At 67.2% G+C, this 82,546-nt stretch carries 70 protein-coding genes and 2 pseudogenes; 40 read left to right on the forward strand and 32 right to left on the reverse strand.

Features of this window, described 5'->3' with window-relative positions; translation table 11 throughout:
* Nucleotides 1-48: 48 nt before the first annotated feature.
* From JR064_RS18815 to pqqA, 7 genes are all read right to left on the reverse strand, one after another.
* The gene (locus JR064_RS18815) at nt 49-1,824 is read right to left on the reverse strand and encodes a chloride channel protein (RefSeq protein ID WP_406848096.1); all 1,776 of its coding nucleotides are present in this window, start codon (nt 1,822-1,824) and stop codon (nt 49-51) included.
* A 16-nt stretch (nt 1,825-1,840) separates the two neighbouring features.
* Nucleotides 1,841-2,353 carry a hypothetical protein gene (locus JR064_RS18820; RefSeq protein ID WP_179566509.1) on the reverse strand — a complete coding sequence of 171 codons (513 nt, stop codon included), beginning with the start codon at nt 2,351-2,353 and terminating at the stop codon, nt 1,841-1,843.
* 188 nt (nt 2,354-2,541) lie between these two features.
* Nucleotides 2,542-3,663 carry a pyrroloquinoline quinone biosynthesis protein PqqE gene (gene pqqE, locus JR064_RS18825; RefSeq protein WP_206230720.1) on the reverse strand — a complete coding sequence of 374 codons (1,122 nt, stop codon included), beginning with the start codon at nt 3,661-3,663 and terminating at the stop codon, nt 2,542-2,544.
* Entirely contained in the window at nt 3,660-3,938 is a 279-nt protein-coding gene (pqqD, locus tag JR064_RS18830; protein WP_191824322.1) for a pyrroloquinoline quinone biosynthesis peptide chaperone PqqD, read from the reverse strand. Before pqqD ends, pqqE begins: the two co-directional genes overlap by 4 nt.
* A complete protein-coding gene (gene pqqC, locus JR064_RS18835) occupies nt 3,935-4,681 on the reverse strand; it encodes a pyrroloquinoline-quinone synthase PqqC (protein WP_191824321.1) in 747 nt (248 codons plus the stop codon). Before pqqC ends, pqqD begins: the two co-directional genes overlap by 4 nt.
* A 10-nt stretch (nt 4,682-4,691) precedes the next feature.
* Nucleotides 4,692-5,591 (reverse strand): pyrroloquinoline quinone biosynthesis protein PqqB, encoded by a 900-nt coding sequence (pqqB, locus tag JR064_RS18840; RefSeq protein ID WP_191824320.1) that lies wholly within the window; start codon nt 5,589-5,591, stop codon nt 4,692-4,694.
* 63 nt (nt 5,592-5,654) lie between these two features.
* Nucleotides 5,655-5,780, reverse strand: coding sequence for a pyrroloquinoline quinone precursor peptide PqqA (gene pqqA / locus JR064_RS23415; RefSeq protein ID WP_206230721.1), 126 nt, complete (start codon nt 5,778-5,780; stop codon nt 5,655-5,657).
* Nucleotides 5,781-5,998: 218 nt separating this feature from the next.
* Between pqqA and JR064_RS18850 the strand changes: the two genes are divergently transcribed.
* Both JR064_RS18850 and JR064_RS18855 read left to right on the forward strand, forming a co-directional pair.
* Nucleotides 5,999-8,155, forward strand: coding sequence for a RelA/SpoT family protein (locus JR064_RS18850; RefSeq protein WP_206230722.1), 2,157 nt, complete (start codon nt 5,999-6,001; stop codon nt 8,153-8,155).
* A gap of 191 nt (nt 8,156-8,346) precedes the next feature.
* A complete protein-coding gene (locus JR064_RS18855; protein WP_206230768.1) occupies nt 8,347-9,747 on the forward strand; it encodes a hypothetical protein in 1,401 nt (466 codons plus the stop codon).
* Between the two features lie 240 nt (nt 9,748-9,987).
* Here JR064_RS18855 and JR064_RS18860 read toward each other — a convergent pair whose 3' ends face one another.
* Entirely contained in the window at nt 9,988-12,084 is a 2,097-nt protein-coding gene (locus tag JR064_RS18860; RefSeq protein WP_206230723.1) for a glycosyltransferase, read from the reverse strand.
* Nucleotides 12,085-12,177: 93 nt separating this feature from the next.
* Here JR064_RS18860 and mrcB point away from each other — a divergent pair, with 93 nt between their 5' ends.
* From mrcB to JR064_RS18885, 5 genes are all read left to right on the forward strand, one after another.
* The gene (mrcB, locus tag JR064_RS18865; protein ID WP_206230724.1) at nt 12,178-14,625 is read left to right on the forward strand and encodes a penicillin-binding protein 1B; all 2,448 of its coding nucleotides are present in this window, start codon (nt 12,178-12,180) and stop codon (nt 14,623-14,625) included.
* 16 nt (nt 14,626-14,641) lie between these two features.
* Nucleotides 14,642-15,166, forward strand: coding sequence for a hypothetical protein (locus JR064_RS18870; RefSeq protein ID WP_191824317.1), 525 nt, complete (start codon nt 14,642-14,644; stop codon nt 15,164-15,166).
* Between the two features lie 182 nt (nt 15,167-15,348).
* Entirely contained in the window at nt 15,349-17,349 is a 2,001-nt protein-coding gene (gene yoaA, locus JR064_RS18875) for a DNA repair helicase YoaA (protein WP_206230725.1), read from the forward strand.
* 78 nt (nt 17,350-17,427) lie between these two features.
* Nucleotides 17,428-18,129 carry a tRNA (adenosine(37)-N6)-threonylcarbamoyltransferase complex dimerization subunit type 1 TsaB gene (gene tsaB, locus JR064_RS18880; protein ID WP_206230726.1) on the forward strand — a complete coding sequence of 234 codons (702 nt, stop codon included), beginning with the start codon at nt 17,428-17,430 and terminating at the stop codon, nt 18,127-18,129.
* A complete protein-coding gene (locus JR064_RS18885; protein WP_206230727.1) occupies nt 18,126-19,043 on the forward strand; it encodes an ADP-ribosylglycohydrolase family protein in 918 nt (305 codons plus the stop codon). Before tsaB ends, JR064_RS18885 begins: the two co-directional genes overlap by 4 nt.
* A 63-nt stretch (nt 19,044-19,106) precedes the next feature.
* Here the strand turns inward: JR064_RS18885 and JR064_RS18890 are convergent, their stop codons facing one another.
* From JR064_RS18890 to gshB, 3 genes are all read right to left on the reverse strand, one after another.
* Nucleotides 19,107-22,103, reverse strand: a complete 2,997-nt coding sequence (locus JR064_RS18890) for a TonB-dependent receptor (RefSeq protein WP_206230728.1) — start codon at nt 22,101-22,103, stop codon at nt 19,107-19,109.
* Between the two features lie 667 nt (nt 22,104-22,770).
* Nucleotides 22,771-23,652 carry an energy transducer TonB family protein gene (locus JR064_RS18895; protein WP_179566492.1) on the reverse strand — a complete coding sequence of 294 codons (882 nt, stop codon included), beginning with the start codon at nt 23,650-23,652 and terminating at the stop codon, nt 22,771-22,773.
* On the reverse strand, nt 23,649-24,599 hold the full coding sequence (gene gshB, locus JR064_RS18900) for a glutathione synthase (RefSeq protein WP_191824312.1): 951 nt from the start codon (nt 24,597-24,599) through the stop codon (nt 23,649-23,651). The genes JR064_RS18895 and gshB overlap by 4 nt, the downstream gene beginning before the upstream one ends.
* A gap of 244 nt (nt 24,600-24,843) precedes the next feature.
* On the opposite strand from gshB, the gene pilG reads away from it, so the two are divergent.
* From pilG to JR064_RS18955, 12 genes and pseudogenes are all read left to right on the forward strand, one after another.
* The gene (gene pilG, locus JR064_RS18905; protein WP_003472648.1) at nt 24,844-25,245 is read left to right on the forward strand and encodes a twitching motility response regulator PilG; all 402 of its coding nucleotides are present in this window, start codon (nt 24,844-24,846) and stop codon (nt 25,243-25,245) included.
* Nucleotides 25,246-25,262: 17 nt separating this feature from the next.
* Nucleotides 25,263-25,625, forward strand: a complete 363-nt coding sequence (locus tag JR064_RS18910; RefSeq protein ID WP_179566488.1) for a response regulator — start codon at nt 25,263-25,265, stop codon at nt 25,623-25,625.
* 1 nt (nt 25,626) lies between these two features.
* Entirely contained in the window at nt 25,627-26,157 is a 531-nt protein-coding gene (locus JR064_RS18915) for a chemotaxis protein CheW (RefSeq protein ID WP_179566486.1), read from the forward strand.
* Between the two features lie 40 nt (nt 26,158-26,197).
* A complete protein-coding gene (locus tag JR064_RS18920; protein ID WP_191824311.1) occupies nt 26,198-28,234 on the forward strand; it encodes a methyl-accepting chemotaxis protein in 2,037 nt (678 codons plus the stop codon).
* A 133-nt stretch (nt 28,235-28,367) separates the two neighbouring features.
* A pseudogene (locus JR064_RS23420) lies at nt 28,368-28,619 on the forward strand (Hpt domain-containing protein); the annotation flags it as partial.
* 2,037 nt (nt 28,620-30,656) lie between these two features.
* Nucleotides 30,657-35,603 (forward strand): annotated as a pseudogene (locus JR064_RS18925) (Hpt domain-containing protein); the annotation flags it as partial.
* Nucleotides 35,590-36,948, forward strand: a complete 1,359-nt coding sequence (locus tag JR064_RS18930; protein ID WP_206230730.1) for a chemotaxis protein CheB — start codon at nt 35,590-35,592, stop codon at nt 36,946-36,948. The pseudogene JR064_RS18925 and the gene JR064_RS18930, both read left to right, overlap by 14 nt.
* 44 nt (nt 36,949-36,992) lie before the next feature.
* Nucleotides 36,993-37,469 (forward strand): chemotaxis protein CheW, encoded by a 477-nt coding sequence (locus tag JR064_RS18935; protein ID WP_206230731.1) that lies wholly within the window; start codon nt 36,993-36,995, stop codon nt 37,467-37,469.
* Nucleotides 37,470-37,655: 186 nt separating this feature from the next.
* Nucleotides 37,656-42,092: an RHS repeat-associated core domain-containing protein gene (locus JR064_RS18940; RefSeq protein ID WP_206230732.1), complete on the forward strand. Its 4,437-nt coding sequence runs from the start codon at nt 37,656-37,658 to the stop codon at nt 42,090-42,092.
* A gap of 3 nt (nt 42,093-42,095) precedes the next feature.
* Nucleotides 42,096-42,629 (forward strand): hypothetical protein, encoded by a 534-nt coding sequence (locus tag JR064_RS18945; RefSeq protein ID WP_179566476.1) that lies wholly within the window; start codon nt 42,096-42,098, stop codon nt 42,627-42,629.
* A 144-nt stretch (nt 42,630-42,773) separates the two neighbouring features.
* Nucleotides 42,774-43,823, forward strand: a complete 1,050-nt coding sequence (locus tag JR064_RS18950) for a glycosylasparaginase (RefSeq protein ID WP_206230733.1) — start codon at nt 42,774-42,776, stop codon at nt 43,821-43,823.
* Between the two features lie 14 nt (nt 43,824-43,837).
* Nucleotides 43,838-44,557, forward strand: a complete 720-nt coding sequence (locus tag JR064_RS18955; protein ID WP_206230769.1) for a copper homeostasis protein CutC — start codon at nt 43,838-43,840, stop codon at nt 44,555-44,557.
* 757 nt (nt 44,558-45,314) lie between these two features.
* Here JR064_RS18955 and JR064_RS18960 read toward each other — a convergent pair.
* Nucleotides 45,315-46,406, reverse strand: coding sequence for a sialidase family protein (locus JR064_RS18960; RefSeq protein WP_206230734.1), 1,092 nt, complete (start codon nt 46,404-46,406; stop codon nt 45,315-45,317).
* A gap of 58 nt (nt 46,407-46,464) precedes the next feature.
* Here JR064_RS18960 and JR064_RS18965 point away from each other — a divergent pair, with 58 nt between their 5' ends.
* The 5 genes from JR064_RS18965 to JR064_RS18985 all read left to right on the forward strand — a co-directional run bounded on the left by JR064_RS18965 (nt 46,465) and on the right by JR064_RS18985 (nt 51,038).
* Nucleotides 46,465-46,719: a hypothetical protein gene (locus tag JR064_RS18965; protein ID WP_206230735.1), complete on the forward strand. Its 255-nt coding sequence runs from the start codon at nt 46,465-46,467 to the stop codon at nt 46,717-46,719.
* 214 nt (nt 46,720-46,933) lie between these two features.
* Nucleotides 46,934-49,579 (forward strand): hypothetical protein, encoded by a 2,646-nt coding sequence (locus JR064_RS18970; RefSeq protein ID WP_206230736.1) that lies wholly within the window; start codon nt 46,934-46,936, stop codon nt 49,577-49,579.
* A 23-nt stretch (nt 49,580-49,602) separates the two neighbouring features.
* The gene (locus JR064_RS18975; RefSeq protein ID WP_206230737.1) at nt 49,603-49,833 is read left to right on the forward strand and encodes a hypothetical protein; all 231 of its coding nucleotides are present in this window, start codon (nt 49,603-49,605) and stop codon (nt 49,831-49,833) included.
* 248 nt (nt 49,834-50,081) lie between these two features.
* Nucleotides 50,082-50,645 (forward strand): RNA polymerase sigma factor, encoded by a 564-nt coding sequence (locus JR064_RS18980; RefSeq protein ID WP_191824298.1) that lies wholly within the window; start codon nt 50,082-50,084, stop codon nt 50,643-50,645.
* Nucleotides 50,646-50,804: 159 nt separating this feature from the next.
* Nucleotides 50,805-51,038: a RebB family R body protein gene (locus JR064_RS18985; protein ID WP_145702145.1), complete on the forward strand. Its 234-nt coding sequence runs from the start codon at nt 50,805-50,807 to the stop codon at nt 51,036-51,038.
* 46 nt (nt 51,039-51,084) lie between these two features.
* On the opposite strand, the gene JR064_RS18990 is transcribed toward JR064_RS18985, so the two are convergent.
* Nucleotides 51,085-51,546, reverse strand: a complete 462-nt coding sequence (locus JR064_RS18990) for a hypothetical protein (protein ID WP_206230771.1) — start codon at nt 51,544-51,546, stop codon at nt 51,085-51,087.
* A 1-nt stretch (nt 51,547) separates the two neighbouring features.
* Between JR064_RS18990 and JR064_RS18995 the strand changes: the two genes are divergently transcribed.
* The 5 genes from JR064_RS18995 (at nt 51,548) to JR064_RS19015 (ending at nt 55,022) form a co-directional block, all read left to right on the forward strand.
* The gene (locus tag JR064_RS18995) at nt 51,548-51,994 is read left to right on the forward strand and encodes a hypothetical protein (RefSeq protein WP_241093172.1); all 447 of its coding nucleotides are present in this window, start codon (nt 51,548-51,550) and stop codon (nt 51,992-51,994) included.
* 40 nt (nt 51,995-52,034) lie between these two features.
* Nucleotides 52,035-52,604: a hypothetical protein gene (locus tag JR064_RS19000; protein WP_206230739.1), complete on the forward strand. Its 570-nt coding sequence runs from the start codon at nt 52,035-52,037 to the stop codon at nt 52,602-52,604.
* Nucleotides 52,605-53,175: 571 nt separating this feature from the next.
* Entirely contained in the window at nt 53,176-53,496 is a 321-nt protein-coding gene (locus JR064_RS19005; RefSeq protein ID WP_145702141.1) for a RebB family R body protein, read from the forward strand.
* An 86-nt stretch (nt 53,497-53,582) separates the two neighbouring features.
* Nucleotides 53,583-53,933, forward strand: coding sequence for a RebB family R body protein (locus JR064_RS19010; RefSeq protein WP_179566460.1), 351 nt, complete (start codon nt 53,583-53,585; stop codon nt 53,931-53,933).
* Between the two features lie 228 nt (nt 53,934-54,161).
* Nucleotides 54,162-55,022 (forward strand): Crp/Fnr family transcriptional regulator, encoded by an 861-nt coding sequence (locus JR064_RS19015; RefSeq protein ID WP_206230740.1) that lies wholly within the window; start codon nt 54,162-54,164, stop codon nt 55,020-55,022.
* A 166-nt stretch (nt 55,023-55,188) separates the two neighbouring features.
* On the opposite strand, the gene JR064_RS19020 is transcribed toward JR064_RS19015, so the two are convergent.
* The 4 genes from JR064_RS19020 to JR064_RS19035 form a co-directional block, all read right to left on the reverse strand.
* Nucleotides 55,189-56,322, reverse strand: coding sequence for an acyltransferase family protein (locus tag JR064_RS19020; protein ID WP_206230741.1), 1,134 nt, complete (start codon nt 56,320-56,322; stop codon nt 55,189-55,191).
* A 103-nt stretch (nt 56,323-56,425) separates the two neighbouring features.
* Nucleotides 56,426-57,166 carry a LytR/AlgR family response regulator transcription factor gene (locus JR064_RS19025; RefSeq protein ID WP_206230742.1) on the reverse strand — a complete coding sequence of 247 codons (741 nt, stop codon included), beginning with the start codon at nt 57,164-57,166 and terminating at the stop codon, nt 56,426-56,428.
* Nucleotides 57,163-58,218 carry a sensor histidine kinase gene (locus tag JR064_RS19030; protein WP_206230743.1) on the reverse strand — a complete coding sequence of 352 codons (1,056 nt, stop codon included), beginning with the start codon at nt 58,216-58,218 and terminating at the stop codon, nt 57,163-57,165. Before JR064_RS19030 ends, JR064_RS19025 begins: the two co-directional genes overlap by 4 nt.
* Before the next feature lie 341 nt (nt 58,219-58,559).
* Nucleotides 58,560-59,939: an APC family permease gene (locus JR064_RS19035; protein ID WP_206230744.1), complete on the reverse strand. Its 1,380-nt coding sequence runs from the start codon at nt 59,937-59,939 to the stop codon at nt 58,560-58,562.
* Between the two features lie 189 nt (nt 59,940-60,128).
* Here JR064_RS19035 and JR064_RS19040 point away from each other — a divergent pair, with 189 nt between their 5' ends.
* Both JR064_RS19040 and JR064_RS19045 read left to right on the forward strand, forming a co-directional pair.
* Nucleotides 60,129-60,899, forward strand: coding sequence for a LuxR family transcriptional regulator (locus JR064_RS19040; RefSeq protein WP_206230745.1), 771 nt, complete (start codon nt 60,129-60,131; stop codon nt 60,897-60,899).
* A gap of 157 nt (nt 60,900-61,056) precedes the next feature.
* On the forward strand, nt 61,057-61,947 hold the full coding sequence (locus JR064_RS19045) for a proline iminopeptidase-family hydrolase (RefSeq protein WP_206230746.1): 891 nt from the start codon (nt 61,057-61,059) through the stop codon (nt 61,945-61,947).
* Between the two features lie 68 nt (nt 61,948-62,015).
* On the opposite strand, the gene JR064_RS19050 is transcribed toward JR064_RS19045, so the two are convergent.
* The 9 genes from JR064_RS19050 to JR064_RS19090 form a co-directional block, all read right to left on the reverse strand.
* On the reverse strand, nt 62,016-62,405 hold the full coding sequence (locus JR064_RS19050) for a hypothetical protein (protein WP_206230747.1): 390 nt from the start codon (nt 62,403-62,405) through the stop codon (nt 62,016-62,018).
* A 65-nt stretch (nt 62,406-62,470) separates the two neighbouring features.
* Nucleotides 62,471-62,965 carry a hypothetical protein gene (locus JR064_RS19055; RefSeq protein ID WP_206230748.1) on the reverse strand — a complete coding sequence of 165 codons (495 nt, stop codon included), beginning with the start codon at nt 62,963-62,965 and terminating at the stop codon, nt 62,471-62,473.
* Nucleotides 62,966-63,026: 61 nt separating this feature from the next.
* Nucleotides 63,027-63,260 carry a hypothetical protein gene (locus JR064_RS19060; protein ID WP_206230749.1) on the reverse strand — a complete coding sequence of 78 codons (234 nt, stop codon included), beginning with the start codon at nt 63,258-63,260 and terminating at the stop codon, nt 63,027-63,029.
* Between the two features lie 67 nt (nt 63,261-63,327).
* Nucleotides 63,328-63,735 (reverse strand): DUF2251 domain-containing protein, encoded by a 408-nt coding sequence (locus JR064_RS19065; protein WP_206230750.1) that lies wholly within the window; start codon nt 63,733-63,735, stop codon nt 63,328-63,330.
* Nucleotides 63,736-63,789: 54 nt separating this feature from the next.
* Entirely contained in the window at nt 63,790-66,534 is a 2,745-nt protein-coding gene (locus JR064_RS19070; RefSeq protein WP_206230751.1) for a hypothetical protein, read from the reverse strand.
* A complete protein-coding gene (locus tag JR064_RS19075; protein WP_206230752.1) occupies nt 66,531-66,968 on the reverse strand; it encodes a hypothetical protein in 438 nt (145 codons plus the stop codon). The genes JR064_RS19070 and JR064_RS19075 overlap by 4 nt, the downstream gene beginning before the upstream one ends.
* Nucleotides 66,969-67,114: 146 nt before the next feature.
* Nucleotides 67,115-67,570 carry a hypothetical protein gene (locus tag JR064_RS19080; RefSeq protein WP_206230753.1) on the reverse strand — a complete coding sequence of 152 codons (456 nt, stop codon included), beginning with the start codon at nt 67,568-67,570 and terminating at the stop codon, nt 67,115-67,117.
* 214 nt (nt 67,571-67,784) lie between these two features.
* Complete coding sequence (locus tag JR064_RS19085) at nt 67,785-68,009, reverse strand: hypothetical protein (protein WP_206230754.1); 225 nt, start codon at nt 68,007-68,009, stop codon at nt 67,785-67,787.
* Nucleotides 68,010-68,125: 116 nt separating this feature from the next.
* Entirely contained in the window at nt 68,126-68,701 is a 576-nt protein-coding gene (locus JR064_RS19090; protein WP_206230755.1) for a hypothetical protein, read from the reverse strand.
* Between the two features lie 31 nt (nt 68,702-68,732).
* Between JR064_RS19090 and JR064_RS19095 the strand changes: the two genes are divergently transcribed.
* Complete coding sequence (locus JR064_RS19095) at nt 68,733-68,993, forward strand: hypothetical protein (protein WP_206230756.1); 261 nt, start codon at nt 68,733-68,735, stop codon at nt 68,991-68,993.
* A 180-nt stretch (nt 68,994-69,173) separates the two neighbouring features.
* Complete coding sequence (locus JR064_RS19100) at nt 69,174-70,586, forward strand: serine hydrolase domain-containing protein (protein WP_206230757.1); 1,413 nt, start codon at nt 69,174-69,176, stop codon at nt 70,584-70,586.
* 200 nt (nt 70,587-70,786) lie between these two features.
* Here JR064_RS19100 and JR064_RS19105 read toward each other — a convergent pair whose 3' ends face one another.
* Nucleotides 70,787-71,695: a LysR family transcriptional regulator gene (locus tag JR064_RS19105; protein WP_206230758.1), complete on the reverse strand. Its 909-nt coding sequence runs from the start codon at nt 71,693-71,695 to the stop codon at nt 70,787-70,789.
* Between the two features lie 111 nt (nt 71,696-71,806).
* Between JR064_RS19105 and JR064_RS19110 the strand changes: the two genes are divergently transcribed.
* On the forward strand, nt 71,807-72,673 hold the full coding sequence (locus JR064_RS19110) for an NmrA family NAD(P)-binding protein (RefSeq protein ID WP_206230759.1): 867 nt from the start codon (nt 71,807-71,809) through the stop codon (nt 72,671-72,673).
* A gap of 303 nt (nt 72,674-72,976) precedes the next feature.
* Here the strand turns inward: JR064_RS19110 and JR064_RS19115 are convergent, their stop codons facing one another.
* The 3 genes from JR064_RS19115 to JR064_RS23155 form a co-directional block, all read right to left on the reverse strand.
* Nucleotides 72,977-74,419, reverse strand: coding sequence for a diguanylate cyclase domain-containing protein (locus tag JR064_RS19115; RefSeq protein WP_338123907.1), 1,443 nt, complete (start codon nt 74,417-74,419; stop codon nt 72,977-72,979).
* 142 nt (nt 74,420-74,561) lie between these two features.
* Entirely contained in the window at nt 74,562-74,651 is a 90-nt protein-coding gene (locus JR064_RS23150; protein ID WP_241093173.1) for a type I toxin-antitoxin system SymE family toxin, read from the reverse strand.
* Complete coding sequence (locus tag JR064_RS23155; protein ID WP_241093174.1) at nt 74,652-74,810, reverse strand: hypothetical protein; 159 nt, start codon at nt 74,808-74,810, stop codon at nt 74,652-74,654.
* Between the two features lie 296 nt (nt 74,811-75,106).
* Between JR064_RS23155 and JR064_RS19125 the strand changes: the two genes are divergently transcribed.
* The 6 genes from JR064_RS19125 to JR064_RS19150 all read left to right on the forward strand — a co-directional run bounded on the left by JR064_RS19125 (nt 75,107) and on the right by JR064_RS19150 (nt 81,950).
* The gene (locus tag JR064_RS19125; protein WP_206230760.1) at nt 75,107-75,931 is read left to right on the forward strand and encodes a DUF5694 domain-containing protein; all 825 of its coding nucleotides are present in this window, start codon (nt 75,107-75,109) and stop codon (nt 75,929-75,931) included.
* A 260-nt stretch (nt 75,932-76,191) separates the two neighbouring features.
* Nucleotides 76,192-77,331, forward strand: a complete 1,140-nt coding sequence (locus JR064_RS19130) for an MGDG synthase family glycosyltransferase (RefSeq protein ID WP_206230761.1) — start codon at nt 76,192-76,194, stop codon at nt 77,329-77,331.
* A 166-nt stretch (nt 77,332-77,497) separates the two neighbouring features.
* Complete coding sequence (locus JR064_RS19135; protein ID WP_206230762.1) at nt 77,498-77,950, forward strand: hypothetical protein; 453 nt, start codon at nt 77,498-77,500, stop codon at nt 77,948-77,950.
* 81 nt (nt 77,951-78,031) lie between these two features.
* Nucleotides 78,032-78,484 carry a hypothetical protein gene (locus JR064_RS19140; RefSeq protein ID WP_206230763.1) on the forward strand — a complete coding sequence of 151 codons (453 nt, stop codon included), beginning with the start codon at nt 78,032-78,034 and terminating at the stop codon, nt 78,482-78,484.
* Nucleotides 78,485-78,673: 189 nt separating this feature from the next.
* On the forward strand, nt 78,674-79,333 hold the full coding sequence (locus JR064_RS19145) for a DUF1629 domain-containing protein (RefSeq protein WP_206230764.1): 660 nt from the start codon (nt 78,674-78,676) through the stop codon (nt 79,331-79,333).
* A 34-nt stretch (nt 79,334-79,367) separates the two neighbouring features.
* Nucleotides 79,368-81,950 (forward strand): XVIPCD domain-containing protein, encoded by a 2,583-nt coding sequence (locus JR064_RS19150; protein WP_206230765.1) that lies wholly within the window; start codon nt 79,368-79,370, stop codon nt 81,948-81,950.
* Between the two features lie 93 nt (nt 81,951-82,043).
* Here the strand turns inward: JR064_RS19150 and JR064_RS19155 are convergent, their stop codons facing one another.
* Entirely contained in the window at nt 82,044-82,277 is a 234-nt protein-coding gene (locus tag JR064_RS19155; protein ID WP_206230766.1) for a hypothetical protein, read from the reverse strand.
* Between the two features lie 38 nt (nt 82,278-82,315).
* The coding region (locus tag JR064_RS19160; protein WP_206230767.1) for a SymE family type I addiction module toxin at nt 82,316-82,546 on the reverse strand (231 nt) is incomplete at its 5' end.

The following is an 82,546-nucleotide window of genomic DNA, read 5'->3' on the forward strand; positions in this document are numbered from 1 at the left end:
CCCCAATCCCCAATCCCCAATCCCAAATCCCAAATCCCGGCCCCTAACTCAATCGTCGACCCGCTCGCCCATCAGCTCGCGCTGGCGCTTGTCCAGTTCCTCGGCGTAGCGCTTGCGCACGAAGCTCTCGGTCAGCACGCCGAGCACCTTGCCGTGGTCGTCGACCACCGCCAGTTCGTCGCTCTGGGTCAGGTCGAACTGGCGCATCGCGGTGACCACGTCGGTCTCGGCGCGTAGTGCCACGTCGCGGTTGCCGGCGTAGTCGGCGATGGCCGCGTCGGCGTTCACGCCGTCGGCGTAGGCGGCGGCCAGCGTCACCAGCCCGGCGTAGTGGCCCTGTTCGTCTTCCAGCACCACGCGCACGCCCGAGCCGAGCGGGAAACGGCGGCGGAACTCGGCCACCGAGGTGCCGGCGGCGAGCGGGTGCACGTCCTGGCGCATCATCCGCCCGGCGCTCAGGTGCTTGACCCAGCCCACGTCGCGCGCGCTCTTGATGGTCTCGCCGCGCAGGTGCAGGCGCCAGGTCGAGAACGAATAGCCGAACACCTGGCGCACGATGGTGTTGGCCACCAGCACCGCCACCATCACCGCGCTGGCCAGCACGAAATCGTGGGTGCCCTCGAGCACCAGCATCGCCATCGTCATCGGTGCGCCGACCACCGCCGCGGCCAGCGCGGCCATGCCGGCCAGCGAGGCGGCGGTGCCGTCGACCAGGGCCATGCCGGTGCCCAGGTTCAACAGCCCGGCGAACAGGCCGCCGACCAGCGAGCCCATGAACAGCGAGGCGAAGAACAGGCCGCCGCGGAAGCCGAAGCCGAGCGAAATGCCCGAGGCCAGGCACTTGAGCAGCAACAGCACGCCCAGCCATTGCAGCGAGGTCGGGCTGGTCAGGTCCAGGTGCAGCGCGCCGTGCCCGGAGGAGAGCACCTGCGGGGTGATCAGCGCCAGCGGGATCAGCATCAGGCCGCCGGCCACCGGCCGCGCCCAGCGCGGCAGCGGGCTGCGGTTGACCGCCTGCTCGATCGCGCCGACCAGGCGCATCACCGCCACCGCCAGCAGCGCGCAGATCGCGCCGAGCAGCGCGTACAGCAGGTAGTCGCGCGCTTCCAGCGCGGATGCCGCCGAGGCCGGCAGCAGGTACGGCTGCACGCCGGCGGCCTGGGCCACGAACACCGCGCCCAGCGAGGCCACCGCCACCGGCGCCAGCGCCGATGGCGAGTACGCGCCGATCACGATCTCGAACGCGTAGAACGCGCCGGCCAGCGGCGCGCCGAACGCAGCGGCGATGGCCGCGCCGGCACCGGCGCCGACCAGGGTGCGGATGTCCGCGCGGCGCAGGCGCAGGATCCGTCCCAGGTGCGAGCCGCTGCCCGCGCCCATCTGCGTGTACGCCGCCTCCAGCCCGACCGAGGCGCCGCAGCCGTTGGACAGCAGGGTCTGCGCGGACACGATCAGGTTGTCGCGCATCGACATGCGCCCGCCGTACAGCGCATTGGCTTCGACCGCATCGATCAGCTGGCGCTTGCGCGCGCGCGCGGCCATGCCGAGCAGGCCGACCAGCAGCCCGCCCAGCGGCAGCACCAGCAACTGGCCCAGGCTCAGTTCGGGCATCGCGCTGAGCCGGGCATCGACGTCCAGGCCGTACAGCCAGGCCTGCGCGCCATGCGCCAGGCCGCTCTGCAGCAGGGTCAACAGGCCGGCGACCAGGCCGACCAGCAACGCCAGCGCGATGAACCAGACGTCGCTGGCGCGGAAGCGCCGGCGCAGCGCGTCGGCGAGGCTGTGCGAGGCGTCGGCCAGGCCCAGCCGCGGATGCTGGCGCACGTTCACGGCCTGCGCCTTACTTGACGCGGCGTACCTTGGCCTGGGTGTTGTAGGTGTCCACCTGCATGTACCACACGCCGCCGATGCCCGGCTTGATCCGCACCTTGGGCGCGCTGCGGCGCACGCTGCTCAGGCTGGCGGACTCGGTCTGCTCCCATTCCTGGCCGTTGGCCAGCACGTAGCGGCGGCCCTTGGAGAAGCCGGTGAACTCGCCGACCAGGGTGCTTTCGATCGGTTCCTGGCTGCCGAAGTCGAAGAAGCCGCGGTTCTTCACGATCACTTCCTGGCGGCCTTCTTCCTTGGCCTTCTCCAGCGCCACCGCGGTCTCCTTGGCGACCTTGCCCTGCAGCCAGTCGTTCAGCGCGGTCAGTTCCTGCGGCGACAGCTTGTCCAGCCCGGCGGCCTTGAATTCCTGCGCCGACATCTGCGTCTGCAGGTCGCCGGCGACGGTGCGCTGGGCGGCGGCGGGGACGGCGCACACGGCGAGCGCCGCGCACAGGACCAGGGGAGTGAGGCGCGCAAGCAGCATGGCGGGATCCGGGCAGTGGAGTGCGACGTAGTGTAGTCGCAAGACGTGGCGCGGGTGCTGGGTGGCGATGCCCGCCAGTGCGCTGCTGCTGCGGTCATGCCCCGCTGTGCGCCATCCCACGGCGATGGCGCGGGTCACTCGCCGACGCCGCCGCACGCGGTTGGCCGGCGCAGATGCCCGGCCGGCGATCAGCCCGCGCTGGACTCGGTTTCCGCTTGCGGCCGTGCCGGGCGCCGGTACACGAACGCCGGCGCCGCAGCGGCCGCCTCGCGCTGGGCCAGCGCCTGCACGTCGGCATGCTCGGGCGCGCGCTCGCAGACCGGGTCCAGCGTGGCCGCATCGCCGCTCAGCGCCAGCGCCTGGCAACGGCAGCCACCCCAGTCGATCTCGCGTTTCGGACAGCCCTGGCACACCTCCGGCATCCATGCGGTGCCGCGGTAGCGGGCGAACGCCTCGCCGTCCTGCCAGATCGCCGCCAGCGGCCGCTCGCGCAGGTTTTCGAACACCATGTCCGGCAAGGTCTCGGCGGCGTGGCAGGGCAGCACGTCGCCGCGCGGCGAGATGTTGACGAAGCGCTGGCCCCAGCCGCCCATGCACGCCTTGGGCCGGTGCGCGTAGTAGTCGGGGGTGACGAAATCGATGGTCAGCCGGTCGCCCAGCCGTTCGCGCGCCGCGGTCACCGCGACCACGGTGGCGTCGATCTGCGCGCGGCTGGGCATCAGCGCGGCGCGATTGCGCAGGCCCCAGCCGTAGTACTGGGTGTGCGCCACTTCCAGGCGCTCGGCGCCCAGTTCCAGCGCCAGCTCGATCATCGCCGGCACCCGTTCGGCGTTGTGGCGGTGGATCACCGCGTTGATCGTCAGCGGCAGGTCGAACGCACGCACCGCGGCGGCGAACGCGCGCTTCTTGGCCAGGCTGTCGCGGTAGCCGGCGATGAAGTCGGCGCCGGCGGCGTCGGCGTCCTGCACGCTCAGTTGCACGTGTTCCAGCCCGGCGACGGCCAGCTGCGCCAGCATCGGCGCGCCGCCGGCCACGCCGGAGGTGATCAGGTTGCTGTACAGCCCCAGCGCGCGCGCATGCGCGACCAGCTCGGGCAGGTCCTTGCGCAGCATCGGTTCGCCGCCGGAAAAATGCGCCTGCAGCACGCCCATCGCCGCGGCCTGGTCCAGCGCCGAGCGCCAGCCGGCGGTGTCCATCTCCTCGCGCAGGCCGGCCAGGGCGATCGGGTTGGAGCAGTACGGGCAGGCCAGCGGGCAGCGGTGGGTCAGCTCGAGCAGCAGCGACAGCGGCGGCGGCACGGTCGCGTTCATGCGCGCAGCAGACGCTTGCCGTGCAGGTCCGCGGCCAGCTCGAGCACGTCGCGCTCGACCTCGGCCGGATCGGCGTCGAACTCCGCGGCCAGGTCCGCGGCGATCGCCGCCAGCGAGCGCGTGCCGTCGCAGCGCGCCACGATCGCATGCGCGATCTCGTCCAGTTCGACCACCCGTTCCGGCGCCAGCAGCACCCATTGCGCGCGGGTGCGGTCGTGCTGCAGGCGCACGCCGGCGGCCAGCCGCGGGCAGCTGTCGGGCGCCGCTGCGCTCATGCCGCCGCCTGCGCGGGCGCGGCGACGAACGCGTCCGGCCAGGCCACGCCGGGTTGCACGTAGGCGAAGTGCAACGCATCGAGCTGCGACCACAGCACGCCGCACTTGAAGCGCAGCGCGTCCTGCACCAGTTGCTGCTTTTCCACCGTGTCGGCGTGGCGCTTGACGTAGTCCAGGGCGAAGTCCGAATCGCGCGGCGCCTCGTGCAGGCGGTGCTCGAAATACGCCAGCGCCTCGCGCGAGACGAAATCGTAGTGCTGCAGCATGCCGGCGACGCGGCGGCCGATGATGCCCGGCGCGAACAGCTCGGTCAGCGACGAGGCGATCGCTTCCAGCAGGCTCTTCTCGCGCACGAAGTGCAGGTAGGCCTGCACCGCGAAGCGGGTGCCCGGCAGCAGGGCGCGGCCGGATTGCACGAGCGCGCGGTCCAGGCCCAGCGCGTCGGTCAGGTGCAGCCAGCGCGCGATGCCGCCTTCGCCATCGGCGCTGCCGTCGTGGTCGACGATGCGCTGGCGCCAGATCCGGCGCAGCGCCGGATCGTCCATCCGCGCCAGGATCGCCGCGTCCTTCAGCGGGATGCAGCGCTGGTATTCGTAGCGGTTCAGCGCCCAGGCCTGGACCTGGCCGCGCTCGAGCCGGCCGCTGTGCAGCAGCGCGTGGAACGGGTGCTGGTCGTGGTACAGGCGCGCGCCGATCGCGCGCAGTTCCGCTTCCAATTGCTCGGGGCTCAGCAATGCGCTCACAGGCGGGTTCTCACAGGGTGATGTCCATGCCGTCGTGGGCGACGTCCCAGCCGTGCGCGGCCACCGCTGCGCGTTCGGCCGAGCCGGCGTCGAGGATCGGGTTGGTGGTGTTGATGTGGATGAAGACCTTGCGCGCCACGTCCAGGTCGGCGAACGCGCGCAGGGTGCCGGCCTCGCCATCGATGCTGAGGTGGCCCATGCGCTGGCCGGTCTTGGCGCTGACCCCGAGCTGCACCAGTTCGTCGTCGCGCCACAGGGTGCCGTCGAAGAACACCAGTTCGGCGCCGCGCAGGCGCGTGCGCAACGCGTCGGTCATGGTCGCGCAGCCGGGAATGTAGTGGAAGCGATGGCGGCCGTCGTCGATGGTCAGGCCCAGGGTCTCTTCGTCGGAGCCGGCCAGGTCGCCGCTGTGGCGGCTCTCCATGAACAACGGCACCTTGCCCGGCACCGCGAACGGCGTCACCTGCAGGCCGAGCAGCGACAGCGGCGTGTCCAGGGCGAAGGCATGGCGCTGCACGTACGCCGGGTGCAGCGCGTCGAAGATCGGATTCTGCGCCAGCAGGTCGAGCACGCGGCCGCTGGCATGCAGGTCGAAGCGCTGGCTTTCGCGCATCGACAGCAGGCCGGCGATATGGTCGATCTCGCCGCTGGTCAGCAGCACGGCCTCGATCGGCGAATGGCGCAGGTCGCGTTGCGGCCACAGCGCGGGGGTGGCCAGCAGCTGTTGGCGGAAATCGGGGGAAGCGTTGATGAGCAGCCAGCGCTGGTTGTCGGCGCTGACCGCGATGCTGGCCTGGGTGCGACGTTGGGCACCCGCAAGCTGTTGCCATGCCCGCAGGCTCGCGGGTGTATGGCAGTTCCATTGCGGGTGCCCTCCGCCGGCCGCCGATCCCAATACGATGAGGTGCATCCGGTCTCCGTCTACGGCGCCTGGCCGGTCACGCATCGTCTCGGGAACGGGGCTGACACGCGATCAAAGCTCGCCGGAGGCGTAACAGTTGATTTCCGCACCGACGCAGATTTCGCGGATCACGGGCTTGTTCCACTTCTTCATGGGCGTTCCTCTTCGGGTGGGATCACAGGGCGACGACGGCGACATCGGTTTCAGCGGAGCGCGGCGTCGGTTTCGAGAATAGGCCCGCACCCCACGGGGGATGTGAAATTTCCGGTAAGGGCGGGCCAAGTCGCAAGCCGGTCACAGTGAGCTTCTGGTAGGGATGCAGCCGCGGCGGTCCGCGCGGCGTGTTGCGCGCAATTGTGGGCGGGCGCGCAAGCGCGCTAGTGTAGGCGGCACCGCTTCGTCACGATCGTCCGTCCTTGAATCACTCTTCCCATCCCGGTCTGGAGGCGCTGCTGCAGCGTCCGGCCGCCGCCGCGCTGGCGCCCGCGCTGCGCGAAGCGCTGTTGCAGGCCTGGCACGCACAGCCGGAACAGACCGCGCGCGCGCCGTGGCCGGTGCTGGCCGATACGCTGGACGCGCTTGCGCTGCTGTCCGCCGACGAAGCGGCGCTGCTGGCCGCGCTGCTGTTCGACCTGCCCGGCTTGCGCGCGCAGCTGGCGCAGTTGCCGGTCGCGCCGCCGGCGCGGGCGCAGGCGGTGGTCGGCCTGCTCGACGGCCAGGACGCGGCCGACCAGGTCTGGGCGCTGCATGCCGGGCGCGAGGCCGGGCGCAACAGCGAAGGCCTGCGCCGGCTGCTGCTGTCGATCGTGCAGGACCTGCGCGTGGTGCCGATCCTGCTGGCGCGGCAGCTGGCGAAGATGCGCGTGGCCGACAAGCTGCCCGAGGCGCAGCGCCGCGCGCTGGCGCAGCTGACCCGCGACATCCACGCGCCGCTGGCCAACCGGCTGGGCATCTGGCAGCTGAAATGGGAGCTGGAGGACCTGGCGTTCCGCCACCTGGAGCCGGATACCTACCGGCGCATCGCGCGCGAGGTGGACGAGAGCCGGGTGGCGCGCGAGCGCTATATCGAGGCGGTCAAGAAGATCCTGTCCAAGGCGCTGGGCGAGCAGGGCCTGCAGGCGGAGATCAGCGGCCGGCCCAAGCACATCTACAGCATCTGGCGGAAGATGCAGAAGAAGCGGCTGGCCTTCGACCAGCTGTACGACCTGCGCGCGGTGCGGGTGATGGTCGACGACGTCGCCGCCTGCTACGCCGCGCTGGGCGTGGTGCATGCGCTGTGGGCGCCGGTGCCCAGCGAGTTCGACGACTACATCGCCCGGCCCAAGGCCAACGATTACCGCTCGCTGCACACCGCCGTGGTCGGCCCGGAAGGGCGCACGATCGAGGTGCAGATCCGCACCCACGAGATGCACGCGCAGGCCGAGCTGGGCGTGGCCGCGCACTGGAAGTACAAGGAAGGCGGCAAGGGCGCGGAGAAGGCGTTCGACCGCAAGATCACCTGGATGCGGCAGCTGCTGGAACAGTCGCAGGACGGCGAGCAGGGCGGGCTGGCCGGCGCGCTCGACGCCGAGCTGGTCGAGGACCGGGTGTATGCGCTGACCCCGATGGGCGAGGTGATCGACCTGCCGCAGGGCGCCACGCCGCTGGATTTCGCCTACCACGTGCACACCATGGTCGGGCACCGCTGCCGCGGCGCCAAGGTCAACAACCGCATCGTGCCGCTGACCCACAAGCTGCGCAGCGGCGACCGCGTCGAGATCCTGACCGGCAAGGAGGCCGAGCCGCGCCGCGACTGGCTGCTGCCGGCCAACGGCTACCTGGCCAGCGGCCGCTCGCGCGACAAGGTGCGCGCCTGGTTCCACAAGCTCGACCGCGCGCGCAACGTGCAGGCCGGCAAGGACCTGCTCGAGCGCGAACTCAAGCGCCTGGGCCTGCAGCACGCCGACCTGTCGCCGGCGGCGAAGAAGTTCCATGCCGACGGCATCGAGGAGCTGTACATCCAGGTCGCGCTGGGCGACGTCGGCCCCAGCCAGGTCGGCCGCGCCCTGCACGAGGCCGAACGCGCCGCGGCGCAGCCGGCGGCGCCGGCACTGCCGCGGCCGACCGCACGCCGCAGCGGATTGGCCAAGTCCAAGTTCACCGTGCAGGGCGTGGGCAACCTGCTGGTGCAGCTGGCGCGCTGCTGCCAGCCGGTCGCCGGCGAGCCGATCGCCGGCTACCTGACCCGCACCCGCGGCGTCACCGTGCACCGGGTCGATTGCGCGTCCTTCGCCCGGCTCGCCGCCAGCAACCCGCAACGGGTGCTGCCGGTGGAGTGGGGCCAGGCCGGCGGCGGCTACGAGGTGGACGTGCTGGTGCGGGCGATGGACCGGCGCTGGCTGCTCAAGGACATCACCAACCTGATCGCGCAGGAGGACGCGCACGTGCTGGAGATCAACAGCGACAACGTGCGCGACAGCGGCCGCACCCAGTTGCGGCTGCGCCTGAAGGTCGGCGACTACGGGCAGCTGTCCACCTTGCTCGGCAAGCTCGACGCGCTGCCCGGGGTGGACGAGGCGCGGCGCCTGGGCTGACCCGGGCCGCGCGCTGCGCGCGCATGCATGGTCTTGCCATGCACGCACGCTAAGCTTGCGCGGTGAGCAAGCCGCCAGATCAGGTCAGGGACGAACGCCGGCGCCCGCAGCGGTCGGTGCCGCTGTGGCGCGACCGCCGTGTCTGGCGCTGGGCGCTGGCCGTCCTGCTGCTGGCGGCGCTGGCGCTGGTGATGTTCCGCCGCCCGCTGGCCGATCTGCTGTGGCCGGAAACGCGGATCCAGCAACTGCTCGACCAGGGCAATGCGGCATTGCGCGCCGGCCGCCTCAGCGCCGCCGACGGCAGCGGCGCGCGCGAGCGCTACGAGGCGGCGCTGGCGCTGGACGGCGACCGCCTGCAGGCACGGGCCGGGCTGGCCGCGACCGGCCGCGCCGCGCTCGGCCAGGCGCGTGCGGCGCTGGCCGCCGGGCGCTATGCGCAGGTGCGCTCGGCGTTGGCGCTGGCGCGCGCGCTGCAGGTGCCGCGCGCCGACGCCGATCGTATCGACGCCGCCTTGCGCCAGCGCGAAGCCGCGCATGCCGGGCTCGACCAACTGTTGCAAAAAGCGGCGCAGGCCCAGCGCGAGGGCCGCCTGGACGGCGCCCCCGACGCAGCGCTGCCGCTGTACCGGCAGGTGCTGGAGTTCGCCCCGGAACGGACCGCGGCGCTGGAAGGCCGCGAGGATGCCTTGTCGGAATTGCTGCAGCGCGCGCAGGCGGCGCTGGCGCGCGGCGACGTGGCGGCGGCCGCGGCGCTGGTGGACAGCGCCCGCGACTACGACCCCGGGCACGTCGACCTGCCGGCGGCGCAGGCGGCGCTCAATCGCGCGCTGGAAGCCTTGCAGCGCGAAATCGATGCAGCGCTGCGCCGGCAGCGGCCGGACGCGGCGGCGCGGGCGCTGGCCAAGCTGCGCGCGGCCGCACCCGATGCCGCTGGCGTGCGCGATGACGAGGAGCGCGTGGCCGCGGCGTATGCGGCGCAGGTCACGCGCGCCGCGGCCGATTTCCGTTTCGCCGAGGCCGAGCGCGCGCTGCAGAAGGGGCAGGCGGTGGCGCCCGACAACCGTGCGCTGGCCGACGCGCGGCAGGCGCTGACGCGCGCGCGGCAGAGCCAGGCCACGCTGCATTCGCCGCTGTCGCCCGCCGCGCGCGCGCGCCGCCTGCAGACATTGCTGGCGGAACTGCAGGCGGCCGAGGCGCGCGGCGACTGGCTGACCCCGCCCGGCAGCAGCGCCTACGATGCGCTGCAGGCGGCGCAGGTGCTGGCGCCGCGGGATGCCCGCGTGCGCAGCGCCGAGCAGCGCGTGCTGGCGGCGCTGCGGCGCTGTTTCGACGACGAATTGCGGGGCAACCGGGTGCTGGCGGCGAGCGCGTGCTACGACGCCTGGCGTGCGCTGGCGCCGGGCGGCAACGGCGTGGCCGCGGCACGCCGGCGCCTGGCGCAGCGCTGGCTCGCGGTCGGCGACGAGCGCCTGAGCGCCGGCGACGCCGACTTCGCGCGCGAGGCGCTGCGTCGCGCCCGCACGATCGATCCAGGCACGCCGGAGCTGGCCGCGTTCGAGCGCCGCTTGCGCAGCTTGTCGCCCGGGCGCTGAGTGCCGTTGGGCAGCGGGTTGCTACGTCGGCGAGAGGGGCAGCCGTGTGGCCGAGCCGTCCCGGCTCCGGATGTGGTTGGTCGCGGCTGAAGCCGCTCCTACAGAGGCGTGCCGAGCGCTTGCAGGGTGCACTGTAGGAGCGGCTTCAGCCGCGACGCTTTACCGGTAGCGCATCAGGGCGATGGAAGGCTGCTAGCCAGAGCCGCTGCTGTGTCGGACGTCAACGGCTTCACAGCAACCCTAGTCGAGAAACACCTGCCGCACCGTGGCGCGCGCCGCGTCCAGCGAAAAGTGGGTGGCGATGTTGCGCAGGCCGTTGGCCGCCAGCGTGTTCCACAGCCCCTCGTCGGTGTACAGCTGCGCCAGCGCGGCGACGAACTGCGGCGCGCTGTCGGCGATCAGCACGTCCTCGCCGTGGCGCAGGTGCATGCCTTCCACCGCGCACGGCGTGGCCACCACCGGTTGCCCGTGCGCCATGCTCAGGTTGACCTTGCCCTTGACCCCGGCGCCGAAGCGCAGCGGCGCCACCGCGATGCGGATCTCGTCCATGTAGGCGACGATGTCCGGCACGTAGCCGAGCAATTCGACCCCGGGCGTGGCGGCGCCGAGGCGGCGGATGTCGTCGGGCATGTCGGCGCCGATGCAGTGGAAGCGCAGGTCCGGCAGCAGCGCGCGCAGCGGCGGAAACACCTCCTGCAGGAACCAGCGCACCGCATCCACGTTCGGCGCATGGCGGAAGCCGCCGACGAACACCAGATCGCGGCGCTGCGCCCACGGCAGGCCCGGCCCGGCCACTTCGTGCAGATTGGAGATCAACGCGGTGCGCACCTGCGGCGCCTCGCGCTGCAGCTGTTCGCGCTCGACCCCGCTGACCAGCACGGTGACATCGACCTGGGCCATCACCTCCAGCTCGCGCGCGCGGGTGCGTTCGGCCTCGCGCAGCAGCCGTGCGTCGCCGGCCAGCTCGGCGCCGCGGCGTTCGCGCAGGTAGTGCAGATCGACGGTATCGAACAGCCGCCGCGCCTGCGGCGCGAAGCGGCGCAGCAGCGGCAGGCAGGCATGGGCGACGTGGTGGCGCACCAGCAGCACCGCATGGAAGCGTGCGCCGTGCTGCTGCAGGAACCCGCTCACGCTCTTCAGGTAGGGCGCATACCACACCTCCACGCCGAGCCGCTGCAGCGCCTCGCTGTGGCGGCTGGCGTACTCGCGGCCGCTGGGTACGAACACCACGTGCGCGCCTTCCTGCAGCAGCAGGCGGATCAGGTTGAGCTGGCGCAGCGAGGCCGAGTCGCGGTCCGGTTGCGGCAGCGCCTCGTCGAGGATCAGCACCTGGCGCTGCCGCCGGTGCAGTTGCGCCGGGGTCGGCGTGGTGCCGGGCGGCAATTGCCGCGCCAGCACATCGGCCCATTTGGCCGCGAACACGCCGCGGTTGCGCACCTGGTAGGCCTTGATGCCGCTGCCGGTATCGGTGCCGTTGCTGGTGCCCTCGTCGTGCACCACCTGGCTCGCCGGCTGCAGCAGGGTGCGCAGCCCGGCCTTGCGCACGGCGAACGCCAGGTCGGTGTCCTCGTAGTAGGCCGGCAGGTAGCGCGTGTCGAAGCCGCCCAGCGCCAGGAAGCGTTCGCGCTCGATCGCCAGCGCCGCGCCGGCGCCGTAGTCGATGTCGCGCAGGTAGGCGTAGCGCGGATCGTCCGGCGATTCGAAGCGGCCGTAGCTCCAGGCGCTGCCGTCGGCGAAGACCACGCCGCCGGCTTCCTGCAGGCGCCCGTCCGGATAAAGCAACTGCGCGGTGACCAGCCCGGCCTGCGGCATCTGGGCGAAGGTGTCCAGCAGCGCATCCAGCCAGCCCGGCTGCGGCACCGTGTCGTTGTTGAGGAACACCAGGTAGCGGCCGCGCGCGCGCGCCGCGCCCTCGTTGCAGGTGGCGATGAAGCCGCCGTTCTGGCGGCGCACGTGGTAGTGCAGGCCCTGGATCTGCGGCAGCCACTGCACGGTCTCATCGCTGCTGCCGTCGTCGATCACCAGGATCTCGCAGGCCGCGGCCGGCGGGTGCGCGGCGAGCGCGCGCAGGCAGGCGAGGGTATGCGCGACGTGGTTGTAGACCGGGATCACGATGCTGGCCAGCGGTGCGTCGCTGGCCGGCACCGCGAAGGCGGCGAACGGCTGCGGCGCGACCGCGAACAGCGTGCGCCGCGGAGGCGGCAGCGGCTGCGCATGCACGCGCAGCCGCTGCCAGGTACTGCGCCAGCCGCGCGAGCGCAGGCTGGCCAGGCCGCGCCGCAGCAGGCCGGCAAAACGGTTCAGGGCGTAGCGCAGGTTCGCCCAGGACATCGACATCCGTTGCAACTCCAGCTGAAACAAAGGGGACCCCGCGCCGCGCTGCCTGCTGGCCTGCGCTAGACTCGCCGGAATTTACATTCTCGCATCCCCGTGCCACGACGCTACGACGACAACGACACCGACGATCAGGACACCGACGATCTCGACAGCGGCGCCTCGCCCTGGCGCCGGCGCCTGCTCACCTGGGGCCTGGCCGCCACCGCGCTGGGCCTGGGCTTCCTGATCCCGTACACGGTCTATCTGAACAAGCAGGTGACGCAGCGCTTCGGCGAACTGCGCTGGCAGATTCCGACCCGGGTCTACGCCCGCCCGCTGGCGCTGGCGCCGGACACGGCGATGGACGCGCAGACGCTGAAGACCGAACTGGACGCGGCCAGCTACCGCGAGGACGCCGGCGCGCAGCGCCCCGGCACCTACCAGCAGGACGGCAGCCGCTTCGTCATCGCCAGCCGCGGCTACGTCGACGTGGACGGCCGGGTCGCGCCCAGGCGCGTGGAAGTGAGCCTGTCCGGCGGTCGTGTGGCGGCGCTGCGCGATGTGCAGACGCGCAAGTCGCTGACGGCCGCGCGGCTGGATCCGGCCCGCATCGCCACCTTGTACGGGCAGAAACAGGAAGAGCGCCGGCTGGTGCGGGTGGACGAAGTGCCCGAGCTGCTGGTCACCGGCCTGCAGGCGGTGGAAGACCGCGACTTCAACTACCACCACGGCATCGACCTCAGCGGCATGGTGCGCGCGGCCTGGGTGATGGTGCGCTCCGGCGGCAAGAGTCGGCAGGGCGCCAGCACCCTGACCCAGCAGCTGGCGCGCAGCGGCCTGCTCGGCATCGGCAAGGAACAGACGCTCACCCGCAAGTTCAACGAGATCCTGTACGCACTGATCATGGAAGCGCGTTACGACAAGCGCACCATCCTCGAGGCCTATCTGAACCAGGTCTACCTGGGCCAGCGCGGCAGCCAGGCGATCCACGGCGTGGCCTCGGGCGCGGAGTTCTGGTTCGGGCGTGAACTGGATTCGCTGCCGCCGGAGCAGGTGGCGCTGCTGATCGGCCTGGTCAAGGGGCCGTCCTACTACGACCCGCGGCGCTTCCCCGAGCGCGCACTGGACCGGCGCAACTTCGTGCTCGGCAAGCTGCGCGAAAGCGAGTTGATCGACGAGCCCACCTACCGCAAGGCGCTGGCCGCGCCGTTGGGGGTGCCGGCCAATCCGGGGTTGGTCGCGGCCAATCGCTTTCCGGCCTATGTGGATCTGGTGCGCCGCCAGCTGGCGCGCGACTACCCGGAAAGCGCGCTGCAGGGCGCCGGGCTGAGCGTGCTGACCGGCATGTCGCCGTCGGCGCAGGCCTATGCCGAAGGCGCGGTGACCCGCACCCTCACCGCGCTGGAAACCAACAAGAAGCGGCCGCCGCTGCAGGCCGGGCTGGTGCTGACCGACACCCACAACGGCGACGTGCTGGCGGTGGTCGGCAGCCGCGACGTGTCGCAGCCCGGCTTCAATCGCGCGATCGAGGCGCAGCGCCAGGTCGGTTCGCTGCTCAAGCCGTTCGTGTACCTGCTGGCGCTGGCGCAGCCGGACCACTACTCGCTGGCCAGTTGGGTCGACGATTCGCCGGTGACGGTGCAGCTCAGCCGCGGCAAGCGCTGGACCCCGGGCAACTCCGACAACCGCAGCCACGGCACGGTGCGCGTGGTCGATGCGCTGGCGCATTCGTACAACCAGGCCACGGTGCGGATCGGCATGCAGGTCGGGCCGGAGCGGGTGGCGCAGCTGATCAAGGTGCTGGCCGGGCTCGAGGCCGAGAACAATCCGTCGCTGATCCTGGGCGCGACCGACCAGAGCCCGTACGCGATGACCCAGCTGTACCAGTTCCTCGCCTCCGGCGGCGAGATCCAGCCGCTGCATGCGGTGCGCGGCGTGCTCGATCCGCAGGGCAAGCTGCTCAAGCGCTACGACAAGGCTCCGGCACCGGCGCAGGAAGGCGATTCGGTCGCGGCCAACCTGGTCGGACTGGCGCTGCAGCAGGTGGTCAGCAACGGCACCGCGCGGCAGCTGCTCGGCGACGGCCTGGGCAAGCTGACCCCGGCCGGCAAGACCGGCACCAGCAACGATGGCGTGGACAGCTGGTACGCCGGCTACACCGGCGATCATCTGGCGGTGATCTGGATCGGCAACGACCAGAACAAGCAGACCGGCCTGTACGGCGCCACCGGCGCGATGCGGGTGTGGTCGGGCATCTTCGCGCGGTTGCCGAGTTCGCCGTTGAAGGTGCAGGGCAAGGGCATCGACTGGCAATGGATGGATCCGGCCGGCAGCAACAGCACCGATCCCAGTTGCCCTGGCGCGCGCCAGTTCCCGTTCGTGGTCGGCTTCGCCCCGGCGTATGCGCCGTGCGCGCCGCCGCAGGCGCTGCCCGAAGAAGGGCAGGCGCCGTCCGCCGACGGCGAACAGGGCCGTGGCGGCGGCTGGCGCAGCTGGTTCGGCCTGGACAAGAAGAAAGAAGCGCCGCCCGCCGACGCGGCGTCCACCCCTCCGGCGCAATGATCCACGGATGCCTGCCATGACCCGATACACCCCCACCGTCGCCATCGCCGCGCTCAGCCTGCTGCTGGCCTCCTGCGTCAGCGCACCGCCGCCGCCCCCGCCGCCGCCGGTGGACACCACCACCCCGGCGCAGCGGCTGGCCGCGATCGAGGCCAGCGGCGGCGCCGACGACACCGAACTGAGCGTGCAGCCGTTGCGCGATCCGCAGGTCGAGGACCTGCGCGACAGCGCCAAGCGCAAGCGCGCGGCCGGCGACCTGGCCGGCGCGGCGGCGGCGCTGGACCAGGCCCTGCAACTGGTGCCGGAAGACCCGGCGCTGCTGCAGGACCGCGCCGAACTGGCCTTGCTGCTGAAGGACGACGCGGGTGCCGAGGCCTTCGCCAAGCGCGCCATCGACCTGGGCTCGCAGACCGGCCCGCTGTGCCGGCGCCACTGGGCCACCATCGAGCAGTCGCGGCTGGCCCGCGGGCAGAAGGAGAACGCGGCGTCCGCGCACGCGCATATCGAAGGCTGCACGGTGGCGGGCATCAAGCGTTATTGATCGGGAGCCGGGAATCGGGAATCGGGAATGGAGAATCGGTAAAAGCCGCGGCGTTCCTGGCGGGTTGCAATCGCGGCGACGGCTGGCCTTCCTGCCCCGTTGGTGCCCACTGCAACTAGCGGAGTAGCAGCGCCGCTTTTACCCATTCCCGAATCCCGATTCCCCATTCCCGGCTTCCACCCATGTCCCTCAGCCACGCCAGCACCGAAGCGCTCAGCGAAGGCGGTGCGCTCGCCCGCCAGCTGGATGCGTTCGTGCCGCGTGCGGCGCAGTTGCGGCTGACCGCGGCGATCGCCGAGGCGTTCGAACAGCGCGACGTGCTGCTCGCCGAGGCCGGCACCGGCACCGGCAAGACCTATGCGTATCTGGTGCCGGCGCTGCTGTCGGGACTGAAGACCATCGTCTCCACCGGCACCCGCGCGCTGCAGGACCAGCTCTACCACCGCGACCTGCCGCGGGTGCGCGCGGCGCTGGGCGTGGGCCTCAACAGCGCGCTGCTGAAGGGCCGCGCCAACTATCTGTGCAAGTACCGGCTGGAGCAGGCCAAGGGCGAGCCGCGCTTCACCTCGCGCGAGCAGATCGCGCAGTTCCAGCGCATCGTCGCCTGGGGCGGGCGCACCCGCTTCGGCGACATCGCCGAGCTGGAGGCGCTGCCCGACGATTCGCCGCTGCTGCCGATGGTCACCTCGACCATGGACAACTGCCTGGGCACCGAATGCCCGTTCTGGGGCGAGTGCTTCGTGGTGCAGGCGCGGCAGCGCGCACAGGCCGCCGACGTGGTGGTGGTCAACCATCACCTGCTGTTGGCCGACCTGGCGCTGAAGCAGGAAGGCTTCGGCGAGATCCTGCCCGGCGCGCAGGTCTTCGTCATCGACGAGGCGCACCAGCTGCCGGAACTGGCGGCGAACTTCTTCGGCGAAAGCTTCGGCATGCGTCCGCTGCAGGAGCTGGCGCGCGACTGCCTGGCCGAGAGCCGCCACGTCGCCGGCGCGCTGGCCAGCCTGCAGGCGCCGGTGCAGGCGCTGGAGCAGGCCTTGCGCGAACTGCGCGCGGCGATGGAAGGGTTGCCCACCCGCGGTACGCAATGGCGGCTGCTGGCCAAGCCGCAGGTACGCGACGGCTTCGATGCGCTGCTGGCGGAACTGGCGCGCTTGCAGGACAGCCTGGCGGGGCTGCGCGAAGCCTCGCCCGGTTTCGACGCCTGCGCCGCGCGCGCGCAGGAGATGCGCGCGCGCCTGGGCCATTGGCTCGGCGACGACGCGCCGATCCCCGATTTCGACGCCGAGCCGGCGCCACCGTCCAACGATGTGCTGTGGTACGAACTGAGCGCGCGCGGCTTCCGTTGCCAGCGCACGCCGCTGGACGTGTCCGGCCCGCTGCGCCTGCACCGCGAAAAGTCGCACGCGGCGTGGGTGTTCACCTCGGCGACGCTGGCGGTGAAGGGCGATTTCGAGCACATCGCCACCCGCCTGGGGCTGAGCGATCCGATGACCTTGCTGCAGCCCAGTCCGTTCGACTGGGCGCGGCAGGCGCTGTGCTATCTGCCGGCGCTGCCGGACCCGAACGCGCGCGGCTTCGGCACCGCGCTGATCGCGGCGTTGCATCCGGTGCTGCAGGCCTCGCAGGGCCGCGCCTTTCTGCTGTTCGCCTCGCACCGTGCGCTGCGCGAGGCCGCCGAAGCGCTGCGCGACGGGCCGTGGCCGCTGTTCGTGCAGGGCGAGGCGCCGCGCGCGAGCCTGCTGCAGCGCTTCCGCGAATCCGGCAACGGCGTGCTGCTCGGCTCCGCCAGTTTCCGCGAGGGCGTGGACGTGGTCGGCGATGCGCTGAGCGTGGTGGTGATCGACAAGCTGCCGTTCGCCGCGCCGGACGACCCGGTGTTCGAGGCGCGGCTTGACGCGATCCGCCGCGACGGCGGCAACCCGTTCCGCGACGAACAGCTGCCGCAGGCGGTGATCGCGCTGAAGCAGGGCGTGGGCCGGCTGATCCGCAGCGAGACCGACCGCGGCGTGCTGGTGCTGTGCGATCCGCGGCTGCTGTCCAAGTCCTACGGCCGCACCTTCCTGGAGTCGCTGCCGCCGTTCGCGCGCACCCGCGATGTCGAGGACGTGCGTCAGTTCTTCGGCGCCGGCGCCGCGCTGCCGGTGGATAATCACGAACACGTCGCCTCGCCGCCGTTCGACTAGCCGGCGCACGGCATCCGCTTTTGCTCCTCGCTTCGCTTTTTCGAATCCCCAATCCCGAATCCCCAATCCCGGCCTCCAATGAAAATTCTCGCTTTCGAAACCGCCACAGAAGCCCTCTCCGTCGCCGTGCATGTCGATGGCGCGGTGCGCGAGCGGTTCGAGCTGGCGCCGCGCCGGCATGCCGAGCTGGCGCTGCCGTGGGCCGAGCAGTTGCTGGCCGAGGCCGGCATCGCGCGCAGCCAGCTCGATGCGATCGCCTTCGGCCGCGGCCCCGGCGCGTTCACCGGGGTGCGCCTGGCGATCGCGCTGGCGCAGGGCATCGCGCTGGCGCTGGACCTGCCGGTGCTGCCGGTGTCCACCTTGCATGCGCTGGCCTTGCGCGCGCCGGACGATGCGCCGCAGGTGCTGGCCGCGATCGACGCGCGCATGGGCGAGATCTATGCGGCGACCTTCGTGCGCGATGCCGACGGCCTGCACGCGCTGACGCCCGAGCAGGTACTGATCCCGGACGCGTTCGTATTGCCGCAGACGGACGCGCCCTGGCATGGCGTCGGCACCGGGCTGGCGGCGATCGACAACGCGCTGCAGCGGCGCCTGCACGCGCAGTTGCGCAGCGTCGATGCGCAGGCCCTGCCGCATGCCGCCGACGTGCTGACCCTGGCGCTGGCGGCCCACGCGCGCGGCGAAGCGATCGCGCCGGAACGCGCCGAACCGGCCTATCTGCGCGACAACGTCGCGCTGACCCTGGCCGAGCAGCAGGCGCAGCGGGCCGCACGATGAGCGCGGACGAGCGCGAGCGCGCGCGTTTTCGCGGCTGCCTGCTGGGCCTGGCGGTCGGCGATGCGCTCGGCACCACGCTGGAATTCAAGGCGCCGGGCAGCTTCGCGCCGATCGACGACATGGTGGGCGGCGGTCCGTTCGATCTGCAGCCCGGGCAGTGGACCGACGACACCTCGATGGCGTTGTGCCTGGCGCACAGCCTGCTGTATCGCGACGGTTTCGACGCCGCGGACCAGATGAACCGCTATTGCAACTGGTACCGCCATGGCTACCTGAGCAGCACCGGCACATGTTTCGACATCGGCAACACCGTGCGCCAGGCGCTGGAGCGCTACCTGGACGGCGGCCCGGCCTTCAGCGGCAGCGCCGACCCGCGCGCGGCCGGCAACGGCTCGCTGATGCGGCTGGCGCCGGTGGCGATGTACTACGCGCATCGCCCCGAAGGACTGGCCGACCGCGCGGCGGACAGTTCGCGCACCACCCATGCCGCCGCCGAAGCGCTGGATGCCTGCCGGCTGTTCGCGTTGCAGTTGCGCGCGGCCCTGCTCGGCGGCGATCGCGTGCAGGTGCTGCAGGCGCCGGATGTGGCCCTGGACACGCCGGCGCTGCGCGCGCTGGCCGTGCGCGACCATGCCGCGGTGCCGGCAACGCAGATTCGCGGCACCGGCTACGTGGTCGATGCGTTGTCGGCGGCGCTGTGGTGTTTCGCGACGACCGAGTGCTTCGCCGATGCGGTACTGCGCGCGGCGAATCTCGGCGACGACGCCGATACTACCGCGGCGATCTGCGGGCAGTTGGCCGGCGCCTTCTACGGCATCGACGGCATCCCCGCGGCCTGGTGCGAGCGTGTGCAGGACGCGGCGGACATCTTCGCGCTGGCCGATCGCCTGCATCAGGCCAGCGTGGCGGGATGACCGCATGCGGGGAGGCCGGCGATGGCTCGTCGGTCTCCCCGCGCTGCGGCCGCGCGGTGGCGGTCAGTAGTCGTAACTGACGCTCAGCCGCAGCGAGCGCGGTGCCTGGCTCACGAACGCCGCGCCATAGACCGGATCGCTCACGCCCGGATCGGTTTCCGAATACGGGTACTTCCACAGCGTGGCCTGGCCGTTGAAGACGTTGAACACGTCCAGGTTGAAGGCCAGCTTGTGGTCGGCGTACGCCGGCCGCCACGACACCCCCAGATCGAGCTGCTTCAGCCACGGCAGCCGGCCCTGGCTGCCCGGAGGCGCCGCCTTGCCTTGGTAGTAGTGGTAGGCGATGCCGTAGCCGGACGGGTCGCTCTGGTCGGCGCCGTAGGAGCCCAGCGCGCTGAACGGCGAACCGGACACCAGCTTGAGGTTGGCCGACACCAGCCATTCGGGATTGAACTGGTAATAGCCGTAGAACTTGAACTGATGGGTATGGTCGTTGCTCTGCGGGCCGTTGGTGTGTTCCATCAGCTGCGCGTAGTCCCAGGCCTGGGTGGTGGACACCGCGGTCTGGCCGATGCCCGACAGCAACTGGCCTTCGGTGGTGCCGTAGCTGCGCGACCAGGTGTAGTCGAAGCGCCCGTACCAGCGCTGGTCGAACGGGTGCTCCAGCGACAGGTTGAGCCCGTAGTAGTTGCGCTTGAACTTGGGAAAGCCGAGCTCGGCATTGCTCAGCGGGACGCTGACGTAGTTGCCCGAGGTGTCCACCAGGGTGAAGGTGTTGGACTTGCCCGGATTGATCAGCCAGCAGCTGACCGGATTGCTGTCCAGGGTCACCGTATGTCCTTGCGCGGCCGCCGCCGCGAACACCGTGTCGCTGTCGCAGTAGTCGTCCACGCCGCTGCGCAGGACCCGGTAGGTGCCCTTGGCGCCGTAGACCCAGTTGTCGCCCCAGGCCTTGGTGAAGCCGAGGATGAACTCGTCCTGGAACGAGGGCTTGATGCCCTGCGTGGCCACGGTCTTGGCATCGGGCAGGATGCCGTAGTTGTTGTTGGAGGAGACCGCGCCGGAGATCTGGGTCAGGTCGGTGGGGTAGCCGTTGGCGTCGATGCCGCCGTAGGTGTAATAGGTGGAGGTCGCCAGGGTCGCGCCGGCGGCATTGAATGCCGGGTTCAGCGGCAGCGCCAGGTAGTAGCGGCCGGCGTTGCCGTAGACCTTGAAGCGCGCGTCGCCGTCGACGTCCCAGCTGAAGCCCAGGCGCGGCGCCCACTGCCCGCTGGTCTGCTTGATGTAGGCGTCGCCGTCGCGGTTGTAGTTGGTGAACTGGTCCAGGCGCAGGCCGAGGCTGAGCAGGAAGCGGTCGCTGACCTGCCAGTTGTCTTCGATGTACTGCGCGCGCTGCACCGCGCGCACCGAGGCCAGGGCGCTGTAGACGTACCTGCGCACGTAGTAGCCGTCCTCGCCGTTGGCGTAGCCGCCGGTGGCCGGCACGCCGAGGCCGGTGTTGATCGGTATGTCCGGATTGGATTGGCCGTAGATCCACTGGTACCCATCGCCCGAGGCCACCGAGCCGCGGTTGAGCGCGCGCGCGTTCTGGTTGTCGATGCCGACGGTGATGCTGTGCGCGCCGATGACGTAGTTCAGGTCCAGCCGCAGGTTGTCGGTGCGGTTGCCGCGGTCGGGATCGACCAGCAGCGAAGTGGTCTGCGTATTGGTGATCGGGGTGCCGCCGGTGTAGGCCGGGTTCTGGAACGAGGTGCCGCTGAGGTAGGTCAGCGCGCCGTTGTAGGTGGGGTTGCCGGTGTAGTCGTCGGTGCGCTGCTTGCCATACTGGGCGCTGAAGGTCAGGCGGTCGGTGAGGTAGCCGGTGTACTTGGCGGTCCACAGGTCGCCGCCGGTCTTGGTGGTGTTGGCGTCGCCGCGCAGGTCGCCGATGTCGTAGCCGCTGTACTCGTAGTACTTGCCGCGGGTGATGTAGCGGCTGGAGGCGCCGGTGATCTCCAGCAACTGGTTGTCGCTGATGTTCCAGTCGAGCTTGGCGTACCAGCTCGGCCGGCGGTAGTGGTAGTCGTAGTAATACTCGCCCGGGGTGGTTTCGCGCGCACCGTAGAACCTGTCGCCGTCCTGGCGCTGCAGTTCGTAGGAGCCGAAGAAGAACAGCTTGTCCTGGATCAGCGGACCGCCCGCGTACAGGCTCTGGGTGCTGAGCGTCGAACCGCTCTTGCTGTCCGGCCGGTACAGGGCGCCGTTGCCGGGCGCGTAGACGTCCTTCTGCGAGGAGCGCAGGCCATCGGGTTCCCAGGTGGCCTGGCCGCCGAAATGCCATTCGTTGCTGCCGCGCTTGCCGACCGCGTTGATCACGCCGCCGTCGGAACGGCCGTACTTGGCGCTGTAGCCGCCGGTGTAGACCTCCAGCTGGTCGATGCTGCCGTAGGGCAGGGTCAGTCCGCCCAGCCCGCGCAGCGGGTCGGTGGTGTTGAAGCCGTTGATGTAATAGGCGTTCTCCGCAGCCGAGGAGCCGCCGAAGCTGAGCAGTTGCGCGCCGGTCGGGCCGGTATAGGTGCCGCTGCCGCTGTTGCCGGCCACGCCGGGCGCCAGCTGCGCGATCGCCTCGGCCGAGCGTCCCAGCGGCAATCGCTGCAGCTGTTCGGCGTTGATCACGGTGCGCGAGTCCACGCTGCTCACGTCGATCGCGGCGGCGGCGCGGTCGGCGCTGACGTTGACCCCGGTCAGGCTGGTGACCGCGGCGAAGGAGACGTCGGTGACCGCGCCGACGGTGAGGCCGACGCCTTCGCGGCTGCCGAGCACGGCGTCGTCGGCGCCCTTGGCGACGACGGTGTAGGTGCCAAGCGGCAGCTGGCCGATGCTGTAGCGGCCGCGCGCATCGACCGCGACTTCGCGGCTGAGGCCGCTGTCGCTGCGCACCTGCACGCGCTGCGCGTTGGCCGGCGCCTGGCCGGCGACGGTACCGGTGGTGGACTGGGCCAGGGCGGCGGGCGCAGCGAGGGCGGCGCCCAGCGCCAGCGCGAGCAGGGCGGGCCTGCGAAGGAGGTGGGGCTTTTTCATGGAGGAGGCGACTCGGGGTAGTGGGGGGCGGGGACGCGCCGCGCCGGCCTCCGAGTCACTCGTCCTTGGCGATGCGGTGTGCGCGGTAACGTTCCCCGCCACCATTAACCTTAATGTGACGCCTATTCAGAAATGCCGCGTCGTTATGTCGCTGGCATGAATCGTTATCTCGATGCTTGCCGCAGGCGCGCACGCCCTGCCACGCGATGCAAATAGCAGCTCCCTTCTCCCATCGGGAGAAGGTGCCCCGCAGGGGCGGATGAGGGTACGGGCGGAGCCTCGAAACGTTCAGTGCCACCGGGCGATCCGTGCCGGCCGTACCCTCACCCCAACCCCTCTCCCGGTGGGAGAGGGGCTCGGTTTGTCCCTTCTCCCTCCGGGAGAAGGTGCCCCGCAGGGGCGGATGAGGGTACGGGCGAAGCCTCGAAACGTTGGGTGTCGCCACGCAGTCCGTGCCGGCCGCACCCTCACCCCAACCCCTCTCCCGGTGGGAGAGGGGCTCGGTTTGTCCCTTCTCCCATCGGGAGAAGGTGCCCCGCAGGGGCGGATGAGGGTACGGGCGGAGCCTCGAAACGTTCAGTGCCGCCAGGCGGTCCGTGGCGGCCGTACCCTCACCCCAACCCCTCTCCCGGTGGGAGAGGGGTCAATTGCTTCAGCCGCCGCTCGCTCAGCGGTCGTCGCGCAGGGTGCCGCCGGGCAGGAACACCCAGGTGCGGGTGACCTGCAGGATGTCGATGTTGTCTTCGGTATGCGGCAGCGGCGGGAACGGTTGCGCCAGCTGCACCACCCGCATCGCCGCAGCGTCGAGCATCGGCACGCCGCTGGAGCGCAGGATGCGGCTGCTCTCGACGCTGCCGTCGCGGCGCACGCCGACGCTGATCACCACCTGGCCGCCCAGCCGCTGCCGGCGCGCCTCGTCGGGATAGTTGAGGTTGCCGACGCGCTCGGCACGGTCGACCCAGGCGCGCAGGTAATTGGCGTAGGCGTATTCGCGGGTGCTGGCGGAGACGAACTTGCGGTTCGGGCGCTTGGCGTACTGCTCCGACCGCAGGTGCACTTCGGCGGCCAGGCGCGCCATCTCCGCGTCGCGCTGCTCGCGCTGCGCGTCCACCGGCTGGGTCGGGGCGTCGGTGCGCGGCTGGGTCTGCGCTGCCGGCTGCGGCTGTTCGCCGCGCGCGCTGCTGACCACGCGCGGGGTCGGCTCCGGTGCCGCCGCCGCGGTCTGCGCGCGCAGCGCCTGCGGCGCCAGGCCGTCGTGCTGCTGCGGCACGATCCCGGGCTGGCTGTCGCGCGGGCGCTGCGCCTTGTCGTGGTCGCCGCCGCCCTGCTGGTTGGCCTGGGCCAGGAAGTCGGCCTGCTTCGGCGTCAGCGGGGTGCTGGTCTGGCTGAAGATCACGTCCAGGGTCGGCACCAGCGGCGCGTCGTCGTCGATCGCGAAGCCCACCCCCAGGATCAGCAGGCCGTGCACGATCAGCGACAGCACCAGGGTGGCGCCGAGCCTGTCACGCTCGCCGATGCGCGGCGCGGGCGTCGCGGCGGCCGCGCTCATCGCGCCGGGTAGGCCTCGATCGCGTCGAACAGCAGCCCGGCGATGTTCAGCCCGAACTGCGCGTCCAGTTCGCGCACGCAGGTCGGGCTGGTGACGTTGACCTCGGTCAGGAAATCGCCGATCACGTCCAGGCCGACGAAGCGCATGCCGCGCCGTTTCATCTCCGGGCCGACCTGGGCGGCGATCCAGCGGTCGCGCTCGCTCAGCGGGCGGCCTTCGCCGCGGCCGCCGGCGGCCAGGTTGCCGCGGAATTCGTCGCCCTGCGGGATCCGCGCCAGGCAGTAGTCCACCGGTACTCCGTCCACCAGCAGGATGCGCTTGTCGCCGGCGCTGATGTCGGGAATGAACCGCTGCGCCAGGGCCAGGGTACGGCCGCCGTCGGTCAGCGTCTCCAGGATCACGTTGAGGTTGGGGTCGCCGGTGCCGCTGCGGAAGATCGAGCGCCCGCCCATGCCATCCAGCGGCTTCAGCACCGCCTGGCCGTGCTCGAGCACGAACGCCTTCAGCGCGGCCGCGTCGCGGCTGACCAGGGTCGGCGGGCAGCATTGCGGGAACAGCTGCGCGGCCAGCTTCTCGTTGAAGTCGCGCAGGCCCTGCGGGTCGTTGACCACCTGCGCGCCGGCGCGCTGGGCCACGCTCAGCACGTGGGTGTCGTACAGGAATTCCGAATCGAACGGCGGGTCCTTGCGCATCAGCACCACCTGCCCGGTGCCGAACGCCAGCTCGGCGAACGCGCCAAGTTCGAACCAGCCGGTCTTGTCGTCGCGCACCTGCAGCGGCGCCGCCTGGGCCAGCGCGCGGCCCTCGCGCAGCGACAGCCCGCCGGGGCGCACGTAGTGCAACCGATGCCCGCGGCGCTGCGCTTCCAGCAACATCGCGAAGGTAGTGTCTTTGGCAATCTTGATGCTGGCGATGGGATCCATCACCACGATGACATCGAACGACATGGCGTTACCCGGGGGACTGAGCGGAGGATGGTAGCGGGTCGGCGGCAGGGGTGCGCAAGGGCCGTGGCACGGGGCCATGCGCTGCCCTGCGGCGGCAATCAAACTGTGACATAGTTAGCGCTGGAAAGTGATCCAAAGCAGAGCCGTGGCGGCGGCCTTGACAGTCCGAGCGGGTCTTGGGATACATGTCGTTTCGCAGCGACGTCGGAACCGATGAAGCGTCGCGCGCCTGGGGGGCAAGTGAATGAGTGAAAACACGACTGCGGGTGGGGAACTCGCAGGACTGAGGGTCATGGTGATCGATGACTCGAAGACGATCCGTCGTACTGCCGAAACGCTGTTGAAGCGCGAGGGGTGTGAGGTGGTCACTGCCACCGACGGCTTCGAGGCCTTGGCCAAGATCGCCGATCAGCAACCGCAGATCATCTTCGTGGACATCATGATGCCGCGGCTGGACGGCTATCAGACCTGCGCGCTGATCAAGGGCAACCAGCTGTTCAAGGCGACGCCGGTGATCATGCTGTCCTCCAAGGACGGCCTGTTCGACAAGGCGCGCGGGCGCATCGTCGGTTCCGAGCAGTACCTCACCAAACCCTTCACACGCGAAGAACTGCTGGGCGCGATCCGTACATACGTCAACGCCTGACCAGGGGGAAAGGCACCATGGCTCGAATCTTGTTGATCGAGGACTCACCGACCGACCGGGCGGTGTTTACGCAGTGGCTGGAAAAAGCCGGGCACGAGGTGCTCGCCACCGACAACGCCGAGGACGGGCTGAAGATCGTCCGCGAGCAGGCGCCCAGCCTGGTGCTGATGGACGTGGTGCTGCCGGGGATGAGCGGCTTCCAGGCCACCCGCGCGCTGTCGCGCGACGAGGCCACCCGGCACATCCCGGTGCTGATCATCAGCACCAAGAGCATGGAGACCGACAAGGTCTGGGGCATGCGCCAGGGCGCCACCGACTACATCGTCAAGCCGCCGCGCGAAGACGAGCTGATCGCCCGCATCAACCAGCTGGTCGGCTGACGTGCGTTCGCCCTTCGACATCCTCGAGGCCTACGAGCGGCGCAGCCTGGCGCACGCGGTGCAGATGCCCGAGCGCGAATTCGACGAGGACATCTGGCGCGGGGTCGGCTTCCGCGTCGGCAACCGCCATCTGGTGTCCGACTTCCGCGAGGTGGTGGAAATCGTGCGCATGCCGCCGATCACCCCGGTGCCGGGCGCGCAGCCGTGGCTGCTGGGCGTGGGCAACCTGCGCGGCAACCTGTTCCCGGTGGTCGATTTGAAGCAGTTCATGGAAGGCCAGCGCACCTCGCTGCTGGAAGGCCAGCGCGTGCTGATCATGCGCCAGAGCGGCGGCGACGTGGCGTTGACCATCGACGAACTGTTCGGCCAGCGCAGCTTCGCCGAATCGCAGGCGGTGGAACCCGGCGACCTGGCGCAGGGCCGCTACGCGCACTTCGTCGACCGCGCGTTCCGCGGCGACACCCACGACTGGGGCGTGTTCTCGCTGTCGCTGCTGTCGCGCACACCCGAATTCCGTCAAGCCGCCGCCTGAGCGCGCGGCCTGCCTTCGCATCGAAGATCGAGGTCGAATCATGAGTACTGCACCGGACGCCCCCAAGGCCAGCAAGCTTGGCAGCGTGGGGACGAGTTTCTGGCTGGGCCTGTTGGCGCTGTCGCTGATCGTGTTCGGCGCCAATACCGGCGTGGCCACCTGGCAGGGCAACCGCCTGGCCGGCGCCAGCACCGGTGCGGCCGATCTGCAGGTGCTGTCGCAGCAGCTGGCCAACCAGGCGCGCGACGCGGTGTCCGGCAACGCCGCCACCTACAAGGAATTCAAGCAGACCAAGTCGCGGGTGGAGAGCACCGTCGCCGGGCTCAACGCGCGCTACGCCAACGAGACCGGCATCGCCGGCCCGCTGGCCGAACTCAACCGCACCTGGACCCCGCTGGGCAAGAACGCGCAGCAGGTGGTGGACAGCGAACCGGCGGTGCTGGCGCTGGCCGGCAATGCCGAGCGTTTCGTCGGCGGCGTGCCGCAGCTGCAGGCGCAGTTGAACGAGGTGGTGCGCGCGATGACCGTCGGCGGCGCCCCCGCCGCGCAGATCTACAACACCCTGCAGCAGGTGGTGGTGGCCGGCACCATGGCCCGCCGCGTCACCGAGATGCGGGCCGGCGGCAGCGGTGCGGCCAGCGCCGGCGATGCGCTGGCGCGCGACTCGGTGGTGTTCGGGCAGATGCTCGAAGGCCTGCGCAACGGCAACGAGGAACTGGGCATCGCGCCGGTGCGCAACGCCGCCGCGCTGGCCGCGCTGGAGCAGTCGCAGGCGCAGTGGGCGGAAATGAAGAAGGACCTGGACGCGTTGCTGGCCAGCTCGCGCAGCCTGTTCGCCGCGCAGTCCTCGGCCGCGGCGCTGACCGCCGGCTCGGACAAGATGCTCGACGACAGCAAGAAGCTGTTCGACGCCTTCTCTGCGTTCGGCTCCACCCGCGACACCCGCCTGTTCCCGAACTTCTGGCTGGGCGTGGTGTCCGGCCTGCTGGCGCTGCTGTCGATCATCGGCTTCGTCTGGACCTCGGTGCGCAGCCGCACCCGCGACCAGGAAATCCGCTACCAGACCCAGGTCGAATACAACAGCCGCAACCAGCAGGCGATCATGCGCCTGCTCGACGAAATCAGTTCGCTCGGCGAAGGCGACCTGACCGTCAAGGCCTCGGTCACCGAGGACATGACCGGCGCCATCGCCGACGCGATCAACTACGCGGTCGACGAACTGCGCCACCTGGTGACCACGATCAACGACACCTCGGCCAAGGTCGCCATCTCCACCGAGGAAACCCAGGCCACCGCGCTGCAGCTGGCCGAGGCCGCCGGCCACCAGGCCGAGCAGATTGGTTCGGCGTCCGAGCGCATCAACGAAATCGCGGCCAGCATCGAACAGGTCTCGCGCAACTCCAGCGAGTCGGCCGAAGTGGCGCAGCGCTCGGTGGTGATCGCCGCCGAGGGCGCCGGCGTGGTCCGCGAGACCATCCAGGGCATGGACCAGATCCGCGACCAGATCCAGGAAACCTCCAAGCGCATCAAGCGTCTGGGCGAATCGACCCAGGAGATCGGCTCGATCGTCGAACTGATCAACGACATTTCCGAGCAGACCAACATCCTGGCGCTCAACGCCGCGGTGCAGGCCGCCTCGGCGGGCGAGGCCGGCCGCGGTTTCGCGCTGGTCGCCGACGAAGTGCAGCGCCTGGCCGAACGCACCTCCGGCGCCACGCGCCGCATCGAAGGCCTGGTGCAGACCATTCAGGCCGATACCAACGAAGCGGTCAGCTCGATGGAGCAGACCACTTCCGAAGTGGTGTCCGGCGCGCGCCTGGCCGAAGACGCCGGCACCGCGCTGACCGAGATCGAGCGCGTCTCCAACGCGCTCAACAACCTGATCAAGAACATCTCCATCGCCGCGCACCAGCAGTCCGCCGCGGCGACCGACATCACCCAGACGATGGACGTGATCCGCCGCATCACCGGACAGACCTCGCAGGGTGCCGGCCAGACCGCCGAATCGATCGGACGGCTGGCGCAGCTGGCGGCGGACCTGCGGCGCTCGGTCGCCGACTTCAAGCTGCCGGCGTGAGCGGATCGGAACAGGGTGGAAGGACAGTGCACATGACGTACCGCGAAAACTCCCTGCATCCCGCCGCCGCGCTGGCGCGGCACGGCGCGCGGCCGTCCGCGGAGACGCGGCGATGAGCGCGCTGCGCGATGCGATGAGCCACGCCGCCCTGGGCTGGGTCAAGCCGGAGCTGGACGAGACCCTGCGCCAGGTGCGCGGGGAGATCGAATACTTCGTCGAAGACCCGGCCGACACCAGCCGCATGCGCTTTTGCGCCGGCTACCTGCACCAGGTGCAGGGCACCTTGCGCATGGTCGAGCTGTACGCGCCGGCGATGGTCGCCGAGGAACTGGAACTGCTGGCCATCGCCGTGCAGAACGGCCAGGTGCCCGACCGCGACGAGGCCTGCGCCACGCTGATGCGCGGCACCGTGCTGCTGCCCGACTACCTGGAGCGCCTGCAGGACGGCCATCGCGACATCCCGATCGTGCTGCTGCCGCTGCTCAACGAGATCCGCGCCTCGCGCGGCGAGCCCGGCTTGAGCGAAGGCGCGCTGTTCGCGCTGTCGCCCGACGCCAGCGCCGCCACCGAGGCCGAGCTGGACCATGCCCGCGGCAGCCTCAGCGGCCGCAACCGCGAACTGCTCGACACTGTCGGCACCGCGATCAAGGAAGAACTGCTGCGGGTCAAGGACGCGCTCGACCTGCACCTGCGCACCGGTGGCGACGTGGCCGCGCTGCAGACCCAGGTGGACGAACTGGGCAGCGTCGCCGATACCCTCGGGGTGATGGGCCTGGGCGTGGCCCGCGGCGTGGTGGTGCAGCAGCGCGATGCGCTGCGCAGCATCGTCGACGGCGAGCGCCAGGCCGACGAGGGGCTGTTGCTGGATATCGCCGGCGCGCTGCTGTACGTGGATGCCTCGCTTGACGACCAGGTCGCCTATCTCGGCGCCAGCGCCGGCATCCACGACGATGCCAGCGCCGCCGAGGCGCGGCGCACGGTGGAAGTGCTGGCGCACGAGGCGATCGCCAATTTCGCCGCCGCGCGCGAGCACTTCGTCGCCTTCATCGAGACCAACTGGGAACACGAGCGCCTGACCGAAGTGCCGCGCCTGCTCGGCGAGGTCGCCGGTGCGCTGCGCATGCTGGAACTGCCGCAGCCGGCCGATTACCTGGAAGGCGTGCGCCGCTACGTCGCCACCGAGCTGATCGGCAAGCGCCGCGTGCCCAGCGGGCGCCAGCTGGACACGCTGGCCGATGCGATGGCCAGCCTGGAGTACTACCTGGAAGCGCTGCGCGAGCGCCGCCCGGGCCGCGAGGAAATCCTCGACATCACCCGCACCAGCCTGGAAACGCTGCGCTACTGGCCGCTGCCCAGCGATGCGCCGGCGCCGCAGGGCGCGGTGCCGCAGGTGGCCGATGCGCCGTTGCTCGCGCCCGTGGCGGAGCTGGGCATCGCGTCGGCCGACGCCATTGCCGACGTGCCGAGCGCGGCGTCCGCGCCGCCGCCGGTGCCGTCCTGGGAGTTGGCACCGGTCGCGGATGCGCCGATCGTCGCGAGCACGCCGCCGCCGCTGCCGGGCGAGTCGCCGCAGGCGCCGCAGTGGACCTTGCACGACGCTGCCGAGGCCGCCGCGAACGCCGCGGCTGCCGAGCGTGCCGACGCCGACGCCGACGCCGAGCCGTCCGCCGCGGCGGTCAGCGCTGCGGGCAACGACGATGCGCCCGTCGTCGTGTCGTCGCCGATCAGTTTCGATCCGGTCGCCGCCGAGCAGGAAGAATGGTCGGCCACTGTCGAGCCGCTGCAGATCAGCACCGACACGCTGGCGTTGGAAGGCGATGCGTTGCGTTGGGAAAGCGCCGAAGCGGCGCCCGAGCAGGCCGTCGCGCATGCCGATGCCGCGCCCGCGAGCGACGAAGCGGCACCGGCCAGCTATGGGTTCGACCCGGTGGCTGCCGAATACGCGGAATTCGAATCGGTTGCCGGGCACGACGATCCGGCCCTGGTCATCGTCGACACCCCGGCCGCCGCGCCCACCGACAACGTCCACGACGATGTGCTGGTGATCGAACTGGAGGATGCGCCGGCCTTCGCCGAGACCGCGTCCGACGAGGTCCACGGCATCGTCTGGAACGACACGCCGGCAACCCTGGCCGACGACGACAGCGACGCTGTCGCCGAGCCCGGCACGCCTACCATCGACCTTTCGTCGAGCGAGACCGTGTTCGCGGCCGAGGCCGAGAGCGCCGAAGCGCCGCACGCGCAGGCCGACGAGGCGGAGCATGCCGACGCCGCTGCAGGCGCCGAACAGAGTCCGTTCGTCGACCTGACCTGGCCGGAGCCGACCCCGGAGCCGGAAGCACCGGCGCCCGGCGTGCACAAGGCCAGCATCCAGCCGATCGAGCTGGACGCCGCTTCGGCGGCATTCCTCGCCGAACTCGACGCCGCTGCCGCACAGTTCGATGTCGCCGCGCCCGCCGGTGCGACCGAGGCCACTGCCGACCACGCGCAAGCGCCGACCGATGCGGTCGCGGCACCCGAGGCGCCCGCGCCGGCCGCCATCGACGGTGGCTTCGTCGACGACGGCGGCGAGATCGACGCCGACATCCGCGAGGTGTTCCTCGAGGAATTCGACGAGGAGCTGGTCAACCTCGGTACGCTGCTGCCGGCATGGCGCGCGTCACCGAATCACCTGGAAAGCCTGCGTCCGATCCGTCGCGTGTTCCACACCCTCAAGGGCAGTGGCCGGCTGGTCGGCGCGCGCGTGCTCGGCGAGTTCAGCTGGAAGATCGAGGGCATGCTCAATCGCGTGCTCGATGGCAGCCGCGCGGCCAGCCCGGCCGTGGTGACCATGGTCGAACTGGCCTACGAGGTGTTGCCGCAGCTCAACGCCGCCTTGCGCGGGCACGGCGTCATCCATGCCGATCTGGACGCGATCCAGGCGGTCGCCGACCGCATCGCGGCAGGCGAGGACGCCTACTATTTCGCCGCCGCGCCGGCACCGGCGGTTGCCGCGCCGCGCGCCGGCACGCCGGCCTCGGTGGACAGCGTATTGCGCGAGATCCTCGAAGCCGAGGTCGGCACGCATCTGGAGACGGTCCGCGACTGGCTGCAGCATGCGCCGCAGCCGGCCACCGAGGCGCTGCTGCGCGCGGTGCACACGATGAGCGGCGCGTTCGCGATGACCGACGTGCCGGAAATCACCGACGTCACCGGCCCGGCCGAGAGCTATGTCAAGCGGCTGCTGGCCGCCGCGATGGTGCCCGGCGCCGACGGCGTGCGTGCGCTCGACGATGCCGCGCAGGCCATCGCCGCCACCATCGAGGAACTGCAGGCGCCGTCGCCGGTGATCCCGCCGTTCACCGAGCTGGCGCAGCGGCTGCAGGCCTTGGTCGCCACGCTGCCGGAAGTGCAGTGGCCTTCGGTCGCGCACGACGAAGAGGACGAGGACGAACCGCAGCCGCACGCCGATGCCGGGCTGGATGCGCAGTTGCTGCAGGCGGTGGAACTCACTTCGGCCGACGACCTGTCGGCGTACCTGGGCGATGCCAGGCACCTCGACGCGGCCGGCACGGACGATCATGCCGCCGCCGATCATGTCGCCGAAAGTGCCGCTACCGATGCCTTCGTTGCGCACGCAGTCGATGCGCCGTCGGCGTTCGATGCGGCGCAGTCGCACGCGACTGGCGAAGACTCCGCCGACGGCGTGGTATCGACGGCGCCTGCGCTCGACGACCACGATGCGTCCGCCAACGAGGAAGACGGCATCGCCGCAGCCGGCGTTGCGCAGGAGGCGGAGGCCGCAGAGGGATCGGACGTGATCGCCGAGGCTCCGGCCGACAGCGAGCCTGCTGCGATCGGCGCCGACGAACAGGCACTGCTGGCGCAGGACGGCAAGCTCGACGAATTGACCGTCGACGCGCCGCTGGCCGAGGAGCGCGTGCCGGCGGACAGCGAATTGCCGCCGCCCGTGGAAGCGCCGGTCGAGACGCAGGAGCAGGGCGTAGCGGCCGACGATGGCGCGACGCACGACGACACCCATCACGGCGAGCATCGGGAAGACCCGCAAGGCGCGCACGACCAGGCCGGGCACGCCGAAGGTGAGCCGGTTGCGGACGCGCACGACCAGGGCGAACACGACCAGGAGCGCGATCCGCAGGGCTATGCGTTCTATGCAGAGCCGGTGCAGCCGTCCACGCAGTGGCACGGCAGCGAGCCGGTGTCGGCGAACGACGATGCCGAACCGCTGCTTGCGGCGGACGACGCTGCGGCGCATGCCGACACCGCCGCGCACGCGCACGACAACGTGGATGCTGCAGCGCAATCGCAGCACGAGACCGTCGATCAAGGCGCCGATGGCGACGCCGCGCAGACCGATATCGAAACGCATCCGGCTGACGCCGAAGCGAACGATGCGCACGACCGCGCGTCTTCGTCGCACGATGAAGACGCCGCACATGCCGCATCCGAACTCGCCGATACCGATGCCGAAGCAGCGCTTGGCACGACGACTGATGCTGAAGCAGCGCATTCGACCGAAACGGCCGACGCGCCAGCGTCCGATGCCGGGTACGAAGGCGATGCCAGCTTTGACGCGGCGCCGGTCGAAGCGTCGTATGCCCATGAAGCGCACGCCGAAGAGCAGCATTCGACCGATCAGGAGCATGCGTCAGCGGCCGATGCCGCGCATGAGGGCGATGCTGGTGCCGACGCACCGCCGGCCGAAGCAGCGTATGCCGATGAGGCGCACGTCGACGCAACGCAAGCGACCGACTCTGCCGACGCCGCGCCGGACCATGCGGAGCATGCGGGCGATCCGGGAGACGTCGCGGATGCGCAGGCCGAGCCTGCATACGCGGAAGCCGCCGAGCCGACCGAAACCGAAACCGGCGACGAGCATCACCCGCCAGCCGCCGCATCCGACGAACCGGCGTTCGCCGAAACCTCCCAGCACGACACCGCCTCGGCCGAATCCAGCGACCTGGCCGCGGTCGATCTCGGCCCGCTGGACTTCGCCGATCTGGACCGCGAACTGGTCGATATCTTCGTCGAGGAAGGCAAGGACCTGCTCGACCATTGCGACCGCCTGATCGCCGAACTGCGCGCCGCGCCGCAGGACCGCGACGCGCTCGCCGGCCTGCAGCGCGACCTGCATACGCTCAAGGGCGGCGCGCGCATGGCCGGGGTCAACCCGATCGGCGACCTCGGCCACGGCATCGAATCGCTGCTGGAGGCGGTGGCCGCCAACCGCACCGAACTCGATCGCAGCGACGTGCAATTGCTCGAGCGCGGGTTCGACCGCCTGCATCAGTTGCTCACCCTCACCGGCAACCACCGCGCCGTGGCGATGCCGCTCGATCTGATCGGCCGCTTCGACGCGCGCACCCACGGCCGCAGCCTGCCGCTCGCCGCCGACGGCATCGATGCCGCCGCCGAAACTGCAACCGATGCCGACGTGGCGGCGATGATCCAGGCCGCGGTCGATCCGGCCTCGGTGCCCGCACCGGCACCGGCGCCGCTGTCGGCACCGCTGCCGGTGGACGGCACGCTCGACGAGGAGTCGATGATCGCGCGGCCGATGCAGGAACAGGTGCGCGTGCGCGCCGACCTGCTGGACCGCCTGGTCAACCACGCCGGCGAAGTGGCGATCTACCGCTCGCGGCTGGAGCAGCAGCTCGGCGCGTTCCGCGGCGCGATGTCCGAACTGGACCGCACCAATGCGCGACTGCGCGACCAGCTGCGCCGCCTGGACCTGGAAACCGAAGCGCAGATCGTCGCCCGTTACCAGCGCGAACAGGACCAGAGCGAGCAGAGCTTCGATCCGCTGGAACTGGACCGGTTCTCCACGCTGCAGCAGCTCAGCCGCGCGCTGAACGAATCGGCGGCCGACCTGGGCGGCCTGCAAGGCGTGCTCGACGACCTGGCGCGCCAGTACGACGGTTTGCTGCAACAGCAGTCGCGCGTGAGTTCGGAGCTGCAGGACGGGCTGATGCGCGCGCGCATGGTGCCGTTCGACGGCCTGGTGCCGCGGCTGCGCCGGGTGGTGCGGCAGGCCGCCAGCGAAACCGGCAAGCAGGTGCACCTGACCCTGGAAGGCACCCACGGCGAACTCGACCGCAACGTGCTCGACCGCATGATCGCGCCGCTGGAGCATATGCTGCGCAACTCGGTCGCGCACGGCCTGGAAACGCCGGAACAGCGTCGCGCCGCGGGCAAGGCGGAAGAGGGCAGCATCGCCATCCGCCTGCGCCGCGAAGGCTCGGAAATCGTGCTGGAAGTGGCCGACGACGGCGCCGGCCTCAACCGCGATGCGATCCGTCACCGCGCCGAACAGCGCGGCCTGATCGCGATCGGCGCCGCGCTGTCCGACGAAGAGCTGGATTCGCTGATCTTCGCCCCCGGCTTCAGCACCTACGACCAGGTCAGCCAGCTGGCCGGCCGCGGCGTGGGCATGGACGTGGTGCGCAACGAAGTACGCCAGCTCGGCGGCTCGGTGGACATCCATTCGGTATGGGGCCAGGGCGTCACCTTCACCCTGCGCCTGCCGCAGACCCTGGCGGTGACCCAGGCGGTGTTCGTGCAGATCGGCGAGACCACCTTCGCCGTGCCGGTGGCCTCGGTCAGCGGCATCGGCCGCATCAGCCGCGAGCGTTTCGAAGCGGCCGACGGCGGCTACCACTACAGCGGCGAGGAATTCGCCCTGCACGACCTCGGCTCGCTGGTCGGCCAGGCGCCGGCACGCGCCGAAGGGCAGGCGCAGGTGCCGCTGCTGCTGGTGCGCGCCGGCGACCTGCGCGCCGCGGTGGCGATCGACCAGGTGCTCGGCAACCGCGAAATCGTGGTCAAGCCGGTCGGCCTGCAGATCGCCTCGGTACCAGGCATCTACGGCGCCACCATCACCGGCGATGGCCGCGTGGTGGTGATCCTGGACGTCGCCCCGCTGGTGCGCCGCTACCTGGCGCAGCCGGCGCGGCCGGTGGTGGAAGCGGCGCCGGCCGAACAGCGGCGAGTGCCGTTGGTGATGGTGGTCGACGATTCGCTGACCATGCGCAAGGTCACCGGCCGCGTGCTGGAACGCCACAACTTCGACGTGATCGTCGCCCGCGACGGCATCGAGGCGCTGGAGCGCCTGGAAGAACGCGTCCCCGACCTGATGCTGCTGGATATCGAGATGCCGCGCATGGATGGCTACGAACTGGCGACCGCGATGCGCGCCGACCCCCGCTACAAATCCGTGCCGATCGTGATGATCACCTCGCGCAGCGGCGAGAAGCACCGCCAGCGCGCCTTCGAGATCGGCGTGCAGCGCTACCTAGGCAAGCCTTACCAAGAGTTGGATCTGATGCGCAACGTGTACGACCTGCTGGGGATCGCCCGTGTTCGCGAGTGACGGCACCGCCAGCGGCACCCCGGTCGCGTTGCTGGCGCGTCCCGGTCAGGCGCGCGAGCGCCTGCGCGAGGCGCTGCACCAGGTCGGCGCGGCGATCGTGCTCGAAGACGATCCCGGCGCGATCGATGCGCAGACCCTGGCCGACGCCGCGCCCGACGCGGTGTTGATCGCGCTGGAACCGGCGATCGAGGACGCATTGGAACGGCTCGATGCGGCACTGGACTTGCCCGGCCTCACCGTGATCTTCGACGAGGCCGAACTGGCCGCGCGCCGCGAGGGTTGGGAAGCGCAGCGCTGGGCGCGGCACTTGGCGGCTAAGCTACAAGGCCACCAGGACGTGCTGCCGCCCGGGCGCGAAACCGACACCGGCCTGCAGCCCGAACCGGGCCTGCCGGCGACCCCGGCGCAACTGCACGAAGGCGCGCCGATCGGCTTCCACGTCGAGGAAGCGGCCAGCTTCGCCACCACCGTGCCGGGCGACAGCTTCTATGCCTGGCAGCCGCCGGCCGATGCCGCGCCCGGGTTCGAGGACATGCAGTTCTCGCGCGATCAGATCGCTGCCGGCGATGTGGCCGCGCCTGTAACGGCGTCGGAACCGGCGACTGCGACCGAGGCGGCATCCGCTGCGCCGACCAGCGCGCCGCCACCGCTGCCGGCCAGCGCCTGGTCGCTGGTGGACGACGACGCGCCGCTGGTGGTGCAGGCGCGTGCGCCGCTGAGCCAGATGCAGATTTCCACCGAAGGCCTGTCGCTGGTCGCGCTGGAGTCCGAGGAGGAGTCCACCATCGACAATGCCGCCGCCGCTGCAGTGACGGTCGCGCAGGGCGCGGTGCTGGTGATGGCCGGTATCGGTGGTCCCGATGCCATCCGTCGCCTGCTTGCCGCATTGCCGGCGGGCTTCCCGCAGCCGCTGCTGGTGCAACTGCGCCTGGACGGCGGCCGCTACGGCAACCTGGTCAAGCAGATCGCGCGCGTGTCCGCGTTGCCGGTGCTGCTGGCCGAAGCCGGCCAGGCGGTCGGCGTCGGCAACGTCTACATCCTGCCCGACGATGTCGGCGTGCGCAGCGGCGAAACCGCCGGCCTGCGTTTCGTCGCCCAGCAGGCCGGCGCCTCGGTGGTCGGCGGCTTGCCCGCCGCGCACAGTGCCGTGCTGCTGCTCAGCGGCAGCGACCCGCAGCAGGTCGACGACGTGCTCGCACTCGCCGCACAAGGCGCCTGGGTCGCCGGCCAGACCGGCGACGGCTGCTACGACCCGGCCGCCGCCGCGCAACTGATTGGCCGCGGCCACCCCAGCGGCGACCCGGTGCAGCTGGCGCAGGCCTTGTCCGCGCGGTGGGGCGGCTGAGCCGTCGCCCGCGCGTTTTTCCCGGTTCCAGGACGACGTAATCCATGAGCAGCTACGCCAGCAACGACGAAATCCGCGGTGTCCTGATCCAGGCCGGCAGCGAGCGGGCGCTGCTGCCCAACGCCACCGTCGCCGAAGTGATGTCGCGCGTGCCGGTCGAACCGCTGCCCGACGCCCCGCACTGGCTGCTCGGCCAGATCGCCTGGTACGGCTGGAAAGTCCCGCTGCTCTCGTTCGCCCGCCTGACCGGCCTGGGCAGCGAGAACGTCGCCTCCAACAACAAGATCGTTGTGCTGAAGGCGCTGGGCGGCAACCCGGACCTGCCGTACTTCGCCCTGATCACCCAATCCTTCCCGCAGCTGATCTCGGTCCCGCGCGACGGCCTGCTTGCCGACGCCTCCGAAGAAACGTTGCCCGCTGGCGTGCATATGCGCGTGTTGCTGGGCGAGCAGAGTGCGTTGTTGCCGGATATGGAGGCGATCGAGGGGATGATTGGGGAGCGGTTTTCGGCTGTTGGTTGAGTGAGCTTCTAGTTCTGACAAAACGAGTCGCACCTGTACATCAAATCGGCCTACAGCGATGCCAGGACTCTGGCGCAGGGCGCAGATTCGGTTGAGATGGCGGAGGTGCGCTGCGCTAACCGGCGTGTTTCTTTTGGCTCAGTCGCTGCGTCTGGGTATCGGCAGCTTATTCATCAGGAAGAATGAATGGAACGCTTCTTTGCCTCGGCTAGGATTGCAAGACCGTTGTGCCATTTTTTTGGATTGTTTTGTTTGGCATGGTTGACGCTAGACAATACAGCCCTGGCGGCGGGGTCGGCGCGTCAGCAGAATCCTGCATGCGGCTACAACGCGTGCGATGAGGCTTCTGCGTATGCGGAGTGTAGCGACGAACTATCTTTGGCCAAGAAGGATTCAGGGCTGCAGCCCTGGGTGCAGGGTCTGATCTGCTATAACGGCCATGGGCGTAATTCTTACAATATTGTTCACTCGGATCCGTTGGGGCTCGATGCGGGCCTTAACGACTATCAGAATGGATTCGCTTATGTGGCAGGAACGGCGCCGCTCAATCCTGGGTCGGTCCTGGGTGTGCCTCGCTGTCGGGAGCAGTGCTTCGGCGATCCGATCAATGCAGGTGTCGGCAATAAGTTCGAGACGCATGTCGAGTACCGGGGGGAAGGGGTTTTCCCGCTGTCCTTGGCATTGACCTATAACAGCTCGCGCGGGATTAGCTATTACCCTGAAGAGTTGAAGGTGTTCGGTCGAAATCGTACACATAGCTATTTGCGCCGCATCAACTATTTCGATACGTCTTCTGGCCCTGTCGTCTATGTTTCGCGCCCTGGCGGCGAGGCGCTGCGCTTCACTCAGTCTGGCTCGGGCTGGGTGCCGGATGTACCGGGCGATGGGCAGCTTTCCAGGTCGGTAGATGGCGGAGGAGCCATCACGGGTTGGCAGTTGCGTGAAAACAAGGGGGGTGTGGAGATTTTTGATGTAAAAGGGCAGTTGTCTGAAATCCAGGATGTGTCTGGATTCAGGCAAGTGCTCGCTTACGACGATGCGGGACGCCTTGCTTCTGTAAGGGATGCGGTCGGTCGAGCAATGCGATTCGAATACGGTGCCGACGGGCTGGTTAGTGGCGTGTGGTTGCCTGATGGGCAGCAGCTACGCTTTTACTACACGGCGAGCAAAGATCTGGAGCGGGTAAGTTATCCGGATGGGCACGAAGTGAAGTATCTGTACGACGAACCCGACCATATCAGTGGCTATGCGCCGGCTGGAATGTATACGGGATTCATCGACGAGCAGCAGCGGCGTTACTCGACGACAAGTTATGCAAAGTCGCTCTATGGAAGCGATGCGAAGGCACTGGGGACATATCTTGGCGATGCCGTGGATCGACACATGGCGGACTATGCCTTCGCCGATGGCGAAACCTATACGACCGCTGCGGCCATTACATCTAGTCTAGGTAGTGTCAAGACGATCAGTTTTGCCTTGGTCGACGGTATCGTGTCGCCGGTCTCGATCGTGCAATCGTGCGATAGCTGTACGCCGCAAGACGTGTCTTATGAATATGCTGCCGACGGACAGGTCTCTAGCATCACGAGATCAGGCGTCATCACGAGTTATGTCTATAACGCCAGGGGTTTGTTGGATGCCCGTGTAGAGGCGTCCAATGATGCAGCGGGCAAGAAACGGACCACTCAGACCGATTGGAATCCAGATTTCGCCGTCCCGCTAGAGCGCCGAATCTACAATGCGGCAGGTGCGTTGACCGAAAAGTCAACATGGACCTACAACGTTCGCGGCCAAGCGCTGACAGCGTCCCGTACAGATCCCGCAGCCGGCACGGTCCGCACGTCCACCACGACGTACTGCGAACAGGCCGATCTCGATGCAGGGGCTTGTCCGTTGCTGGGTTTGGTGACCACGGTCGATGGCCCGCGTAGCGATGTCATGGATCGTCTCGCCTACACGTACTATTCCGCCGACGACAGCACCTGCACCAGCGCGCCGACCATCTGCCCGCACCGCAAGGGCGACCTGTGGAAAGTCACCAGCGCTTTGGGCCAGGTGACCGAGTATCTGTCCTACGACGGCGCCGGTCGTGTGCTGTCGGTGAAGGACGCCAACGGCACCATCACCGACTACAGCTACCACCCGCGCGGCTGGCTGACCGCCAGCAAGGTCCGCGGCGCCGACGACACCAGCGAGAGCGACGACCACATCACCCGCATCGACTACTGGCCGACCGGCCTGGTCAAGCAGGTGACCCAGCCGGATGGCGCCTTCACCGCTTTCACCTACGACGCGGCGCACCGCCTGACCGATATTGCCGACAACGCCGGCAACACGCTGCACTACACGCTGGACAACGCCGGCAACCGGGTCAAGGAAGACACCAAGGACGCGGCGGGCACGCTCAAGCGCACCCTGTCGCGGGTCTACAACCAGCTCGGCCAGCTGGCCACGCAGGCCACCGCCAGCGGCGACCCGACCGACTTCGGCTACGACGCCAACGGCAACACCACGGCGGTCACCGATGCGCTGGGGCACAAGACCCAGAACGACTACGACCCGCTCAACCGCCTGGCGCGCACGCTCCAGGACGTGGGCGGCATCGCGGCCGAAACCAAATTCGGCTACGACGCGCTGGACAACCTGACCAAGGTCACCGACCCCAAGGGCCTGGACACCACCTACGCCTACAACGGCCTGGGCGACCTGACCAAGCTGACCAGCCCGGACACCGGCACGACGACCTACACCTACGACAGCGCCGGCAACCGCGCCACGCAGACCGATGCGCGCAACATCAAGACCACCTACAGCTACGACGCGCTGAACCGGCTGACCAAGGTCGCCTATCCGACCATCAGCCTCAACGTCACCTACACCTACGACGTCAGCCAGACCACCTGCGCCAGCGGCGAGACCTACGCCATCGGCCGCCTGTCGCGCATGCAGGACAGTAGCGGCACCACCGACTACTGCTACGACCGCTTCGGCGACCTGGTGCGCAAGGTCCAGACCATCAACGGCAAGGTGTTCGTGCTGCGCTATGCCTACACCAAGGCCGGCCAGCTGAGCCGCCTGACTTACCCCGACGGCGCAGCGGTGGACTACGTGCGCAACGCCCAGGGTCAAACTACGGAAGTGGGCGTAACCCCGGCCGGCGGCACCCGGCAAGTGCTTCTGGGCAACGCCACCTACTATCCGTTCGGCCCGGTGGCGAGCTGGTCGTACGGCAACGGCCGCCCGATGCAACGCGTGCTGGACCAGGACTACCGCCCGCTGGCGGTCAGCGACACCCGCAGCGATGGCCTGAGCACCGGCTTCGCCTTCGACCCGGCCGGCAACCTCAGCGCCCTGACCGCCGCCGGCAACACAGCTCCGGTGGTCAGCCTGGACTACGATGCCCTTGGCCGGTTGACCGCGTTCAAGGACGGCCCGACCGGCACGGTGATCGATGGCTACAGCTACGACGCCACCGGCAACCGGCTCAGCGCCAAGGTCAACACCAGCACGCAGAGCTACACCTACCCGACCACCAACCACCGCCTGAGCGCGGTGGCCGGCACCGCGCGCACCTACGACGCGATCGGCAACACGCTGTCCATCGGCGGCACGGCGCAGGAGTTTGCCTACGATGCCACGGGCCGGATGAGCCAGGCCAAGCGTGCGGGCACGGTCGTGATGAAGTACGGCTACAACGGCCGCGGCGAGCAGGTGCGTCGGGTGGACAAGACCAACACCTACACGCTGTACGACGAGAGCGGGCACTGGCTGGGCAACTACGACGCCAACGGTGCCGCGCTGCAGCAGGCGATCTGGCTGGACGACTTGCCGGTAGGCGTGCTGGCCAGTAACAGCCTGCGCTACGTGCAGCCGGACCACCTGGGCAGCCCACGCGCGGTGATCGACCCGACCCGCGACGTAGCGATCTGGACCTGGGACTTGAAGGGCGAAGCCTTCGGCAACACCCCACCCGACCAGGACCCGGACAAGGACGGCACCGCGTTCGTGTTCGATATGCGCTTCCCGGGGCAACGCTACGACTCTGCTACTGGGTTCAACCAGAACTACTTCCGGGATTACGATCCCGGCACCGGGCGGTATGGGCAGGCCGATCCAATAGGCTTGCGAGCTGGCCCCAGTATTTATGCGTATACGAATGCTGATCCAGCGGCCTCGCTTGATCCGTATGGACTTCAAGTCAGAGCTCCGAGTGCGCATACCTGGAGAAAAAATGCAGGGAATTATTCAAGTATAAGGTCCGACATTCCGTATACTCCTCCGGGCGTAAATATACCGTTGAGTTTCTCAGTGCATGACGCTACTTCAAGCTATTTGGAGTCTGCTGCAATAAGTTTGGTCCCGTGGGACTATACGATGTATTGCATCGACGTCTGGTGCATGCGTCGAAAGTCAGAGGACCAATGTTCTATATCTGATCAATGGGAAAGAGAGGGGCAGATTGGTGGTTATCAAACTCTCATAAATGTTATGCGTAGAGGATGCCAGTGTAGGAAGGCACTGTTTGGAGATCAGTTGCCAAGGACTGGGCCTGACCAAGCGGAATTCATGGACGCGTTGGAGATCGCAGCTAGGCTGCGAGAGCTTCAGATGATGAGGAGGTAATTCATGAAATTTTTTCTTATCATTTTATCTTTTTTGGGCCTTCTTTCTTGCGGCGCTAGTGCTGGATCTTCGGAATCGATTGGGTATATTGTCCCTGCATGTGAACAGGTAGGGGCGTCTGTTGAAACAAAAAAATGGTCAACCTCTCAATATTTATTTGAATCATCTAAGGCTAAGCAAGTTTGTGCGCAGACTATTTCTTCTGGTGTGAAAATTGGTACTCCATTGCGCATTGTTCCTTACAAAAGTGGATTGATTGATGTTGAGTTCGAGTGCAGTCATCAGGATTCAATAAGTTTTTTTAAAAAAAATGCAGGTAAAGAAGTATTTTTTGTTGCGGGAAATGAAGCGGTTGTAAAAGCTAGGGTTCCCGAGAATCCTACTGATGACCGATGCGCCTTGTTGGGGCAGACAGATCTTAAGGAGTCTGTCTCAATTTGTGAGGCATTCGCGCATTCGCTAAATAAGGATAAGGGTAAGTGTGTGGAGCTTTGCTCTCAATATGATTCAGGTTGGGCATGTGTTGTGCATAACTAAAATTTGCCTAATGCATGGGTGATGCGATAAATCTCCAATCAAGGGGCATGCCTTCAATCCCACCCCGCTCTGTCGCATGATGCAAGGCCAACCGCGCATGCTCTTCGCGCGGCGCCCATCCTTCCCCGCGCCGGAGCTACCCCCATGCACGAACGCCGCCACTTCCTGAAGACCGCCGCCTTCGGCGCCCTCGCCACCGGCCTGGCTGCTGCGTTGCCGCGCGCACGGGCTGCCGCCAGCAACGGCGTCGCACCACTGCCGCGCGGCGCGGCGCGGGTGATCTCGACCTGGGACTTCGGGATCGCGGCGAACCAGGCGGCGTGGCAGGTGCTGGCGCGCGGCGGCGCGGCGCTGGATGCGGTGGAGGCCGGGGTGCGGGTGCCGGAGGCCGATCCGGACAATCCGACGGTGGGGTTGGGCGGCTATCCCGACCGCGATGGGCGGGTCACGCTCGATGCCTGCATCATGGATCACACCGGTGGCTGCGGTTCGGTGGCCGCGCTGGAGGACATCGTGCATGCGATCTCGGTGGCGCGGCGGGTGATGGAGAAGACGCCGCACGTGATGCTGGTCGGCGACGGGGCGCTGCAGTTCGCGCTGGCGCAGGGCTTCGAGCGCACCAACTTGCTGACGCCGTCCTCGGAGAAGGCGTGGAAGGAGTGGTTGAAGACATCCGAGTACAAGCCGGAAGTGAACATCGAGAACCGCGCCTACCAGAAGGGCACGCTGCCCGGCGGCAAGGACAACCACGACACCATCGGCATGCTGGCGCTGGACGCGCTCGGCAATCTGTCCGGGGCCTGCACCACCAGCGGCATGGCGTGGAAGATGCACGGGCGGGTCGGCGACAGTCCGATCATCGGCGCCGGTCTTTACGTCGACAACGAAGTGGGCGGCGCGACCTCGACCGGCGTCGGCGAGGAGGTGATCCGCAACGTCGGCAGTTTTGCGGTGGTGGAGATGATGCGCCAGGGCAAGAGTCCGGCCGAGGCCTGCCGCGAGGTGGTGATGCGCATCGTGCGGCGCAAGCCGCAGTTGACCCGCGACCTGCAGGTCGGGTTCCTGGCGATGAACAAGCGTGGCGAGGTCGGTGCGTTCGCGATCCAGCCCGGTTTCAGTTACGCGGTCTGCGATGCGCAGCGGCAGGATCTGTTGCTGCCGGGGCAGAGCCATTTCGCGAAGCCGGCCGCATGAGCCAGGTCGTGCGGATGGGACTCGAAGTGGCTGCCGATTCGATCGGTTCGGCGCTGGCGGCGCAGGCCGGCGGGGCGATGCGGGTGGAGCTGTGCGGCGGCCTGGATGGCGGCGGGCTGACGCCGTCGTTCGGCACGCTGGCGGTGCTGCGCGATCGCTTGACCATTCCGCTGTATGTGCTGATCCGCCCGCGGGTCGGCGATTTCGTATTCGACGACGCGGAAGTGGAGGCGATGCGCCGCGACGTGGAGCAGTGCGTGCGGTTGGGGTGCGACGGGGTGGTGCTGGGTGCGCTGGATCCGGCCGGCGAGGTCGATATGGCGACGATGCGGGTGTTGATCGCGGCGGCTGGATCGCTCGGGGTCACGTTCCACCGCGCCATCGATGTCAGCGCCGATCCGCGGCGTGCGTTGGAGGATGCGATCGCGCTGGGGTGCGAGCGGGTGCTGACGTCGGGTGCGCGCGAGACGGCGGAGGAGGGCGCTGCGCTGATCGCCGAGCTGGTCCGGCAGGCAGGCACGCGCTTGAGCGTGATGCCGGGATCGGGAGTGTCCGATACCAATCTGGCGCGGCTGCGTGCGCTGACCGGCGCGCGCGAGTTCCATGGTTCGGCGCGCGGGCCGCTGGCGTCGCGCGCACTGACGCCGCATGCGCATGTGCGCAGCCTGGGTGGGGATCGCATGCAGACCGATGTGGAGCGGGTGCGGCGGATGGTGGCGTTGTTGGCGGCGTAATGGGGTACCGGCGGTGTGTGGGAGGCGACTCGTCTGCCGCGACTGGATGGGGCGGAGCGATCCTGATTTCCGCCGATGATGCGGATTGCGGTCAGCGTCTGCGATATGGCAGGAGGAGGAGCTTCGGTCCCGACAGATCAACAAATCGATGGGGTGACAGGCTCCGTTCGTCGCGACTGAAGTCGCTCCCACAGGGGCTTGCGGCCGGGCTGCCGGGTGCGCTTTGGCAGGAGCATCAGCCCTAACCGGCCGCCGAAGTTTGCTGCCTCATCGTGTTCTGTGTCGCGGTTGAAACCGCTCCTACAGGGAAGTGTGCGATTGATTGGCTGGGTGCACTGTAGGAGGGGCTTCAGCCCGGACAGATTGCCAAATCGTTGGGGTGACAGGCTTCGTTCGTCGCGACTGAAGTCGCTCCCACAGGGGCTTGCGGCCGGGCTGCCGGGTGCGCTGTGGGAGGAACATCAGCCTTAATCGGTTGCCGAAGTCAGCTATTTCTCGTGGTCTGTGTCGCGGTTGAAACCGCTCCTACAAAGAGGCTTGCGGTTAGCTGGCTGGGTGCACTGTGGGTGGGACTTCAGTCCCGGGGGCTGCCGAAGTCCGCTACTTCGTCGTGGCCTGTGTCGCGGCTGAAGCCGCTCCTACAGGAAGCCCGCGCCGCGTTCGCTGGTCGCTGGTCGCTGCGGCGTCGGATCGCCCATTCGCATGAGGTACGAATAGCGCTTCGCGCAACCAGCGCCTCATGCCGGGACGCGCAACCTCACTCCTTGCCGCCCGGCTTCGCCGCGGCCACGCTCAATCGCTTCGGGTCCAGCACCACGTGCTTGATGCGGGTGCGTTTCCAGGTGTAGCTGATGTGCACCAGGCCGTCGCGGGTCTGGATGACCGCCGGATAGGAGAATTCGTCCTTGGCGCTGTCTTCCAGGGTCAGCACGCGGGTCCAGTGGCTGCCGTCGGCGGACAGGGCGACCGCCAGGGTGCCGCGGCCGTCCCACCAGTCCTTGCCGGCTTCGGTGGGGTTGTAGACCAGCAGCGAGCGGCCGTCCGCCAGGACCACGGCGTCGGTGCCGGAGTTGGGGTTGGCCAGGTCGAGCAGGGTCATCGGTCCCCAGCTGCGGCCGTGGTCGTGCGACCAGGTGCTGAACACGTGGTTCTGCTGGCTGCGGCCGATCGCCTGCACGCGGCCGTCGGTGTGCACCAGCACGCTGGGCTGGATCGCGCCGATCCGCGCCGGGTCGTTCAGCGACGGGCCGCGGGTCCAGTGCGCGCCGTTGTCGTCGGACCACTCCATGTGCGCGACCCAGCCGGCGTCTTCGCTGCTGCTGGGGCTGAGGATGCGGCCGTCGGCCAGTTGCACCGGCTTGTTCTTGATCGGGCCGAGGATGCCCTCGGGCAGGCGCTCGGGCGCAGACCAGCGCACGCCGCCATCGCGGGAAGTAATCTGCATGCCCCACCAGCGCTTCGGGTCCGGACCGACCTTGTAGAACAGCCGCAGCGGTCCCTTGGCCGGCTGGAACAGCACAGGGTTCCATGCCGGCAACGGCGCGCCCTTTGGCTGCTTGCCGTCGGCCACGCGTTGCGCCGGCTGCCAGCCGTGCGCGTCGCGCCGTGCGACCCAGATGCCGACGTCGTCGGCGCCCTCGTGGCGCCCGCCGAACCACGCGGCGAGCAGGCCGTCGCGGGTTTCCAGCAGGGTCGAGGCATGGCACTGCGCGGTCGGCGCCGCGGTGTTGACGAATTCGCTGTAGACGATCGGCGAGGGCAGGCCGAGCGGCGGTGCGGTCGGCGCGGGCGCGGCGATCGCGCGCACGGCGAACAGCGAAAGGAGTGGGAGCAGCGTGGGGTACATCATGGTGGTCCGGTCCTGTGCCGGTTAAAGAGATACCTATTTATCATCAATTAAATACCACATGCTGACTGTGTCGGCAGCAAACGGGTATCCGACACCATCGAGGACCTGCGAGCCGAACCGCCCGCTCTCGCCGATCCGCTGGCTGGCTGCCCTTGGCCTGACCGCGCTGGCCGCGCCGCGCGCGCTGGCGGATAGCTTCTCCCGAGGGAAGCCGTCGTCGCAGCAGTTCGGGGTCCAGGTCGCGCAGGCCGACGCGATCGGGCATACGAAGATCGATCACTTCCCGCGGTCATGGCCTCGCGCGTGCGCCTGAACCTCACTGCCCAGCGCCGACGCGTCGCACATCCGCGCGTTCCAGTTGTTCGACGTGGGCGCTGCCGCGCGCTGAATCCGCCCGTCTGCGCCACGCACAGGCCGCGCCTGGGCGCCCGCGGGGCGCGGACTTTTTCACATCGCGGCGAAGGCTGCGTTTAGGACAGTGTCGCCGAGCATCGCGCGATGCCTGCAGTGCGCTGCGCGGACGAGGCATGCGCGAGTCGATGGCGATACGTTTCCGAACGGAGCATCGCCATGGTCAGCAGGGCAGGTGGACGCCGATCCCGTTTCCGGTCGGCATGGACGCGTTGCAGGGTCCGGCGCCGTGCGCGCCTGCGCCAGGCATGGTGCGTGGCGCTGGCGTGCATCGCGGTCATGCTGGCGCCCTCCTGGGATACGCGTGCGCAGTCGCTGTCGGCCATGGCCGAGGCTTGCCGCGATCCATTGCGGACCGTCCGCGAGCAGTCGATCACCCCTCAGCCTCCCGGCGCGTCGCTGGCGCCGACCAGGCGCGACGATTCGATCGATGCACCGCAACGCGTCGCGCTCGCCGCCGGCCGTCCGCGCTCGCGCTGCGCTGCGGACCCGGAGCGATCCGGCTTTCATTCTCGTCCCTAGGCGGCGGATGCCGCCCGTCTCTTCCTAAAGGATCCGCCATGGCCTATTTCAAGCTCGCCGAACAAACCCAGCTGACCCGCTACGTCTGCGATTACCACAGCCACTTCACCGGCATCCTGCCGACGCAGCGTAAGCGGCTCGACGATGAAGGCGCATCGCTGGCGCAGTTGCTGGCGCAGAGGTTCTATCCCGGCGATGCGCATCGGCTTGCCAAGGGCGAGCTGAAATTGTTCGACTACGCGTTGTCGCTGATGATCGACAGCAAAAGCAATCCGTTCGCGCGGTTGCTGGCAAAGCAAAACCGCGCCGATTACGAGCGCGCCGAATGCGTGGCAGAGAACCTGTATATCGCCTGCCAGGTGTTGGCGGCGAACGCGGGCTATCTGCCTGAAGAGCTAGCCCTGCCGCCGCAGTCGCCAGCCCTGTATTCGCTGGTCGGCCGCGAGATCGTCGCGCCGGCGCTGGCGTCCGCGGCGGGTCCCGATGTCCGCTTGCGCGAATTGGTGCGCTACTTCAACAACAAGCTCTACAGCGCCAACAAGTACACCCCGTTCGACGACGCCTACAAGTTGCGCGGCCATTTCGTAAAGCAACTGTGCCAAGGCGATCCGGCCAAGTACGACACCTGGAACGAAGCGCAGAAGAATGACTACCAGGCGTGGGCGAACGCCACGTTCGACTACCTGCGCGAGGACGGTGTGCTGTTGACCCAAAGCGCCGCCACCGAGGACGAGATTCCGCAATTGGCCAGGTTGGCGCAGGCGTATAACACCGCAAAGGGCACCGACTACCGCTTGCTGGTGCACACGCCGCACCATTACATGGCAAAGGGCGAACTGGCCAGCTATCTGGACGCCAAGGTCAGGCCGTTGCTGGTCGGCGAGGGTAGCCCCGTCGTCGTCGGGCTGGACCTGCTTGGCGCGGAGAACAAGGTCGGCAACTACGCCGAATTGTTCAAATGGTTGCAGGCCAATGTCGAAGCACTGGGCGCCAACTTCGGCGACGACGGCGAAGGCAAGCGTGCGCGTCGCATGATCGTGCATATCCACTGCGGCGAAGGCAGCGGCTTCGGCGCGGAGAACCGTTCGGTCATCGGCTATTACTTCCACGAAGCCGGCGATCCGGATCCGGCGTTCTACGCGGCATTGTCCGCACATGTGCTCGACGCATGCGGCGCAGCGTACGCCAAGCGCAGCAATACGGTGCGCGGAACGCGCGGTACCGCCATCCCTCAGGCGCTGTTCGAGGAATTGTTCGCCAATACCGCATTCAGCCATGCCGGGCACGTGCTGCGTCGCTTCGACATCAATGCGCCGCTGTCGCGCGAACTGGCCGGCTACAACGCCAAGCGCAACGTGATGGCCTTGAGCGAGGCGCTGGACCTGATCCAGGTGCCGTTCAAGGAAGACTACTACCGCAACCTGGTGGAAGAAAACCCGCTGTACGCGTTCCGTCTCGGCCACGACTACTACTACCGTAGCTATATGGTGTCGCGCTACCCGTGGCTGGCCTTCGACACCAACTTGGGCAGCAATGCGATCACCGGCGCCTCGGCGCAGTTCGATTCGGTGCATGGCTACCGGCTCAATCGCGGCTACCGGCATCTGGACGGCTACATCGATACCGACGTGCTGAATGAGGCCGGAAACGCCGTGTTGAGCATGGACGCGCGCAGCCTCAGCAGCAGCCAGATCGCCAGGTTCATTGAACTCAGTCGGTCTAAAGATGATCTTCCGACAACGCTGCAAAAAAATCGTGATTTCCTGCTGCAGCAACTCAAGGGCGCGCTGGGACCGATCAAGGCTGCGATACCGGAGGAGGCGCTGTTCGCAACCTATTGCTTGCTGACCGAATACTGCGCCGGCGAACAGGATGTCGCCGCCTTGCGCTACCAAGCGATGGTGCGCGTCCTGCAGGTGTTTCAGAACTGGCGCTCGTACCTGCTCGGTGCCGACGGCCAGGGCGTGGAGCATACCGGCGTGCAACATGAATTCCTGCGTATGCTGGTGCTGCTTGTCTACAAGATGCTGTTGATCAACCAGGGCGAAATTCCAGTGGCAGTGCTGCAGGCGCTGGCCGCGCTGTTGCAACAGCTGGCACGGGGCTACTGGACGGCGACGATTGGCCCGCTGGACGACCTTCAGGACGCTGCCGATCCGCTGGGCCTGGAATCGCTGGATGGCTTCAAGGGTCCCGCCTCGGTGGTCGTGGTGCGGCGCACGCCGCCAGCCCAGCCGTGACCTCCGGGCAAGGGGACATCGCGATGGACGAGATCACCGAGTACCTGTGGCAAGAGCAACTCGCGCAACCGCCAGCCGTGGCGGCGGACACGCCGCCGGCGGACGCCGCAGCGACTACGCCGCCGCAGTCGTCGGCGCAGTCGTCGGCGCCGGAGCGGGAGCAGCCCTATCAGCCCAACCTGGAACAGTTGCTGCGTGCATTGAGCAACCCCGAAGTGCGCGAGGCCCTGGTCAAGCTGCTGCAGCCTCGCTGATCCACGCCGACACGTTCCGATCCGGGCCTGACTGCATGCGCAGCAGGCCCTTCTTTTTGCGTGCGCGCGCGACAGGAAACTTGGTCGCTGCGGCGCACGCGCGTATGCATTCGTAGACAAAGCAACACGGCGTGCCGCATGTGGCGCGGCCGGCCGCCAATGCGGCGTGGCGTTGTCACCCAGGGAACAGCTATTGCCTGCAAGCCCCGCAGAGACTCGTTGCACAAGGGACTTCGGGAGTGTGTGCGATGGATGTGGCAACGGGGAAAGAGGAAGGGGATGCCGGCCGTTTCGCCAGGGCCGACGAGATGTTCACGCGGGCATGGCGCAACGCTCTGCCGGATCTGCGCCGGCGTGCGTTGCGGCTGGCCAACGGTCGCCTGGATGCTGCGGAAGACCTGCTGTCGGATACCGCGGTGAAGGCGCTGCTGTTCATGCGCCGCTCGCCGGAGGCGATGACCGATCCGCAGGGATTCCTGTTCGTGGTGTTGCGCCACGTGTTTCTGGACGCGGTCAGGCGTCGTCGCAGCGGCGAGCCGCTGGACCGGCAACACGAGGCGCACGACGTGGACACCGTGGCCGACCAGGGCATGACCGCGCTGCAGCGCGCCGAGTTGAGCGATCAGATGGAGCGCGTGGTCGCCGCGGTGGCGGCGCTGACCCGCGAACAGCGGCGCCTGTTCGGCTACCGCTTCGTCGAGGAGTTGCCGTATCCGGTGATCGCCAATCTGCTCAGCATCAACCAGCCGCTGGTGCGCAAGCGCGTGGAGTTGCTGCGCAAGCGCCTGCGCCTCGCGCTGGTGGCGGAGTGAGCACGCGCGGCCAGGGTTTCACAAACCGCCCACGGCGGCGTTTTCATTCAACGCCGGGCCGGCGCGGGCTGCGGCATCGCGGGCACTGCGGCTGACCCACGGCTCCGTCCGTGACGACCGCAGCGCCTCCCGGCAGGCGACTTACGAAGGAACAGGTTCATGGCAGACAACACGCTCGTCAATTCGCAGATCACCGATGCGGTCACCCAGACCAACGTCAAGGTGGTGGCCGAGGCGCCCGCCCAGGCGATCGCCTCGCTGTACCAGGTCTCCAGCCACTCCACCGGGCTGGCGTTGCAGAACGCGGTGTACAGCCAACAGGCGCTCAACCAGATCTCCACCGCGGTGGTGTCCAAGGCGGTGGCGCTGATCATGGCGATCGGCGAGAAGTGACGCGGCCCGCATAGCGCCGGGCGCTGCCGCGGCGTCGTTCTATCCTTCAGGAGAGTGGCATGTGGCCTTTCAACAGCAAGACCAACCCGCCGCCAGCGGCCGCCGCAGCGCCGGCGCCCGCGGTAGCGCTGCCGGCGCCGGGTGCTGCGGCGGTATCCGGCGCACCGACGGCGAGCGCTGCGGCGGCAGACGGGCCCGTGCCGACAGCGGACGGCGCGGCGCCATCGGCCCCCGCATCCGCGCCCGCGCCCACCGTTGCCGCTGCCGCTGAGGCGGTGCCTGCCAGTGTACCGACGGCTGCGCCGACGGGAAGCGCTGGCGGCACCGAGGCAGGCAGTCCCGATGCGGCATCCGCATCGACCGCCACCGACGCCGCGGCGGCCAGTGCCGGCGGCGCTGCGGCGGCCCCGCCCAGCGATGGCGATGCTGTGTCGCCTTCGCCTTCGCCGGCAGCACCGACCTCGCCTCCACCGCCACCCTCAATGCTGAGGACGCTCAACGCACGCATGATGGATCAGGCGGCTGCAGCGACACCGGCCAGCGACGCGCTCAACAGCAAGATCGTGCAGGCGGTGCGGCTCACCAATGCCGAAACGATGGCGTACGCGCCGTCGCAGATCGTGATCGGTTCGGACATGCTGATCAGCCAGGCGGCCGGCCTGGTCGCGCAGTCCGCGGCGGTCTATTTCGACGGCGTCAGCAAGATGGCGCTGGCCAGCCAGGGCGTGCTGATCAAGCAGATGACCGAGAACCTGGCAGAGAACAAGCTCGAGCAGGCCGCCGAGGATGCGCTGGGCGTGCTGGCGACCGATGTGCTGGTCGGTGCGGCCGCGGCGGTGGCGGCCGCGGCCGGCGCGCTGGAAGCGGAGTCGGCCAGTTTCGCCATCGACAAGATCGACCAGAGCATCGCCAAGTACGCCGACCTGATGCGCGGGCGCAAGTCGGCCAGCAGCTGAGCGCGCGCACCGCGCGAGACACCCGCCATCGGGAGCCACCATGCAGGACACCCCAGAATCCGAACTCGATCCGTTGTACGGCTTCGCCCAGCGCTGGCTGGGGCGCGAACTGAGCCCGATCGAACGCGTGCAGTTGCAGGCTTTCGCGCAGTCGGCCAATGCCGCGCAGAGCAAGCCGTCGGCCAAGGCGCGGGAGATGTCGAAATCGCTGATCGACGCGGAGCGCCAGCGCGTGGACGGCTTGATCGCGCAGATGATGCACGGCATGCAGGACGCCGCGCGCGGCGTCGAGCTGGCCGACGGCGCCAGCGGCCACGCGGTGCTCGATGCGGTCGCCGCCGCGCCGTCGCTGGACGCGTTGCGTCCGGGCCGGCTGCGCCCGCTGCAGAGCGGCGAGACCAGCGGCAACCAGCTGCTGGTGGCGCAGATCGCCGATCGCCTGGGCAACCTGGTGCGCAAGGAAGTGCAGGCCTGCTTCGATCGCGAGTTCGGCAACCTGGCGCAACAGATGCAGGCGGTGGTGGACGCGGCGCGCGCGGTCGGATTGGTCGATGCGCCGCCGTCGGCAGAGGCGGGTGAAAGTACCCCGGCAACGCCCGCTTCGGGCTGATCCATCCGAACGCGCATGGCCGTGCATGTCCGCTTCGTCGGCGGATGTGCGCGGCCGGGCGTGTTTGCGTACCTGCGGTGCGGTGGTGCGGTGGTGCGGCGGCGGCAATGCTGCGGTATGTGCTGCGTAATTCGTGCCGGATGCGCGTGCGCACATAGCTGCCGCAGCAGTGGCGATACGGCGATGGGACCGATCGATGATGCACAGGTCGGCATTGCATGGGCTACCGAATGCGATACCTCGGTAGCCGTCTGTGGGCCATCGCATGCGCCTGTAGTAGGTAGCCGCTGCCATGACGCCAAGCGCACGTGGCGATACCCGCCGTCGCGAGACAGGCGATGCAGCGGCAAGGGTGGCGGTACCGCAGGCCATGCAGTTCGCTCGCACTAGCGCCGCCGTCGCCGTCGCCGATCCGGCGCGACGGCGCAAGTGTTTGCCGGCGACCCTGCCGGCCTGCGCCAAACCCGGTGGAACAGCGAGACAAGTGCGGCGCCTGGTTTCACAGTCCGTGCACTGCGCCGTTTTCAGTGATCGTACGGCGTGGGCCGTACGCCAACCCAGGAGCGAACACATGGCATTTCCAACCGCCGTCAACGACCAGATCACCGATGCGGTCACCCAGTCCAACGTCAAGGTCATCGGCGAAGCGCCGGCCTTTGCGATGGCGTCGATCTACCAGAGCATGGCGCACTCGACCGGCATCCTGTTCGAGAACGCCGTCTCGGCGCAGCAGCAGCAGAACACGCTGGCGCAGGCCGCGGCCAACCAGGGCGTGATGCAGATCTACAGCCTGGATACCACCGCCGCCGCCGGCGCCACCGAGAAGGTCGCGCAGACCGGTGTCTCCGACAACCTCACCAGCCTGCTGACCGTGCTCAACGCGTTCAAGTAAGCGTCGGCCCGCTTGCCGTCGCCATAGCGCGGCGACGGTAGCGCGGGGCGCGAGTCTGCTATTCCTTTCCTATCGAGGAGCGTTTCATGGCTTATCCCACCGCAGTCAACAACCAGATCACCGATGCCGTCACCCAGTCCAACGTCAAGGTCATCGGCGAGGCGCCGGCCTTCGCCATGGGCTCGATCTACCAGAGCCTGGCCCATTCCAGCGGCATCCTGTACGAGAACGCGGTCGCTTCCCAGCAGCAGCAGAACACGCTGGCGCAGGCGGCCAACAACCAGGGCGTGATGCAGATCTACAGCCTGGACACCACCGCCGCGGCGGGGGCGTCGGAGAAGATCGCGCAGACCGGCGTGTCCGACAACCTCACCAGCCTGATGACCGTGCTGCAGGCGTTCAAGGGCGGCGGCGTCGCGGGTTTGAACAACCCCTGACGCCGGCGCGTCCAGGACGGCGCCACGACGCGGTCGCGCCGTTCCTTTGCCGGTCTCGTCCACTTCGGTCCGCAGGCGTGCGGATCGGAGCGGCGATGCCGCCGCGGCGCGTACCGCGCCGCCTTCCACCACGCCCTGCCCTCGACCGGTGCGCGCCTTGGCTGCCCGCCGCGGCAGGATGCGTTCGACGCCAGGCGTTGCGCAATGCGGCGCCTGAGAAGGGGGAGTATGGACTTTCCTGCAGTGGCCACCCTGGAGGCCTCAGACATCGTCGCTGCGGCCCATGTCGGCAACGACCTGCAAACGCCCGCGGCCCATACCGGCCATCGGACACTGCTGGAGCGCTCGATGCTGTTCCACGACCTGCCTGCCGCGTTGCTCGACCACCTGCTCGCACATGCCAGCGAATGCGATCTGGCGCCGGGCAGCGTGCTGTTCTTCAAGCACGACCCGAGCAGCTTCGTCGGCGTGGTGGTGCGCGGGCGCCTGTACAAGGTGCTGTACGGCGCGGACGGACAGGAACTGATCGTCGGCACCATCGAGCCGGGCGGCCTGGTGGACGAAGCCGCGCTGCTCGAGCCGCACGGGCGCAGCTTCACCGCGATCGCATTCGGCGCCAGCACCGTGCTCAAGCTGTCGCGCCGGCACTTCGCGCCCCTGATGGAATCGCCGTTGCTGCAGCAGCGCATCGAAGCGCTGCTGCGCGTGCGCCTGCGACAGGCCCTGGACAGCCTGGAAAGCATGTGCCTGCACCGGCTGGAAGTGCGCCTGGCGCGCTACGTACTGCGCCAGCTGGAGGTGCAGGAGTGGCAGCGCGGCGGCAGCTGCGCGATCGTGCTGCCGCCCAACCAGAGCATCCTGGCGGCGATGCTCAACGTCAGCCGCTCCAAGCTCAATGCCCAGCTGCAGCAATGGAAGCGCAACGGCCTGGTCAGCCGCCGCCGCAACCTGCTGCGCATCCACGACCTCGACGCGCTGTGCGCCAAGGCCTACCTGCACGCCAACGCACCGCTGCGCACGCTGGCCTGGCACGGCGAGGACGGACTGCGACCGGCGCCGTGCCTGCCGTTGCTTCCGTGCAGTGGCTAGCGCATCGCCGAATTCACAGTACCCCTGTAGGAGCGGCTTCAGCCGCGACAGGATGCCCCAGGAACAGGGATGGCAACCGCCCTGCGCAAGCAGGGTTACCTATTCTTCGGCACCCTCGCACCGCCCAGGAGAGCACCGGATAAGAAAAATCCCCGAGTAGGGTGCGTCATTTCGCAATATGACCCGAGCGCGCAGGCTTCTCCCTCATCCCGAAAGCAAGGCGCAATACGGCAAACCTCCGCAGGCACCCCTCGTAAAGCACAAGGCACGCGCCCATGCTGAGAAGCAGGATGGCGAAGTATTTCATCCACGGGCCCCACGCGCATTGGATGACGTAATAGCCGATCGCGACAATGATCGTCTGATGCATGATGTAGAACGGATAGCTGGCGTCCTTCGCCCAGGCAAGGACGCGGTTCGTGCGGGAGAGATAGCGGTAGCCGTAGCCGAGGAACACCATGAGCCATAGCCAGGTGAAGAGGTTGGAGCCGACCCTGTCGATCAGGGAGTCGTGCAGGATGATGCCCGTGGTGAACAGCGAGATCAGCAGGAAGAACGCCGCCAGTCCCATGACGAGCGACCATCGGCGGAAATCGGATAGCCACTTCCAGACGCCGGGCATGGAGGCCATGAAGTATCCGTACGCCGTCAGCAGCAAATAATGGTTGAAGATGTACCAATCGCTGACGAGATTGTGCGTCTCCGGGAACCGCAGCTTCAGCAGGGCTTCGTTGATGCCCAGCGGGATCCCCAACAGGAAAAGCCATTTTCCCGGCGCAATGTGTTTTGCGGTTCGCTTCCACCACAGCATTGCGGGGAGCAGCAACACCACGTACACGTACAGGTAAAGAATGAACCACAGGTGGTGCCAGCTGAAATCGCCGGCCGGATAGAAATGGAATTGCAGAACGCGCGTCAGGTAGAAATCCAGATACCCGCCAGTCCATTGTCCATGCAGCAGCCGCTCGTAGTAGATCTGCGGCGGGACGACCAGGAACATGCCGACGATCAGGGGCAGCAGCAGTTTTTGCGTCCGTTCTCGCAGGAACAGCCCGGTACTGCGCCGCTGCAGCGCGAACCACATGCCGGCCCCGGCAATGACGAACAGCAGCGGCATGCGCAAACGATGGGCGATATCCATCGGCCACTCGAGAGAGGGAATGGTCTGGCTGTTGACGACATGCCAGCCCCAGCCGACGAAGATCATCCCCGTATGGAAGAAGAACAGCACGAAGATGGCGATGACGCGTAACCAGTCCAGGAAGTCGTAGCGTTCCTGCGGTTGTGTGGTGGCAAGCATCGGTTGGGTCTCCCGTATCCGCGATATCGGGGAGCCTGAGCGATCGGCAGCTGGCCGGCAGCGGATTTGGGGTGGGCGGAGGCCGGCCGTGGCAAAGCGGACGCTACCAGCCCATGCGCGCGAACAAGGCGTCGCGATACCGTCGGCTGAGCCGCAGGGTGCGGCCGTTGCGGAGATGGAGTTCGTAGTCGCCCTTGAACAGCGGCGTGAGCGATCCGATGCAGGCGACGTTCGCCGCGGCCGACCGATGGATGCGGACGAAGCGCTGTTCGCCCAGCTGCGCCAGCAGATCCTGCAGGGTCCTGCGCATCAGGTAGGTACGCGCGGCGGTATGCACATGCACGTAGTTGTCGTCGGCTTCCAGCCACTCGATCGATGCGGTTTCGATCAGGTGCAGCCGTTCGCCATCGGGCACGAGCAGGCGCTCGCACTCCGGGGCGCGTGCCCGCCCGATCGCGACCGCCGCCGCACCGGACTCGTGCGCGTCCAGCCGCTCGCGCACGCGTTGCACGGTGCGCGCGAGCCGATCCCGGTCGTAGGGCTTGAGCAGGTAGTCGATCGCGTTGAGGTCGAACGCCTTTACGGCATGCGCATCGAAGGCGGTCACGAACACGATCAGCGGCGCGCTCGAGGGGTCGAGCTGCGCCGCGACCTGCAGTCCCGACAGCGTCGGCATACGCACATCCAGAAACGCCACGTGCGGCCGGAGTTGCCTGATGCAGTGCGCCGCCGACAATCCGTCCCCGGCCGACCCGACCACGGCGATGCCCGGTTGCTCCGCCAGCCAGCGTTCGAGCTTCTCGCGCGCGGGCGCCTCGTCGTCGGCGATCACGGCGCGGATCATCGCGTGGCCTCCGCCAGCGGGATCGAGACGCGCGCGGCGACACCGCCACCTTCGTTGCGGACGACCAGGGACGCAGCATCGCCATAAATGATGCCTAGCCGCTCCCGGCAGTTGCGCAATCCCAACCCGTCATGCATCTCCAGCGCCGGCAGCATGGAACCAGAATTGCGCACTTCGATTTCCAGCGAGCCGCCTTCATGCCGCGCACTGATCGTGATGTCCACGCACGACAGCGTCGGCTCGACGGCGTGTTTGAACGCATTCTCCAGCAAGGGTTGCAGCAGGAGTGCGGGAACGCTGGCATCGAGCAGTGCGGCATCGACCCGCCACGTCAGGGTCACCCGATCCCGGAACCGTTCGCGCATGATGTCCGCGTATAGCTCGAGCGTGCGCAGCTCCACAGCGAGCGGCGTCATCGCGTTCTCGACTGTCCCAAGGCTGGTGCGCAGCAGGTCGCCGAGTGCCGCCAACAGACGGTCGGCCCGCGCCACGTCCATATGCATCACCGAAGAGACGGTATTGAGTGCGTTGAACAGGAAGTGCGGCCGCAGCTGACCCTGAAGGTGCGCCAGCTGCGCCTCGGCCAGCGCCTTCTGCGTTTGCAGCAAGCGATTGCGCTGCAGTTGCCACTGGTCATTGGACTCGAGTCCAAACAGGATCCCCAGCCATAGGCCAACGAACACGCTCAGCTTGGCGTTCTCGTACACGAACAGGTAGCGCCAGCTCGGGTGCGCGTAGGTGAGGCCCACTGCGGCATAGACACCATGCCGTATCGCATACACCGCCACGATGAAGGTGACGGCGACCACCGGCAACCAGCGCAGGTAGCGGCCGAACCAGGTCAGGGGCTTGTCCAGATCGGGAGCATAACGTCCGCGCACCCGGGCGGCGAGCCACATCCAGCCGGTTGCAACCAGTGCGGAACTTCCTTCCCATAGCACCGGTTCCCACCAGCGGGTGAGCGGATTGCGTAGGCCCTCCTGCACGGACACGCCGATCATGAGCAGACAAAACGCCGTCCACAACACGATCAACGCTTTCGGAGTGGACATCGCACCGCTGGCCGCGAGCGCGCCTGCCTGTGGTGGGCGAGATGGCGGGTTCATGATGGGCAAGTGTACCCACGGCAATGCAGGTGGGCGTGGCTTGTGGGGCAAGCGGGACCTACGAGGGGCGAATGGGCCGATAGCAGGGACAAGCCCCGCCAACGCCGAGCGATCCGTATCCGGCTTCGCCGCTTGCGCGCTGTTCGGGTACGCGGTCTACGGCATCACGGTGTGCGCGAGTGCTTTGTCGCGGCCGGTCCTGTGCTGGCAGTTGACCGCATCGCCGTGCGGATCGGCATCGGCTTGGGTATGGCCAAGCCGGTTATGCCGGATCGCTCCTCAGGGGGCTAGTCCAACGCCTCGCCAGCCGGAACACGCAGCGCGCGGCCACGCAGCTTCAAACCGATCGCCACGCAGCAGCCCAGCGCCAGCCAGGCCAGGCCGCCGTACTTGGCGTAGCGGTCGGCGCTGTACAGCACGTAGGCCAGGATCACGAAGCCCACCAGCGGCACCAGCCCGTGCAGCACGAACCGACCCTGGCGGCGGAAATGCCAGGCCACCGCCACGTGCAGCAGCAGGAAGGCGAACAGCGCGCCGAAGTTGCACACGGAGGTCAGCAGCGCGATCTTGCCCAGGAACGCCAGCCCCAGCACCAGGCTCAGCGCGGCCACCAGCACGATCGCGCGCTGCGGCACCCGCGTGACCGGATGGATGCTGCGCAGGAAACGCGGCAACTGGCCGTCGCGCGCCATCGCGAACAGCAGCCGCGACGTGGCCGCCTGCGCCACCAGCGAATTGGCCACCGCGGCGCTGATCGCCAGGGTCAGCGCGATGACGATCTGCAGCCAGGGGCCGGCCACCAGCCGGCCCACTTCGAAGAAGGCGTTGTTGGAGGCCGCCTCGTCGGGGAAACGCACCAGGTCCGGCAGCAGCAGCGCCGCCAGCCAGGTCTGCAGCACGAACAGCGCGGCCACCAGCGCCAGCGACAGCAGCGTGGCCTGGCCCACCGCCCGCGCGCCGCCGCGGCTTTCCTCGGCCAGGGTGGAGATGGCGTCGAAGCCCAGGAACGACATCACCGCCACCGACAGCGCGCTGAAGATCATCGGCACCGAAAACACCGCGGGGTTGTAGAACGGCCGCAGGTTCCAGCTGGCGCCGTTGTTGCCGCGCTGGATCGCCACCACCGCCAGCACCACGAACAGCGCCAGCACCACCAGCTGCGCATACAGGAACAGCCGGTTGGCATGGGCGGTGACCTGGATCCCGCGCAGGTTGATGACCGTGTTGAGCACCACGAAGAACACGATCCACACCTGCTGCGACAGCGCCGGGACCACCGCGGCCATCGCGTTGGCACCGACCACGTACAGCAGCGTGGGGATCAGCATGTAGTCCAGCAGGATCGCCCAGCCGGCCAGGAACCCCAGCGAGCCGTTCAGGCCACGCCCCACGTAGGCATAGACCGAACCGGCCACCGGGAACGCCTGCGACATCTGCTGGTAGCTGGAGGCGGTGAACAGCATCGCCACGAAGCCCAGCAGATAGGTCAGCGGCACCATGCCGTGGCTGATGTCGAAGACGCCGCCGAAGATCGAGAACGGCGCGGTCGGCACCATGAACACCAGCCCGTAGATCAGCAGGTCCTTCATGTCCAGGCGGCGCTGCAGTTCCTGGGTGTAGCCCAGGCCTTCCAGGGTGTTGGCGTCCGTGGGGCGGGTGTCGGTCATGGGGAGCCACGCTGGCGGGAGAGGGGAGGGCGGCGCAACGGATTGTCCGCCAGCGCGGGGGCTGGCAGCGGAGCGGATCGGCGACCTTCGACCTTAGGCGCCGCCGTCGGCTCCGATCCAGTGGCAAAAATGCTAGGTTTCGATCTGCCGTCGCGCCGACGACGGCGCCCCTCTCCCCGGACGATGGCCATGCGCGACGACCTGGCCCTGCTGGACGCCGACCTGCAAGGATTGCCGACCCTGGACGCCTGCCTGGACCGCGTCCTGGATGCCGCGCGCGCGCTCGGCGTGCGCGCGCTGGTCTACGACTACGCACCGGTGCCGCTGGGCCTGGACGGGGAACTGATCACGCCCTCGGTCTTCGTCCAGCGCAATGCGCCGGCCGACATGCAGCAGGTGTGGTGCGAACACGGCTACTACCAGCACGACCCGGTGCAGCAGCGGGCCTGCCGCCGCAGCGCGCCGTTCCTGTGGTCGTACCGGCCACTGCCGCCGGGTCCGCGCCGCGAATACCTGGGCGACCTGCACCGCCCGGTCACCCGCTACCTGTGCGAGCGCGGCATGGGCGCCGGCCTGACCGTGCCGCTGCACCTGCCCGGCGGCGCGCTGGCCACCTTCACCGGCGTGGTCGATGGCGACCTGCCGCCGGAGACCGCGCTGCAGCAGGCCGAGCGCAGCCAGGGCGCGTTCCTGCTGCTGGCGCATGCCTTCCAGGCGCGCGCCCAGGACCTGCTCGACGCCCGCCAGCGCCGCTGTGCGCAGATCGTGCTGACCCGGCGCGAACGCGAATGCCTGCAGCACTCCGCGCGCGGCCTCACCGCCAAGGCCATCGCCGCCGCGCTCAACCGCTCGGTGGCCACCGTCAACCTGCATCTGAATTCGGCGGCGCGCAAGCTGGGCGCCCGCAATCGGGTGGATGCGGTGGTGCGCGGCCTGCACTACCGGCTGCTGGAGCCTTAGGCGCCGGGGTTGCGTTTCCCGCTGCATGCCGCGGCGGCCTGCGTGCGCGCAGCGGGCACAGGTCGGTCGCGAGCGGCGAAAACCTCGCATTTCTGCCAGTGCCGCGCATGCCGGCGACCGGCTAGGCTGCGGCTCCGCACGCAGCGAAGAGCACGCCATGCAGGTTCGAGAGGGCTACGCCGACTTCCAGGGGCACCGCACCTGGTACCGCGTCACCGGCGCGCTGGACAGCGGCCGGCTGCCGCTGGTGGTCGTCCACGGCGGCCCGGGCTGCACCCACGACTACGTGGACAGCTTCAAGGACCTGGCGGCCGGCGGCCGCGCGGTGGTGCATTACGACCAGCTGGGCAATGGCCGCTCCACCCATCTGCCCGAGGCCGATCCCGGCTTCTGGACCGTGCAGCTGTTCCTGGCCGAACTGGACAACCTGCTGCGCCACCTGCGCATCGCCGACTACGCGCTGCTCGGCCAGTCCTGGGGCGGCATGCTCGGCGCCGAGCATGCGGTGCGCCGTCCGGCCGGGTTGCGTGCGCTGGTCATCGCCAACTCGCCGGCCTCGATGCCGTTGTGGCGTGCCGCCGCGCTGCGCCTGCGTGCCGCACTGCCCGAGCCGGTGCGCGCCGCCCTGGACCGCCACGAGGCCGACGGCGACCTCGACCATCCCGACTACCGCGCCGCCTCCGACGTGTTCTACGCGCGCCACGTGTGCCGCGTGCAGCCGATGCCGGAAGCGGTGGCGCGCACCTTCGCCGCGATCGAGGCCGATCCGACCGTCTACCATGCGATGAACGGCCCCACCGAGTTCCACGTCATCGGCAGCCTGCGCGAGTGGAGCATCGTCGAGCGCCTGCCGGCGATCGACGTGCCGACCCTGCTGCTGTCCGGCCGCCACGACGAAGCCACGCCGGAGACCGTGCAGCCCTACGCCGACATGATCCCGGAGGCGCGCTGGCACCTGTTCGAGCACTCCAGCCATATGCCGCATGTGGAAGAGCGGGAGGCTTGCATGCAGGTGGTGGGGGCGTTCCTGGCCGAGCACGATCGGTAGGGCGTGAACCCAGCGGGTCGTTCGGTGTCGGGTGGAGGCGGTAGCCGATGCTGGCGTGAGGAAGAAGGCTAATCGCTGGCGACGAAACTGGAAAATGTCCATTTCCCGTCGATGAGTTTGAAGCCGGCACGGTAATTACTACCGGCGTGTGGAGGGCACTCCACGTAGTCGGTCGCAAGACGCTGGCAATGGCCGGCGGTGCTTTGCGCCAAATGGCGAAGGTACGCGGGCTCCCGGGTCCAGAGCGCGATCGCCTCGTCGGGTCCTCCATCTCCGCCGAAGCTCGAAACAAAGTCGGGCGACATGGACTTGCGCAGCGTTTCCGGCGCTCCGGAGGCGGCAGCGCCATGCACGGCAGCGACCAAGCGAGTCGCCGCCTGGGGAACCTTGGTCTTGCCGGCCTGGGCTGCAGCGTCACCACAGCCAAGCATCAGGAGCACTGCGATCGCGCGATGCATGGTTGGACACCTGAGTTCTGCCTTGCCGCCAATCGGCTTCGGCGTGGATGCATTGCTGGGAGCACTTAGAGCTGTTGCCATGACAACAACGCCCTGTCGGATTTCACCTCGAGCGTGAAGCCAAAGGGGAAGGCCGGGCTTGCCTCCTTGTCCACTTCGAACTCCACGCTACCCGGAGCGGGGCGGCTGGTGGTGAACTGCCCGGCACCGAGAATGCGCGAAGCCTCATTTGCCTGGATGGGCGACCAGTAGTTCGACGTGGCAAGCATCAGCGCTGCAACCGCTGTGCGAGTATCTGTGGACTCGGGAAAGGACACCTTGACGCTGCTGCCAAGATCCATGCATCCAGCATGCGAAATTTGCACCGTCCTGCCTGAGGCATCCTTCCAGGCAACGCGGTGGTTGTTTGCATCCAGAACGCCGCCAGGATTGGCTTTCGCTTTGGAGACCAGCTCCTGCAAGACGGCTGCCTGGTCGAAATCACAGGTGTCGCCCGCCGATGCTTTCGCGGCGGGGATCAGCAGCGTGATGAGCAATGCTGAGGTTGCGATATGGTTCATGGGCACCGGATGCATGGTTGAGCCGCGCCGCAAGGCGGCTGCGGCTTGAGTGGCTGGGTCGTCAGTCGAGGCCTGCCCCTAACAGCCTGCCAATACGTCTGGATGTGACCACCATGATGATGCCGATAAACAGGTACCAACCATCGACCGCAAAGAGATGCGCCGTCGTGGTTCTGGTGGGCAGGCCTGCAAGCTTCTCAACGCCATAGACGATAAAGCTAAGTACCATCAAGCCAGCTAGGCCGGCGCCAACGATCCTGATCAGCAGGGTGGCTAATTTTTGATGCTCGGTCATCTCTCGCTCCATGACAGCCAGGCTGCAATTCGACTATGGCGTCCTGCTATATGGCTTTGTGTGCGCATCACGCAAACAACTGCACAGCGTCATCGCTCCACTCGTGACCGTGCAGCGCCCAAGGAGTGCGTTCCGACGGCGGCGGGAACCCGGTACGGCAATAGCCGCGCTTGGCTTCGAAATCGAAGATCGCATGCGGATAGCCGTTGATCAGCAGCACGACCTTTTTGCTGTCCTGGGACCAGCCGATCTTCACTTCGGAAGGCGTCTCTTTGTCGGCGACGTCGGCAGCGTTGTAGATGTGTAGCGCGTCCTGGATAGGGTTGTCATCCGCGGACGGGTCGAGCGCATAGAAATAGCCGGTGTCGCCGTCGTCCTCGAAGACGGCGACGAACGGCTCTTCGGGCGCTTGCGCCTCGACGACCAGGGCGGTGCCGACGATCAACTCGCTTTCGGCGGTGAGGGTGATTGGCATGTTCGTTCGCTCATGGTGGACAGTGTGCACCGCTGCTCGGCACCTGTCTGGTAGTTAGACCACCGGTCCTCCACGACCGAGGCCGTCTTGATTTCGCTGCGTCGCTTCCTGCGCAAGCTGCTGTTCTTGGTGCTTGTTGAACGCCAGCGATTGCTGCGACGTTTCTTGCAGTGAGGGGGCGGGTTCACTGGTGTTGACCGAAGCCCTGAATCCCGGCGTGGTCCCCGTCACCCATAACGTGTCCCCTGCCAGTCGAACGCCATCGATCTTGCTGGCGTCTGTCATGCCCTCCTTCTTGCTCAGCAGCATGGCATGCGCCACATGATCGTCAGAGATCTCGAGCGGGGTGCCACCTCTAAGCTTCGCGAAGATCGCCTGATCGTTCGGTGGCAGTTGTCCGAGGGTCGAGGCCTTTTCGTCGCCTTGCCCGGCCGCCACTGCGGTACTGGCAGCGCCCGCGACCGGTGAATCATCTTTCGACAGGGACGCGTGCGGCGCACGCTCTGGTGGCTTGGCTTCGCTCTGGGGTGCCTGGCCTTGGCCCTGCAGCGCCGGCCGCTCCGCGTGCTTGATCTCTTCCGCGGTAGTGATCGCTTTGGGTACCATCCTGCTTTCGGACAGGAAGCTGTCGCGGCCATCGTCCATCATCGTCACGATCGCGCTGTTCGGCCCTGGACGGCCGGTCTTCGGATCGGGCTGCAGCATCAGGGAATACGGCTTGCCGGCATCCAGGCCCTCACGGGTGTGGGTGTGAGCGACGGCGGCCGTGGCGGCGTCGATCTCCGCTTCGGTACGCGCGATACCGGCACCGGCATAGGCCGCGGCCACCATGCCCCGCATCGGCATGGCTTTCGGCAGGGTCGGATTGGCCAGCGCTTCCGCCGCCATGGCGGAGTACTCCTGCAAGCCGGCCTGCTGGCTTCGGTGCACCTCGTTCAATTCGTCGCGGACATTGCCCTGGGCCTGGTTGGTACCGTAGATCATGCCCGGCGTGCTCCACTCGCCATTGGCGCCACGCGTGTAGGTGTGGCCATCGGACGCCTTCAGCGTTTCTGTCTGCGTGCTGGCGTCTTTCACGGCGGCGGGTACTTCGCCGTGTTGATGCCAGACGAATTGGTTGTAGGCCACCTGGTAGCGGCCGGCGATCGCAGCCGGCGTGTTGGCCGCGTTCTGGGCGATGATCAATTTCGAGGCCTGGTCCAGTTCGGCCGCCCGCTGTGGCGTGGCGGTCTCGGCATGGGTGACCTTCATGCCGTGCTCGATGTATTGATCGACGACCGTGCGAGACCAGGCATGGGTCTGCGGGTCGCGGGTCCAGTTTCCTTCCCCGTCCAGGCTCCGGGCCTCGCCTTTGCCGGAGGGGATCGAATAGGGGTTCTGCGGTTCCGACAGGTTCGCCAACCCCAATTCGTAGGACGCGTTGGCGGATTTGTAGTTCAGTTGGTTCGCCAGCACGTCTCCGGCAACGTACCTGACCTTGCTGTAGGTCGGGGCGCCGCTTTCCGGCGATGCGGTCGTGGTGGCCTTGACCTGTTGCGTTTCCGCCACCCGCGACCAGGTGCCTTTCGGGTCGCTGGGATCGCGGCTCCATTCGTTGCCGTCCCGGTCCTTCTGGGTGAAGACCCGGTCGATGTCCTTTTGCTGAGCCCACTTTTCTCCGAGGAATGCTCCGCCGACGCCGCCCACCACGCCACCGATCCCCGAGGTGACCAGGGCTCCTGGACCGCTCGGGGAGCCTCCCGCCAGCCCATAGCCGGCACCAGCCAGAAAGCCGACGGCGATACCGCCACCAATGCCGCCGACATTGCGGCCGATGAAATGGGTCTTTGCCGACTCGGCGCCTGTCGTATTGCCCTGCGCTTCCAGCTTCACCACTTGGTGGCCGGTGGTGGTGAAGTCGTATGCCAACGCGGCCACCGCCACCACGGTCCCGCCTTTCGCCAGCATGCCGGGGCGCAAGCCCTTGGATGCCGCCACCGCTTCACCTGTGATGGCGGCTTCTCCTACCGCCGCAGTAGGCGCGCTGAATCCGGTAGGCGCACGGGTCAGGCCCGCATTTGCGAGTTCAGTGGCAGGGGGGAACTTGGCGGCATCTGCGCCGAGGGTTGCAGCTGCTTCCTGCGAGAGCGAGACCTTGGTGACCTTCGGTCCCACGTTGTCGGGCGACACAAAAATGCCCTTGGGCACCGCCTCGATGAACTGCGCCTGCACCTTGGGCAACACGGCATCGGCGCCACCCTGGGCATAGAGCGCTTTCAGCTCGCTGACCGGTTGCCCGCCCAGAGTCCTGACATTGGGGTTCTCCAACACGGCAGGCAGCTCCACCTTGCCGAAAACACGCTCGATGTTGGCATTGGTGGCGACCACCTTGATGTCGCCGCGCAGCGAGCCTGCGAATTCGTTGGAGGCTTCGCCCCAAAGGGAGCCTTCCAACGAAGTGGCGCTCTTGGCGACAGCCTTGGGATTGCCATACAGAAAGTCTTCAGTAGAAAGCTTGGCCTGATCAAGGCCTTGGCCCTGTCCTTTGAATATGCGCGTTGCCGCGTCTTTGATGGCTGCTAATGCTTCCTTATCGCCAAGAAATTGTGCCCGTGGCGTGTTGTTGATGATGGGCTCGCCAGTCTTGCTTGCAAGTTCCTTGGCGATCACCTCAGACGATACGTCGCCGACCGGGCGGCTATAGAGAATGCCTCCTTCGCCTATGGCTTTGGCGGGGTATTGACGCGCGATCGCCTGGATTTCCTCAAGCGACTGGGCTTTTCTGATTTGCTCGATCTGTTTGGAATAGTCGTCGCTCATGCCGCGGCCCCGTCATCCATGACTAGAATCCATCCATCCCTGAAGATAACCTGGCCCATGAAATGGGCATCCGGATACTCGGTTAGAACGGATGGCCTATTCGGATAATGGGTGCCGGCAGCGATCAGTTGCGCTATCAGCGTCTGAATGGTGTTTGCTTCTGCTGCCGTGAAGACCCGACATGTCCTCCCTTGCATCGGCATTCCTATGTCGCCGTCGCGGCCATAGCCAAATGAGACTATTTCTATGTTGTAGTCATTGCCGTTGGGCAGAAATGCGTCTCGAATTTCACCGAAGTACTCTTCGCCACCAACCTCGACGGCGAACGTCTCATGGCCCTGTTCATCCATGATGCCGCGCACACCGCCCGAAAATCTGGCGCGCCCCTCCGGAAATTGCAGCCAATCGAAGGTGGAGTGGTTGGATAAGTCCATGTCTAGTGTTCCATGTTGGATCATCGGAAATTGCAACGTTGCGCGCGGGCTTCAAGTTATCGGTCCGGTCAAACGATTCGCTTGATGCGATCAACGAAGTCCTGCGCTACGACTCGGCGACAGCTTCTGCCATCACGGTGAGGATTTCAAGAAAAGCACCGATGGTTCGGATCTGAGGTGGCTTCATCATCCGCGACCAGAGCCCAGCCGTTCTTGAAGCTGACCTGGCCCATGAAGCGGGCGCTTGGGTATTCCGTCAACACAGACGGCCTGTCCGCGAAGTGCGTGCCTGCGGCGATCAGTTGAACGATCAGTGTCTGGATGGTGCCGATTTCAGCTTTCGAGAAGATTTGACATGCACCATGCATTGGCATTCCGAGACATTTTTCGCTGCCGTAGCCGAAGGACATCACTTCGATGTTGTAGTCATTGTCGTTAGGCAAGAAGGCTCTGTCGATTTCTCCAAAGAATTCGTTGCCACCTATCTCGACCGCGAAGGTCTCGTGCCCAAGCTCGTCAACGCCGCGGACCAAGCCAGAAAATCTGGCGCGCCCCTCCGGGAGTTGGACCCAATCGAAGGTAGGGTGGTCATGTAAGGCCATGCTTGTTGCTCCTGTCGGGCGAGCGGAAATTCCGACGTCCTGCATCAGATTGTCCAGCAGCGATGCCAGATCACGCAATCTTAGAGGCGAGAGAACGTAGTGCGTTAAGCCGGGTAGTGCCTTGTGAAAAGCCGGCATGTGCTGAGAGGCGTGCGGCTGCACACAGCGCGTGCATAAGCGGGCGGCGGGCGGCGTGCGGCGTGCGGCGGGCGATTCAAGCTTTGTATACCGCCGAGATCACCAACTCGCCGTCGCGCACGCGAAGGTGCTGGCGGTCTACGCGCCGTTTGGCGACAAGCGGCCGTTCTTCCGTGCCCGTGTGGATGGACAGGAAGCGGCCCAGCAGCCGGCGGAGCAGGGACTGGTGCAAGTCGAGCAGATCAAGATGGAGGAGGTCCGCCTGCAGCAGGTGGAAATGGCCCAGCAGCAGACCACGCAACAGCAGGCGGGGACCAAGCCGGTCTCTGTGGAGACAGGACGCATTCTGCGAAAAGACTTGGCGCGCGACTACATCTGTAGTTATATGGGGACTAGATTTTATGTTTGGAGTAGTCGTCACTCATGGCGTAACCCGTCATCCATGGCTAAAGCCCAGCCGTACCTGAAGAAAACTTCCCCGATGAAGTGGGCATTCGGATGCTCGTTCAGCAGCGTGGGTCTATTCGAAAAATGTGTGCCGGCAGCGATCAGGCGAACGATTAGTGTCTGAACAGCGTGGATCTCTGCTGTCGTGAAGACTCGGCACGCGCCTAGCATCGGCATTCCGATGTCGCCGTCACGGCCGTAGCCAAATGAGACGACTTCAATATTGTAGTCATTGTGGTTCGGCAGAAAGGCTCTTCTAATTTCGCCGAAGTACTCTTCGCCATCCACCTCGACGGCGAACGTCTCATGGCGCCGTTCATCCATGATGCCGCGCACGCCGCCAGAAAATCTGGCGCGCCCCTCCGGGAGTTGAACCCAATCGAAGGTAGGGTGGTCATGCAAGGCCATGCTTGTTGCTCCTGTCGGGCGAGCGGAAATTCCGATGTCCTGCATCAGATTGTCCAGCAGCGATGCCAGATCACGCAATCTTAGAGGCGAGAGAACGTAGTGCGTGCAGCCGGGTAATGCCTTGTGAAAAGCCGGCATGTGCTGAGAGGCGTGCGGCTGCACACAGCGCGTGCCTAAGCGGGCGGCGGCCGATTCAACCTTTGCCTGCCGCCGAGATCACCAACTCGCCGTCGCGCACGCGAAGGTGCTGGCGGTCTACGGGCTGTTTGGCAAGAAGCTGCAGTTCTTCCGCGCCCGCGTGGATGGGCAGGAAGCGGCCCAGCAGCCGGCAGAGCAGGGCGTAGTGCAGGTCGAGCAGATCAAGGTGGAGCAGGTCCGCCTGCAGCAGGTGGAGATGGCCCAGCAGCAGACCGCGCAACAGCAGGCGTAGCCCAAGCCGGTCTCTGTGGAGACAGGACGCATTCTGCAAAAAGACTTGGCGCGCGACTACATCTGTAGTTATATTGTGACTACATTTGTAGTCAAAAAATGGTGTGCCGTGCCTACGCGATCGACGTTTTGGATAGGGTTGTGGTTCTTGGCGGCAACGTGGTCGTCTGCAGCAACGCAGTTGACGGATCGACAGGCGAAAGGGATCGATGGCGTCGTGCGGCGGGAGATGCAGGCGCGGTCCATTCCCGGCATGCATGTGTCCCTCGTCCGCAATGGCCGCATCGTCTTCAGCAAGGCATACGGCGTCGCTGACCTGGAAAGCCGCGCGCCGGTGACCAGGGACAGTGTTTTCACGTTGAACTCGTCGACGAAAGCATTCACCGGTGTCGCCATCATGCAATTGGTCCAGGCAGGGCGGGTCGCGTTGGACGCGCCTGTCTCGCGCTACCTGGACAACCTTCCCCCCGCGTGGCGACGGGTGACCATTGGGCAGCTGCTGACACACGTCTCAGGTCTGCCGGACATCCTGGTCCAACCAAAGGGGCAGGGAACGGGATCGCTTGTTGGCGATGGCAGCGCAGCATCCGCCTGGTCGGTGGTTCAAACAATGCCGATCGAGGCCCCAGCGGGAACCCGCTATCGCTACAACCAGACCAACTACGTGTTGCTGGGCAAGGTGATCGACCGCATCACCGGGGCACCCTTCGCAGAAGAGATGCGGGTTCGCAAGTTCATCCCGGCGGGCATGACGCACACGGCCTTTGGAGACGCCCGCACGATCATGCCTGGTCGCGTACGCACCTATCGCTATGTGGGGGGGCGAGTGGATGCCAGCGCGAATGCGGCAGGATTGGAGCATGCGTTCGATGATTTCGCGCCCTTCATCAGGACCGCCGGCGGACTCAACGCGTCGGCGGATGACGTGGCGCATTGGCTGATTTCCCTGCAGAACGGCACCTTGCTCGACACCCATGTGCTCCAGACGATGTGGACAGCCGGCACCTTTTCTGACGGTTCGCCCACACCCTGGGCAATGGGCTGGCCGCTGCGGGCGCGCGCCGAACATCCTGTGGTTGCGGGAATAGGCGGGCGCCGAGCGGCGTTCTTCGTGTATCCCGAAGACGACCTGGCCATCGTGGTACTCACCAACCTGGCCGGCGCCAATCCTGAGGAGTTCATCGACGAAATCGCGGGTCAGTTCTACCCGGATCTGCTTGCCGTCAATGGCGGTGGTTTGTCGCCGCAAGTGAAGCAGCTGTGCTTGGCGCTGATCAAGGAAGGGTTCGACGCCGCACCGGCCGCGTATGCCCGCCTGAAGGCGACCGATCCTGGCTACACCCTTCAGGAGGCCGAGCTCAACGCGTGGGGCGGACAGCTGATGGGGCAAGGAAAGCTGCGCGACGCCATTTGCGTCTTCAAACTGGCGATCGAACTCTATGTGGACAGCGCCAATACTTACGACAGTTTGGCGGAGGCATATGAGGCCGCCGGCGAGAAAGCGCTGGCAGTGGCCAGCTACACGCGGTCCCTTGCCTTGGACGCAGGAAACGATCACGCGCGATCGCGACTGAGCGCTCTTCAATCCGAGTAGTGCGTGGGTGGACGATGGCTGCGTCAGTCCTTGCTGGGCGCGCTCACCACCAGTTCGCCGTGCGCGGGCAAGATCGGCGGCATCGGCGGCGGCGATTCCTGCACGTGGCCGGCCAAGGGGAGGGGGCTGGGGATCAATTGCCTCCGTCCCGTTTTGTTCTATAGCCGGTCACCACCTCGCCTGGGTCGACCGGCCTCAACTCACCGCAGCAGGCTGACCACGAAATCCAGCAGCGCCCGCGTCTTGGCCGGGACGTGGTGTCTGGTGGGGTAGTAGGCGTGCAGTGGAAAGCGCTCGTCCTGCCAATCAGGGAACAAGGGCACGAGCTTTTTGCCGGCGAGGTAGCTCTCGGCGCCCAGTTCGAACAGCTGGGCGATGCCGTGGCCAGCCAGGCAGGTGCTGTAGAGGGTGCCGGCATCGTTGACAGTCAAGGCGCCAAGGGCCGCGACGGTGAGCTTTCGTCGGCGCTGGTGGAACTCCCAGGGGAATGGCCGACCAGTGATCGAGTCACGAAACAGGATGCACCGGTGGTGACCTGTCTCGAGTTCGCGAGGATCGGTTGGCCGGCCGTAGCGTCGGAGATAGGACGGCGACGCTACGGTCAACACCCGTGTATCGAGCAATTTGCGGGACACCAACGACGAGGGTTGCGGAAAACCAAAACGGATCGCCAGGTCGAACCCGTCGGTCACCATGTCGCCAAGGTCGTCCCGGCTGCGCAGTTCCACCTCGAGACCCGGATGACTGTCCAGAAAGGTGCCCAGCATGGGGCCAAGGATCAGCCGGGAAAAGAATGGGTCGATATTGACGCGCAGCCGGCCGCGCACAGCGGCAGTGCCTCCCGCGGCGCTGCTGGTGGCCTCTTCGAGCGCGCCGACCAGGGGCATGACCTGCTCATAGAAACGGCGCCCCTCGTCCGTCAAACGCACGGACCGGGTACTGCGCTCGAAGACACGGATGCCCAGCCTGCTTTCGAGCCGCGCCACCGCCCGGCTGACGCCGGATTGGGACATGTCGAGTGCTTCCCCGGCCCGGCTGAAGCTGGCCATGTCGACGACGGCTGCCATGACGTCGAGGCCTTCGAGCAGTTGCGGGTCGAACATTGCCATTGATGACTACCACGCATGAACAAGATGCCTCCCATGCTATCGCCTTTCGCGGAGTCCGTATCCAGACTTCCGGTCAACGCTACGCACCCCGCGTGGCATCAGGAGAACCCCATGTTTGTCATCACCGGAGTGACCGGCCAGGTCGGTGGTCGGATCGCCAGAGCGTTGCTGGCCGAAGGCGTTTCCGTGCGCGCCGTTCTGCGGGATGCGGCCAAGGCATCGACGTGGGCCGGTCTCGGTTGCGAGACGGCATTGGCCGCGATGGACGACGCCGCGGCGTTGGCGGACGCATTCGCCGGGACCGAAGCCGTGTTCGTGCTCTTGCCGCCCGTGTTCGATCCGACGCCGGGCTACGTCGAAACCCTGGCCAATGTCGCAGCGCTGGTCACGGCGCTGCAGCAGGTACGGCCGCAGCGTGTGGTGGCGCTTTCCACCATCGGCGCCCAGGCGACGCAAGACAGTCTGCTGACCCAGTTGCAGATCATGGAACGCGCCTTTGAAGCGCTGCCCATGCCGGTCGCCTTTCTGCGCGCCGCGTGGTTCATGGAGAACACCGCGTGGGACATCGACGGTGCACGCTCGCTTGGTGTCGTGTCGAGCTTCCTGCAGCCGCTGGACAAGCCGGTGCCCATGGTGGCGACGGCAGACGTCGCCGCGACGGCGGTTCGGATGCTGCGTGAGGGTTGGGAGGGACGCCGGGTGGTCGAGTTGGAAGGGCCGCGCCGCATCACGCCGTTGGCCCTGGCCGCCGCCTTGGGCCGGGTGCTCGGGCGCGATGTCGTGGCGCAGCCGGTACCGCGGGCGACCTGGGACGCGCTTTTCCGCTCACTAGGCATGGCCAACCCGGAGCCGCGCATCCGGATGCTGGACGGATTCAATGATGGCTGGATCGAATTCGAAGCCGGCCGTGAGGCATCGCTGAAGGGCACGACGGAACTCGAGACGGTGTTGCGAGGCCTTGTCTCGGCGAGCGCCTGATGCGCCAGGAACAAAGGGGACGGAGGTAATCAAGCGACCAAATCCCATGGGGTGCCGTGGTAGTGCCTGACGGCATGCGCGGTAGGCGACGAGCAGGGTTGGATCTTTCCCATCGTCATGTGAGCTGCCATGCGGAGTCGGCGGCGCCTGGAGCTTCCAAGCATTCCGATGCATGTCGTCCAGCGTGCGGTCAACATTGCGCAATTCTCCTGGACGACGAAGATCGAAATGGCTATCGCGGTCTGCTGTGCCACGTGTGTGAACGCTTTGGCACGCGGGCACGCAAGGGTGGACAGAGACCCGTCAGTTCCCTTTGACATTTTTGACAAAATACATCGCTTTGTCGGCATGTTCGAGAAGCTGATGCTCGTCATCCCCGTGCTCGGGATAGTGCGCGATCCCGATGCTCGGCGCGATGTTCAAGCGGTGGCCGTCCAGCATAAAGGGATGATCGAACGCGTCGCGGATTTTTCCCGACACTCGCGTCACGCCCTCCGAAGAGGTCCCCCGGAGCAGGACCACAAACTCATCGCCACCGACGCGCGCGACGGTATCCGATTCGCGGATGCATTGCGTCAGGCGCACGGCTACCTCCTTCAGCAATAGATCGCCGATACGGTGGCCCAGTGCATCGTTCACTTGCTTGAATTTATCCAGATCGAGATAAAGCAAGGACAGCGGCCCCTGCTCTCGTCGTGCCGCAGACAGCGCCATCTTCAGGCGATCGTGAAAAAAGACACGGTTGGGAAGCGCGGTCAGTTGATCGTACTGCGCCATGTATTGCAGTCGAACCTGCATTTGCTGGCGGTGGATGGCGGTGGCAATTTGCGTCGAGACGAACTGCAGCAACTCCTGGTCCTGTTCGCTGTAGCAGACACCGCCCGGATAGCTTTTGACCATGAGCAGGCCAATGGTCCCTTCCTGCGATTTGAGCGGAACACCCAGCCAAGAGAACGGATGCGTGCCAAAGGAGGGTCGCAGCACTTTCAGGCGATCCACCATCGTCTCAGGCGTCAGCAGCAGTGCCTGGCCGGTCTGAATGATCTCTGCGTAGAGTGTCCCCGGGACCAGGGTGAAGGGCTCCGGCGTTTGCAGATGCTCATCCACATGATAGGGAAAGCTGAGTTGGTCGGTTTCATCGTCATAGAGGGCCACGGAGAAGTTATCTGCGGGCAGCAGCGTGCCGACGATCTGATGGATGCGTTGGAATAGCTTGAGAAGATCCTCGGCAGTGTGGGCCGCTTCGGAAATGGAATAGAGCGCAGCCTGCAAGGATTCGAATTGCTTGCGTTCGGTAATGTCGCGCGCAACCCCGATGCGCAGTTGATCGGCCGGCGACCAGCGCGCTGACCACATGATGTGCACGACGTGTCCATCCTTGTGCAGGTAGCGGTTCTCGAAATGCAGCTGAGGATGGCCTACCATCACCGCCACCAGCGAGGTGCGGGTCATCTCGCGATCTTCAGGCAGCATCATGTCGAACATGTTCTTGCCGATCATTTCTTTCGGCGTATACCCGAAAATACGCTCGCACGAAGCGCTCGCAAAGACCACGTGGGCGTCGACATCCACCGCAAAGACGGCATCCATCATGAGATCAATAAAGCTGGCCGACGGCGCGTGAAGATTCGGTTCCATAAAAAAGTGTAAGGCCTGGATGGCGAGGGGAACCGGGGTCAGTATGCGCTCATCGGACCCCGGCACAGGAGGTTGCTGGATGGAGTGCGTCGTTTGGAGGTACGGCACTCGTTCCAGCTCACGGCGGAAGACTGCACAGGCCATGCCAACCCTGGCTGGCTGTCCCGGTGTCGCCTAGCATCTCAGGGGAAGACAAAGCGGTTGGACGCCATCTCAGCGATCCTCCGGTGCGTAGTGGGAGATGGCCGCATCAGTCTTCGGTGACCACGCTCACCGCCAGTTCGCCGTCGCGTACTTGCACGGGCAGCGTACTGCCGATGGTGAAGCCAAGTTCCTCCATTCAGCGGCCGCCCAGGCGCAGCGCGGGCGTGCGCTTGCCGCTGGCGGAGTGACCGCAGCCCACTGTGCAGGTCTGCGGCGGGCGATGGCGGCGGGGCGCGCGTGGCGGGCGGGCCAGCTCGGCGGCGATGGCGGCCGCGGCGTCTTCAACCGACATCATCGGGGTGCACGGTGGCTCGACGTAACGCAGGAGTCCGGCCGGCTCGGGCGCGGGAACGGACTTCGGTTGGCGCGTTGCACGGTTGCGGGCAGGCGTTGGGCGGGAAGGGCGCTACGGGATGTGGGTTGACGCATGGCACAGCCTCCTTGGCAGACAGGAACCCGCGCCGATTGGCGAGATCGGGTGCCGGCTTTTTTTTCTGCGCAAGCCGGCGATCGGCGACCCCTATGCCCAACGTGCGAACGAGTGCTCTAATGCCGGAGCCGCCATCGGCTTACCGTCCTGGAGCAAATGCCTTGAACGCCCATCGTTTTTTTGTCGCCGCGTTGTCCGCTTGCCTGTCGGCGTTGCCTGCGCTCGCCGCCGCCGCGACGCAGACGCCCGTGACCCCGGCGAAAGTGATGATGCTTGGCTCGTTCCACTTCGAAAATCCGGGGCGGGACATGGTGAAGTTCAAGGTCTCCGACGTCATGTCGAAAGACAACCAGGCCTATCTCGCGGGCCTTGCCGCGCGGCTCGCCGCGTTCCATCCCACCGATGTCCTGGTGGAATGCGAGCCGTCCGAGCAGGCGAACTACGACGCTGCGTTTGCCCGCTACCGAGACGGTCAGTCGACCCTGCCGAATAACGAAATCCACCAAATCGGCTTCCGCGTCGCCAAAGCCTCAGGGATTGCGGGAGTGACGTGCTTCGACGAAGGCCAAGTCGGCTGGGACTCCGATCCGATGTTCGATTACATCAAGGCGCACGACCCGGCCATGCAGGCGACGATGGATGCCACGTTCAAGAATCTCTCCGCGCGCGCCGATCGCGAGCAATCGACGTTGCCGCTGCACGAGCTGCTGCGCCTGACGAACGATCCCGCGCGCGACCGCGAAAACAAGAATCTCTACATCAGCACCAATGCCGTGGATGCCGGTGGCAGCTTTGCCGGTGCCGACGCTGCGGCCAGTTGGTGGCACCGCAACTTCCGCATGTATGCCAACGTGCAGAAGGCCGCGCAACCCGGCCACCGCGTGCTGGTGATCGCTGGATCCGGCCATACGGCGATCCTCAAGGACCTGTTGGCGATCGACATGCAGCGCACTGCCGAGGACGTGAGCGGGTATCTGGCGCCGTAAGTCGACCTGAGGTTAGGGGTAACAGCGGGGCTCAACAGTGGGGCCAGAAGAAATATGTGCTTTAAATTGATGTTTCCTCTGGCCCCTTTGTTGGCGATGCTCATCGGTGTGGTAACCATGAAGATGCTCCATGCGCGCGCATTTGCGAACCAACGCCGCTGCGCAATGTTGATTGCTAAGAACTAAAGCTGGGGGAAGCTTCAGAATTTGCGCCCTGTTTTCCCAGTTTTAGCCCCGACACCGATCACCGATTTCCAGCCATGACCAAAGTTCTGATCCTCAGTGTAAGCGCCGGCAATGGCCACGTGCGCGCAGCACAGGCGCTTGCTGCCGCCGCACCCTCTCTCGCTTCCCCGTGCACGGCTGTACATATCGACACCATGGCCCATGTGTCAGGGGCGTTCCGCAGGATCTACACCGATTGGTACATCCAGCTCGTGAATCGCGCGCCCGAACTGTGGTCGTATCTGCATCAGCGCAGCGACGTCACGCCGCACCACGCGGCGTCGCAGCGCTTGCGCCGCGGCATCGAGCGACTGAGCACCGGCGCGCTGCTGCGCGAGATTCGAAACGCGAAGCCCGATGCGGTGATTTGCACCCACTTCCTGCCGGCCGAGTTGCTGATGCGCGAACGCAGAAACGCTCGTCTCGACTACCCCGTCTGGTTGCAGATCACCGACTACGACCTGCACAACATGTGGCTCGTTCCCGAGATGACCGGCTACCTGGCGGCGAACGAAGAGGTCGCGTTCCGGCTTCGCGCACGCGGCATTCCGGCCGACCGTGTGCACGTCACAGGAATTCCGGTGATGCCAGCATTCTCGAAGCCCGACGCGCCGACGCTGGACCGCGATGCGTGCGCTGCAGCCCTGGGTCTGGAGCCATCGCGTTCCACGCTGCTGATGGCGTCAGGCGGCGCTGGTGTTGGCGATCTTGCGAGCATGGTCGAACGTGCCCTGGGCATGGCAAGCGATTTCCAGGTCATCGCCGTGGCGGGCCGCAATGCCGAAACGCACGCCAGACTGTCGGCGCTGGCGCTTCGCCATCCGGGCCGGATGATTGCGGTGGGCTTCACCGACGAGATGCACAAGCTCATGGCAGCTGCCGATCTGGTCGTCACCAAGCCCGGCGGCCTCACCGTGTCCGAATGCCTGGCGCTGGGCAAGCCGATGCTGCTGATCTCGCCGATCCCTGGCCAAGAAGAACACAACGCCGGCTTTCTGATGGAAGAAGGCGCAGCATGGCTGGCCTACGATGCCATTGGCCTGGACTACAAGGTCGAACGGCTGATGGCCGATCGGCCGAAATTGCGAACCATGGCCGCGTGCAGCCTTGCGCTCGGCAAGCCCCAGGCCGCAGCGACGGTGCTTCAACGTGTGCTGCAGAGCATGCCCGCATGATGCGAGTCGCAGATAGAGCGCCCGTCCGTCGCACATTGGCCCACCTGGCCTGGGTGCTTGTGATGGACTTAAGGTGCCTCCCAGGCCTGTGACCCGATAGCGCATTTTTAGAAACCGCCGACGCCGACCGCTGTGAATCATCCTGCCAGGCCCATGCGAGGAAAACATGATGCTGCCGAATGCAAACGACGAAAAAACGGGGCAAGCCGCCGCACAGGCAACCGCAGCCGCCGGGCGGAGCGACCATCTCGACGATCACGCCAAAGAGATCGGAGCATTGCCGACAGCGGCCGACGCTGCATCCGAGTCTGCGCCCATTGCGCCCGATGCTGAAGCACCAGTACCGGTTGGAGCGGGTGTCGAGATGCGTATCAGCCATGCACCGGGCCTGGCACTGCCGTCGGCGGGCGCGTACTTCGGCGAGGACAGCAAGACAGCCTTGGCGGCGCAAGCCGCCTTGCTCAAGCAGATGGCGGCGACGGCCGAGGATGCCACGCAACTTCAAGAGATCGACCTGCCGGCCGATGCTGTCGTTACCGTGGCGACGGCTGCACCGGGCACGGGGGCCGAGCAGGCCGGCAACACCGACGACGCGCCGGATCACTCCGATGCCAGGTAGCCGCTGGGCGCAAGCTGCGTTGGCGGCCGCACGTCGCCGCATGACGGTATCCACCACACCACCATTCGCGGGGAGCAACGCATGAACGAAACGCCGGATCCGAAGACGCAGGCGTTGTACGACTTGACCCGCCAGTGGTTGGGGCGTGAGTTGTCCGACGCCGAGCGCGCGCAATTGCGCGCATTCGCATTGGCGACTCAAAGCGCACCGCAGGCGACAAGCGAGACGCCCAATCCGGCTGCCTCGTCACGCGCTGCCGAGATCGAACGCACGCGGCAGCGGATCGATGCGGCCAGGCGCAGTGTCGATAACGCCATGAGTGATGGCGACCAGGCGGTGCACGATGCGGTCGCGGCCGCAGCGGCGGCGCAGGACATGGCCCGGCCGAAGGGACACGCGGGCCTGGATTCAGAGGGAAGGCCGTCGGTGGGCCAACAGGCCGACCTGCTGGCCGAAACGATCAGGCGCGAGGTCCAGGATCAGTTCGATCGTCATTTTGTAACGGGTCCAGGTTCACTCAGGAAGTCAACCTGACCCCGTTTCTGCGCGGCACACTGGTCTACCTGGCCGCGAGCAATCGATCCGTCGGAGGCTTGCGCGCTCGCATTCAAGCCGCTGCATGACCAGTTGGTCGTGGCAGTGTTCGGCATCAGCAGGTTTGTGTGCCCAAGCAGCCGACGATAGCGCTAAAATCGATCACGGTAATTTGAAGGATATGATCCTATGGACGGGATGCAACGCATGGAAACCAAGATGACCAATCAGCCCAATAAGGGAGAGTTCTTCGAGCTGCTGCCGGACGCCCGGCGTGGGGGGAAAGGCCACGGGGTGATCTTCGAAAATGAACAGGCTCTGTTGACCCCGCCACGGCTTATTTTGCAGCCGGACGAAGGTGGATTTCCTCCGTTGAGAGAGACGCCGCGATTGATCTACAACCCCATGGAAGGGGCGTTGCCCCAGGATCTTGAGGGGGGCTTCAGTGGCTACTGGCTGGTCTCCGAGCGACTCCGCAATGTCATGGAATCTGTGGATGCGGAGGCCTTTGCCTTCGCTGACACCGACTATCGCTTGGCTGATGGTTCCAAGGGGCCGACTGTCTTTCTTTGCGATGTCGTTCGCACGTTGGATGCATTGGACGAGGAAGCCTCGGAACTCGATATCAAAGTCAGCGATGACTACGAGGCTGGAAAGTATTACAGCCTGGCGGGCGGCAGTCGCTTGGCTTTCAGGCGTGACGTGCTCGGAAATGCACATGTATTTAGACTTCCGTTCAACGACGGCGTCTTTTGCGATCGGGTGTTCAAGGAGGCGGTTGAGGCCGCGGGAATTGGCACTCAAGGTCAGTCCGACGGGCTATGGTTCTACGACGTCGTGAATCGTTGACGCGCCGCATACGAGCAGGGAATGAGCCTAGTTTATGTGGAACTATTGGACGATTTTTCAAGACCATCACCAGATCGAGCAACAAACGCTTAAAAGCAGTAAGTTGCTTGCGAAGCTGCAGGAGACCGGTCGGTTTGATATTCATGCACAGGAAAATCGCATCTTCCTGCCTGCCGATTCGAAGTTTGCTCAGGCGCTGGATATCACGCCGCACAGCGGCGGCCCACTTGGCGCCTATCAGTATGGTGTAATCAAGCGTTTGGAAGAAATCCAAGCAACTCGAGATGGTCGAGCGGCTTTGCGTGGCGACCCGGAAGCGCTGGATCGCGTGGTTCAGCGTGTGGAGCAACTGCGCGATACCATTGCGGTTGGCCTGATTAACAATGACTTAAACACCAACACCCCAGTTGGTCTTACTCCTGAGCAGGCCAATACGAAAGTTCAGGGCTTTTATCGTAGCAGTCCGGACTATTACCAAGCCCACGCTCAACAACTTGATACCCTCAAGGGCCTCAATGGAGTTGATCGCGGTTGGGCAGGCGTTACGAACTCCGAATCCCGCATTGTTACTACGCTTGATAGGATTCAGACAAGCAGCACGGCCATTGTTCGAGGCGGGGATATCCAGCTTCAGCGCAGCGGGTTGTCGCTCGCCATCGCCAATGCCCATCACGACGGGCGCTTGGTCTTGTCCGAGCAAGGCATCCTCAAGGTCGAGCAGACCCTGGGAGAGGAAGCCGCACAAAACCTTCGCGTACCCCGCGGCCAGCGCGGCGAAGTCGCCATGCAGCTGTTGATGGGCGAGGCGTCCGCCCGTGGCCTGACTCGTGCCGGCGGACTTCTGGCCACCGGCGCCGATGCCGTCATGACCGCGCGCACGGCCTCGGCGTTGATGGAGCAGGGCAACACCACGGCCGCGCAGTCGGAGGTCGATCACGCCATTGCACGCAACGTTGGTGGCTGGGCCGGCGGTGCGGCGACGGCGGCTGCGCTGGGCAGCAGTAGCGGGTTCGTGCCCTCGGCGCTGGTGGTGGGCGATGCCATCTTGATGAGCAAGGCCTTCGACAAGGCCGTCGACCTCAATGAGAACCGCGACATCTTCCATCAGACCGACAAGGCCGGGGTGGAGTGGCAGTTCAACGGGCGGGATTGGGAGCGCCAAGGCGCGTTCGACCGCACGCCCGACGGGCGCGACACTCCTGCCCAGGGACCGGTGGGAGCCAGTTACGTCAAATTGCAGGAATTGGGCGCCATGGCGAACGCCAAGGCCGCCGAGTTCGCACTGGGCAAAGCGCCCCCGCCGCAGGATCCGTTCAACCTCCCGGCCCAGGCCGGCGACCGGACGGGCCTCGACAACCAGAACTGGCAGCGCAATCCGACCACCGAGTCCTGGGAGCGCCAGGTCAAGACAGGCGTGTCGGGTGCCAACGACCATGGTGTCTATGAGCCGCAGGCCGCTACCCCAGAACAGGCGCAGCGCCTGAACCAGGAAGCCCTGGCGCGCATCGAGAACAACGTCGCCACCGGTCGCGAGGCCATCGCCCAGGCCTATCTGGAAAGCCATGCCGCCCAGCGCGGGCAGGACTACGGCGTGGGGGTGCCCGCCGCGGTGGAGAATGCCCGGGCCAAGCAGGATCAGGTGCAAGGCCACGACGGTCAGCTTTACCAGCGCACTGCTGAGGGGCAATGGGCCGGGAAGGACGGGGTAGCCAGTGGCAACCTGGCGGTAGAGCTGGAGCTCACCAACCAGATGCGCCAGCCGTCCCTGGAGCGTGCCCAAGAAACCTTGGCGGCCATCGAAGCGCGCCCCGCGCCGACGGCCGCGCAGATGGAGCACAACGAACTGCTGCATCGCTACCGCGCCGCCGGCATCGACCTCAACGCCCAGGAAAACAACTTGGAGGCGGTGAAGCTCGCCACCCAGCGGACAAAGGAGGCCGAAGGCCTCACCGGCCCGATGATGCAGCAGTTGAAGCCGAACGAGCAGGGGCAATACGGCTACGACAGCCCGATTGTTCACTACCAGATCGGACAGGACGGGGTCGCCCACCAGGTCGCGTTGACCACCCCGGAGGAGTTGCGCCAGGCCAAGGCTGAGTTGAGCCAGTCTGCTGTGGCGCACGTGCCGACGCTGGCCACGGTCTCGGTCACCGCACCGGGCCGCAGCAAGGAGCAGGAGGCCGAGCCGGCGCAGGAGAAGCGCGCGCAGGGTCCGATGCTGGCCGACAACCCCGCGCATTCAGACCACTCCACCTACCAGACGATCCATTCCTGGGTCAGCGGAACGGGGAACTGGAACGAAGAGGAGAGCCGCAACGTCACCGCTGCGCTCTACAAGCAGCAAGTCGAAGACCCGCTGGTGAAGCGGGTGGACCGGGTCACCGGCGCGCTGGGCAAGGATGGGGCCGAGAGCGTGCTGGCGGTCTACGCGCCGTTCGGCGACAAGCTGCCGTTCTTCCACGCTCGCGTGGATGGACGCGAGGCGGCCCAGCAGCCAGCGGAACAGAGCCTGGTGCAGGCCGAGCAGATCAAGGTGGAGCAGGTGCGCCAGCAGCAGGTGGAGATGACGCAGCAGCAGACCACGCAACAGCAGGCAGGCCCAAGCCGGTCTCTGTGAGGGCGGCTGCCGGCGTGGCGCTGCGGTGCGTGTTGCGAGGGAGCGGACCCCGCAGCACAGGGGGCCTATTTCCTTGGCCGCATGGTTCACCGCCTACCGGGCGGTCGTGTCCTTCAGCGCTTGCGCGCCCACCTGGTCCAGGATGCCGCGCGCCGCGCGGGCGGCGGTGTAGATGGCCTCTCCCAGCGCGGGCAGCGTGCGGGGATCCAGATAGGCCGCCGTGCCGGCGGCGATGATGTCGCCATGCGCGGCGATGGTGCGGATCAGGCCGTCGAGCGCATCGGCCTGGTCGAGGGTGATGCCGAAGACAAAGCGGTTGCAGGCCATCTCAGCGATCCTCCGGTGCGTGGTGGGCGATGGCCGGGTCAGTCTTTGCTGGCTACGCTCACCACCAGTTCGCCGTCGCGTACCTGCACGCGCAGCGTGCTGCCGATGGTGAAGCCCAGTTCCTCCATCCAGCGACCGCCCAGGCGCAGCGCGGGCGTGCGCTTGCCGCTGGCGGAGTGGCCGCAGCCCACGGTGCAGGTCTGCGGCGGGCGTGGGCGGCGGGGCGCGCGTGGCGGGCGGGCCAGCTCGGCGGCGATGGCGGCCGCGGC

This window comes from Xanthomonas bonasiae, from assembly GCF_017163705.1.
Lineage (GTDB): Bacteria > Pseudomonadota > Gammaproteobacteria > Xanthomonadales > Xanthomonadaceae > Xanthomonas_A > Xanthomonas_A bonasiae.

What these genes read in the sequence shown, in the direction of transcription:
- JR064_RS18820 (WP_179566509.1), bottom strand. Translation starts at nt 2,353, where the DNA reads ATGCTGCTTGCGCGCCTCACTCCCCTGGTCCTGTGCGCGGCGCTCGCC.
- pqqE (WP_206230720.1), bottom strand. Translation starts at nt 3,663, where the DNA reads ATGAACGCGACCGTGCCGCCGCCGCTGTCGCTGCTGCTCGAGCTGACC.
- pqqD (WP_191824322.1), bottom strand. Translation starts at nt 3,938, where the DNA reads ATGAGCGCAGCGGCGCCCGACAGCTGCCCGCGGCTGGCCGCCGGCGTG.
- pqqB (WP_191824320.1), bottom strand. Translation starts at nt 5,591, where the DNA reads ATGCACCTCATCGTATTGGGATCGGCGGCCGGCGGAGGGCACCCGCAA.
- pqqA (WP_206230721.1), bottom strand. Translation starts at nt 5,780, where the DNA reads ATGTCGCCGTCGTCGCCCTGTGATCCCACCCGAAGAGGAACGCCCATG.
- JR064_RS18855 (WP_206230768.1), top strand. Translation starts at nt 8,347, where the DNA reads ATGTTCCGCCGCCCGCTGGCCGATCTGCTGTGGCCGGAAACGCGGATC.
- JR064_RS18860 (WP_206230723.1), bottom strand. Translation starts at nt 12,084, where the DNA reads ATGTCGATGTCCTGGGCGAACCTGCGCTACGCCCTGAACCGTTTTGCC.
- JR064_RS18870 (WP_191824317.1), top strand. Translation starts at nt 14,642, where the DNA reads ATGACCCGATACACCCCCACCGTCGCCATCGCCGCGCTCAGCCTGCTG.
- yoaA (WP_206230725.1), top strand. Translation starts at nt 15,349, where the DNA reads ATGTCCCTCAGCCACGCCAGCACCGAAGCGCTCAGCGAAGGCGGTGCG.
- tsaB (WP_206230726.1), top strand. Translation starts at nt 17,428, where the DNA reads ATGAAAATTCTCGCTTTCGAAACCGCCACAGAAGCCCTCTCCGTCGCC.
- JR064_RS18885 (WP_206230727.1), top strand. Translation starts at nt 18,126, where the DNA reads ATGAGCGCGGACGAGCGCGAGCGCGCGCGTTTTCGCGGCTGCCTGCTG.
- JR064_RS18890 (WP_206230728.1), bottom strand. Translation starts at nt 22,103, where the DNA reads ATGAAAAAGCCCCACCTCCTTCGCAGGCCCGCCCTGCTCGCGCTGGCG.
- JR064_RS18895 (WP_179566492.1), bottom strand. Translation starts at nt 23,652, where the DNA reads ATGAGCGCGGCCGCCGCGACGCCCGCGCCGCGCATCGGCGAGCGTGAC.
- gshB (WP_191824312.1), bottom strand. Translation starts at nt 24,599, where the DNA reads ATGTCGTTCGATGTCATCGTGGTGATGGATCCCATCGCCAGCATCAAG.
- pilG (WP_003472648.1), top strand. Translation starts at nt 24,844, where the DNA reads ATGAGTGAAAACACGACTGCGGGTGGGGAACTCGCAGGACTGAGGGTC.
- JR064_RS18910 (WP_179566488.1), top strand. Translation starts at nt 25,263, where the DNA reads ATGGCTCGAATCTTGTTGATCGAGGACTCACCGACCGACCGGGCGGTG.
- JR064_RS18920 (WP_191824311.1), top strand. Translation starts at nt 26,198, where the DNA reads ATGAGTACTGCACCGGACGCCCCCAAGGCCAGCAAGCTTGGCAGCGTG.
- JR064_RS18935 (WP_206230731.1), top strand. Translation starts at nt 36,993, where the DNA reads ATGAGCAGCTACGCCAGCAACGACGAAATCCGCGGTGTCCTGATCCAG.
- JR064_RS18940 (WP_206230732.1), top strand. Translation starts at nt 37,656, where the DNA reads ATGGAACGCTTCTTTGCCTCGGCTAGGATTGCAAGACCGTTGTGCCAT.
- JR064_RS18945 (WP_179566476.1), top strand. Translation starts at nt 42,096, where the DNA reads ATGAAATTTTTTCTTATCATTTTATCTTTTTTGGGCCTTCTTTCTTGC.
- JR064_RS18950 (WP_206230733.1), top strand. Translation starts at nt 42,774, where the DNA reads ATGCACGAACGCCGCCACTTCCTGAAGACCGCCGCCTTCGGCGCCCTC.
- JR064_RS18955 (WP_206230769.1), top strand. Translation starts at nt 43,838, where the DNA reads ATGGGACTCGAAGTGGCTGCCGATTCGATCGGTTCGGCGCTGGCGGCG.
- JR064_RS18960 (WP_206230734.1), bottom strand. Translation starts at nt 46,406, where the DNA reads ATGATGTACCCCACGCTGCTCCCACTCCTTTCGCTGTTCGCCGTGCGC.
- JR064_RS18965 (WP_206230735.1), top strand. Translation starts at nt 46,465, where the DNA reads ATGCTGACTGTGTCGGCAGCAAACGGGTATCCGACACCATCGAGGACC.
- JR064_RS18970 (WP_206230736.1), top strand. Translation starts at nt 46,934, where the DNA reads ATGCGCGAGTCGATGGCGATACGTTTCCGAACGGAGCATCGCCATGGT.
- JR064_RS18975 (WP_206230737.1), top strand. Translation starts at nt 49,603, where the DNA reads ATGGACGAGATCACCGAGTACCTGTGGCAAGAGCAACTCGCGCAACCG.
- JR064_RS18980 (WP_191824298.1), top strand. Translation starts at nt 50,082, where the DNA reads ATGGATGTGGCAACGGGGAAAGAGGAAGGGGATGCCGGCCGTTTCGCC.
- JR064_RS18985 (WP_145702145.1), top strand. Translation starts at nt 50,805, where the DNA reads ATGGCAGACAACACGCTCGTCAATTCGCAGATCACCGATGCGGTCACC.
- JR064_RS18990 (WP_206230771.1), bottom strand. Translation starts at nt 51,546, where the DNA reads ATGCGTGCGTTGAGCGTCCTCAGCATTGAGGGTGGCGGTGGAGGCGAG.
- JR064_RS18995 (WP_241093172.1), top strand. Translation starts at nt 51,548, where the DNA reads ATGGATCAGGCGGCTGCAGCGACACCGGCCAGCGACGCGCTCAACAGC.
- JR064_RS19000 (WP_206230739.1), top strand. Translation starts at nt 52,035, where the DNA reads ATGCAGGACACCCCAGAATCCGAACTCGATCCGTTGTACGGCTTCGCC.
- JR064_RS19005 (WP_145702141.1), top strand. Translation starts at nt 53,176, where the DNA reads ATGGCATTTCCAACCGCCGTCAACGACCAGATCACCGATGCGGTCACC.
- JR064_RS19010 (WP_179566460.1), top strand. Translation starts at nt 53,583, where the DNA reads ATGGCTTATCCCACCGCAGTCAACAACCAGATCACCGATGCCGTCACC.
- JR064_RS19015 (WP_206230740.1), top strand. Translation starts at nt 54,162, where the DNA reads ATGGACTTTCCTGCAGTGGCCACCCTGGAGGCCTCAGACATCGTCGCT.
- JR064_RS19020 (WP_206230741.1), bottom strand. Translation starts at nt 56,322, where the DNA reads ATGCTTGCCACCACACAACCGCAGGAACGCTACGACTTCCTGGACTGG.
- JR064_RS19025 (WP_206230742.1), bottom strand. Translation starts at nt 57,166, where the DNA reads ATGATCCGCGCCGTGATCGCCGACGACGAGGCGCCCGCGCGCGAGAAG.
- JR064_RS19030 (WP_206230743.1), bottom strand. Translation starts at nt 58,218, where the DNA reads ATGTCCACTCCGAAAGCGTTGATCGTGTTGTGGACGGCGTTTTGTCTG.
- JR064_RS19035 (WP_206230744.1), bottom strand. Translation starts at nt 59,939, where the DNA reads ATGACCGACACCCGCCCCACGGACGCCAACACCCTGGAAGGCCTGGGC.
- JR064_RS19040 (WP_206230745.1), top strand. Translation starts at nt 60,129, where the DNA reads ATGCGCGACGACCTGGCCCTGCTGGACGCCGACCTGCAAGGATTGCCG.
- JR064_RS19045 (WP_206230746.1), top strand. Translation starts at nt 61,057, where the DNA reads ATGCAGGTTCGAGAGGGCTACGCCGACTTCCAGGGGCACCGCACCTGG.
- JR064_RS19050 (WP_206230747.1), bottom strand. Translation starts at nt 62,405, where the DNA reads ATGCATCGCGCGATCGCAGTGCTCCTGATGCTTGGCTGTGGTGACGCT.
- JR064_RS19055 (WP_206230748.1), bottom strand. Translation starts at nt 62,965, where the DNA reads ATGAACCATATCGCAACCTCAGCATTGCTCATCACGCTGCTGATCCCC.
- JR064_RS19060 (WP_206230749.1), bottom strand. Translation starts at nt 63,260, where the DNA reads ATGACCGAGCATCAAAAATTAGCCACCCTGCTGATCAGGATCGTTGGC.
- JR064_RS19065 (WP_206230750.1), bottom strand. Translation starts at nt 63,735, where the DNA reads ATGCCAATCACCCTCACCGCCGAAAGCGAGTTGATCGTCGGCACCGCC.
- JR064_RS19070 (WP_206230751.1), bottom strand. Translation starts at nt 66,534, where the DNA reads ATGAGCGACGACTATTCCAAACAGATCGAGCAAATCAGAAAAGCCCAG.
- JR064_RS19075 (WP_206230752.1), bottom strand. Translation starts at nt 66,968, where the DNA reads ATGGACTTATCCAACCACTCCACCTTCGATTGGCTGCAATTTCCGGAG.
- JR064_RS19080 (WP_206230753.1), bottom strand. Translation starts at nt 67,570, where the DNA reads ATGGCCTTACATGACCACCCTACCTTCGATTGGGTCCAACTCCCGGAG.
- JR064_RS19090 (WP_206230755.1), bottom strand. Translation starts at nt 68,701, where the DNA reads ATGCCGGCTTTTCACAAGGCATTACCCGGCTGCACGCACTACGTTCTC.
- JR064_RS19105 (WP_206230758.1), bottom strand. Translation starts at nt 71,695, where the DNA reads ATGGCAATGTTCGACCCGCAACTGCTCGAAGGCCTCGACGTCATGGCA.
- JR064_RS19110 (WP_206230759.1), top strand. Translation starts at nt 71,807, where the DNA reads ATGTTTGTCATCACCGGAGTGACCGGCCAGGTCGGTGGTCGGATCGCC.
- JR064_RS23150 (WP_241093173.1), bottom strand. Translation starts at nt 74,651, where the DNA reads ATGGAGGAACTTGGCTTCACCATCGGCAGTACGCTGCCCGTGCAAGTA.
- JR064_RS23155 (WP_241093174.1), bottom strand. Translation starts at nt 74,810, where the DNA reads ATGATGTCGGTTGAAGACGCCGCGGCCGCCATCGCCGCCGAGCTGGCC.
- JR064_RS19130 (WP_206230761.1), top strand. Translation starts at nt 76,192, where the DNA reads ATGACCAAAGTTCTGATCCTCAGTGTAAGCGCCGGCAATGGCCACGTG.
- JR064_RS19135 (WP_206230762.1), top strand. Translation starts at nt 77,498, where the DNA reads ATGATGCTGCCGAATGCAAACGACGAAAAAACGGGGCAAGCCGCCGCA.
- JR064_RS19140 (WP_206230763.1), top strand. Translation starts at nt 78,032, where the DNA reads ATGAACGAAACGCCGGATCCGAAGACGCAGGCGTTGTACGACTTGACC.
- JR064_RS19145 (WP_206230764.1), top strand. Translation starts at nt 78,674, where the DNA reads ATGGACGGGATGCAACGCATGGAAACCAAGATGACCAATCAGCCCAAT.
- JR064_RS19150 (WP_206230765.1), top strand. Translation starts at nt 79,368, where the DNA reads ATGTGGAACTATTGGACGATTTTTCAAGACCATCACCAGATCGAGCAA.
- JR064_RS19155 (WP_206230766.1), bottom strand. Translation starts at nt 82,277, where the DNA reads ATGGCCTGCAACCGCTTTGTCTTCGGCATCACCCTCGACCAGGCCGAT.